Origin of the sequence: Arthrobacter sp. EM1 (assembly GCF_029964055.1) — a bacterium.
GTDB lineage: Bacteria > Actinomycetota > Actinomycetes > Actinomycetales > Micrococcaceae > Arthrobacter.
The window spans coordinates 3,666,465-3,778,556 of the sequence record NZ_CP124836.1 but is presented as its reverse complement, the minus strand read 5'-3'; the positions used below and the strand labels follow the sequence as shown (position 1 = coordinate 3,778,556).

At 66.5% G+C, this 112,092-nt stretch carries 110 protein-coding genes and 1 tRNA gene (2 of these 111 running past the window's edge); 37 read left to right on the top strand and 74 right to left on the bottom strand.

Going from position 1 to position 112,092, the window contains the following annotated elements; all coding sequences use genetic code 11:
- From QI450_RS17530 to QI450_RS17510, 5 genes are all read right to left on the bottom strand, one after another.
- Positions 1-1,837 carry the 5' portion of an SAM-dependent methyltransferase gene (locus QI450_RS17530; RefSeq protein ID WP_282468056.1) on the bottom strand. 620 nt of this gene lie to the left of the window's left edge, so only the first 1,837 of its 2,457 coding nucleotides appear in the window; it begins with the start codon at positions 1,835-1,837; the stop codon falls past the left edge of the window.
- Between the two features lie 7 nt (positions 1,838-1,844).
- Positions 1,845-2,261, bottom strand: a complete 417-nt coding sequence (locus tag QI450_RS17525) for a hypothetical protein (protein WP_226773881.1) — start codon at positions 2,259-2,261, stop codon at positions 1,845-1,847.
- Positions 2,262-2,764: 503 nt separating this feature from the next.
- Positions 2,765-3,157: a DUF1304 domain-containing protein gene (locus QI450_RS17520; protein ID WP_226773880.1), complete on the bottom strand. Its 393-nt coding sequence runs from the start codon at positions 3,155-3,157 to the stop codon at positions 2,765-2,767.
- A gap of 147 nt (positions 3,158-3,304) precedes the next feature.
- Positions 3,305-4,198: an NAD(P)-dependent oxidoreductase gene (locus QI450_RS17515; RefSeq protein WP_226773879.1), complete on the bottom strand. Its 894-nt coding sequence runs from the start codon at positions 4,196-4,198 to the stop codon at positions 3,305-3,307.
- 34 nt (positions 4,199-4,232) lie between these two features.
- Complete coding sequence (locus tag QI450_RS17510) at positions 4,233-5,771, bottom strand: four-carbon acid sugar kinase family protein (RefSeq protein WP_226773878.1); 1,539 nt, start codon at positions 5,769-5,771, stop codon at positions 4,233-4,235.
- A 145-nt stretch (positions 5,772-5,916) separates the two neighbouring features.
- Between QI450_RS17510 and QI450_RS17505 the strand changes: the two genes are divergently transcribed.
- Positions 5,917-6,627: a FadR/GntR family transcriptional regulator gene (locus QI450_RS17505; RefSeq protein WP_226773877.1), complete on the top strand. Its 711-nt coding sequence runs from the start codon at positions 5,917-5,919 to the stop codon at positions 6,625-6,627.
- Between the two features lie 37 nt (positions 6,628-6,664).
- Here QI450_RS17505 and QI450_RS17500 read toward each other — a convergent pair whose 3' ends face one another.
- Positions 6,665-6,922 carry a metal-sensitive transcriptional regulator gene (locus tag QI450_RS17500; protein ID WP_226773876.1) on the bottom strand — a complete coding sequence of 86 codons (258 nt, stop codon included), beginning with the start codon at positions 6,920-6,922 and terminating at the stop codon, positions 6,665-6,667.
- Positions 6,923-7,207: 285 nt separating this feature from the next.
- Here QI450_RS17500 and QI450_RS17495 point away from each other — a divergent pair, with 285 nt between their 5' ends.
- The 4 genes from QI450_RS17495 to QI450_RS17480 all read left to right on the top strand — a co-directional run bounded on the left by QI450_RS17495 (position 7,208) and on the right by QI450_RS17480 (position 9,276).
- On the top strand, positions 7,208-7,981 hold the full coding sequence (locus QI450_RS17495) for an SGNH/GDSL hydrolase family protein (protein WP_226773903.1): 774 nt from the start codon (positions 7,208-7,210) through the stop codon (positions 7,979-7,981).
- A gap of 96 nt (positions 7,982-8,077) precedes the next feature.
- Positions 8,078-8,287, top strand: a complete 210-nt coding sequence (locus QI450_RS17490) for a dodecin (RefSeq protein ID WP_226773875.1) — start codon at positions 8,078-8,080, stop codon at positions 8,285-8,287.
- A 225-nt stretch (positions 8,288-8,512) separates the two neighbouring features.
- A complete protein-coding gene (locus tag QI450_RS17485; RefSeq protein ID WP_226773874.1) occupies positions 8,513-8,776 on the top strand; it encodes a GlsB/YeaQ/YmgE family stress response membrane protein in 264 nt (87 codons plus the stop codon).
- Between the two features lie 119 nt (positions 8,777-8,895).
- On the top strand, positions 8,896-9,276 hold the full coding sequence (locus QI450_RS17480) for a hypothetical protein (protein ID WP_226773873.1): 381 nt from the start codon (positions 8,896-8,898) through the stop codon (positions 9,274-9,276).
- Here QI450_RS17480 and QI450_RS17475 read toward each other — a convergent pair whose 3' ends face one another.
- The 3 genes from QI450_RS17475 to QI450_RS17465 form a co-directional block, all read right to left on the bottom strand.
- Positions 9,277-10,125 (bottom strand): putative protein N(5)-glutamine methyltransferase, encoded by an 849-nt coding sequence (locus QI450_RS17475; RefSeq protein WP_226773872.1) that lies wholly within the window; start codon positions 10,123-10,125, stop codon positions 9,277-9,279.
- A 249-nt stretch (positions 10,126-10,374) separates the two neighbouring features.
- A complete protein-coding gene (locus QI450_RS17470; RefSeq protein ID WP_226773902.1) occupies positions 10,375-11,397 on the bottom strand; it encodes a PHP domain-containing protein in 1,023 nt (340 codons plus the stop codon).
- 204 nt (positions 11,398-11,601) lie between these two features.
- Positions 11,602-11,674 (bottom strand) — tRNA-Lys (locus tag QI450_RS17465).
- Between the two features lie 213 nt (positions 11,675-11,887).
- Between QI450_RS17465 and QI450_RS17460 the strand changes: the two genes are divergently transcribed.
- The 3 genes from QI450_RS17460 to QI450_RS17450 all read left to right on the top strand — a co-directional run bounded on the left by QI450_RS17460 (position 11,888) and on the right by QI450_RS17450 (position 14,547).
- Positions 11,888-12,544 carry a hypothetical protein gene (locus tag QI450_RS17460; protein ID WP_226773871.1) on the top strand — a complete coding sequence of 219 codons (657 nt, stop codon included), beginning with the start codon at positions 11,888-11,890 and terminating at the stop codon, positions 12,542-12,544.
- Positions 12,545-12,911: 367 nt separating this feature from the next.
- The gene (locus QI450_RS17455; RefSeq protein ID WP_226773870.1) at positions 12,912-13,529 is read left to right on the top strand and encodes a nuclease PIN; all 618 of its coding nucleotides are present in this window, start codon (positions 12,912-12,914) and stop codon (positions 13,527-13,529) included.
- 1 nt (position 13,530) lies between these two features.
- Entirely contained in the window at positions 13,531-14,547 is a 1,017-nt protein-coding gene (locus tag QI450_RS17450; protein ID WP_226773869.1) for an inorganic phosphate transporter, read from the top strand.
- A 29-nt stretch (positions 14,548-14,576) separates the two neighbouring features.
- Here QI450_RS17450 and pstB read toward each other — a convergent pair whose 3' ends face one another.
- The 4 genes from pstB to pstS all read right to left on the bottom strand — a co-directional run bounded on the left by pstB (position 14,577) and on the right by pstS (position 18,718).
- On the bottom strand, positions 14,577-15,356 hold the full coding sequence (gene pstB / locus QI450_RS17445; protein WP_226773868.1) for a phosphate ABC transporter ATP-binding protein PstB: 780 nt from the start codon (positions 15,354-15,356) through the stop codon (positions 14,577-14,579).
- A 55-nt stretch (positions 15,357-15,411) separates the two neighbouring features.
- On the bottom strand, positions 15,412-16,521 hold the full coding sequence (pstA, locus tag QI450_RS17440; RefSeq protein WP_226773867.1) for a phosphate ABC transporter permease PstA: 1,110 nt from the start codon (positions 16,519-16,521) through the stop codon (positions 15,412-15,414).
- Positions 16,522-17,454 (bottom strand): phosphate ABC transporter permease subunit PstC, encoded by a 933-nt coding sequence (pstC, locus tag QI450_RS17435; RefSeq protein WP_226773866.1) that lies wholly within the window; start codon positions 17,452-17,454, stop codon positions 16,522-16,524.
- 142 nt (positions 17,455-17,596) lie between these two features.
- Positions 17,597-18,718: a phosphate ABC transporter substrate-binding protein PstS gene (gene pstS, locus QI450_RS17430; protein ID WP_226773865.1), complete on the bottom strand. Its 1,122-nt coding sequence runs from the start codon at positions 18,716-18,718 to the stop codon at positions 17,597-17,599.
- 253 nt (positions 18,719-18,971) lie between these two features.
- Between pstS and QI450_RS17425 the strand changes: the two genes are divergently transcribed.
- The 5 genes from QI450_RS17425 (at position 18,972) to QI450_RS17405 (ending at position 24,236) form a co-directional block, all read left to right on the top strand.
- Positions 18,972-20,099 carry an FUSC family protein gene (locus QI450_RS17425; RefSeq protein ID WP_226773864.1) on the top strand — a complete coding sequence of 376 codons (1,128 nt, stop codon included), beginning with the start codon at positions 18,972-18,974 and terminating at the stop codon, positions 20,097-20,099.
- A gap of 75 nt (positions 20,100-20,174) precedes the next feature.
- Positions 20,175-21,548: a DNA repair protein RadA gene (radA, locus tag QI450_RS17420; protein WP_226773863.1), complete on the top strand. Its 1,374-nt coding sequence runs from the start codon at positions 20,175-20,177 to the stop codon at positions 21,546-21,548.
- A 234-nt stretch (positions 21,549-21,782) separates the two neighbouring features.
- A complete protein-coding gene (locus QI450_RS17415; RefSeq protein ID WP_226773862.1) occupies positions 21,783-22,109 on the top strand; it encodes an SHOCT domain-containing protein in 327 nt (108 codons plus the stop codon).
- Complete coding sequence (locus tag QI450_RS17410) at positions 22,109-23,584, top strand: multicopper oxidase family protein (RefSeq protein WP_226773861.1); 1,476 nt, start codon at positions 22,109-22,111, stop codon at positions 23,582-23,584. Before QI450_RS17415 ends, QI450_RS17410 begins: the two co-directional genes overlap by 1 nt.
- A gap of 16 nt (positions 23,585-23,600) precedes the next feature.
- Positions 23,601-24,236 carry a methyltransferase domain-containing protein gene (locus tag QI450_RS17405; protein ID WP_226773860.1) on the top strand — a complete coding sequence of 212 codons (636 nt, stop codon included), beginning with the start codon at positions 23,601-23,603 and terminating at the stop codon, positions 24,234-24,236.
- A 189-nt stretch (positions 24,237-24,425) separates the two neighbouring features.
- Here the strand turns inward: QI450_RS17405 and QI450_RS17400 are convergent, their stop codons facing one another.
- Positions 24,426-25,628, bottom strand: a complete 1,203-nt coding sequence (locus QI450_RS17400) for an acyl-CoA desaturase (protein ID WP_226773859.1) — start codon at positions 25,626-25,628, stop codon at positions 24,426-24,428.
- Positions 25,629-25,641: 13 nt separating this feature from the next.
- Positions 25,642-26,715 carry a ferredoxin reductase gene (locus QI450_RS17395; RefSeq protein ID WP_226773858.1) on the bottom strand — a complete coding sequence of 358 codons (1,074 nt, stop codon included), beginning with the start codon at positions 26,713-26,715 and terminating at the stop codon, positions 25,642-25,644.
- A gap of 100 nt (positions 26,716-26,815) precedes the next feature.
- On the opposite strand from QI450_RS17395, the gene QI450_RS17390 reads away from it, so the two are divergent.
- Positions 26,816-28,015 carry a PucR family transcriptional regulator gene (locus QI450_RS17390; protein ID WP_226773857.1) on the top strand — a complete coding sequence of 400 codons (1,200 nt, stop codon included), beginning with the start codon at positions 26,816-26,818 and terminating at the stop codon, positions 28,013-28,015.
- A 6-nt stretch (positions 28,016-28,021) separates the two neighbouring features.
- Here the strand turns inward: QI450_RS17390 and QI450_RS17385 are convergent, their stop codons facing one another.
- Both QI450_RS17385 and QI450_RS17380 read right to left on the bottom strand, forming a co-directional pair.
- A complete protein-coding gene (locus QI450_RS17385) occupies positions 28,022-29,380 on the bottom strand; it encodes a GAF domain-containing serine/threonine-protein kinase (RefSeq protein WP_282468055.1) in 1,359 nt (452 codons plus the stop codon).
- A 205-nt stretch (positions 29,381-29,585) separates the two neighbouring features.
- Positions 29,586-31,199, bottom strand: coding sequence for a peptide chain release factor 3 (locus tag QI450_RS17380; protein ID WP_226773855.1), 1,614 nt, complete (start codon positions 31,197-31,199; stop codon positions 29,586-29,588).
- A 440-nt stretch (positions 31,200-31,639) separates the two neighbouring features.
- Here QI450_RS17380 and disA point away from each other — a divergent pair, with 440 nt between their 5' ends.
- Positions 31,640-32,716: a DNA integrity scanning diadenylate cyclase DisA gene (disA, locus tag QI450_RS17375; protein ID WP_226773854.1), complete on the top strand. Its 1,077-nt coding sequence runs from the start codon at positions 31,640-31,642 to the stop codon at positions 32,714-32,716.
- Between the two features lie 13 nt (positions 32,717-32,729).
- Here disA and QI450_RS17370 read toward each other — a convergent pair whose 3' ends face one another.
- Positions 32,730-33,323 (bottom strand): hypothetical protein, encoded by a 594-nt coding sequence (locus tag QI450_RS17370; RefSeq protein ID WP_309485675.1) that lies wholly within the window; start codon positions 33,321-33,323, stop codon positions 32,730-32,732.
- A 304-nt stretch (positions 33,324-33,627) separates the two neighbouring features.
- On the opposite strand from QI450_RS17370, the gene QI450_RS17365 reads away from it, so the two are divergent.
- Positions 33,628-34,545: an A/G-specific adenine glycosylase gene (locus QI450_RS17365; protein ID WP_226773901.1), complete on the top strand. Its 918-nt coding sequence runs from the start codon at positions 33,628-33,630 to the stop codon at positions 34,543-34,545.
- A 23-nt stretch (positions 34,546-34,568) separates the two neighbouring features.
- Here QI450_RS17365 and dhaM read toward each other — a convergent pair whose 3' ends face one another.
- The 10 genes from dhaM to lysS form a co-directional block, all read right to left on the bottom strand.
- On the bottom strand, positions 34,569-35,243 hold the full coding sequence (dhaM, locus tag QI450_RS17360; protein ID WP_226773852.1) for a dihydroxyacetone kinase phosphoryl donor subunit DhaM: 675 nt from the start codon (positions 35,241-35,243) through the stop codon (positions 34,569-34,571).
- On the bottom strand, positions 35,240-35,866 hold the full coding sequence (gene dhaL / locus QI450_RS17355) for a dihydroxyacetone kinase subunit DhaL (protein WP_226773851.1): 627 nt from the start codon (positions 35,864-35,866) through the stop codon (positions 35,240-35,242). Before dhaL ends, dhaM begins: the two co-directional genes overlap by 4 nt.
- Positions 35,867-35,868: 2 nt before the next feature.
- A complete protein-coding gene (gene dhaK, locus QI450_RS17350; protein WP_226773850.1) occupies positions 35,869-36,870 on the bottom strand; it encodes a dihydroxyacetone kinase subunit DhaK in 1,002 nt (333 codons plus the stop codon).
- 143 nt (positions 36,871-37,013) lie between these two features.
- Positions 37,014-37,232, bottom strand: a complete 219-nt coding sequence (locus QI450_RS17345; RefSeq protein WP_226773849.1) for a hypothetical protein — start codon at positions 37,230-37,232, stop codon at positions 37,014-37,016.
- Between the two features lie 167 nt (positions 37,233-37,399).
- Positions 37,400-37,909 (bottom strand): amino-acid N-acetyltransferase, encoded by a 510-nt coding sequence (locus QI450_RS17340; RefSeq protein WP_226773848.1) that lies wholly within the window; start codon positions 37,907-37,909, stop codon positions 37,400-37,402.
- 73 nt (positions 37,910-37,982) lie between these two features.
- On the bottom strand, positions 37,983-40,118 hold the full coding sequence (locus tag QI450_RS17335; protein WP_226773847.1) for a prolyl oligopeptidase family serine peptidase: 2,136 nt from the start codon (positions 40,116-40,118) through the stop codon (positions 37,983-37,985).
- Positions 40,119-40,374: 256 nt separating this feature from the next.
- Positions 40,375-42,867, bottom strand: a complete 2,493-nt coding sequence (locus QI450_RS17330) for an ATP-dependent Clp protease ATP-binding subunit (protein WP_226773846.1) — start codon at positions 42,865-42,867, stop codon at positions 40,375-40,377.
- Between the two features lie 351 nt (positions 42,868-43,218).
- Positions 43,219-43,545, bottom strand: a complete 327-nt coding sequence (locus QI450_RS17325) for an Lsr2 family protein (RefSeq protein ID WP_226773845.1) — start codon at positions 43,543-43,545, stop codon at positions 43,219-43,221.
- 136 nt (positions 43,546-43,681) lie between these two features.
- Complete coding sequence (locus QI450_RS17320) at positions 43,682-43,870, bottom strand: hypothetical protein (protein ID WP_226773844.1); 189 nt, start codon at positions 43,868-43,870, stop codon at positions 43,682-43,684.
- 2 nt (positions 43,871-43,872) lie between these two features.
- On the bottom strand, positions 43,873-45,405 hold the full coding sequence (gene lysS, locus QI450_RS17315; RefSeq protein WP_226773843.1) for a lysine--tRNA ligase: 1,533 nt from the start codon (positions 45,403-45,405) through the stop codon (positions 43,873-43,875).
- Positions 45,406-45,590: 185 nt separating this feature from the next.
- Here lysS and QI450_RS17310 point away from each other — a divergent pair, with 185 nt between their 5' ends.
- Positions 45,591-46,265 carry a thymidine kinase gene (locus QI450_RS17310; RefSeq protein WP_226773842.1) on the top strand — a complete coding sequence of 225 codons (675 nt, stop codon included), beginning with the start codon at positions 45,591-45,593 and terminating at the stop codon, positions 46,263-46,265.
- Positions 46,266-46,290: 25 nt separating this feature from the next.
- The gene (locus QI450_RS17305) at positions 46,291-47,124 is read left to right on the top strand and encodes an alpha/beta hydrolase (protein WP_226773841.1); all 834 of its coding nucleotides are present in this window, start codon (positions 46,291-46,293) and stop codon (positions 47,122-47,124) included.
- Between the two features lie 34 nt (positions 47,125-47,158).
- Here the strand turns inward: QI450_RS17305 and QI450_RS17300 are convergent, their stop codons facing one another.
- The 15 genes from QI450_RS17300 to dacB all read right to left on the bottom strand — a co-directional run bounded on the left by QI450_RS17300 (position 47,159) and on the right by dacB (position 62,350).
- A complete protein-coding gene (locus QI450_RS17300) occupies positions 47,159-48,631 on the bottom strand; it encodes a DHA2 family efflux MFS transporter permease subunit (RefSeq protein WP_226773840.1) in 1,473 nt (490 codons plus the stop codon).
- A 151-nt stretch (positions 48,632-48,782) separates the two neighbouring features.
- Positions 48,783-49,682, bottom strand: a complete 900-nt coding sequence (panC, locus tag QI450_RS17295; RefSeq protein ID WP_226773839.1) for a pantoate--beta-alanine ligase — start codon at positions 49,680-49,682, stop codon at positions 48,783-48,785.
- 1 nt (position 49,683) lies between these two features.
- Positions 49,684-50,604, bottom strand: a complete 921-nt coding sequence (locus QI450_RS17290) for a DUF2520 domain-containing protein (RefSeq protein WP_226773838.1) — start codon at positions 50,602-50,604, stop codon at positions 49,684-49,686.
- Positions 50,597-52,147 (bottom strand): PH domain-containing protein, encoded by a 1,551-nt coding sequence (locus QI450_RS17285; RefSeq protein WP_226773900.1) that lies wholly within the window; start codon positions 52,145-52,147, stop codon positions 50,597-50,599. The genes QI450_RS17290 and QI450_RS17285 overlap by 8 nt, the downstream gene beginning before the upstream one ends.
- Before the next feature lie 22 nt (positions 52,148-52,169).
- Positions 52,170-52,682: a PH domain-containing protein gene (locus tag QI450_RS17280; RefSeq protein ID WP_226773837.1), complete on the bottom strand. Its 513-nt coding sequence runs from the start codon at positions 52,680-52,682 to the stop codon at positions 52,170-52,172.
- Complete coding sequence (locus tag QI450_RS17275; RefSeq protein WP_226773899.1) at positions 52,663-53,184, bottom strand: DUF3180 domain-containing protein; 522 nt, start codon at positions 53,182-53,184, stop codon at positions 52,663-52,665. Before QI450_RS17275 ends, QI450_RS17280 begins: the two co-directional genes overlap by 20 nt.
- Positions 53,184-53,711 carry a 2-amino-4-hydroxy-6-hydroxymethyldihydropteridine diphosphokinase gene (gene folK, locus QI450_RS17270; protein ID WP_226773836.1) on the bottom strand — a complete coding sequence of 176 codons (528 nt, stop codon included), beginning with the start codon at positions 53,709-53,711 and terminating at the stop codon, positions 53,184-53,186. The genes QI450_RS17275 and folK overlap by 1 nt, the downstream gene beginning before the upstream one ends.
- A complete protein-coding gene (gene folB / locus QI450_RS17265) occupies positions 53,708-54,076 on the bottom strand; it encodes a dihydroneopterin aldolase (protein ID WP_226773835.1) in 369 nt (122 codons plus the stop codon). Before folB ends, folK begins: the two co-directional genes overlap by 4 nt.
- A 14-nt stretch (positions 54,077-54,090) precedes the next feature.
- A complete protein-coding gene (gene folP, locus QI450_RS17260; RefSeq protein ID WP_226773834.1) occupies positions 54,091-55,032 on the bottom strand; it encodes a dihydropteroate synthase in 942 nt (313 codons plus the stop codon).
- 11 nt (positions 55,033-55,043) lie between these two features.
- Positions 55,044-55,604: a GTP cyclohydrolase I FolE gene (folE, locus tag QI450_RS17255; RefSeq protein ID WP_309485676.1), complete on the bottom strand. Its 561-nt coding sequence runs from the start codon at positions 55,602-55,604 to the stop codon at positions 55,044-55,046.
- 90 nt (positions 55,605-55,694) lie between these two features.
- Positions 55,695-57,761 (bottom strand): ATP-dependent zinc metalloprotease FtsH, encoded by a 2,067-nt coding sequence (ftsH, locus tag QI450_RS17250; protein ID WP_226773833.1) that lies wholly within the window; start codon positions 57,759-57,761, stop codon positions 55,695-55,697.
- 200 nt (positions 57,762-57,961) lie between these two features.
- Positions 57,962-58,513, bottom strand: a complete 552-nt coding sequence (gene hpt, locus QI450_RS17245; RefSeq protein ID WP_226773832.1) for a hypoxanthine phosphoribosyltransferase — start codon at positions 58,511-58,513, stop codon at positions 57,962-57,964.
- A 29-nt stretch (positions 58,514-58,542) separates the two neighbouring features.
- Positions 58,543-59,580, bottom strand: coding sequence for a tRNA lysidine(34) synthetase TilS (gene tilS / locus QI450_RS17240; RefSeq protein ID WP_226773897.1), 1,038 nt, complete (start codon positions 59,578-59,580; stop codon positions 58,543-58,545).
- 79 nt (positions 59,581-59,659) lie between these two features.
- Entirely contained in the window at positions 59,660-60,778 is a 1,119-nt protein-coding gene (locus QI450_RS17235) for a zinc-dependent metalloprotease (RefSeq protein WP_226773831.1), read from the bottom strand.
- A gap of 69 nt (positions 60,779-60,847) precedes the next feature.
- Positions 60,848-62,350: a D-alanyl-D-alanine carboxypeptidase/D-alanyl-D-alanine-endopeptidase gene (gene dacB / locus QI450_RS17230; RefSeq protein ID WP_226773830.1), complete on the bottom strand. Its 1,503-nt coding sequence runs from the start codon at positions 62,348-62,350 to the stop codon at positions 60,848-60,850.
- Between the two features lie 162 nt (positions 62,351-62,512).
- Between dacB and QI450_RS17225 the strand changes: the two genes are divergently transcribed.
- The 3 genes from QI450_RS17225 to QI450_RS17215 all read left to right on the top strand — a co-directional run bounded on the left by QI450_RS17225 (position 62,513) and on the right by QI450_RS17215 (position 65,280).
- The gene (locus QI450_RS17225) at positions 62,513-63,001 is read left to right on the top strand and encodes an inorganic diphosphatase (protein ID WP_226773829.1); all 489 of its coding nucleotides are present in this window, start codon (positions 62,513-62,515) and stop codon (positions 62,999-63,001) included.
- A 158-nt stretch (positions 63,002-63,159) separates the two neighbouring features.
- Positions 63,160-64,485: a carboxylesterase family protein gene (locus QI450_RS17220; RefSeq protein ID WP_226773828.1), complete on the top strand. Its 1,326-nt coding sequence runs from the start codon at positions 63,160-63,162 to the stop codon at positions 64,483-64,485.
- A 195-nt stretch (positions 64,486-64,680) separates the two neighbouring features.
- Positions 64,681-65,280, top strand: a complete 600-nt coding sequence (locus tag QI450_RS17215; protein WP_226773827.1) for a helix-turn-helix domain-containing protein — start codon at positions 64,681-64,683, stop codon at positions 65,278-65,280.
- Positions 65,281-65,297: 17 nt separating this feature from the next.
- Here QI450_RS17215 and QI450_RS17210 read toward each other — a convergent pair whose 3' ends face one another.
- Entirely contained in the window at positions 65,298-66,164 is an 867-nt protein-coding gene (locus QI450_RS17210; protein ID WP_226773826.1) for an HAD family hydrolase, read from the bottom strand.
- 130 nt (positions 66,165-66,294) lie between these two features.
- Entirely contained in the window at positions 66,295-67,575 is a 1,281-nt protein-coding gene (gene serS, locus QI450_RS17205; RefSeq protein ID WP_226773825.1) for a serine--tRNA ligase, read from the bottom strand.
- Positions 67,576-67,653: 78 nt separating this feature from the next.
- Between serS and QI450_RS17200 the strand changes: the two genes are divergently transcribed.
- Positions 67,654-68,718 carry a diacylglycerol kinase family protein gene (locus tag QI450_RS17200; RefSeq protein WP_226773824.1) on the top strand — a complete coding sequence of 355 codons (1,065 nt, stop codon included), beginning with the start codon at positions 67,654-67,656 and terminating at the stop codon, positions 68,716-68,718.
- Here QI450_RS17200 and QI450_RS17195 read toward each other — a convergent pair.
- The 3 genes from QI450_RS17195 to QI450_RS17185 form a co-directional block, all read right to left on the bottom strand.
- A complete protein-coding gene (locus tag QI450_RS17195) occupies positions 68,715-68,936 on the bottom strand; it encodes a hypothetical protein (RefSeq protein ID WP_226773823.1) in 222 nt (73 codons plus the stop codon). The genes QI450_RS17200 and QI450_RS17195 overlap by 4 nt on opposite strands.
- 92 nt (positions 68,937-69,028) lie before the next feature.
- Positions 69,029-70,009: a prephenate dehydratase gene (gene pheA, locus QI450_RS17190; RefSeq protein WP_226773822.1), complete on the bottom strand. Its 981-nt coding sequence runs from the start codon at positions 70,007-70,009 to the stop codon at positions 69,029-69,031.
- Between the two features lie 18 nt (positions 70,010-70,027).
- Positions 70,028-70,354, bottom strand: a complete 327-nt coding sequence (locus QI450_RS17185; RefSeq protein ID WP_226773821.1) for a rhodanese-like domain-containing protein — start codon at positions 70,352-70,354, stop codon at positions 70,028-70,030.
- A gap of 273 nt (positions 70,355-70,627) precedes the next feature.
- On the opposite strand from QI450_RS17185, the gene QI450_RS17180 reads away from it, so the two are divergent.
- The 4 genes from QI450_RS17180 (at position 70,628) to QI450_RS17165 (ending at position 75,779) form a co-directional block, all read left to right on the top strand.
- The gene (locus QI450_RS17180; RefSeq protein ID WP_282468054.1) at positions 70,628-72,070 is read left to right on the top strand and encodes an amidase; all 1,443 of its coding nucleotides are present in this window, start codon (positions 70,628-70,630) and stop codon (positions 72,068-72,070) included.
- A 110-nt stretch (positions 72,071-72,180) separates the two neighbouring features.
- Complete coding sequence (locus QI450_RS17175) at positions 72,181-73,293, top strand: alcohol dehydrogenase catalytic domain-containing protein (RefSeq protein ID WP_282468053.1); 1,113 nt, start codon at positions 72,181-72,183, stop codon at positions 73,291-73,293.
- A 151-nt stretch (positions 73,294-73,444) separates the two neighbouring features.
- Complete coding sequence (locus QI450_RS17170) at positions 73,445-74,914, top strand: peptide MFS transporter (protein ID WP_226773098.1); 1,470 nt, start codon at positions 73,445-73,447, stop codon at positions 74,912-74,914.
- A gap of 4 nt (positions 74,915-74,918) precedes the next feature.
- The gene (locus tag QI450_RS17165) at positions 74,919-75,779 is read left to right on the top strand and encodes a phosphotransferase (RefSeq protein ID WP_226773099.1); all 861 of its coding nucleotides are present in this window, start codon (positions 74,919-74,921) and stop codon (positions 75,777-75,779) included.
- A 19-nt stretch (positions 75,780-75,798) separates the two neighbouring features.
- Here QI450_RS17165 and QI450_RS17160 read toward each other — a convergent pair whose 3' ends face one another.
- Entirely contained in the window at positions 75,799-76,365 is a 567-nt protein-coding gene (locus QI450_RS17160; protein ID WP_226773100.1) for a DUF4190 domain-containing protein, read from the bottom strand.
- 133 nt (positions 76,366-76,498) lie between these two features.
- Here QI450_RS17160 and pgm point away from each other — a divergent pair, with 133 nt between their 5' ends.
- Positions 76,499-78,172 (top strand): phosphoglucomutase (alpha-D-glucose-1,6-bisphosphate-dependent), encoded by a 1,674-nt coding sequence (pgm, locus tag QI450_RS17155; protein WP_226773101.1) that lies wholly within the window; start codon positions 76,499-76,501, stop codon positions 78,170-78,172.
- A 193-nt stretch (positions 78,173-78,365) separates the two neighbouring features.
- On the opposite strand, the gene QI450_RS17150 is transcribed toward pgm, so the two are convergent.
- On the bottom strand, positions 78,366-78,971 hold the full coding sequence (locus QI450_RS17150; RefSeq protein ID WP_226773102.1) for a malonic semialdehyde reductase: 606 nt from the start codon (positions 78,969-78,971) through the stop codon (positions 78,366-78,368).
- A gap of 216 nt (positions 78,972-79,187) precedes the next feature.
- Here QI450_RS17150 and QI450_RS17145 point away from each other — a divergent pair, with 216 nt between their 5' ends.
- Positions 79,188-80,525, top strand: coding sequence for a solute carrier family 23 protein (locus QI450_RS17145; RefSeq protein WP_226773103.1), 1,338 nt, complete (start codon positions 79,188-79,190; stop codon positions 80,523-80,525).
- A 111-nt stretch (positions 80,526-80,636) separates the two neighbouring features.
- Here QI450_RS17145 and QI450_RS17140 read toward each other — a convergent pair whose 3' ends face one another.
- On the bottom strand, positions 80,637-81,158 hold the full coding sequence (locus QI450_RS17140; protein WP_226773104.1) for a hypothetical protein: 522 nt from the start codon (positions 81,156-81,158) through the stop codon (positions 80,637-80,639).
- A gap of 230 nt (positions 81,159-81,388) precedes the next feature.
- On the opposite strand from QI450_RS17140, the gene QI450_RS17135 reads away from it, so the two are divergent.
- Positions 81,389-81,925: a DUF6328 family protein gene (locus tag QI450_RS17135; protein ID WP_226773105.1), complete on the top strand. Its 537-nt coding sequence runs from the start codon at positions 81,389-81,391 to the stop codon at positions 81,923-81,925.
- A gap of 64 nt (positions 81,926-81,989) precedes the next feature.
- On the opposite strand, the gene QI450_RS17130 is transcribed toward QI450_RS17135, so the two are convergent.
- The 6 genes from QI450_RS17130 to QI450_RS17105 all read right to left on the bottom strand — a co-directional run bounded on the left by QI450_RS17130 (position 81,990) and on the right by QI450_RS17105 (position 87,409).
- The gene (locus tag QI450_RS17130; protein WP_226773106.1) at positions 81,990-83,114 is read right to left on the bottom strand and encodes a glycerate kinase; all 1,125 of its coding nucleotides are present in this window, start codon (positions 83,112-83,114) and stop codon (positions 81,990-81,992) included.
- 51 nt (positions 83,115-83,165) lie between these two features.
- Positions 83,166-83,906 carry a glycerophosphodiester phosphodiesterase gene (locus QI450_RS17125; RefSeq protein ID WP_226773115.1) on the bottom strand — a complete coding sequence of 247 codons (741 nt, stop codon included), beginning with the start codon at positions 83,904-83,906 and terminating at the stop codon, positions 83,166-83,168.
- Positions 83,907-84,034: 128 nt separating this feature from the next.
- Complete coding sequence (locus QI450_RS17120; protein WP_226773107.1) at positions 84,035-84,283, bottom strand: hypothetical protein; 249 nt, start codon at positions 84,281-84,283, stop codon at positions 84,035-84,037.
- A gap of 101 nt (positions 84,284-84,384) precedes the next feature.
- Positions 84,385-85,203 (bottom strand): HAD family hydrolase, encoded by an 819-nt coding sequence (locus tag QI450_RS17115; protein WP_226773108.1) that lies wholly within the window; start codon positions 85,201-85,203, stop codon positions 84,385-84,387.
- Positions 85,204-85,254: 51 nt separating this feature from the next.
- Positions 85,255-86,259 carry a PDR/VanB family oxidoreductase gene (locus tag QI450_RS17110; protein WP_226773109.1) on the bottom strand — a complete coding sequence of 335 codons (1,005 nt, stop codon included), beginning with the start codon at positions 86,257-86,259 and terminating at the stop codon, positions 85,255-85,257.
- A 46-nt stretch (positions 86,260-86,305) separates the two neighbouring features.
- Positions 86,306-87,409 (bottom strand): aromatic ring-hydroxylating dioxygenase subunit alpha, encoded by a 1,104-nt coding sequence (locus QI450_RS17105; RefSeq protein ID WP_226773110.1) that lies wholly within the window; start codon positions 87,407-87,409, stop codon positions 86,306-86,308.
- 159 nt (positions 87,410-87,568) lie between these two features.
- Here QI450_RS17105 and QI450_RS17100 point away from each other — a divergent pair, with 159 nt between their 5' ends.
- Positions 87,569-89,023 (top strand): aldehyde dehydrogenase family protein, encoded by a 1,455-nt coding sequence (locus tag QI450_RS17100; RefSeq protein ID WP_256446426.1) that lies wholly within the window; start codon positions 87,569-87,571, stop codon positions 89,021-89,023.
- A gap of 69 nt (positions 89,024-89,092) precedes the next feature.
- Here the strand turns inward: QI450_RS17100 and QI450_RS17095 are convergent, their stop codons facing one another.
- The gene (locus QI450_RS17095; protein ID WP_226773112.1) at positions 89,093-89,674 is read right to left on the bottom strand and encodes a PadR family transcriptional regulator; all 582 of its coding nucleotides are present in this window, start codon (positions 89,672-89,674) and stop codon (positions 89,093-89,095) included.
- A 276-nt stretch (positions 89,675-89,950) separates the two neighbouring features.
- Between QI450_RS17095 and QI450_RS17090 the strand changes: the two genes are divergently transcribed.
- Positions 89,951-91,300 (top strand): MFS transporter, encoded by a 1,350-nt coding sequence (locus QI450_RS17090; protein ID WP_226773113.1) that lies wholly within the window; start codon positions 89,951-89,953, stop codon positions 91,298-91,300.
- A 29-nt stretch (positions 91,301-91,329) separates the two neighbouring features.
- On the opposite strand, the gene QI450_RS17085 is transcribed toward QI450_RS17090, so the two are convergent.
- The 6 genes from QI450_RS17085 to QI450_RS17060 all read right to left on the bottom strand — a co-directional run bounded on the left by QI450_RS17085 (position 91,330) and on the right by QI450_RS17060 (position 97,257).
- Complete coding sequence (locus tag QI450_RS17085; RefSeq protein ID WP_226773114.1) at positions 91,330-91,863, bottom strand: YbhB/YbcL family Raf kinase inhibitor-like protein; 534 nt, start codon at positions 91,861-91,863, stop codon at positions 91,330-91,332.
- Positions 91,850-92,863: a carbohydrate kinase gene (locus QI450_RS17080; RefSeq protein WP_282468052.1), complete on the bottom strand. Its 1,014-nt coding sequence runs from the start codon at positions 92,861-92,863 to the stop codon at positions 91,850-91,852. Before QI450_RS17080 ends, QI450_RS17085 begins: the two co-directional genes overlap by 14 nt.
- A 50-nt stretch (positions 92,864-92,913) precedes the next feature.
- Positions 92,914-94,263: a Na+/H+ antiporter NhaA gene (gene nhaA, locus QI450_RS17075; RefSeq protein WP_226773513.1), complete on the bottom strand. Its 1,350-nt coding sequence runs from the start codon at positions 94,261-94,263 to the stop codon at positions 92,914-92,916.
- 77 nt (positions 94,264-94,340) lie between these two features.
- A complete protein-coding gene (locus tag QI450_RS17070) occupies positions 94,341-95,036 on the bottom strand; it encodes a TrkA family potassium uptake protein (protein ID WP_226773512.1) in 696 nt (231 codons plus the stop codon).
- Positions 95,029-96,420: a potassium transporter TrkG gene (locus tag QI450_RS17065; RefSeq protein ID WP_226773511.1), complete on the bottom strand. Its 1,392-nt coding sequence runs from the start codon at positions 96,418-96,420 to the stop codon at positions 95,029-95,031. The genes QI450_RS17070 and QI450_RS17065 overlap by 8 nt, the downstream gene beginning before the upstream one ends.
- 42 nt (positions 96,421-96,462) lie before the next feature.
- Positions 96,463-97,257, bottom strand: a complete 795-nt coding sequence (locus QI450_RS17060) for an alpha/beta hydrolase (protein WP_226773517.1) — start codon at positions 97,255-97,257, stop codon at positions 96,463-96,465.
- A 254-nt stretch (positions 97,258-97,511) separates the two neighbouring features.
- Here QI450_RS17060 and QI450_RS17055 point away from each other — a divergent pair, with 254 nt between their 5' ends.
- Positions 97,512-98,618, top strand: coding sequence for a RelA/SpoT domain-containing protein (locus QI450_RS17055; protein WP_226773510.1), 1,107 nt, complete (start codon positions 97,512-97,514; stop codon positions 98,616-98,618).
- A 6-nt stretch (positions 98,619-98,624) separates the two neighbouring features.
- Here the strand turns inward: QI450_RS17055 and QI450_RS17050 are convergent, their stop codons facing one another.
- On the bottom strand, positions 98,625-99,365 hold the full coding sequence (locus QI450_RS17050) for a peptidase E (RefSeq protein WP_226773509.1): 741 nt from the start codon (positions 99,363-99,365) through the stop codon (positions 98,625-98,627).
- Positions 99,366-99,567: 202 nt separating this feature from the next.
- Here QI450_RS17050 and QI450_RS17045 point away from each other — a divergent pair, with 202 nt between their 5' ends.
- Entirely contained in the window at positions 99,568-99,861 is a 294-nt protein-coding gene (locus QI450_RS17045) for a DUF4287 domain-containing protein (protein ID WP_226773508.1), read from the top strand.
- Between the two features lie 17 nt (positions 99,862-99,878).
- On the opposite strand, the gene QI450_RS17040 is transcribed toward QI450_RS17045, so the two are convergent.
- Positions 99,879-101,402, bottom strand: a complete 1,524-nt coding sequence (locus tag QI450_RS17040; RefSeq protein ID WP_226773507.1) for a SulP family inorganic anion transporter — start codon at positions 101,400-101,402, stop codon at positions 99,879-99,881.
- 174 nt (positions 101,403-101,576) lie between these two features.
- Between QI450_RS17040 and QI450_RS17035 the strand changes: the two genes are divergently transcribed.
- On the top strand, positions 101,577-101,948 hold the full coding sequence (locus QI450_RS17035) for a MerR family transcriptional regulator (protein WP_226773506.1): 372 nt from the start codon (positions 101,577-101,579) through the stop codon (positions 101,946-101,948).
- Between the two features lie 102 nt (positions 101,949-102,050).
- Positions 102,051-103,058 (top strand): bile acid:sodium symporter family protein, encoded by a 1,008-nt coding sequence (locus QI450_RS17030; protein ID WP_226773505.1) that lies wholly within the window; start codon positions 102,051-102,053, stop codon positions 103,056-103,058.
- A 38-nt stretch (positions 103,059-103,096) separates the two neighbouring features.
- Here the strand turns inward: QI450_RS17030 and QI450_RS17025 are convergent, their stop codons facing one another.
- On the bottom strand, positions 103,097-103,627 hold the full coding sequence (locus tag QI450_RS17025) for a LacI family DNA-binding transcriptional regulator (protein WP_226773504.1): 531 nt from the start codon (positions 103,625-103,627) through the stop codon (positions 103,097-103,099).
- A 265-nt stretch (positions 103,628-103,892) separates the two neighbouring features.
- Between QI450_RS17025 and QI450_RS17020 the strand changes: the two genes are divergently transcribed.
- Positions 103,893-105,209, top strand: a complete 1,317-nt coding sequence (locus tag QI450_RS17020) for an MFS transporter (RefSeq protein ID WP_226773503.1) — start codon at positions 103,893-103,895, stop codon at positions 105,207-105,209.
- On the top strand, positions 105,206-105,751 hold the full coding sequence (locus tag QI450_RS17015) for a hypothetical protein (RefSeq protein WP_226773502.1): 546 nt from the start codon (positions 105,206-105,208) through the stop codon (positions 105,749-105,751). The genes QI450_RS17020 and QI450_RS17015 overlap by 4 nt, the downstream gene beginning before the upstream one ends.
- A 97-nt stretch (positions 105,752-105,848) precedes the next feature.
- On the opposite strand, the gene QI450_RS17010 is transcribed toward QI450_RS17015, so the two are convergent.
- From QI450_RS17010 to QI450_RS16980, 7 genes are all read right to left on the bottom strand, one after another.
- Positions 105,849-107,024, bottom strand: a complete 1,176-nt coding sequence (locus tag QI450_RS17010) for a zinc-dependent alcohol dehydrogenase (RefSeq protein ID WP_226773501.1) — start codon at positions 107,022-107,024, stop codon at positions 105,849-105,851.
- Between the two features lie 114 nt (positions 107,025-107,138).
- Entirely contained in the window at positions 107,139-108,659 is a 1,521-nt protein-coding gene (locus QI450_RS17005; protein ID WP_226773500.1) for an aldehyde dehydrogenase family protein, read from the bottom strand.
- Complete coding sequence (locus tag QI450_RS17000) at positions 108,656-109,429, bottom strand: HD domain-containing protein (protein WP_226773499.1); 774 nt, start codon at positions 109,427-109,429, stop codon at positions 108,656-108,658. Before QI450_RS17000 ends, QI450_RS17005 begins: the two co-directional genes overlap by 4 nt.
- Positions 109,430-109,459: 30 nt before the next feature.
- On the bottom strand, positions 109,460-110,800 hold the full coding sequence (locus tag QI450_RS16995; protein ID WP_226773498.1) for an FAD-dependent oxidoreductase: 1,341 nt from the start codon (positions 110,798-110,800) through the stop codon (positions 109,460-109,462).
- 2 nt (positions 110,801-110,802) lie between these two features.
- A complete protein-coding gene (locus QI450_RS16990) occupies positions 110,803-111,123 on the bottom strand; it encodes a 2Fe-2S iron-sulfur cluster-binding protein (RefSeq protein WP_226773497.1) in 321 nt (106 codons plus the stop codon).
- A 47-nt stretch (positions 111,124-111,170) separates the two neighbouring features.
- On the bottom strand, positions 111,171-111,944 hold the full coding sequence (locus QI450_RS16985) for an SDR family oxidoreductase (RefSeq protein ID WP_226773496.1): 774 nt from the start codon (positions 111,942-111,944) through the stop codon (positions 111,171-111,173).
- A protein-coding gene (locus tag QI450_RS16980) for a PEP-utilizing enzyme (RefSeq protein ID WP_226773495.1) crosses the window boundary here: on the bottom strand, positions 111,937-112,092 show its 3' end. It continues 1,713 nt past the right edge of the window; only the last 156 of its 1,869 coding nucleotides appear in the window; its start codon lies off the right edge, out of view; the stop codon is at positions 111,937-111,939. Before QI450_RS16980 ends, QI450_RS16985 begins: the two co-directional genes overlap by 8 nt.

Here is a 112,092-nt window from a genome sequence, read left to right as displayed (position 1 = left end):
AGCGCGGGTTCAACTCATGGATACGAAGCTCCGTGGCAGGGTCCGCAACGCAGTAAAGGACCATATCCGCCTTCATAATTTGAGCCTGCGCGCCGTAACTCAAGTCGGTGATCGGCAGGATTCCAGAGCCCACCACATGCAGGCTCCCGTGCTGCTTGAAGTCATCCTTGGCGAAATACTGGATCGCTCCTTCAATGTCAGCCAGTGCACGCTCCCGCCAGTCGCTTGAATTAGTAGTGGTCGTAGTGGTGTTGTCATTGCTGGTGGTCACGGTCGTATTGTCGTTGCTGGTGTTTGTGCTCGAATTGTAGGTCGTCTGGATATTGATTGTGTTGTTGTTAAAATTGTTGGTGTTGATCGTGATCGGGTCCATGGCGCCGACGCCGGGAGCCAGCTTGTCAGTGACAAGCGCCGCGTAACCTGCCCTTTCCAGTTCCGCGAGCGCGCCAAGGCGCAGCCGTCCGCGGTGCCCCTGCCGGATCGCCTCGGCCTCCTCCGCGCTGAGCCTGGCTGCGGCCAGCAGGGCATCGGGCCCCCGCCGGTAGGCCTCCAGCACGGCAGGGTCGGCCAGTGCCACCAGAAAGCTCGTCAGGGGCGTATTCACCGGTTGGAGGCCCGACGACGACTCCGCCGCCGTCCGGCGCGGAGTCCTCCCCACCGGCTTGATTTCAGCTGCGAGTTTCAGCCCCGCCTCAAAACTGACCCCGTCCAGTCGCTCCACCACACGCTTGGCCTGCCGGACAACACGGCGGGTCCGGTTCGAACCGGAGCCGGCAACAGCGTCAAGGACAATATTGATCCGATCCCGGGATGATCTCTCGATCACAACAGTCTTATCGTCAAGCCAAACGCCGGCGTCCAGGAGCAGCCCATGCAACGCATCCTCGATTTCCGGCCGGCTTGCGGCAAGGAAAGCCAGGGCGGGGCTGACCTGCCTGAGTTCCTCCCACCACAGCCCAAGCCCCGGGTATTCGCGGAAGCCGCCTTCCCGAAAGGCCCGCATGGCTTCCAACGGCTTGCCCAGGGCGTCGTCCTGTGCCGGCCTTGCGCTTGGCGTGGAGAAGATGGTCGCCAGGTTGCAATCCAGCTGGGGAAATCCGCGGAAAACGCCGCGGAGCTCCCAGTCTCCGTCCCCCGAGTCGTCACCGGACCAGCGCCGCAGAATCTCGATCGCGGGATTCGCCACCAGCTCGTCGGTGGTAACAGTAAATGCTTCCGTGCCGATATTGTCATCGTTGTCGCCAAAAGTGCCGTACCAGATCAGCTGCCATCCGGACATGGCATCTTTCACGGCTGCGTGCACAGATGCAGCCGCGGAGGCTTTGACAACGTCTATCTGATCTTTGATTTCCTGGGGAGTCGGGGCAGCCAGCGCATGCTGGAAGCTGGCGGCCACTTTCACCACTGCCAGCTGCACAGCATCCACAAAAGCCGAATAGCCGGTGTTCGCCAGGCTGTCCGGCCAGCCGTCTTCTTCCATAACGGAAACCACCACTCCGCCGATGGCCGGTATGTCATCGTCGTTCAGTAGCGCGCGCAGACCGGCATCGTTGATCGGAATGGGTTTCAGTTTCGTAGTCCATCTACCCACGGCGTCCGGGATCGCGACGTCATCCCCGGCATCAACGTCTGTGTTCCCGAGGTTTCCGTGCGTGCCATTACTCGTGACGATAACGGGAGAACCGATCAGGCCAGCCCCGGCCTCCACAGCAAAGTTGTCCCCGTCGACTTTGAAAAAGGCCGTCCAGATATACGGTTCGGCATTGCCCCACCCGTCACCCTCGTCGTAGCAGTGAAGGTCTTGGAGCACTGTTTCGAGATTTAGTGTGGCACGCATCAGGTTCCTACTTCGTCTCTCCGTCGAGCTTTGGCTGTTCTCCGTTTTCGAGCAACGGACGGTTGACCGGGCCCCGGATCTGGCGGCGAGCCGTGGCTTGGACATGCGGCGATTCAGCCGTCACAGTCAAGCCCGAGACCGCCGACGCCGCACACCTGCCGGCGCTGCTGAGCTGGCTGGTGAAGCACATGCGGCCCGGACCGTAGTGCGTACTGCCGAAGATGTTGAAGGAAAATGCGTACCAGGTGTAGAGCGTTCCGTTCTCACAGCCCTTCAAATGGCTGAAGAGGAAATATCCGGATTCTTCCACCCAGCTAAAGTCGTAGCACCACTTGGTCACTTGCCGGGTACAGGTGTCAAACCACTCCCATGGCCAGGGGCCGGGGCACCAGTATCGTTCCGTAACCACCACTTTTTGCGGCATGGCCGCCTCCTGACACATGGCCCGATCCTACGATCGGGCTGTGGCCGCGCACGAGTAGTTGCGGGCCAACCGAACTAGTCGGAGCGGTTCGTTTTCTTGAACCGCGGCAGGCGCAGAAACCTGTTCAAAACGGCTGCACGTCGTTCGCAGCCGCTGCACGGCGGGATTCCGACCGCTGACGTTACGTCCTTGATGGCATCCCCCAACCCAAGGGAACCACTCAAATCCACCCGAAACAGCGAGATTCTCATGGTCTGCCAGTGGCGTGATCTGGCAGGCCAGGCCTGAAGCTGGATTTCATCCACGGTGTTTCCCCTAGGAGGCCCCGAGACTAATGACGACGCACTTGATGCGGTTCATTCAAGGGCTTCCAAGTCGTGATTTTCCTCAGCAAGACAGGCAACGTCAATAGCAGCCGGAAAGGTGCAGGCAAGTAATGGGTATCTATTGTTTTGCTGTCTTCAGCCGGGCGTCGGCGGCCCGGCGACGGTGCTTCCGAAAGCTCAGGCGGTTAGCAGCCCCAGCACTCCGAACAGAACGGCGAGCAGCGGCGTCGCGCCCTGCGTGGCGGCCGCGCGAAGGTATTTTCGCCCGCTCAGGGCGAGCACGAGGGCTGCCAGAAGCATGGAACCGCAACTGCTAAAGATCAGCGTCCAGCCGACGGGGGTGTGTCCGAGGGCAACGGCACCAGTGCCAGCGAGGGCTCCGGCGGCAAGGAACAGGTTGTAGAAGCCCTGGTTGTAAGCCATCGCCCGGGTGGTCTCGGCGTCAGCTTGCGAGGTGATACTGAAACGCTTCCACGTGGCCGGCCGCGACCAGGTGATGGACTCCATCGTAAAAATGTAGACATGCAACACGGCCGCGAGAAGCGCGAAAAGGAGGGAGGCCAGAATCATGTTTTGATCCTAGCCTCCCGGCTTTCGGGCCGTCGGCAGGCCAGCGGGAGCGGGTGGCCAGTGCCCTGGCAGCGAAGGGCCCGGCCGCGGCGTCCCGCGAACCTGCAGTTCCTGCAGGTTCTCTCCGTCCGCAGGCGGGGCGGGGAACTAGGGGGTGCGCTTGGTGGGCGCAATAACCTTGATAACCGCTGAGTCATCGGCGGAGGCAAGTCCCTGGGCCTGGCCCAGCAGGTACAGCTGCTCGGCAGCGGCAGCCACGGGCGCGGCGAGGCCGGCGGCGCGGGTGGCTTTGCCGACGATGCCCATGTCCTTGACGAAGATGTCCAGGCGGCTGAGGACCTCCGCGCCGTTCTCCGTGTAAGCCTCGAGGATGCGGGGCCCGCGGTTGGAGAGCATAAAGGACCCGGCGGCGCCGGCTTCCAAAGCCGCGAGGGTCTTGGCCTGGTCCAGGCCAAGGGCGTCTGCCAGGGCCATCGCCTCGGCGGCCGCGGCGATGTGGATCCCGCAGAGCAGCTGGTTGACGGTCTTCAGGGCCTGTCCGTCGCCGGGCTTGTCCCCGACGACGGTAAGGGTGGAGGCGAGCAGCTCCAGGACCGGCCGGGCCGCTTCCAGCGCCTGCGGTTCGGCGCCCACCACTATCAGCAGATCGCCGTCGCCGGCTCGCTTCGGTCCGCCGGAGAGTGGCGCGTCAACGAGGGAGACGCCGAATTCGGCGAGCCGCGCGACGGTGGCGGGAATGGCTTCGGTGCCTACGGTACTGCCGAGGATCACGACGGCGCCCGGCAACAGCGCCGAGGCGACGCCGTTCTCACCGAAGAGGACATCGTCCAGTTGCTCGCCGTTGCGCACGGCCAGCAGCAGGGCATCGGCGCCTTCGGCCGCTTCGCGGGCGGAGGAGAAAGTGCGGACTCCGGCTTCATCGGCGAGCCGCAGGCGAGGCTCGGCGATATCAAAACCGTGGACGGTGAGCTGGGTTGCCAGCCGGGTGGCCATGGGCAGTCCCATGGCGCCCAGGCCCAGGACCGTAACTTTGTAGTTCATGATTCTCTCCATTGACATGAGGGGCTTGGGCTGGTCAGAAAGTATTGCTGAGTTTGCGGGTGACCTGGACCAGCGACTCATCGTCGCCCACGTTGCCGGCGAAGACGATGAACGGTATGCCCTTCGCGGGCCCGTCCACCGGTTCCCACAGGCTGACGATGCCCGGCAGCATGGGGCCGCGGACAATCGCGTGCCGGATTTCCAAGCCGTGGGCGGCCACGTCCGAGGACGTGATGCCGCCTTTGGCAATAACAAAGCGCGGCGGGAAAGTCTTGAGGGTCCGGTTCACCACCGCGACGATGGCGGCGGATACGGTGCGTGCGATCCGCAGGCTCTCGGCGGCGTCCTCCGTCTTGATGAGCAGCCGGCTGGTGTGGAGGATAACGTCGGCGGTGCGCAGGGAATCGACGACGGTCCGGACGATTTCGTCGAGGTAGCCAGCGGAATTGCCGGCCAGCAGCTTTTCGACGTCGATCTCCACGATCCGCGCGGCGCTGTGTTGTTCGACAAGGGCCTTGAGCTGGCGGGTGGTGACGCCGACGTGGGAGCCGACCACGATCAGGCCTCCGGCTTCGGAGGGCGTACGGCCGGCATAGGCCTCCTCGCCGCTGAGTTCGGTACGGATTTCCTGCCCGATGCGGCCCCGGACGAACGGCGGCCCCACCCGGTAGAGCAGCTTTTTGCCGCGGCGTTCTGCTTCCTCCAGGCCCAGCGCGAGCGCTCGGAGGTCGTTTTCGGTCACGATGTCGGCCACGATCGGGGTGGAGTCGGTGGCGGAGCCGACAGCATCCGCGATGGCGAGGGCCGAGCCGCGGGGATCGCCGTCCGGGCCGGCGGCACGAATGAGGTCCAGGGTCAGCACAATCACCGAAGCCGCGGGGAAGCGTCCCCCGGACTTCTCCTCCACATACTTGGCAAGTTCGGAATTCACGAAGCCGAAGCTGGCGTCCCGGGCGAATTCGGTTTCAGCCACCGGGGTGAGCTTGCCGGCGTCGCCGCCGGTGCCCCGCATAAAGTGCACACCGCCGATAGTTACGCGCCCGGCGTCGGGGAAGGCCGGAACAATCACAACGCCGTCGGTCACTTCACCGCTGTCAGCGGCGATCGTTGCCGCGATAGTGTCCGGTTCCAGCGGGTAGTGGCCGCGGAGGGTGGAGTCGCTGCGGCTGACGAACGCGAGGCGGAGCCTGGAACTGACACCGCCTGAACCGGCCCCGCCGGTGTGCAGGGCAGCCGCGGCGAGGGCGTTCCGGACCACCTCTTTGTTACGGGCAGCGGCCTCGGCAGGGTCCAGGCTCCGCGTGTTGGTCAGGACATAAACGGCGTCCGGGCGGCGCCCGTTGATCCGGTGGGTGAATGCCCAAGTGAAGTCGGAGACTTCCCACGCGGTGAGGACCGGAAGGTCCGCCACGGACTGGGTACCTGTTGGATCGTCGTCGAGCACCACCAGGATCCGGGGTGAGTGCCTGGCGGAAGCCGCAAGGGCATCGGCAACGGTCCGGGCGGGAATCCGGACCTCCGCCGGGAAGGCGGCCAGCACGTCGGCTTCAAAAACCTCTGATTCAAAGGGCACTTGCACTCCATTGTGGGAACTCTGCTGCGATGTATATTTGTAAGATGTCCGACATCTAATGTTCGAATGCTAGTGTGGCACACGGCACAAAAACGCGCAAGTAAAGTGGCCGGTCAGGCAATTCTGTGGCAGCGGATGGGGAAAATTGGCAAGAAAATCGTTGGTCGGCGTCGTGGCGGATGAACTACTGGACCGCATCATTGCCGGCGAATTCCCGCCCGGGGCCGCCGTACCCGGCGAGCTGGAGCTGAGCGCCCGCCACGAGGTGAGCCGCATGACGGTCCGGGAGGCCATGAAGACCCTCCAGGCCCAGCAGATCCTTAGTGTGGAACGGGGCCGCGGAACCTTTGTCAACCCCCTCAACCGCTGGGCATCCCTGGAGGCGGTCCTCCGGGCAGCCTCGGAGGGAAAGAATGACGCTGCGGCCGCGATTCAGCTGATCGAGTTGCGCCGAATGCTGGAGACCGGGGCGTGCGAGCTGGCCGCCGGCCGGATTGGCGACTCCGACCTCAACACCCTCCAGGGCCAGGTGGAGGCGATGCGGGACGCGCACGAGCGGCACGACGTCGCCGCGTTCGTGGCGGCGGACCTCGCCTTCCACGACCTCATTCTGCGCGCCTCGGAGAACGTTTTTGTAGCAGTACTGTTCGCACCGCTGCACCGGGTACTGGAAAGGCGGCGGACCCAGACGTCCGAGGTGCGCGAAATCCAGGCCCACGCCATCGGCCAGCACAAGAAGATCGTCCAGGCGCTGTCCACGCGGGATCCGCACCAGGCCCGGGATGCCATGGACGAGCACATGCAGCAAACGCTGGATGACCTCAAGAGCTACGTTCTGGCGGCGCGCCGGGACTAATCAACCCAGGGACTAATCAACCCAGGGACTAATCAACTCAGGCGAGCGAAAGGAACAGCTTCTCGAGTTCGGCGCGGTCCAGACTGGGGTCCTCCTGCTGCATACACTGCTGCAGGCCGGTGGCGATGATCGAAAATCCCGCCTTGTCGAGCGCACTGGAAACGGCCGCCAACTGGGTGACAACACTCTTGCAATCGCGGCCCTCTTCGATCATTCGGGTGACAGCGGCGAGTTGCCCCTGGGCACGGCGAAGTCGATTGATGACGGGCTTCATGTCGGCGGCATCGAGTTCCATTTGTTCCTCCGGAATTCACAGGGTGATATTCCATGATATACCCCCGTGCGTATGATCTATACCCCTTAGGGTATTTCAACCCTTCGCTGTCCCCACCGGCACCGGCCCACCCCGGCTGGACCGGCTAGGGACCAAAGTACCTAGCGGAGCTTGAACATTCGGCGTATTGCTGGGGGTGTGAACGCCGCCGGTTTCCTGGAGTCTGGCGCCGGCCAGGCCGGCGCTGGAGGTCCCGCGCCGGGACGGGGCCCGGCCTCGAATCGGCGGGCCACCGCAGGCCCCTGGATTACCGGGCAATGGGGCCGATACGTGGCGATGGGCGATTCGTTTACCGCGGGGCTCGGGGACCCGGAACCACGCAGCCCCGGCGGCATGCGGGGATGGGCGGACCGCATCGCCGAGGAGCTCAGCGAGTCACGGCCGGATTTCCGCTACGCCAACCTCGCCGTCAGCGGCCTCCTGCTGCGCGAGATCCTGGACCGGCAGCTCGGGCCTGCAATTGGGCTGAAGCCGGACCTGGTCACCCTTTCGGCCGGGGGCAACGACCTTGTCTTCCACCGGAGCGATCCCGACCGTCTGGCTGCCGCCCTCGACGCCGCAGTTGGCATGCTCAGTGCCACCGGAGCGACGATTGTACTGTTCACCGGTCCGGACTGGCGCGATACGCCGCTGCTTGGCCACAACCGGGGCCGGGTGGCTGTCTTCAACGAGAACATCCGGACCATCGCCGCACGCCATCACGGGGTGATCGCTGATCTCTGGTCCCTGCGCCAGCTCTCCGACCCGCGAATGTGGGACCCGGACCGCCTGCATTTCTCCCCGATGGGCCACCACACCGTGGCCGCCATGGTGTTGGAATCCCTGAGCGTCCCCCACGGCCTGAGCCCGCTGGAACCCAAACCCATGCCGGCCGGAACGTGGCGGGAAGGCAAGGCCGGAGACCTGGCCTGGTTCACCAACTACCTGCTTCCCTGGATGGTGGGCCGGGTCCGGAACCGTCCCGACGTCCCCCCGCTGGCGCCCAAGCGCCCCGAACCAGGGCCCGTCTCGGTGTCCTGAGGCTCCGCCGCCCACCCCTAGTAACGCAGCACCCTCTCGGCTAACCTGCAGGAACGGCCCACCGCCAGGAAACGATGACGACCACGAGGAGCGAAGTTGCCTAACCACACTTACAGCATTTCCGAAATTGTCGGAACGTCGACCGAGGGGATTGACGCCGCCGTCCGCAACGGCATCGCCGAGGCGGCCAAGACGCTGCGTAACCTCGACTGGTTCGAAGTCAAGGAAGTGCGCGGCCACCTCGAAAACGGACAGGTCGCCGACTGGCAGGTCACCATCAAGCTCGGGTTCCGCCTGGAGCGCTGACCGCAAGCAGCCGGAGACCCTGAATTCCGCCGGTTGCCGCCAACCCGCGGCGGTTCCGGTGACATCAGCACAGGCCTGCCAACGGTCCCGGCGGCGCCCTCGTCGGGACGCTTCCACTGCCTCAGCTGGCTCATTTATGCTAAGCATGATTAGTATTGAGGCAGAAGGATGTAGCGCACCCGGCAATCCGGGTGCCTCCTCTATGTAGAAGAAGGAACGATAAAAATGGGCTTTCTTGCATTTCTGATTCTGGGTCTTATCGCCGGCGCCATTGCCAAGGCAATCCTGCCGGGCCGTCAGGGTGGCGGCATCATCATCACGCTGATCCTCGGCGTCGTTGGCGCCCTTCTGGGTGGCTTTATTGGCGGCGCGCTGTTCGGCGTGGGCATCAACGAGTTCTTCTCGCTGTCCACTTGGCTCCTGGCCATCGGCGGTGCGATCATCGTCCTGCTCGTTTACGGCATGATCTCCAAGCGTTCAGCCCGCTAAACGCGACTGCAAGCGAAACCGGTCCCGGGATATTTCCGGGACCGGTTTTTTGGCACCAGCCTCGTGGCAGAAATTGCTGGACACCCATGGTGAGCACCACCAACAAGCAGGAGGACAGTATGAAAGGCAAACTTCTTTTCGGAGCCGGAATCGCCGCAGGCTACGTTCTCGGGTCCCGCTCCGGGCGGGCGGCGTACGAGAGGCTCAAGGCACGCACGGCGGGCCTGTGGGCAAGCCAGCCGGTCCAGGACACTCTGAGTGCAGCGGCCGGCGCAGTGAAGGACAAAGCACCCGAAGTTACTGAACAGCTTGGCGAGGCGGCCCGCCGCGCCGGTACGGTGATCGTTTCCGCCGTCCGCAGCGACGCCCCGAAGGGGACAACGGCCGACGTCGAGTCCGACCCGGCTCTCAACGACCAGCACGGCCAGGACTGGTCCGACGAAGGCGGGGCCACCCCGGCCGGAGCCGCGACCAACATCGATCCGGACAGGGTTTCCTAGCTACACCGGAGCTCCCGGCTGCACGGGCGAAACGCCCACAGCCGTTCCTGCGACGACAGTTCCGATCACAACCGTGGCGTCCAACGCCTTGGAACTGGCCACCCGGGCCGTGAGTCCGTTCCGGATGAACAGTTCGACGGTCCGCGGCGCCTGCCGCCGGCTCGTCTCGATCAGGAGGGAGCCGCCAGGCGCCAGCCAGTCCGGCGCCGCGGCGGCCACCCTTCGCTGTACCTGAAGCCCGTCCGCACCGCCGTCGAGGGAAACCCGAGGTTCGTGCAGGCGGGCTTCCTGCGGCATGGTGGCGATGTCCGCTGAAGGAACATACGGGGCGTTCACCGCAAGGACGTCGACCCGGCCGCGGAGCCGCTCCGGGAGAGGCTCGTACAAGTCCCCTTGGTGGACAGCACCGCCGGACGGCACAATGTTCACGGCGGCGCAGCGCACCGCCGCGGGGTCGATGTCCGCAGCATGCAGCTCAAGGGGACCGGCCAGCGCCGCGAGCGCTGTTCCGACCGCCCCTGACCCGCAGCAAAGGTCTACAACAACGGGCAAGCGGCCCACGATTGAAGGTGCGGCCAGCAGCCGGGCCGCCTGCCGGACGAGGAACTCGGTGCGGCGGCGGGGCACAAAGATGCCGTGATCCACCCGGATCCGGAGTCCGCAGAACTCCGCCCAGCCCAGGATGTGTTCAAGCGGCAGACCGGAAGCCCGCTGCTGCACGAGGGCTTCCAGATGGCCAGGCGACGCGGCGGCCGTCGCCAGCAGCCCCGCTTCCTCCTCGGCAAAGACGCAACCAGCGGCCCTAAGCCTTGTAATAGCCGTCAGCAGGGGTGCAGGAGGGGTCTTCACTATTGAGACCGCCTTCCGGTGATGGCCCAGTAGCCCTCATGCTATCGAAGTGCGGGAATGGCGCCAGGCCCAACCAGACAACAGTTGCGCAGACGTTCGCTGCCCGCCGCAGCCGGGCAAGATGCGCACACCCCACCTCCCGAACCGGTGGGCATGTCCATCCTCCGCGCCCGGGACTGGGCCCAGCAGCACTATGTCCAGTCCTGCCCGGCCCCGGAGAGCATGCTCCGGTGCAGCGGCGGGCTACAGTCAGCCTCTCGAACCGGCCCACTCGAGCAGGCGGTCCAGGGGCCAGCTGGTGATGATCCGTTCCGCCGGTACACCATGGCGTTCGGCTCGCTCGGCACCATACTGCAGGAAATCGAGCTGGCCGGGGGCATGGGCATCGCTGTTGATGCTGAACAGGCAGCCGGCGTCGAGAGCAAGCTCAATGAGGGCGCCGGGCGGGTCCCGGCGCTCCGGCCGGGCGTTGATTTCAACGGCGACGTTGTGCTCCGCGCAGGCAGCGAAGACTTCTTTGGCCTTAAACTCCGACGGCGGACGCGTTCCACGGTTCCCCTGGACCAGCCGGCCCGTGCAGTGTCCGAGCACGTTTGTGTGCCGGTCGGCGATCGCGCCGAGCATCCGCCGGGTCATGGTGCGTTGCTCAGCACGAAGCTTCGAATGCACACTGGCGACGACGATATCCAGGCGGTCCAACACCTCCGGGGCCTGATCCAGGGTGCCGTCCTCGAGGATGTCGGCCTCGATGCCCCGCAGCAGGCGGAAGCCGCCGCCGTTGTTGGCATTGATTCCGGCGACGACGTCGAGTTGTTCGAGGAGCCGTTCGGCGCTGAGCCCGTTGGCGATCTTGAGGTTGGGTGAATGGTCGGTGAGTGCGAGGTACTCACGGCCCAGCAGCCTGGCGCCAGCTGCCATGGCCTCAATCGTGGATCCGCCGTCGGACCAATTACTGTGGGCGTGCAGGTCCCCGCGGAGGGCAGCCAGCAGCGTGCGCCCGCCCGGCGCCAGCGGCTCTGCCCCCCGGCTCCGCAGCCCGCTGAGGTACTGGGGTACATCGCCGGCGAGCGCCTCGCTGATGACCTGGAACGTCCGGTCGCCAATACCTTTGGTCCGCTTGAGCCGGCCGTCCCGGGCACGGGCCGCCAGTTCATTTGTCCCGAGACCGGCGATGATTCCGGCGGCTTTCCGGAAGGCCTGGATCTTAAAGCTTGGGGCGAGCCCGCGTTCAAGCCAGAAGGCAATCTCGTTCAGCGCGTCGACGGCATCCATGGCACCATTTTGCACCCGCAACCAGCCTCTGGTGACCCCGGCGGCGGCGGGCAGGTCCGCCACACCCGGCGGGCCGATACCAAGAACCGGAACCGGCACGGCGGTGAGCACCAGTACGGCCCTCTCGGGCGGACCGCCGGCCCCCTGCTGCGGTCTTAAGACAGGAGCAGGCCAGAGGACATTTCCTCTGGCCTGCTCCGTGGGTGGGCCCTGTGGGGTTCGAACCCACGACCCACGGATTAAAAGTCCGATGCTCTACCAACTGAGCTAAAGGCCCCAGCTGACGACCTTCAACGGCGGATAAATCCACTGTTCAAGGGCCGATCAGCCCAGTCCATTTCTGGACGTTAATACTGTACCCCAGACCTGGGCGGATTATTTGCATCGGGCGGGATCGCCGCCGTCGTGTGCCCTGTTCGTGGGCCGGGGGCACAGGCCGGCGAGGGCCCACACGCTCGATTCCCCGACAGCACTGGAGTAGCGTGGTGGCATGAGCGAGCAAGCAGGATCCAGCACCCCCGGACCGCACCGGCATCACAAGCCGAAGCCCTTCGCCCCCATCGACTTTGAGCCCTTCGCCGGCGGGGCCGACCCTGCCCGCGTCTCCGAGGCCGCCCATCTTGCAGCCCAGGCACTCGTGCGCCGCGGACGCGACAACGAGGACCCGGCAGTGACCAAGCGGCTGGTGAAGCTCGCCGATGAACAAGGCCTCGAAGCCATCGCCGAGATGTGGGCCGAAAGCCCCGCACGCTCGCTCCCGGGCGCCCTCTGGCGCCTATACGCCCTGCGGGCCGCCACGATCCAGGACGCCGAGCGGATCTCCGTGTACTTCAAAGCCGGCAAAGACACCGCCCAGGTCGCCCGCGTGGTGGCCGGCGCCGCGGAGCCGCCAGGAGCCGAGGAAATGAAGTCGATGGCGGACGCCATCCTCTCCGGCGCGTTCGAGGGCGAGTTCGACGTCGCGCTGGAACGTTCTGCCGCATTCTGCCGCGTTGTGGCGCTGGGCCAGGCCACTCTCGCTGACGGTGCTGAGCACACCAACGAGAACCACGCGAGCAAGCTGACGCGCAATTCGCATCTTTTGGTCAAAACGGCCGAGGACCTCGAACACGCCGCCAACGCATGGCGCCTGGGCGAGCTGGACTAGGCCGGGGCGGGGTGCCGGCCGGCACCCGAAAAGCACGCCGCACACCGGCTGTCAATGTTGACTTGTCACCGGCCACGTAGAAAACTAAAGGCGGTGCCGAACCGCGAAACCCCCGGGCTTCAACATCTAGCCGCCTAGAGCGGCCTACCGCCGAGAGGCGTCTCCGGTTCGGCACCATTTTTATGCCCGGTTTGACGCCGCGCTCCGCTTCCGCCCCGGGGCGCTGTCACATTCCGGAGCCCCGCCGGCGCCTATCCGAGGCTGTCCGGGCGGACGGTAATGTATTCCTTATGCGCGGGTCTTCCTCACCTCACACGTCCGGCCCCCTACCCCCGCGCGCCTCCCTCCCGAAGACCGGAATTCACACGTGAAGCTGCGCCTTTTCCCCCAGGAGCCCGCCGGGCTGAACATCCTCGCCCAACTTGCCGGCCAGCTTGTCCTCGCCACGGGCACCCTCTCGGAAATCCTTGGCGCACCTGCGAGTGAAAACGCCAGGCTTCTCGAGGACATGCACAACCACGAAGCAAAGTCCGCGGAACTGCACTTCGCCCTCTTGACGCATATGCGCACTTCGTTCGTGAACCCGCTTCCCCGCGAGGACATGTACGCCCTCTCCCGATTCCTGAATGAGGCGATGGAGAAGCTCGATGCAGCCGCTGACCTCGTGTCCCTGTACCAGCTGGACCGCCTGCCCAAACGCGCCGCGGACCAGCTGGAGATCATTAGCAGGCAGGCCGAGCTCACCGTGGACGCCATGCGGAGGCTGGACAACCTGAACGACCTGGAGGACTACTGGATCGAGGTCCTCCGCCTCGCCAAACGCGCCGAGCGCTCCCACCGGGTCTGGGTCGCGGACATGCTTCACGAAATGAAGCCGGCGCGCTTCGCCCGGAACCGGGATATCGCCGAGCAGCTGGTGGGGGTCAGCAGGGAGATGCGCCGGATCGCGACCCAGGTGGGCAGCATCATCGTCAAGGAATCCTGACGTGACGATGATGCTGTTTGCCCTGGTTGTGGTTTTCGCCGGGGCTTTCGCTTTCCTGAACGGTTTCAGGGACGCCTCAGCGGCGGTAGCGATAGCGGTCCGGACGCGGGCCCTCACGCCAACCGTCGCAGTGCTGCTGGCCGCGTTCTTCAACTTCATCGGCGCCGCCTTGAGCGCAGCCCTGGCCCTTGGGGTCAGCCAGACCTGGGTGCGCCTGCCCCCGGGGGTGAACGGGCTCAGCATCCTGATCGCCTGCCTGGCTAGTGCCGTGCTGTGGGGCATCTACACCTGGTGGCGGGGCGTCCCGTCGTCATCCACCCACGCCCTCGTAGGCGGGCTGGCCGGCGCGGGTGTCGCGAGTGCGGCGCTCGGCGGGAACGACGTCGGCGGCGTAGATTCGTCCCTGCTCCTCCAGGTGGTGCTGCCCCTGCTGCTCTCGCCGGTAATCGCCTTCGCCGGCGCCTATTTGCTGGTCTGGCCGGCGACGTGGGCAGCCCGGTACACACCGCCAAACGTCGTCAACGGCCGGTCGCGACGGGCCCAAAGCATCGCCAGCGGCGCCGTCGCCTTTGCCCACGGCCTGCAGGACGGCCAGCGCACCGGCGCAGTCCTGATCCTTGCGCTGCTGGCGTCCGGGCTAGCCGGCGAAGGCGCTATGCCGGTCTGGGTGGCGCTGTTCCCGGCTGTCCTGCTGACCGCCGGCACCCTGGCAGGCGGCTGGCGGATTTCCTACACCATCGGCTACCGGATGATCCGGATGGATCCGCTGCGCGGTTCGATCGCACAGCTCTTCAGCTCGGCGATCCTGTTGATTGGCGCGATCGGCCTGTACTGGCCGATCTCGACGACCCACACCGTCACCTCCGCCGTTTTAGGCTCCGGCACCAACCAGGCGTTCCGGGCCACCGACCGAAAGGTGGTGATCCGGATCCTGATGTTTTGGGTGCTGACTCCGGTGGCCACCGCGGCGACGGCATTTGTGCTCGCCTTGTCCCTCTCGCCGCTGGGCAATCCCTAACGACGCCGTAAGCGCTCCGCGCGGAGCGCTTACCCGAAGCGGCCGGAAACGTAGTCCTCGGTGGCTTTCTCGGTGGGGTTGCTGAACATGGTGTGGGTGTCGCCGTATTCGATCAGCTTGCCTGGCTTGCCGGTGCCTGCGATGTTGAAGAACGCCGTCCTGTCAGACACCCGCGCGGCCTGCTGCATATTGTGGGTCACGATCACCACGGTGTACTGGTCCTTGAGTTCGTTGATCAGGTCCTCGATGGCAAGGGTGGAGATCGGGTCCAGCGCGGAGCAGGGCTCATCCATCAAGATGACCTGCGGCTCAACGGCAATCGCGCGCGCGATGCAGAGCCGCTGCTGCTGGCCGCCGGAGAGGCCCGAGCCGGGCTTACCCAGCCGGTCCTTGACCTCGTTCCACAGATTGGCACCCTGCAGGGAGCGTTCCACCAGGGCGTCGGCTTCGCCCTTGGAGATCTTTTTGCTGTTCAGCTTGACGCCGGCGAGCACGTTGTCGCGGATGGACATGGTGGGGAACGGGTTGGGCCGCTGGAACACCATCCCGATCTGCGCGCGGACGGTCACCGGGTCAACCCCGGGCGCGTACAGGTTGTCGCCGTCGAGCAGCACCTCGCCCTCAACGCGGGCTCCGGGGATCACCTCGTGCATCCGGTTCAGGGTGCGCAGGAAAGTGGATTTGCCGCAGCCGGACGGTCCGATGAAAGCCGTCACGGATTTGGGTTCGATGTTGATGCTAACGTCTGCGACGGCCAGGAATTTGCTGTAGTAGACGTTCAGGTCCTTGACGTCGATGCGCTTAGACATGATGTTCCTTCACTTGCTGGAGGTACGGGAAGAAGAATGGGGCCGCCATAGCAGCCTAGCGTCCGGCTTTGGGTGCGAAGATACGGGCAACCAGGCGGGCTCCGAGGTTCAGCAGCATCACCAGGATGATGAGGACCAGGGCGGCGCCCCAGGCGCGCTGTGAGGACGGATCCGGGTTCGACGGCGAGGTCGGGTTCAGGATCTGGGTGTAGATGAAGGTTGGCAGCGAGGCCATCCAGCCGCCGAACACGTTGCTGTTGATGCCGGTCGCGAATCCGGCGGTGACCAGGATCGGTGCGGTTTCGCCAATCACCCGGGCGATGGCGAGGGTGACGCCGGAGGCGATGCCGGAGATCGCCGTCGGGATAACGACCTTCAGGATGGTCCGCCACTTGCGGACCCCGAGGGCGTAGGCCGCCTCCCGAAGCTCGTTGGGGACGATCTTGAGCATCTCTTCACTGGAGCGGACCACCACGGGGATCATCAGGACGGAGAGCGCGACGGCGGCGACGGCACCGGTCTTGGTGCCGGGGCCCATCACCGCGAAGAAGAACGCCGCCGCGAAGAGGCCCGCAACAATGGACGGAATGCCGGTCATAACGTCAACAAAAAAAGTGATGGCTTTCGCCACGGTCCGGTCGTTGCCGTATTCCACCAGGTAGACCGAGGCCAGGAGGCCCACCGGCACCGAGATGACCGTCGCCAGCAGGGTGATCTGGATGGTGCCGAGCAGCGCGTGGTAGATGCCGCCAACAACCGGTCCGCCTTCCTCGACGGTCTTGTTGTCGAAGGCGCCCGTTACGCCGTTCATCGACGTCGTCAGGAACCCCGGGTCCAGCAGGCCCGGCAGCCCGTTAACAAGAACCGTCCAGATCACGGAGATCAGCGGGAGCAGGGCGATCAGGAACGAGCCCACCACCAGGCAGGTCGCCAGTTTGTCCTTGGCTTTACGGGATCCCTCGACGGCGGCGCTCCATCCGACAAGACCGGCAGCGAAGAGGATGGCCGAGACGAGTCCCCACCCGAAGGCGTTGAATCCGATCAGGGCCATCACGGCAGCGGCGAGAACCAGGGCGATGCCAAGCACCAGGTACGGCGCCCATTTTGGCAGTTGGCCCTTGGTGAGGGCCGAACGCTTTTTGACGGGGGTCAGGGTGGCGGTCATTTAGTTGGCTCCCGAGAATTCTTTGTGCCGGATGATGACCCAGCGGGCGATCATGTTCACGCCGAGGGTGATAACGAAGAGAACCAAGCCTGCCGCGATGAGCGTGCTGACCTTCAATCCGCTGGCTTCCGGGAAGTTCAGCGCGATTTCAGCAGCGATGGTCTGGTTTCCGGAGGTGATCAGGCTGGCGGTCAGGGCGCCGGAGGACAGGACGAGGGCCACCGCCATCGTTTCGCCCAAGGCGCGGCCGAGACCGAGCATAATCGCGCTGATGATGCCAGGGCGGGCAAAGGGCAGTACCGTCATCTTGATCATTTCCCACCGGGTGGCGCCGAGCGCCAGCGCCGCCTCCTCGTGCAGCTTGGGGGTCTGCAGGAAGATTTCGCGGGTCAGGGACGCAATGATCGGCAGCACCATAACCGCCAGGACGATTCCGGCCGTCAGGATGGTCTTTCCGGTTGCCGACGCCGGGCCTTCGAAGATGGGCAGCCAGCCTGCGTTCTTGGCCAGCCACTGGTACACCGGCGTCATGGTGCCGGACAGGAACGCCGCACCCCAGGCGCCGTAGACCACCGAAGGGATGGCGGCCAACAGGTCGATGAGGTAACCGAGCGGGGCGGCGAAGCGCCGCGGCGCGAAATGCGAGATGAAGAGAGCGACGCCGATGGCTACCGGGGTGGCGATCACCAGGGCAATAGCGGCTGCGATCAGCGTGCCGATCACGATCGGCCAGATGTACGGGAAGAAGCCTTCGCCGCCCTGGATCTTGTCCGGGGAGGCCACGAGGGCAGGGATAGCCTGGATAACGAGGAAAAGCGCTACCCCGAAGAGCACGGCCAGGATCAGGCACCCGGCGGCCAAGGTGGCTGCGGAAAAGACCTTGTCGCCGGCGCGGCCTGCGCCCCGGGACGTGGTCAGGGAGGTGGTGGTCACTTCACGATCCTTCAGATCTGTGTGTACGTCGGATAAACACATTGGTTCCCTGCCCTGTTACGGCCGTCGATGACAGCCGTAACAGGGCAGGGAACCATTATCAGGCTGGTGTTTCCACTATGCCTGCCAGCGCAGAAGATCCCTAGGACTTGACCTTGATGGCCTCAATGGACTTGAGGGCCTTGTCCTGGAGCGTCTTGGACAGCGGGGCGGACTTTGCGGACTCGGCGGCGGCCTTCTGGCCGGCGTCGGAGACTACGTACTTCTCGAAGGCCTTGACCAGGTCCACGGTTTCCTGCTTTTCGTAGCTGGTGCAGACAACGTGGAAGGACACGAGCACGATCGGGTAGGCGCCTTCGATCGTGGTCTTGCGGTCAAGCTTGATGGACAGGTCGCTGGCGTTGCGCCCCGCAACCGGAGTACCGGCGTCGACGGCCTTGGCCGCGGCGTCGGCGGAGATCTTGGTGAACGAACCGCCCACCTTGATCTGCGCGGTGCCGAGCTTGCCGCTTACTGCGGAGTCATCGGCGTAGGTTACGGCGCCGGGGGTGTCCGTGACGGTCTTCACGACGCCTGAGGTGCCCTTGGCGTTTTCGCCCTGCAGGGCGGCCGGCCAGATTCCGGCAGCCTTGTCGGTCCAGGCCTCGGGAGCGGCCGCGGCCAGGTAATCCGTGAAGTTGGACGTGGTGCCGGAGTCATCCGAGCGGTGCACCGGGGTGACCTTGAGGTCAGGGAGCGTCGCGTCCGGGTTCAGTGCGGCGATGGCCGGGTCGTTCCACTTGGCCACTTCACCGCGGAAGATCTTGGCGACAGTCGGGGCGTCCAGCTTCAGTTCCTTGACCTCGGGGAGGTTGTAGGCGACCGCGATGGGGGAAATGTAAACGGGGATGTTCAGCGCACCCTCGGGACCGCACTGGGTCTTGGACGAGGCAAGCTCATCGTCCTTGAGGTAGGCGTCGGAGCCGGCGAACTGCGCGGAGCCGTCCAGGATGGCCTTGCGGCCGGCACCGGAACCGTCCGGGGAGTACTGCACCGTGGCGCCCTGGTTTGCCGAGGCAAAACTGGTTTTCCACACATCCATGGCAGCGCCCTGCGCGGAGGAACCGATACCCGTCAGGGTGCCCGTAACCTTGGGGCCCGAAGCGGACGGAGCGGCGGACTGGGCGGTGCCGGTTGCGTTGTCCGAACCACATGCGGTCAGCGCGAGAGCGCCAACGGCGATGACAGCGATAGCCGCGTTGCGGCCGAAACGGAGTGCCTTCACTGAGATGTACCCCTTCCAGGGATTCTTCTGTGCGTGCCGGGCGGGAGAAGCCCGGTCAAAGATGCGTACGGTTTGTACCTTTATCGAAGGTAGGCGCCCCAAGTGAAGAGAATTGCCGCCCAAGGTGAACGCAAGGTTAACGACGCCGGGACATTGGCTTACATCCGCCGGGGCCCATTGCGCTGGCGTCGTCGCAGTCGTAGGGGCCGGCCCCGACGGACCGGACGCTCAACGGCCCTCTAGACTGGAGCGCATGGCCCCCGCTATTGGACTTTCCGCAAGCTCCCGGTTCCTGCGCGGCAGGGTCCGCACCGGCCTGGTCCGCAGCCGGAACTCCCTGGTGCCGGCCATTCAGATGACGGGCTGCGCCGTCGGCGCCTACGCCTTCGCCGAATACGTATTGGGCCACAGCGGCCCGCTCTTCGCTGCGACGTCATCCCTGATCTCGCTGGGCTTTTCCCGCGACCCCCGGCTGCGGCGCGTGATCGAGGTCGGCCTCGGCTGCACCATCGGCATCGTCGTCGGCGACCTGCTGCTGCACTGGCTGGGCGCCGGGATCTGGCAGGCCGCCGTTGTGCTGCTGTTCTCGATCCTGCTGGCAAGGTTCCTGGACAGCGGCACCATTTTCACCACCCAGCTGGGGCTGCAGTCCCTGCTGGTGGTCCTTTTGCCGGCGCCCGACGGAGGACCGTTTACCCGCAGCCTCGACGCCGTTGTTGGAGGGGTGTTTGCCCTCCTGGTGACCATCCTGATCCCGAAGGACCCGCGCCGGGAACCCCGCAACGACGTCAGGAAACTCCTGCACGAACTCGCCGAGGTGTTGCGCGAATGCGGCTCTGCGCTGAGTTCCAGCGACGCGACCCAGGCATGGCATGCGCTGATCCGGGGCCGGAACTGCCAGCCGCTCGTCGATGCCATGCGGCAGACCCTGCGGTCCTCCGGCGAGGTGGCGACCCTGTCGCCGGCCTACCGCAGGCACCGGGACGAGCTGGACCAGATGGAACAGTCGCTCGACTACATCGACCTGGCACTGCGTAACAGCCGCGTCTTTGCCCGCCGCCTGACCAGCGCCATCAATCATGCGGCCCTGTCCGACGAGGCGACGCAGAACATCGCCGAGGTCCTGCATGACACGGCCGATGCCGTCGACGAACTCTCCCTGGGCCTGGCCGAAGTGCACGACGGCGTCCGCCGCGCCCACTTGCGGACGGCCCGGACGGAATTACGGGAAATTGCCGGGCGCCTGCACCCGCGGCTGCTGGATGTGCAGCGGCTGGAAGGCGAAACGGTGGTGATGCTGTTCCGTCCGCTGATGGTGGACCTGCTTGAGGCGGCCGGGGTCGACTCCGGGGAAGCCCGGGACATCCTTCCGCCGCTGTAGTCGCCGCGGTATTGGCCGCTGTAGTCGCCGCGGCGCGGAAGCGTGCTTGTCACAGGGCGCCGATAAGGTGGAGCAATGGCTACCAAGACTTCCCGCGCCACCAAGGCGCCGGGCTACAAATGCGCGGAATGCGGCTGGACCACCGCTAAGTGGGTGGGCCGCTGCGGCGAGTGCCAGGCCTGGGGCACCGTTGAGGAAACCGGCGGCGCCGTGGCGCGCACAACGGCGGCCACCAGCGTGCTGGAACCGGCCCGCCGGATCTCCGAAGTGGATGCCACCACCGCTGCCTTCCTGCCCACCGGGGTGGATGAACTGGACCGTGTGCTCGGCGGCGGGCTGGTCCCTGGCGCCGTGATCCTGCTGGCGGGCGAACCCGGCGTCGGCAAGTCAACCCTGCTGCTGGACGTTGCCGCCAAGTTTGCCCGCACCGCACAGGATGTCCTCTACATCACGGGCGAGGAATCCGCAGCGCAGGTCAAGCTGCGCGCGGACCGCATCGACGCCGTCGCCGAATCCCTGTATCTCTCCGCCGAGACGGACCTCGGCCAAGCCCTGGGGCAGGTCGAGAAGTTGGAGCCGCGGCTGCTGATCGTGGACTCCGTGCAGACACTCAGCAGCGCCGATGTCGAAGGCAGCGCCGGCGGTGTCTCGCAGGTCCGGGAGGTCGCAGCCTCCCTGATCGCCGCCGCCAAACGCCGCAACATGACCACCCTGTTGGTCGGCCATGTGACCAAGGACGGCTCGATCGCCGGACCCCGGCTGCTCGAGCACCTGGTCGACGTGGTGTGCCAGTTTGAAGGCGAACGACACTCCCGGCTGCGGCTGCTGCGGGCCGTCAAGAACCGGTACGGGCCCACGGACGACGTCGGCTGCTTCGACCTGAACGAAGACGGGATCGAAGGCCTGGCCGACCCGAGCGGGCTCTTCGTCTCGCGGACCAAGGAGCCGGTCTCGGGCACCTGCATCACCGTGACCCTGGAAGGGCGCCGGCCCCTGCTCGCGGAGGTGCAGTCCCTGCTGGCAGAAAGCTCCAGTGCCCAACCCCGCCGGGCCACTAGCGGACTCGACAGTTCCCGGGTGGCCATGCTGCTGGCCGTACTCCAGCAGCGGGCCGGCTGCCTGCTGAACAAGGACGATTCCTACGTGGCGACAGTTGGCGGCGTGAAGCTCAGTGAACCCGCCACCGACCTCGCCGTCGCGCTGGCCGTGGCCTCGGCGAAAGCCAAAAAACCCCTGCCGCAGCGGCTCATCGCCTTTGGTGAAGTGGGACTGGCCGGCGAGGTCCGCGCCGTCCCCGGGATCAACCAGCGGATCCAGGAAGCCCACCGGCTGGGCTTTACCCATGCCGTGGTGCCGGCCAGCCCCAATGGCCCCGGACCGGTGCCCGCGGGCTTCTCGGTGCGGGAAGTCGGGCACCTGACCGAGGCGCTGAGCCTGCTGATCAGCTGAGTCGTTCCCGCTGAGTCGCCGCTGGATCTCCGCAGGCGCTTATCCCGCCTGCAGCACACCCTGACGAAGTAACCGGGCAGCAACGCAGCAAGACCCTCAGGAAGCGACTTTGGACCCTAGCCGCCGCCCGGTATCCGGCCGACGATGGGGACAGGACAGGACAGGACAGGACAGCGGCGAGGGGCGAGCGGCGAGCGGCGAGCGGCGAGGGGCGAGGGGCGAGAGGAAGCGGCCATGATGGGAAACTACGGAAACGGCATCGGCTGGATGTGGCTCTGGGGCGCGCTGTTGCTGGTCGGGATCGCAGCGCTGGTGCTGCTCGCGGTCCGCACGTTCAGCGGCGGAGCCGGCCGCCGCGGGCCGGCTCAACCCGGCCACTACGGCACCCCAAGCTATGGCCAGCCGGGTACTCCCCCGGCCGGCCCCGGCTTCCCCGGCACGCCGGGCACACCGGGCGGAAAGAGCCAGGCACGGCTGATCCTGGACGAACGTTTTGCCAAGGGCGAGCTCACCACGGAACAGTACCGCGAGAACGTGAAAGTCCTCGGCGAGGAATCCTAGTGCGGCCAATCAGCCGTCGCAGCACCCTGCTCCTGGGCGGCCTCGGCACGGCGGCCACTGTGGCAGGCGGAGCCGGGCTGTGGTGGTCCCTGGCTTCCGCCGAGCCACCGAACGGTGGAATGGCCGACGCGGAGGGCCCCGGACTGCGCATCCCCCCGGAACTTCGCAGCACGGCCGGCAAGCTGCAACTCACCCTTGAAGCCGCGCACGGCCAAGTCGAGCTTGGCGGCCGCCCTGCCAGCGCGCTGTGCTACAACGGCACTTCTCCAGGCCCCACCCTGCGGCTGCGCCCCGGAGACGAGCTCACCATCCGGCTGGTGAATGGCCTGGACGAAGCAACCAACCTGCACGTCCATGGCCTGCACGTGTCCCCGCAAGCCAATGGCGACAACGTGTTTCTCGCCGTCAGGCCCGGGGAGGCGTTCGACTACAGCTACCGGCTGCCTCCGGACCATCCGCCGGGCGTGTACTGGTACCACCCGCATCACCATGGCACGGTGGCCGGGCAGATCTTCGCCGGTCTTTTCGGTGCGATTATCGTCGAGGACTCCGGGACCATCCCGGTGAGCGCGGACCGGGTGCTGCTGGTCTCGGACACCACCCTGGACAGCGCCGGCAGCGTCGCCGCTGTGTCGCAGCCGGAGCGGATGGCGGGCCGGGAAGGCGAATTACTCCTGCTCAACGGTCAACGCAACCCGCTGCTCACCGCCCGCCCGGGCGAACGGGAACGCTGGCGGATTATCAACGCCTGCGCCGCCCGCTTCCTGCGGCTCCGGCTGGACGGCCAGCGGCTGGACCTGATTGGCATGGATTCGGGACGGTCCCCCGTGCCCGGCAGAGTTGAGGAACTCCTGCTGGCGCCGGGAAACCGGGCGGACCTGCTGGTGACGGCAACTGCCGGCGACACCGTTTTACAGGCGCTTCCCTACAACCGTGGCAGTATGCCTGGCATGATGCGGCAGGGGCCGCTTACCGGCCGCGGGCCGGCGGCGCTGGCCGTCTTTCGGGTCAGCGGCGAATCCGCGGACGCGCCCGCTGCGGTCCCGCCCCGGCCGGCGCCGGAGGACCTCCGAACGGCCACCGTCACCGCGCGCCGGCAGCTGCTCCTGGCCATGGGCATGGGCATGGGACAAGGAAGGCCGTCCGGCATGATGGGGTTCAGCATCAACGGCCGCGAATTCAGCGGCTCCCGCACCGATACAGTAGTGCCGGCCGGAAGCGTGGAGGAATGGACGCTGGTCAACACCAGCCCCATGGACCACCCTTTCCACCTCCATGTGTGGCCGATGCAGCTCATCGAGGACAACGGCCAGGCAGTCGAGGGCGTTATCATGCGGGACGTGGTGAATGTGCGGGCGAACGGGCGGGCCACGGTCCGGATCGCGTTCCGTGACTTTAGCGGCCGCTCTGTCTACCACTGCCACATCCTGGACCATGAGGACCTGGGAATGATGGGAGTAATTGAGGTCAGCTGACCGGAAAAGAGGCCACATGCCCGAGACGAGCCCACCCAGCCGATCGTTCGGACGATCTTTCGCCCGCGTCGGTCCGCGGATGGACGCCCGCGGCGCAGCGGACCACCGGCGGCGCCTCGTGGCAGCGGCACGCGGCGTCGTCATCGAAATCAGGGCCGGCTACGGTGCCACCTTCGAGTTCTATCCCTCCGCTGTGAGAACCGTGCTGGCCCTCGAACCGGACCCCACCCTCCGGGAGCTGGCCCGGAACGCCGCCCGCAACGCATCCGTGCCGGTCATGGTGCAGGACGGCGTGGCGGAGTCGCTGCCCGCGGCGGATGCCTCCGTCGACGTTGTGGTCTCCAGCCTGGTGCTGTGCAGCGTCGCGGACCAGTCCGTTGCCCTGGCGGAGGTGGTTCGGGTCCTGCGGCCGGGCGGGCTGCTGCTGTTCTACGAGCACGTCCGCTCGGCGCACCGGGTGCTTGCTGCCGCTGAGGACCTGATTACGCCGTTGTGGAGCCGTTTGGCGGGCGGCTGCCACCCGAACCGGGACACCGTTGGCGGCATCGCCCGGGCGGGGTTTACAGTCCAGGGGCTTGAGCGCTTCGGTTTCTCGGTCCTGCCGGGCAACCCGCCGCTGGCGCACGTGCTTGGGGTGGCGGCCAGAGACTGACACCCGGACCGTCGCGACGTTCCCGCCCGGCTGCGGACACCCGCGGGCCTGGCGCTGGCCGGAATCCGCGCACTTCCCGGCCCCGCCGGGCCGTCCGGGCAGGCCACTGGGACGGAGCACCGGCCACAACACGCAGCAGGGGCGCCCACCGGTACGGCGGGCCCCCCTGCTTCAGTCGGATCGGTTGAGCTAGGCCTTCTTGGGCGGCAAAGCGAGCTTAAAGACCTTGGCCCAGGTGGAGCCGACCTGCTTCCAGATCGGGCCGGTGGTGTACGGCAGGCCGTAGCGCCTGCAGATCTCCTGCACCTTCGGGGCCACCTCCGCGTAGCGGTTGGACGGGATGTCCGGGAAAAGGTGGTGCTCAATCTGGTGCGAGAGGTTGCCGGTCATCAGGTGCATAAACTTGGAGCCGGAGATGTTGGCGGAGCCGATCATCTGCCGCACGTACCAGTCGCCGCGGGTCTCACCTTCGACCATTTCTTCGGTGAAGGTGTCGGTCCCGTCGGGGAAGTGCCCGCAGAAAATAACCGCGTGGGCCCAGACGTTTCGAACTGCGTTCGCGGTCAGGGTGCCGTAGAGCGCCTGCTTGCCGGAGCCGGTCAGCATGGCGACGGCGGGCGTGGCCGCGTAGTCCTTGGTGAACTGCTTGAGGGCCTTGCGGCCCAGCGCCTTGAGGTCCTTGGTGAGGGCTTCCTTGGACTTTTTGCCCTCTTTGTAATCCTGCAGCTCAAGATCGTAGATCGCGATGCCCCACTCGAAGACCGGTGCCAGCAGTGCGTTGTACACCGGGTTGCCGAGGTTGAACGGCTTCCATTCCTGCTGGGCGTCCATACGCAGCAGGTTGTATCCGACGTCGTTGTCCTTGCCGATGACGTTGGTCCAGCGGTGGTGCAGGTCGTTGTGGGTGTGCTGCCAGGCGCGCGCCGGGGTAACGAAGTCCCACTCCCAGGTGGTGGAGTGGATGTCCGGGTCCCGCATCCAGTCCCACTGGCCGTGCAGGATGTTGTGCCCCAGCTCCATGTTTTCCAGGACCTTGGCGAAGCTCAGCAGCGTGGTTCCGGTGACCCAGGCTGCCTTGTTCTTGCTCACCAGCAGGGCGGCCCGGCCGGAGATCTCCAGTCCGCGCTGGATCTTGATCATACGGCGGATGTAGGCGGCATCGGACGCCCCGCGCTTGGCAAGGATGTCGTCCTTGATCGCGTCGAGTTCACGGCCGAGCTCCGCGACCTGCTCATCGGAGAGGTGCGCGGCGGCCGGCGGCCGAACGGTCGGGCTGCCGGACTCGGCGAGGGCACCGGGCCGCGTCTTCACGGAAGCGGGCGCCTTGGCAGAGTCATTGGCGCCCTGGGGAGCGTCCTCGGACAGGTCCTGCTTGTCAGAAACAATCGTCATGCTGTGGTACTCCTCAGAGGTCGAGGTTAACGGGTCCGGCGGCTGCCGAAACACACGTCTGGATTAGTTGGCCGGGCTCGCCATGGACTTCATCCGTGCGCAGGTCACGGACCTGGCCGGCCCGGAGCGGGATGAGGCAGCTGTGGCAGATGCCCATCCGGCACCCGCTGGGCATTAGGACGCCGGCATCCTCGCCGACGTCGAGCAGCGGAGTGTCGCCGCCGGCTTCGACTTCGCGGTCCGACGCCTCGAAGGTGACCAATCCGCCGTCGTGCCCTGAACCGCCGGCCAGCTTGGTGCTGAAGCGTTCGATCGTGAGGCTGGCTTCCGGCTGTGCCACCGCGGTGGCGGCCTCAGCTTCCCAGAGCGCCTCGGCGTCGTCCAGGAAGCTTTCGGGGCCGCAGGCGTAAGCGGCGCGCTGGCGCCAATCCGGGCAAAGTCCGTCCAGCTCGGCCGTCGACGTGAAATCCAGCCGTCCACGTTCGCCGGTGAACCAGTTGGTGACCTGGAAATTGGGGAACTGGTCCGCGAGTTCGGCCAATTCTTCGCGGAAGATGGCATCCGCCGGGGTCCGGGCCGTGTGAATGAGGACAACGTCGGAGTCGGGCCGGTGCGGCACGAGGGTGCGGATCATCGACATAACGGGGGTGATTCCGCTCCCGGCAGTAAGCATCAGCAGTGGCCTCGGGTGCTCCGGTAACACGAAGTCACCCTGCGGCGGCGCCAGGAAGAGAACGTCGCCGGGCTTGGTGTGGCGCACCAAAGTGCCGGAGACGGCACCCATGTCACTGACGGTGATGGCCGGGTCCTTGCCGGCGGGGGCGCTGAGCGAATACGAGCGCCAGTGGCGGACGCCGTCAAGCTCGACGCCAATGCGGGCCCACTGGCCGGCGAGGTGTGCTTGCCAGCCGCGGCCGGGACGGAAGAAAATTGTGGCGGAATCGGCCGTTTCTGGAACCACCCGAGTGACCACACCGCGCAGTTGGCGGGCGGAAAACACAGGATTGAACAGCGACAGAATGTCTTCTGGAGCTAGGGGGGTGGTCAGTAGAGATGCGGCGCGCGCCAGCTTACGGAGCCGGATCATGTATCAAGCTTATGTCAGTGGCGGTCATACTTCTTCACCCTAGGCATACGATCGAAGTAGATAAACTGTCTCCCCGCAACAACATATTGGAACCAGGCCCATGAATACAGCCCCGTCGGGCACTCCCGCTTCCGCTGCCGATCCGCCGTGGCTGGCCTTGCCGCGTGAGGTCAGTGACGTGCTCCGGCCGATGATGCCGGGAATTGTCGAGGCCATCATCGACGCCGTGCCGCAGCTTGTTCCGGCCTACGCCAGGCCGATTGAAGGCCGCTTCGGCCGCGGGCTGCGCCGGGGGGTGGCCGCGGCACTGGAGCGCTTCCTGCAGTTGCCGGCAACCCGGCTGCCTGCCCTTTCGGAGGAGAGCAGGCAACTCGTGGCAGGGCTGGGGAGCGGGGAGTTCCGGCAGGGACGGAGCATGGACGCGCTGCTGAGCGCCTACCGGATGGGGGCCCGGGTCACCTTCCGCGAGATGTCCAGGGTTTCGGTGGAACACCACCTTGGCCAGAGCGTGGTGGTGGACCTGGGTGAATCGATCCTGGCCTACATCGACGAACTGTCCGCCGTCAGCGCCGAAGCCTACGCCTTTGAACAATCGGAACGTGCCGGCGCGGTGGACCGCCGGCGCACCGAACTGCTCGACCTGCTCCTGCTGGGACAGGCGGATGAGGCGGCACTGCGCCAGACTGCTGCGATGGCGGACTGGTCGTTGCCGCAGCGGATGGTGGTGGTGACCCTGCCGGTGGACCGGGCCGCGGGGCTGCGGCTGAGGCTGGGCGCCGGAACACTTGTGATCGAACGCGAGACCGACGCCGTTGCCCTGGTTCCGGCCCGGCAGTCACCCTCCGCGCGGGCGGACCTTGAGAAGGCCTTGCGTGGCCGCGGGGCGGCGGTTGGGCCCGCCGGGAGCTGGGAGAAAGTCCCCGATTCGCTGCGTCTGGCAGTGCTCGCTGCCTCGGTCCTGCAGCCCCGGGACGGCCCGGAGGACCCGCCCATCTGGGCGGACGAGCATTTGGCCGAGGTGATCCTCGGGGCGGAGCCCTCAGCAATCGCAGAACTGGCCAACCGCAGGCTGGCGCCGCTGGAGGGGCTGCGCCCGGCGCAGCGGGAGCGGCTCGCGGAGACGCTGCTGTCCTGGCTGCGGCACTGGGGCCAGCGTGGTCCGGTGGCCGCAGAGCTCGGCATCCACCCGCAGACGGTGGGGTACCGGGCGGCGCAGCTGCGCGAGTTGTTCGGCGACGCCTTGGAGGACCCCGAGGCGCGGTTTGAGCTGGAACTGGCGCTCCGTGCCGGCTGGCGCTAATACCTGCTAACTGGCGATCGCTTCCCTGCTCTGCAACCGCATCTCCAGGTCATTCATCACGATCGCTGCCAGGTCCTCCAGCGCACGTGTATCGGCGGCGCTGAACACCCGGGGTTCCCGGTCCAAGATGCAGAAGGTGCCCAGGTTGTAGCCGTCGGGGGTGCGCAGCGGGACTCCGGCGTAGAACTGCAGGCCGAACTCGCCCGCCACCAGGGGGTTGGCGAGGCTGCGGGGATCCCGGGTGGCGTCCTCCACGATCCAGGTTTCGTCCTGCAGGATCGCGGAGGCGCACAGCCCCGGGTCGCGGCCAATCTGCGTAACGTCAGTGCCGTGATGGGCCTTGAACCAGATCCGGTCGTGGTCCACCACGCTCACGATCGCCACGGGCACGGCGAACATCCGTGCCGCGAGGCGTGCGATCCGGTCGAAGGCACCGTCGGACGGCGTGTCGAGGATCCGGTAGCGCTCCACCGCGCGCATCCTGGCTTCCTCGCCGGTCCCGCCGGGGGCTGCCTCCAGGCGGTGGCGGGCCGCGCCGTTGATGACTTCCTGGCGCAGCGCGAGGGAAACCTCCCGGGCCGGCGGCCGATCCGCCGGGTCCCGGGCAAGCATGGAGGACAGCAGCGACGTCCAGATGGGGGCAAGTTCTTCGGGGATGTCCGGGTCGTGGAGCAGCCGCGCGACGGCGGACTGGATGGGGGCACCGGGGTACGCCATCTTTCCGGTTAACCCTTCGAGCAGCACCAGTCCGAGGGAATATACATCGCTGAGCGGCCCGGCCGGTTCACCGGCAGCCTGCTCCGGGCTCAGGTAAGCGGGCGTCCCGGAGGTTCCGGAGTCGTCGCCCACGGGTCCGCTGCCCGTCATCACGGCAACACCGAAGTCGCTGAGCTTGGCCCGGGGGCGCCTGTCGTCGTTGCTGTAATCGACCAGCAGGATATTGGCCGGCTTTACATCGCGGTGCACAATCCCGTGATGATGAATGTAGGAGAGTCCGTCCGCCAGGTCGTGGCCGATCAGGGCCATGTGTGCAGCGGAGAGCGGCCCCTGGGCGGCACGGTGGCGCAGGTCCGGTCCGCGGACCAGTTCCATCACGAGGTAGGTGAGGCGCGCCTCCGGGTCGCTGAGGTCCGCGCCGGCGTCGAACAGCGTCACCAGGGCGTGGTGGCCCATCCCCGCGAGGATGCGGACCTCCTGCCCCTGCCGGCGGGTATGTTCAAGATCATCCGCGTCGTCCCGGAAGAGTTTGACTGCCACTTCCCGCTGCAGGAGTTCGTCATGGGCTCGGTACACGGTGGACTGGCTTCCCGTGCCGATGAGGGCTTGGATCCGGTAGCGGCCGCTCAGCAGGAAGCCTGGTTCCATGCCGAGTTTTCTGTTGTAGTCAGTCAAAGAGTGTTCGTTGTCCCTTAAAGTGCGGGGCCCGCCGACGAAATCGCGCGGATCAGTCCAAAAAGCCGAAAGGTGGGGCGCCCGCATCATTAGCAAGGTTACTTATGATACCGCGGAAAGGTGATTCAGGAAGACCTGCGGCGGATCATCCTGCCACGCACGCACGCGGTGCCGGCAGCTACTTGGCGGGGTTGTGCGTGCCGATCGGCAGCAGTGTCAGGTCCGGGTGGTTCTTTTCGATCCGGCGCAGGGCCCAGACGTCGTTGAACAAGGCCAGGTATTCGCCATCGGAGCGCAGCAGCACCTCGGCCCCGGGGACGTTGGCCAGCGCCGGCATGGCGTCCGCCGTCGAAATCCGGGCGATCGAGTACGGCAGCCGTTCCAGCCGCATCGGCGCACTGAAATCGTGCGCCATCCGGTCTTCAACTACCTCGAACTGCATGGGCCCGACGGCGGCCAGCACCGGGGCCTGGTCGCCGCGGACGTCCGAACGGAGCACCTGGATAACGCCCTCGTGCTCAAGCTGTTCGATGCCGCGGCGGAACTGCTTGAAACGGCTGGGGTCCTTGGACCGCGCCACCTGAAAATGCTCCGGGGCGAACAGCGGGATCGCGGGGAACTCCACCGGCTTCTCGACAAACAGGCTGTCCCCGACCCGCAACGAGGAGGCGTTCACCAGGCCCACAACATCACCGGGGAATGCCTCGTCGATTACCTCGCGCTCCCGGCCGAAGACTTGCTGGGCGTACTTGGTGGCGAAGGACTTGCCGGTCCGCCCCTGGGTCACCACCATGCCACGTTCGAAAACGCCGGAGCAGACCCTGATGAAGGCGACGTGGTCCCGGTGCGCCTTGTTCATGCCGGCCTGGACCTTAAAGACGAATCCGGCGAAGGGCGCGTCGACGGCCCGCGGGGCACCGTCAACGTCGGGCCGCGGGGCCGCGGGCGGGGCGAAGTCCACGAGGGCATCAAGGATCTCCTTGACGCCGAAGTTCAGCGCTGCGGAGCTGAAAAGGATCGGGGTCGCCTCTCCGGCGTGGAAGGCGTCGATGTCGAACTCCAGGTTGGACTCGATCACCAGCCCGGCCTCATCGACGGCGTTGGACCAGTCCTCGCCCTGGCTGGCCGCGGCCGCCTCCGGCGTGAAGTATTCGGTAAGCGCGATGTTGGCGCCGGAATTGTTTCGCTTGAACTGGGCGAAACGGTCATTGCGCAGGTCCCAGACACCGCGGAAGTCACCGGAGATGCCCACGGCCCAGGTCAGCGGCATCGGCTTCAGGCCGGTGCGCTCGGTGATTTCGTCCATTAGCGCCAGCGAGTCCAGGCCGGGGCGGTCCCATTTGTTGATCACCGTGATGATCGGCAGGTTGCGCTGCTTGCAGACCTCGAAGAGCTTCATCGTCTGGGTTTCCAGGCCCTTGGCGGCGTCCACAAGCATCACGGCGCAGTCTACGGCGGCCAGCACCCGGTAGGTGTCCTCGGAGAAGTCGGCGTGGCCGGGGGTGTCCAGCAGGTTGATCACGGTGTCCCGGTAGGAGAACTGCAGCGCCGCGGAGCTGATCGAGATACCGCGGTCCTTTTCCATCTGCATCCAGTCCGAGACGGTTTCCTTGCGGTTGGCCTTGCCGCTGGAGGCGCCGGCAGTGCCGATCACCTTTGCGTGCAGCGCGAGCGCCTCGGTCAGCGTGGATTTACCCGCGTCGGGGTGCGAAATGACCGCGAAAGTCCGACGCCGGGCCGCCTGCTTGTGAATCTCCTGGACTCGGGCGGGGCTAAGGACTTCTTGAGACACGATGCTACTTTCGCTGCGGCGTTGGTGGTGGCGCCCCCGGGCCTGCCGGGCCCGGCTGGGCCGGTGGGATCGCGGGTGATTCTGTTGGGATTTCGGCGTGGTGCGATGTGTGCCGGGGGCGGCGGGCCGCCCGACGGTTCACCCAAGGGTCCAAGTTTATCGCAGCCGGGGCTGCCGCCGCGAAGCGGGTGCAGCCCCGGGTCGAAACGGTCGAACCGTGGGCCAAATATGCCGGTCCGGGATATGGCCCGGGGGGGGCGTTCTTCGGGCGGTCCCACGCGCGTCGCAATGGACCACTTTGGGGCTTGTCCGTGCGGAACTTGGCTCCCTTTGCCTCTACTATGGTGGGAGCGGGAAACCGAGTACTTTTGATCCTGCCGGCCAACACTGGAAACCGGCGCACTTGCGGGCTGAGACCTGCACCTTTGAAGGGAAAATCTATGGCTCGGAGCCCGGAAGATTCGCTCAAGGCTACGCTGGGCCGAGTGGCACCGGGCACCGCACTTCGCGACGGACTGGAACGCATCCTTCGCGGCCGGACCGGGGCCCTGATCGTGCTGGGCATCGACAGGACCATCGAGTCAATCTGTTCGGGCGGATTCGACATCGGCATCGATTTTTCCCCCACCCGGCTGCGCGAACTGGCGAAGATGGACGGTGCCATCATCTGCGACAAGGACGCCAGCAACATTCTGCGCGCGGCCGTGCAGCTGGTCCCGGATTCCAGCATCGAAACCCAGGAGTCCGGGACCCGGCACCGGACCGCTGAGCGCGTCGCGATCCAGACCGGCGTGCCGGTGATCTCGGTGAGCCAGTCCATGCAAATCATCGCGCTGTATGTCAACGGGCTGCGGCACGTGCTGGAAGGTTCGGAGAAGGTCCTGGCCCGCGCCAACCAGGCCCTGGCTACCTTGGAGCGCTACCGCTCGCGACTGGACCAGGTGACCAGTTCGCTCTCCGCCCTGGAAATCGAGGCAATGGTGACCGTCCGCGATGTGGCGGTGACGCTGCAGCGCCAGGAGATGGTGCGCCGGATTTCCGAGGAGATTTCGCAGTACGTGCTGGAGCTCGGCGAGGACGGGCGGCTGCTCTCGCTCCAGCTGGACGAGCTGACGGTGGGACGCGGCCCGGGCAGTGATGTGATCATCCGGGATTACTCAGGCCCGGACACTTCTGCAGAGGACATCGACCAGGCGGTGAAGGCGCTGGTGAACCTTGGCCCCACCGAGCTGATCGACTTGGGAAAAATTGCCGGGATCGTTGGCTTCGCGGGCGGCGAGGCCAACCTCGACGCCGTGGTCCAGCCGCGCGGCTACCGGCTGCTTTCCGGGTTGAAGGCCGTGCCGAAGGCCGTCGCCGACCGCCTGGTGGACCACTTCGGCGGCCTGCAGTTCCTGATGGCGGCCACGATTGATGACCTGATGACCGTCGATGGCATCGGCGACCAGCGTGCCCGGACGGTCCGCGAGGGACTCAGCCGGATGGCCGAGGCAAGTCTCCTGGACAGGTTCCTGTGAGGTCCGCCGGGGTCTAATTCAGCTGGAACACGGCTTTGGGGCTGGTCTTTCCCGCCAGCTGGGCGGTGAAGACGTAATAGGCGCCGCCGGCGCCCGGTTTGGCCTCGATCGGCGCGCAGCCCTGAACCGTGCGGTTGCGCTGCCAGGGGAAATTGGCCGTTTCACTCTGACCCGGCGCGATGGTCTTCACGAGTTCGGTCGCGTCCGACTGGCAGTCGGTGGATGAAAAGATCCGGTCCGAGCCGCTCGTGACGAGGAACTCCATCTGGGACGTGCCGATATTGATCTCACAAGGCACCCGGTTGCCGTTCGTCACCTTGAGCGTGAGCAACGGATTTTCGCCTGCCGCGTAGGCTGGCTTGTCCGTGGACGCCGCGACAGTCACGAGGTTCTGCTCGCAGCCGTTGCCCGTCGGAGTGGCCGAAGGAGACGCCGTGGCCTGCGGAGTGCCGGCCGGCGTCGCTACCGGCGCGGAAGCAGCAGCTGCTCCGTCCGAGGAGGGCGCCCCGGCGTTGAGCAGGCTGGCGGCGGCGGCAAATCCGCCGAGGCCGAGCGCAATCACGAGCAGGAGTGCGGCGCCAACGAACAGCCTGCGACGGCGGTACACCGCGCTGCCTGGTTTCCGGGCAGGCCGGCGGACGGTATTGCGCGTCGATGCGCCCGCCCGGTTCCGGCCCGAGCCCGCTCCGCTGCCGGAAGCGCCCTGACGGGAGCCGTGAGTTCCTGGATTGTCTTGCCTGCCCATCCTTCTAGGCTAGAGACCCGCGCCGGGTATCGGGCCCTCCCACGCCGCGGGCGGACTGTGGCCCTTATCTATTACGCTTGAATCCATCAAAGCCCTCACCGATTCCCCCACCGCCCCTGCTGCCGCGGACCCGCCTGGCCTTCCTGCGGCCGTTTCGCCGGCGGCCCTGCACAACGTCTTCGACACCTGGTTCCGCGCGAACGCAAGGGACCTTCCGTGGCGGGCAGCTGAATGCACGGCCTGGGGCGTACTTGTCAGCGAGATCATGCTGCAGCAGACCCCGGTGGTGCGTGTGCTGCCCGTCTGGGAGGAATGGCTGCGGCGCTGGCCGCAGCCGGCCGATCTGGCCGGCGAGCCGGCCGGCGAAGCGGTCCGGGCCTGGGGCCGGCTGGGGTATCCGCGGCGGGCGCTGCGCCTGCATGCGGCCGCAGTAGCCATCGGCACCGATCACGGCGGAAAGGTTCCCGGCACGTACCCGGAGCTGCTGGAACTTCCCGGCGTGGGAAGCTACACGGCAGCGGCGGTCGCGGCGTTCGCCTTTGGCAGCCGCGAAACAGTGGTGGACACCAACATCCGGCGCGTGCACGCACGCCTGTTTTCCGGTGCCGCGCTGCCGTCGCCATCGCTCACCGCCGCAGAGACCCGGCTTGCCGCGCAGGCGCTGCCGGACGACGCCGCGTCCTCCGTCCGCTGGAACGCCGCGGTGATGGAACTCGGCGCCCTGGTGTGCACTGCGCGGTCGCCGAAGTGCGGGCAATGTCCGGTCAGCGGCTCATGCGCCTGGCTCGCAGCCGGGGAGCCGCCGCCGACGTACACACCGAAGGGCCAGTCATGGCACGGAACTGACCGCCAGGTCAGGGGTGCCGTAATGGCGGTGCTCCGGGTCGCAGAGTCGCCGGTCGACCCGGAGCTTTTTGCGCAAGCCGCCGTCGACCTTGGCTTCGAACCGGCCGGAATCGACATCCCGCTGGCCGCCCTGCACCGGCTCAATTGCGCTCCGGAGCAACTCGAACGCGCGCTGTCCGGGCTGCTCAGCGATGGCCTGGCGGAACTGCACCCGGCCGGGATCCGGTTGCCGGCCTGACTTCCGCCCGGCCCGCGACCGGTCTACGGTTCGCCGAAGCCAGCAGTGATAAGTCCGCGCAGGTAGTCCACGGCTTGGGTGGCATCCGGGCCGCTGGCCTCCACGTGCAGCACCGTACCTTTCACCGCCCCGAGCATCATCAGCTCCGTCATCGACGCGCCATCGGCGCCGCTGATGGTCACCTCGGCGTCCATGCCGGACAGGCCGCCGGCAATCTTCGCGGCCGGACGGGCATGCATACCGGCCTGGTTAACAAGTTCGAAATCACCGCTCGCCTCCGGCGGCCGGTGGCCGTGCGGGTGTTGCCCCGCGGCCGGCGGCCGGTACACGGCCTCCGCGGCGTCCCTCACGGCCGCCAGATCCGCGCCTGACTGGGCCGCCACGGCGGCCGCGACAAGTCCTTCAACCAGGGGCGCATCGGCCAGCAATACCAAGCCGGGATCCGCCAGGAACTCCACCGCGGATTCGGCTGTCATCACCGCCGAGCCAAGATCGGTCAGGACCACAATGCCGTCGGTGCTGGCGTCCCCGGCCTGCTCCAGCGCCGCCATGACCAGCTCGAGGCTGGTGCCGATCCTGCCGTCGCCGGTACCGCCTGCGGCGAGGATCATCACATCTGGCGCCATCTGGGCGGCTAGCTCGGCGGCGCCGTCGGCAATCTTTTCGCTGTGCGAGACAACGACAAGGTTGACCGTCATTCGGCAGCCCCGGCGGCCGCGCGCAGGATCAGGGCGGTCGAGACGGCGCCCGGATCCCGATGACCGATGCTGCGCTCCCCCAGATAGCTGGCGCGGCCCTTGCGCGCGAGCATCGGGTCGGTAGCGACGGCCCCCGCTTCGGCAGCCTCCGCAGCGGCCAGCAGGACCTTGAGGACGTCGCTGTCTCCGGCCGCGGAAGCGGCCGCGTCAACGGCGGGAGTCCAGGCATCAACCATCGTTTTGTCCCCTGAATCGGCCTTTCCGCGGGCCACAATCCCGTCCCTTGCCGCCCGGAACGCAGCGGCGAGTGTGTCCGAGTCAATCTCGGCCGCCTCACCCAGCGCCGTGCCGGCACGCAGGAACGCGGTGCCGTAGAGCGGGCCGGCAGCTCCGCCAACCTTGGACATCAGGGTCATCGCTGTCAGTTTCAGTGCCGCTCCCGCCGTTTCCGGCGGCGCTTCGGCAATCTTGGCCATCACCGCTTTGAAGCCACGGTCCATGTTCTCGCCGTGGTCCGAATCGCCGATCGGCCTGTCCAGTTCAATGAGTTCCTCCCGGTGCTCCGCCATGGCCGCGGCCGTGAGGGTCAGCCACCGCAGCGCCCAGTTGACGTCAAGCCCCACGGTCAGGCACCCCAGCGGAGGGCGGGAGTGTGGACGGGGGCGTCCCAGAGTGCCGTCAATTCAGCGTCCAGGCGCAGGACGGTAAGGGAGCACCCCTGCATTTCGAGGGCAGTGATGTAATTGCCGACCAGCGAGCGTTCCACCGTGATCCCCTGTGCGGCCAACTGCTGCGCGGCTCGGCGGTAGACGATGTACAGCTCACTCAATGGGGTACCGCCCATGCCGTTGACGAACAACAGTACCTTGTCCCCGGACGCCAGCCCGAGGTCGCTGACCACAGGTTCCAGCAGGCGGTCGGTGATGCCGTCGGCGTTCTCCATCGGAATCCGGTGCCGGCCGGGCTCGCCGTGGATACCGATGCCGATTTCGATTTCGTTTTCCGCCAGCACGAAGCTGGGCGCCCCCGCGTGCGGGACTGTGCAGGCGGTCAAGGCAACACCCATACTGCGTACGTTGTGGTTGACCCTGTCGCCGATGGCTGCCACGGCATCGAGGTTGTCCCCCCGCTCCGCCGCGGCACCGGCGATCTTCTCCACCAGGACGGTTCCGGCTACACCGCGGCGTCCGGCGGTGTAGAGCGAATCCTCCACCGCCACGTCGTCGTTGACCAGCACGGTGCGGATTTCCACGCCTTCCGCCTGGGCCAGCTCGGCAGCGGTCTCAAAGTTGAGGACGTCCCCGGTGTAGTTCTTCACGATGTGCACAACGCCGGCGCCTGAGTTGACGGCCAGGGTCGCCGGGAGGATCTGGTCGGGTGTGGGCGAGGTGAACACGGGACCCGGCACCGCGGCGTCGAGCATTCCCATGCCGACGTAGCCGCCGTGCAGGGGCTCGTGCCCGCTGCCTCCGCCGGAGACCAGCCCGACCTTCCCTGCCACCGGAGCGTCCTTGCGCACGATGTACTTCGGGTCCGCGAAGACGGTCACGAGGTCGGCGTGGGCAAGCCCAAAACCCTCCACTGACTCGTCAACCACGGCCCGGGGATCATTGATGAGTTTCTTCATGGCTGTGCTCCCTGGATGGTGTCCTGGCTGCTTGCTTAGACCCTACTACCGGGCACTTGCCAGCGGTAGGGGCCCAAAGTGCCGCGCCGGACGCGAAGCGCTGGCGCCCCGGCCGGCGGCTCTCCGCGCGGTCCGCGGCGCCATCAGCAGGGTTCGTCGGCCCGCAGCGAAACGGTCGGCCAGGCGTCGCTGCCCAGCCAGGAGAAGGGCGGGGCATTCAGCCGCCGCAGGGCGTCCCCGTCGCGCGGTTCCGGCCCCGAAACAAGTCCCTGGCCGTGATCCGCCGCAGGGTCCTGGCCGGGATCTTCGCCGGCGGGCGGTGCTGCGGTGTGCCGGGCTGTTATGCCGCCTGACATCGTCATTTGGAATGCGGAAAAATCAGGAAAGATAGCGCGCTCGTGCAATTTCTTGCCTCCGAAAAGAGAGATGGCCCACCCCCTGGACCGGGATCAGTTTATCCATCAGATTTATTGATGGGAAGACGCCGTCCCCGATCCGCACCGTGTCGTTTTCCGGCGCCGGCCCGGGCTTAGAGCGCTTTGATCATCCGGGTGTTTCCGAGTGTATTGGGCTTCACCCTGGCAAGGTCGAGGAACTCGGCGACACCCTCATCGTGGGAGCGCAGCAACTCGGAATAGACCACGGGGTCCACCGCGGACTGGTCCGCCATCACTTCGAAGCCGTGTCTTTTGAAGAAGTCAACCTCGAAGGTGAGGCAAAAGACGCGGGAGATTCCCAATGCACGGGCATCCGCCAGCAGCCGCTCAACCAGGAGATGGCCCACGCCGGTACCGCGCCAGGCATCCGACGCCGCGAGCGTGCGCACTTCGGCGAGGTCTTCCCACATCACGTGCAGCGCCCCGCAGCCGATCACTTCGCCGTCGGGCGACTCGGCGATCCGGAACTCCTGGAGGCTCTCGTAGTAGGCCACGGTTTCCTTGGCCATCAGAATCCGCTGTTCGGCCAGCGGCGCCACAAGGGTCTTGATCGCCCCGACATCGCTGGTACGGGCAAGGCGGATGAGGATAGGTTCAGTCACAGCCCAATCCTACGGCGCGCGTTTTGTGCCGCGCCGCCGTGCGGCCTCCGGGCCGGACGCCGCACGGCTGGAGCTAGAGGCCAAGCTCGGCCGGGACCGGCACGTCCTGCTCCAGCAGGTGCCTGGCCAGGAAGTGTTCGACGACGCCGTACCAGACCTTGGTGTGCTGCGGCTGCAGGATCCAGTGGTTCTCGTCCGGGAAGTAAAGGAAACGGTGGTCAGTCGCGCCGTTCCCGTCGGCTGCGAGTTGGGACTTGGCGAGCAGCTCGTACCAGAGGCGCAGTCCTTCGCCGACGGGGACCCGGTAGTCCTTATCGCCGTGGATGACCAGCATCGGTGTGCTGATGTCCTCCACATGCAGGTGCGGGGAATTGGCCAGGGCCATTTCGGCTGTCATTTCCTTGAGCCAGTAGGGCGCGGAGTCCGTGGTGGGGCCGAACTGGTCCAGCGCCCAGAGGCTTGCGTGCGTGACGATCGCCTTGAACCGGCTGGTGTGGCCGGCCACCCAGTTCGCCATGTAGCCACCGAACGAACCGCCCATGGCAGCCGTGCGGGTCTCGTCGATGTCCGGCCGCTGCACAACGGCGTCAGTGATGGCCATCAGGTCGGTGTACGGGGCTTTGCCCCATTCACCCCAGCCGCGCTGGATGTGGTGCTGGCCGTAACCGGTCGAGAGGGCCGGGTCCGGGAGCAGCACGGCGTAACCCCGGGCAACGAGCAGCCAGGGGTTCCAGCGCCAGGTCCAGGCATTCCATGAACCGAGCGGGCCGCCATGTATCCACAACAGCAGCGGTGCCGGGCTTCCGGCGCCGGCGTCTTCCGGGAGCGCCAGGTACGCCGGCACCCGGGTTCCGTCTGCCCCCGTCGTCTCCACACGTTCCAGCGAGCCATGGCGACGCGGGCGTTCCGCGGGGGCGGGGAGCCGGCTGACGGCTCCGTTGGCAAGGTCGATTTGAACCGCTTCCGGAGGGTACTCGTAGGAGCTGCGGAGTGCATAGGCGCTGCGGCCGTCCGGATGAACCACAACATCGGTATACGCCGCGGAGTCGGCCGTCAGCCGGGTGACCCGGCCGGCTCCCCCGTCCCCGGTGATGCCGATGCGGAAAACCGGCGAGGCGCCGTCCTCATCGGCGGTGACGAGCAGGGCAGATCCGTCCGGCAGCCAGGCGGCGGAGACCGGCCAGCGGTCCCAGCCGTGCGCGAGCGGCACCGGCTCGGCATGGCCTGCATCCCGGGCCGATCCGCCGCCGACGTCGAGCAGGTGCAGTTTCAGCTGCGGCGCCGCTTCCGGCGTGGTGTCACTCTCGCTGCGCACCACAAGCGTCAGGTTGTCGGGACTGACCGGCCCGGGGAAGTAACTCATTCCCTCGGTGTCCAGCAGAACCTTACGGGTGCCGGTGGCGACGTCGACCGCGATGAGAACTGACCGGGAGTCCGCGCGGGCCAGCACCTTGGTGAAGCTGCTGTAAATCGTTGTGCCGTCGGGGCTGATGACGGTATCCGCGTCCCGCAGGGCGGCACCGGCGTCGGGCGTCAAGTTGCGGAGCTTAAGCGGCGCCGCGGCGTCAACAGTTGACGGCTTGGCCTGTTCCTGCTCCTCGCCCGGTTCGAGGGGCTCGACGGCAAAGAGCCTCGGCTCGGCGGGCCCCAGGTCGGCGTCCCAGTAACGGACGGGGTATCCGCTGTGCAGGATGGCCGCTACCTTTTTGTCCTTACGTGCCGTGCGGAGTTCGGCATCGCCTCCTTCGTCCGTGGCACCGGGCAGCACGGCGGCGTTGAGGATGAGCGCACCGGTCCCCTGCGCCGCCAGGAGGGTACCAATACCACCGGCCCGGGTGTGCGCAACGCGGGCTTCGCCACCGCCCGCGGGTAGCATCCAGAGCGCATTTACCGGGTCCGCCTCCGGGGATTCCGGGTCTGGACGCGCGGAACTGAAGTACAGGTCCCCGCCGGCGAACACGGCCCCGGTTTCGCCCTTGGCGCTGCGGGTGATCCGACGGGCCTGCTTCTGCCCGGCCGGATCCAGCTCCCACAAGGCGGTGCCGTATTCGGTGCCCTTGGCATTCAGCGTGGCCACCGTGGTCACCAGCCGTCCGCCGTCCGGGCTCAGCACCAGGCCGCTGACCCTGGGGATGGCGAGGTAGTGGTCAAGGTTATGGAAAGGTGTTTCGGGCTGCTCGCCCTGCGTTGCCGGATCGGTAGAAGCCATGCACCGATTCAACACCCGCTATGGCATGGATCACACCAAGTTCACTAAGAGTGAAACGGTACTTTCAGATACCACCACGGCGCTCAGTGCGGTGACCACCTGCGGAGGCGAAGGCGCAGGCGCCATTGTGTAGCTTGCGCCGACGCGAGGGACGGGCGAGCAAGCTGCACCCGCCGCGGTGCCGAGCAAGGGGCGAGGCTGCAAACGCAAAGGCCCCGCCTCCCTGGTTAGGAAGACGGGGCCGTTGGGCCAATGCTTAGACGCTCGGAGCGATCTCCGGGATCAGCGGCTTCGTGTTGCCGGCGAAGGTGAACTTGGCGTCGTCGCCTTCGCCTTCCACATCCACCATCACGATGTCGCCAGCGTGGATTTCGCCGAAGAGGATCTTCTCGGAGAGCTGGTCCTCGATCTCGCGCTGGATGGTCCGGCGCAGCGGCCGGGCACCCATGGCGGGGTCGTAGCCGCGGGTTGCGAGCAGGATCTTGGCCGCGGGCGTGAGCTCGATGCCCATGTCCTTGTCCTTGAGGCGCTTCTCCAACCGGCCGACGAACATGTCCACGATCTCGATGATCTCGTCCTGGGTCAGCTGCGGGAATACCACAACGTCGTCAACACGGTTCAGGAACTCGGGGCGGAAGTGCTGCTTGAGCTCCTCGGTCACGCGGGCCCGCATCCGGTTGTACCCGGTCTGCGTGTCCGTGCCCGACTGGAAGCCGGTGGCAACACTCTTGGAGATGTCCCGGGTGCCGAGGTTGGTGGTCATGATGATCACGGTGTTCTTGAAGTCCACCACCCGGCCCTGGGAGTCGGTCAGGCGGCCGTCCTCCAGGATCTGCAGCAGCGAGTTGAAGAGGTCGGCGTGCGCCTTCTCAACTTCGTCGAACAGCACCACGGAGAACGGACGACGGCGGACCTTCTCGGTCAGCTGGCCGCCTTCCTCGTAGCCGACGTAGCCCGGAGGGGCTCCGAAGAGACGCGACACCGTGTGCTTCTCCGAGTACTCGGACATGTCCAGGGTGATCAGGGCGTCTTCCTCACCGAAGAGGAATTCGGCCAGTGCCTTGGCTAGCTCGGTCTTGCCGACGCCGGTGGGGCCGGCGAAGATGAACGAACCACCCGGACGCTTCGGGTCTTTCAGGCCTGCACGGGTGCGGCGGATCGCCTGGGAAAGGGACTTGATGGCCTCGTCCTGGCCGACGACGCGCTTGTGCAGCTCGTCTTCCATCTTCAGCAGCCGCGAGGACTCTTCCTCGGTCAGCTTGAAGACCGGGATGCCGGTGGAGTTCGCCAGCACCTCGGCGATGAGATCCTCATCCACCTCGGAGATGTCATCCATGCCGCCGGTTTTCCATTGGCGTTCCTTCTCGGCCCGCTCAACAATGAGTTTCTGCTCCTTGTCGCGAAGCGCGGCAGCACCTTCGAAGTCCTGCGCGTCAATAGCGGATTCCTTCTCCAGCTTCATGGCCGCAATCTTCTCGTCCATGACCTTGAGCTCCGGCGGGGCCGTCATCCGGCGGATACGCAGCCGCGCGCCGGCCTCATCGATCAGGTCGATCGCCTTGTCCGGCAGGAAGCGGTCCGAGATGTAGCGCTCGGAAAGGCTCGCGGCCGAGGCGAGGGCGCCGTCGGTGATGGTGACGCGGTGGTGCGCCTCATACCGGTCGCGGAGGCCCTTGAGGATCTCGATCGCGTGCGCCACAGAGGGTTCCTTGACCTGGATCGGCTGGAACCGGCGCTCCAGCGCGGCGTCCTTCTCGATGTGCTTGCGGTACTCGTCCAGCGTGGTGGCACCGATGGTCTGGAGCTCGCCGCGGGCCAGCATGGGCTTCAGGATTGAGGCCGCATCGATGGCGCCTTCAGCAGCACCCGCGCCCACGAGGGTGTGGATTTCATCGATGAACAAGATAATGTCCCCGCGGGTGCGGATTTCCTTAAGGACCTTCTTGAGACGCTCCTCGAAGTCACCGCGGTAGCGTGAACCGGCCACGAGGGAACCAAGGTCCAGCGTGTACAGCTGCTTGTCCTTGATGGTCTCCGGAACGTCGCCACGGACAATGGCCTGGGCGAGGCCTTCGACGACGGCAGTCTTGCCGACGCCGGGCTCGCCGATCAGCACCGGGTTGTTCTTGGTGCGGCGGGAGAGGACCTGCATCACGCGTTCCATTTCGGATTCGCGCCCGATAACCGGGTCCAGCTTGTTCTCACGTGCAGCCTGGGTCAGGTTGCGGCCGAACTGGTCCAGCACAACGGAGCCGGCCGGGGTGCCTTCGGCCTGGCCGGGGCCAACACCGGCACCGGTGGTCTCCTTCCCCTGGTAGCCCGAGAGCAGCTGGATGACCTGCTGGCGGACGCGGTTGAGGTCCGCACCGAGCTTGACCAGCACCTGGGCGGCAACGCCTTCACCCTCACGGATGAGGCCGAGCAGGATGTGCTCCGTGCCGATGTAGTTGTGGCCCAGCTGCAGCGCTTCGCGAAGCGAGAGCTCCAGGACCTTCTTGGCGCGGGGGGTAAAGGGGATGTGTCCGGACGGGGCTTGCTGGCCCTGGCCGATGATCTCCTGTACCTGCTCGCGAACGCCGTCGAGCGAGATGCTCAAGGACTCAAGGGCTTTGGCCGCAACACCTTCACCTTCATGGATCAGACCCAAGAGGATGTGTTCGGTACCAATGTAATTGTGGTTCAGCATGCGTGCCTCTTCTTGGGCAAGCACAACTACGCGACGGGCACGGTCCGTAAATCGCTCAAACATTTCGCCACACTCCTAGAAACGACGTACTTTGATGCTACGTGGCCGGGTTCAAATTTTGGGGCTTGTTCGCCACAGGGGAAACCGGGACGCCGCTGCGGGGCCAGCTGCCCGCCCAAACACGGGCTGCCGGCCCCGGCGGCGCCCCTGCCCCGCTGCGTCTCCCGGGACGCAGCACGCGGCCAGCCCCCGGTTCGGACCTGCGCCTTTGGCCGGCAACCGGGCGGGAACGCGCCGGCCCGGTCAGCGCGGGCGGACATAACGATGCCCCTGCCGTCAGCGGGGGCATCGTTATGGGTATTGGCATTACGCCAAACCGCTTCATCAAACGGCGGAAGGTTCCCGGCCCAAGGGCTAGGAATTCGCCTTTTGATAGGCTTCCTGAATTTCAGCCTGAATACGGCCGCGGCTGTTTACCGCATAGCCGTTATCGCGGGCCCACTGCCGAATCTGGGCAGAGTCCTGGTTCCGGCCGGATGAAATTTTGGTGCGCGTGGCGCGGCCGCTCGACGTCTTGCGCGCGTGGCCGGCAAACCGCTCAACTGCGGAGCGCAGTTCTGATGCATTTTCCGATGACAGGTCGATTTCGTAGCTGACGCCGTCAAGGCCAAACCGGACGGTCTCGTCCGCGGAGCCCCCATCCAGATCATCAACAAGGATGATTTTTACTTTCTGTGCCATTAAAGACTCTCTTTCCAAAAGGATGAGTATCAAGGAAATCCGGATGAAACTTCTTAGAAGTATCCTCCGCTTTATGGCAACGAGTCAAAGCGAAAAAGGGTTTCCAAAGGAAAACCCAAGGCGGAATAGCCTGCTATTAGTTCGGATCGTTGGAATGGCCCTCGCGCCGGCGCGTAGCGGCGTCGGGGGTATTTCCATCGGCTTCCGCCTGGGCACGCGCCTCGGCCTGGCGCTCGGATTTATCGGCATTAAAGATCGACTTCATGGCGAACCAGAAAATCAACCCAACGACCACGGAAGGAAGCAATACGGCGACATAGTCCATGGTCAGTGTCCCTCGGGCTTCAGCAGCGGGAAGAGTATGGTCTCGCGGATGCCCGCGCCGGTGAAGAGCATCACCAGCCGGTCGATGCCCAGCCCGATCCCGCCCATCGGCGGGGCGCCGTACTCCAGCGCGCGGAGGAAGTCCTCGTCCAGCTGCATGGCCTCTACGTCGCCGGCGGCGGAGCGGCGGGACTGCTCGGTAAGCCGTTCGCGCTGGATCACCGGATCAATGAGCTCGGAGAATGCCGTACCGCGCTCCATGCCGCCGATGATGAGGTCCCACGCTTCAATCAGCCGGTCATCCGTCCGGTGCTGCCGCGCCAGCGGCTGGGCGGAAGGCGGGTAGTCGTACACGAAAGTGGGATTAAGCAGCGTCGGCTCAACGAGTTCGCCGAACAGCTCCACCACAAGCTTTTCCGCATCCCAGGCCGCGTCGACCTTGACCTCGTGCCTGGCGGCCAGCGCCAGCAACTCCGACGCAGGGGTCTCGGGGGTAATCTCCTGGCCAACGGTTTCGGAAAGGCCCGGGTAGACGGCCATCCAGGCCCAGTCGCCGTCGAGGTTGATTTCGCCAGCCTCGGACTGCAGGACCCGGCCCACGCCCGCAGCGTCCGCGGCGTCGAGGATTAGTTCCTTGATCCGGTCCGCCATCACGAACTGGTCCGCCCAGGCCTCGTAGCTTTCCAGGGTGGTGAATTCCGGGCTGTGGGTAGAGTCCACACCCTCGTTGCGGAAGACGCGGCCCATGTCATAGACGCGGTCGATCCCGCCCACAACCGTGCGCTTGAGGTAGAGCTCGGTGGCGATCCGCAGGGTCATCTTCTGGTCAAACGCATTCATGTGCGTCTCGAACGGGCGGGCCGTCGCGCCGCCGTGGACCAGCTGCAGCATCGGCGTTTCCACCTCGACGTAACCCTGGCGATGCAGGGTCTCGCGGATGGAACGCGTGATCGCGGCCCGGGTATAGACCATTTCGCGGGCCTCGTCGCGGACAATAAGGTCCACATAGCGCTGGCGGACGCGGGTTTCCTCGTTGAGCTCGGCGTGCAGCACCGGCAACGGGCGCAGCGCCTTGGACGCCATGGACCAGGACCCGGCCATCACGGAGAGCTCGCCGCGCCGCGAGGAGATCACCTCGCCCTGGATGAACACGTGGTCGCCGAGGTCAACGAGGGCCTTCCAGTCGGCGAGCGCGTCCTCACCGATGTTGGCCAGGCTCAGCATGACTTGCAACCGGACCGCTTTGCCGTCAGCACCACCCTCCTGGAGCGTGGCGAAGCAGAGCTTGCCGGTGTTGCGGATAAAAACGATGCGGCCGGTCACCCCAACGACGTCGCCGGTGGTTTCGTCGGCCTGCAGGTGGGCGTACTTCTCCCGGACTTCCGCCAGCGCATGGGTGCGATCCACGCCCACCGGATACGCCTCTACGCCGCGCTCGATCAGCTTGGCGCGTTTCTCCATCCGGACGCGAGTCTGCTCGCTTGCGTCGTGGGAGTCGGCGGCGGGCTGCGGGGCGGAGGTGTTTTGGGAAGTCACAATCCCCAAGTTTACCGGGGATTCTGCCCGCACAGGTCCCGCCCGGCCATGGCCGCTTGCGGATCATTCTCCCGGCGGTGGCAAGTCCGGCCAACAGCCCCCACGGCGGTAGCGGGCCTCCCGCTGCTGGGCCGTTGCAGGGCGCGCCTTTACAATCGGTGGGCGACCCTTTCGAAAGGACCCCCTTGGCCAAGCTCTACTTCCGCTACGGCGCGATGAACTCCGGCAAGTCAACGGGGCTGCTTCAGGCCGCCTTCAACTACGAGGAACGCGGCCAGCGGGTGCTGCTGGCGAAGCCGGGTGTGGACACCAAGGGCGACTCCGACGTTGTGTCCCGGCTGGGCATGACCCGTTCGGTGGATTTCCAGATCCCGGCCGGGGGGTCCGCGCGGGCGCTGTTCACCGCCCGCGCCCATGGCGATGACCCCGACGCCCTGCTTAAGCACGTCGACACGCAGCCGGTCGCGTGCCTGCTGGTGGATGAGGCCCAATTCCTCGAACCGGACCAGGTGGACGACCTCTTCCGGATCGCCGTCCTGGATAACGTTCCCGTGCTGGCCTACGGCATCCGCACCGACTTTCGCACCCGGGCGTTCCCGGGATCGCTGCGCCTGCTGGAGATCGCACATACCCTCGAGGAACTCAAAACCATCTGCCGCTGCGGCCGCAAGGCCATCTTTAATACCCGCCGGGTGGGAGATGCGGTGGTCTTCGACGGCGAACAGGTAGCGATCGACGGCCAGGACGTCTGGTACGAATCGCTGTGCGGCTCCTGCTACCTTGAGGCCTCCGGCGGGCGGCTCGGCACCCAGACCGCCGTTGGTTCCCCGGCCGCCCCGCGGGAACCTACTACGCCGTAGCTACAGCCTCGGCTAGGCTCGAAGCATGACCCGCGAGAACATCAGGACCCCCGACGGTGGAACGATCGAGCTTTTCAGTACGGGCGCCGAGCTGGCCTCGGCGGGTTCCGGCGTCGTTGTTGTTCCGGCCTCCATGGTGACGGCCGCCGACTACACCCGCTTTGCGCAAAAACTCAGTACGTCCCTGGGCCGCCCGGTGCACACCTTTAACCGGCGCGGGCGGGGTTCCTCCTCACCGCAGCCGGAGGACTACACCCTCGACGTTGACATCCGCGACCTGGATGTGGTTATGAAGCACACGTCCAGTACCGACGTTTTTGGGCACAGCTTCGGCGGCGCGGTGGCGTTGCACGCTGCCCGCACCCTGCCGGTGGAACGGCTCGCGGTCTACGATCCCGCCGTCTCCGTAAACCACAGCGTCACCGCTGACTGGACTACCGAATACGAGAAGGCGACCGAAGCAGGTGACGACGACCGCGCCTTGGCCGTCCTGCTCCGGGGCCTGGAGACCGGCAGCGCCCTGTCCAGGATGCCGCTGTCCATGCTGACCTTGGCCAACAAGCTGGCCGCCGGCACCCCGCTCGGCAAGCAGATGCGCGAGCTGATGAAGACCGGCGTCCGGGAAATCAAGGCCATCATCGCCGCCGACATGCCGGCCGAACCCTTCCTGGAACTGCCCCTGGAGACACTGATAGTTGTTGGCGAAAAAAGCCCGGCATACTTCGGCGTGGCCTGCGCCCAGATCCACGAGGTCCTCTCCGGGTCCAGCTACACCATTCTTCCGGGCATGGGGCACGACGGCGTGAACAAGGCACCGGACAAGCTCATCTCCGAACTCAGCGCCTTTTTCGCCAGCTAGCTGTATACAGCCGGCTGGCGAACAACATGCCGCGTTAGCCGGCGGCGGGGTGTTCCACCGCTGCCGTCTTGCGCATCATGGCGGCCAGCACAACGGCGGCAACGGCGATGGCCGAGGCCGTGAGGAACGCCGCGTGCATTCCCGCGACAACGCCCGAGCCGGCTGACACCACAGCGTAGATCGAAACGAGCAACGCCGTTCCGGCGGCACCCGCCACCTGCTGCAAGGTGTTCATGATGGCCGAACCATGCGAGTAAAGGTGCGGCGGCAACGGGTTCAGCCCGGTGGTGAAGGCCGGGGTGAAGATCAGCGCCAGGCCGAGGCTGAGGCCCACGTGCAGGGTGATGATCCAACCGACCGGAGTGCCAGCATCCAGCAAGGAGAACTGGAACAGGGCCACCACCAGCATGATGGAACCGGTCACGGTCAGCGGCAGCGGTCCCACCTGGTCGAAAGTCCGCCCAATGAACGGGCCCAGCAGGCCCATCGCGAGCCCGCCGGGGAGCAGCGAGAGCCCCGTCTCCAGTGACGACAGGCCGCGAACCTCCTGCAGGTACAACGGCAGAAGGATCACGGCGCCGAACAGGGCGATCATGGCAACCACGAGGAGCAGCACGGAGACGGTGAACATCCGCAGGCGAAAGGCACGCAGGTCCAGCAGCGGCGCCCCGGCCTTCTGCAGCCGCAACTGCCGGAACACAAACGCCGTGAGGGCAAGGATGCCCACGGCCAGCGCGATAACGGCAGGCGCGCCAGGACCGCCCTGGCCGCCGCCGATCTGGCTCAGTCCGTAGACGAGGCCACCGAAAGCCGGAACGGTCAGCAGCACCGACGCCGCGTCAAGCCTGGTCTTTTTATTCTCGCCAATGTTGGTCAGGTACTTGGCGCCGATGGCGAAGGCGGCCAGCGCGATCGGCAGGACAAAAACGAACATAAAGCGCCAGGAGAAGTGCTCAAGGATCAGTCCGGACACCGTGGGGCCCATGGCCGGTGCCACCGAGATGGCGATGCTCACATTGCCCATCACAAAGCCGCGGCGGGCCACCGGAACCAGGGTGAGGATGGTGGTCATCAGCAGCGGCACCATAATGGCTGTACCGCCGGCCTGGACGATCCGGGCAAGCAGGAGGATTTCGAATCCCGGGGCCAGCGCCGCGAGCAGCGTGCCGCCGGAGAACAGCCCCATCGCCAGCATAAACACCGCGCGGGTGGAGAGCCGTTGCAGGATAAAACCCGTCGTGGGAATCACTACGGCCATGGTGAGCATAAAGCCAGTGGACAGCCACTGCACGGTGGGTGCCGTGATCCCAAGATCCACCATCAGCCGCTGGAGCGCGACGTTCATGATGGTTTCGTTAAGGATCACCACAAAGGTAGCCACCAGCAGGGTGGCGATGACTGTGACCGATTCCCGGGACATCTTTGCCGGCGGCGCGGCGGCGGCGGCGACCGCAACGCGGGCCGGCGCGGGATCGCCGTGCGGCTTGGAAGTGACGTCGGAGCGCATGGTGTTCCCTCGGGGAGTTTTTGACGGGGGTGCTGCTGCGGCTTGTGGCCGCTGCCTTAGTTGCCAACCCGCGATCCGCCCCGGTAATTCCCGGCCGTGGGGTTAACTCCTGGGACCGGTCATACAACGCAGGGGGGCGGCGGGGTGCGGGTCAGGAGTTCAGCGGAACATTGTCGATCAGCCGGACCGGGCCGGCTGTGGCCGCGATGATCGCCAAGGCCTCGCCGCGGAACGGGGTGTCCCGGCAGTTTTCGGCCAGCGGTTCGAGTGTGAGCGGATCCACCACTTCGAAGTAGTCCAGTTCGACAAGCGGCTGGGACTCCACCAGCGCCCTTGCGGACTCAAGGTCCAGCGGCTGGTTGGCGTTGGCCCGGTCCTCGATCAGCCGCAGGGCCCGCGAGAGCACCAGGGCCGCCTCGCGTTCCGCAGCAGAGAGGAAACGGTTGCGGCTCGAGAGCGCCAACCCGTCCGCCGAGCGCACAATCGGCACCGCTACGATCTGCACCGGGAAGTTCAAGTCCGCCACCATGCGCTGGACCAGGGCCAGTTGCTGGGCATCTTTTTGACCAAAGTACGCCCGGTACGCCGGCAGCTCCATTCCGCCGGAGGCACCCGGCAGTCCGAAGTGCAGCAGCTTGGCCACAACCGTCAGGGCGCCGTCGAAGTGCCCCGGGCGGGAGGCGCCCTCCCACTTGCCGGCTATTGGCCCGGCGCTGATCCTTACCAGCGGTTCCCCGCCGGGATAGACCTCCTGCACCTCCGGAGCGAAGACCAGGTCCACGCCGACGGCATTCAGGAGCGCCAGGTCCGCGTCCAGGGTGCGGGGGTACCGCTCAAGGTCCACGGCTTCGCCGAACTGCAGCGGGTTCACGAAAATACTCACCACCGCCACGTCGTTTTGTTCGACGGCGGTGCGCGCCAGCTCGGCATGGCCCTCATGCAGTGCACCCATGGTGGGCACCAGGCCCTGTGAGGAGCCGCCTTTCGCGCGGAGCAGGCGGGCGCTCTCGGCCCGGAGCTGCGCAGCCGTAGTCACGAGTTGAATCGCCAAATTATGGACCTTCCGTAGGGTTTTCGTCATCGCCGCCGGAACCTTCAAGTGCGTGTGCGATGCCGCCGAGTTGCTCCGGCTTCAGCAGTCCCCGGCGTCCTGCCCGGCGGGCCGTCGCCCGGGCCATGGCCAGGTACGCCTCCAGAATATCTCCGCCCGCGCCGCCGTCGTGCTCCCGCAAGGACTCGGCGTGTGCCGCCACGGTGCCCACATCACCGCGGACCACCGGCCCGGTCAGTGCCGATTCGCCTGAGGCGAGCGCGTTCTCCAGGGTTGCCCGCAGCAGTGGCCCCAGCATTCGTTCGGGGGCCTCGACGCCGACCTCCCGGAGCAGTTGCGAGGACTGTGCCACCAAGGTGACGAGGTGGTTTGAGCCGTGCGCCAGGGCAGCGTGGTAGAGCGTGCGGTCCGCCTCGGCGATGGCAACGGGCTCCGCGCCCATCTCCACTACAAGGGCCTGAGCAATGGGCAGCATGGCAGCATCCGCGGTAACACCGAAGGTGCAGTCCAGCAGCCGGGTCAGGTCCAGGCTCATGCCGGTGAAGGTCATGGCAGGGTGCAATGCCAACGGGATGGCGCCAACGGCGCGGACAGGATGCAGGATCCCGACGCCGAACCGGCCGGAGGTGTGTGCCACGAGCTGCCCGGGCTGCCAGGCGCCGAGCTTCGCCAGGCCTTCCACAAGCGGGCCCAGGGCATCGTCGGGGACGGCCAGGAGCACCAGTTCGGCGCGTTCGACGATGTCCCGCACTTCCAGGACGGGGACACCGGGAAGCAGGGCTTCGGCGCGTTCGCGGCTGGCGTCGGAGACCGCCGAGACTCCGATGACGGCGTGCTCGGCGCCGCGCAGAGCCGCCCCGAGGACAGCGCCAACTTTGCCGGCGCCGATGATTCCGATGCCGAGACGTCCTGGTTTAGCCATGCTTCCGGTCTTCCTGCCTGTTGGGTTCTTCGGTGTGGGGGCGTTCAGCGGCGGGCGGGCGGACCTGCTCCAGCCAGTGCTCGCTGGTCTGACGCCGGCGGGCGGCCCGGGCCCGTGCCGCCTGGGCGTCGAGGAGGGCACGCGCCTCGTCCAGGCCGGCCTGGATCAGCCGCGGCGAGACGGGTCCGGCGGTGGTATGCAGGACCAGGTCCGCCACCCGGAAGCGCCTGGCCAGGGGGCCCTGCTCAAGCGCCATCGATTGGGTGCGCTGGTGCGGAACGATAACAAGGTGCCGCCACCAGCGGCCCGAACGGATCAGCAGGGCCGTGTCGGTGGCGGCGAAACCGTTGCGCCGCCAGCCCAGGGGGGCCAGCAGCCGGGCGCGCCGCGGGGTGGTGACAAAGCCGCCGTCGTCGGTGCCGGGAGCCGGCCCGGCCGCGGCCGGGCCGGAGCGGCCGTTGGCTCCGGCGGTGAATATGCCCGCCGGGTCCGGGGTGCCCGGGTCGGGAAGGACCAGGGAGAGGATGGTGAGCACCTCCGGAAAGGTCCCCACCGGCAGGAGCGTGCTCCGTGAAGAGCCCTCGCCGTTGTCCGCCGCGGCGCCGTAACCGGCGACGTTGACGTGGATCCGGTACCAGCCGAAGAAGCGCCAGAGCGGCGGCTGGCTGACCCGCAGTGCCTGGATCCGGCCCGGCGGAAGGGTCTGGGCCTGCGTATCCAGCAGGCCGTAGCGCAACCGGATCCCGTCCGGGGAAATGGCTGCGGTGAAGTTGTAGCCGCGGGTGACGGAGTTCCAGTACGCTGCCGCCATGCCCAGCGCGGCCGGAATCAGGAAGAGGTAGAAGCTGCGGTTCTCCGTGAGCGCCGAGAGCACCACGGACCCCGCGCCGCCGGCCAGCACAAAGACGGTCTGCTCGCTCAGGATCAGGGACCCCACCAGGCGCCCCGGCGGGACCGTGAGTACGGCGTGTTCCGGCGCTTCGGCGGCCACGGCCTCCGGGCCGGCAAGGTCAGCGGGGTTTCGCGCCGGGGCGGAGGCACTGGCCAGGATAGTGGCCCGCAGCTGCCGCGCCTCGTCCACGCGCAGGAAAGCCAGGCGCACCGCCGACTCGCCGGCGTCGGCCACGTCGAACTTTAGCTCGGCCAGCCCGAACAACCTGGCCAGCAACGGCTGCACAATATCGATTGCCTGGACCCGGTCCAGGCGCGCCTGCCGCTGCTGTTTGAAGAGGAATCCCGTGTTGAGCCGGACGTAGCCTTCGGCCACCTGATAGCGGGTGAAGTACCAGCTCAGGACGTATCCGAGCACGGTCAGAAGCACCAGCACGCCGCCGCCGAGCAGCAGCCACGGAGCCCGGCCGGTGAACCTGTCATCGATCAGGGGTCCGCCCTGGAGCAGCCGTTCGAAGGTGTCCCGGAAAAAGAAGAACCCGATGGCGGCCAGCGCCACCCAGCCCCGCACGAACGGCGACGCCGGGTGCACACGCAGCCACCGGGGCCCGGGCGTTTCGGTATCGGCGCCGGCGGACGTTCCCGCGGGCACACCGGATTTCACCGCGATACCGTCACAGCCCGGCCAGCCGGGCTTCACCGCGCGCGGAAAGCTGCTCGCGCAGCCGGGCGCCCTCGGCGGCGGGCAGCCCCGGGATCTCCGCGCGGGTACCCGGGGAGGCGGTGTGGAGTTTCAGCGTGCACAGTCCCAGCCCGCGTTCCAACGGTCCGGCGCCGATGTCCACGTATTGCATCCGGCCGTAAGGAACCACGAGGGTGCGCTGGAAGAAGATGCCGCGGCGGATGAGCAGGTCATCGTCACGCTCGGCGTAGCCGATGGCCTGGACCTGGCGGGGAATGAGCAGGAACCTGCACAGGGCCAGGACCAGGACCACGGCCGGGACGGCGATGGCAAGCCAGAGCGGGAAGGACGGCCACCAGCCATTGCGGATGAGAACGAGGGGGAGGCACAGCAGAGCGACAACAAGTAGGTTCGCCGCGGCCCAGCCGGCGCGCCGCACGGTCACATATTTCGGGGAGACCCGTAACCAGGTGATGCCCGGCGGGTCAATCGCCTCGGTAGGCATATTCGCCTTCCGCCGTCGGCTTGCGCTTTTCCCGGACGCCCGGGGCTGATCCGCCGTCGCCGTCCTCGGGCGGTATCCGGCAGAACCGTTCCACGACCAGGCCAACGACGATCATCGCCAGGCCGCCGCCGGCCATGGCCACGGCCTGCCACGCGAGCGTCTGGTCGCTGCGGAGGTTCCAAAGGCGCAGCTGGTCAATGAAGATCCCTGCGTGCCAGCCCAGCAGGACGCTGCCGGTATACGCGCAGGCCTGCGCGAGGACGAGGGTCCACGCCGCCAGGATGGGATTAAGCATTCTCTTTTTGTTGCCGTTGCGCCAGCGCAGCACCCGGACGCCCAGCACGATGGTGAGCACCACGATCACGGCCATCGTGATGAGCCCGGTGAGCGGCAGGACGGGGGTGTTCAGGCTGTAACGGGTCGTCAGCAGGGCGGCCAGCCAGCCCAGGACCCCTACGGCCACGCCGATGAGGGACAGCACCAGGGGGCTGGTCAGCTTCATCATTCGCTTGCTCCGGCCGCGGGGTGGAGGGTGTCGAAGCCGTCGAAGGGAATGAGGTCGGGGAAATCGGGGGCTTTGGCCGCTAGCTCGCCGACGCGTTGGCCGTCCAACTCGGCGGCAGGGTCGATAAGCGACCACGGGAAGAGTACAAAGGCCCGCTGGGCGGCACGCGGGTGCGGAAGGGTGAGCTCCGGGTCGGAACTGGCCAGCTCCCCGTACGTGATGATGTCCACGTCGAGGGTGCGGGGGCCCCAGCGCACGTCGCGGACCCGGAGGTGCTTTTGTTCCACAGCGTGGCAGTGCCGCAGCAGCTCACCGGGTGTCAATGTGGTCTCCACCGTCATCACCATATTGAGGAAATCCGGCTGGTCCGGCGGACCGCCGACTGCTTTGGTCTGGACGATCGGCGAAATGGCCAGGAGGCGGACCTCCGGCGGGTCGACGATGTCCGCGACGGCTGCCGAAAGGGTGTCGCTGCGCGCCCCCAGGTTGCTGCCGAGCGCAAGCACAGCCCGCGTGTAGCTCATTGTTGGTCCTGCCGGCTCCGGCGCACGCTGACGGAGACATCACCGAATGCGACCTCGATGGGCGCCTCGGGTTTGTGCACAGTGATTTCCACTGCTGCCACGGGGAACTTCTGCAGCACGTCCTCGGCGATCCGGACGGCGAGTGCCTCGATCAGGTTCAGCGGCTCCCCCGCGATCCAGGTCCGGATGCACTCCGCCACTTCACCGTAGTGCGCCGTGTCCAGCACGTCGTCGGAACGTGCCGCGCGGCTGAAATCCAGGTGCAGCACGGCATCGACGACGAACGGCTGGCCGTCGCGCCGCTCGAAATCAAACACTCCGTGGTGGCCGACGGCGGTGACGCCGCTCAGCGTGATCTGGTCCATGGTGGCTTTCCGGTTCAGTTATCGCCGGCGGCGGGTACTGCGCGGCCATCTGCCGGGCTCATCCCGGCGGCGACCTTGACAGCATCGAGGCTGGGCCCGACGTCGTGCACGCGGACAGCCCAGGCGCCGCGGGAGGCGCTGATGGCGGTGACCGCAGCGGTGGCCGCGTCGCGTTCGGCCGGCGGGGCGGACTTGCCGGCGACGGACAGGAGGCTGCCCAGGAAGCGTTTGCGGGAGGCGGCGACAAGGACCTTATGACCCATGGCCTGCAGCACGTCGAGGTTCTGCAGCAGCTCCCAGTTCTGCGCGTCGGTCTTGGAGAAGCCCAGGCCCGGATCAACGATGATCTGCTCCGGGCTGACACCTGCGGCGTAGAGCTTGTCCCGGACGCCCGCCAGTTCCGCGGCGACGTCCGCAGCCACGTTTCCGTAGTCCGTCAGCGTGTCCATTGTGCCCGCTGTGCCCCGGCGGTGTGTGAGGACGTAGGGAGCCTTGCTGCGTGCCACGAGTTCGGCCATTTCGGGTTCAATGCTCAGGCCGGAGACGTCGTTGATGATGACGGCGCCTGCCTGCAGCGCCGCGGCAGCGGTGGCGGCGTGGGTGGTATCGATGCTGACCAGCGCCCCGGCCTTCGCCAGGGCGGCGATGACTGGAAGCACCCGCCGCTGCTCCTCGTCGGGCTCCACTTCGGTGGCTCCCGGGCGGGTGGACTCGCCGCCGACATCGATGATGTCCGCGCCGGCGTAGAACATCCGCAGCCCGGCGGCGATGGCGGTGTCGGCGGTGGCGTGCTGGCCGCCGTCGCTGAAGGAGTCCGGGGTGACATTCAGGATGGCCATCAGCAGTGTCCGGTCAGTGGGCAGGGCTTCGAATGTTGCCGCGCGGCGTGCCTTGCGCACTACTGGCAGGGGCGACGTCGCCGGTCCGGTTCCGGGGGCTGCAGCTAGGGAGTCCATTGTCTGTGGTGTTACCTTCCGATAATGAGGCTCATGGCTTCGGCGCGGGTGGCCGGGTCATGGAGTTGCCCGCGTACCGCACTGGTGACGGTCCTGGCACCGGGCTTGCGGATGCCGCGCATGGACATGCAGAGGTGTTCGCATTCGACGACGACGATTGCGCCGCGCGGCTTGAGGTGGGTGACGAGGGCCTCGACGATCTGGGTGGTGAGGCGTTCCTGGACCTGGGGGCGGCGGGCGAACATGTCCACCAGCCGCGCCAATTTGCTCAGCCCGGTCACCTTCCCGTCGTGGGAGGGGATGTAGCCCACATGGGCCACCCCGTGGAACGGCACCAGATGGTGCTCGCAGGTGGAGTAGAACGGGATGTCCTTGACCAGGACCAGTTCCTCGTGGTCCAGGTCGAAGGTTGTGGCGAGAATCTCTGCCGGGTCATGGTGAAGTCCGGCGAAAATCTCGGTGTACGCCTTGGCGACCCGTTTCGGCGTGTCAATGAGGCCGCTGCGGTCCGGGTCCTCGCCGATGGCCAACAGGATTTCGCGGACGGCCGCCTCAATCCGGGCTTGGTCCACAACGGCGGGGACAGCGGCTGAGGCTCCCGCCACCAAAGAGCCGGTGGCGGGAGCGTCGTCGTCATTGAAGAAAGAAGTCACTGAAGAAGCCTAGCCGGGATGGCCGTCAGGCCCGAGATCCGTTACACCGCCCTGGAACGGCTCCTGTCCGGGGACGCCTTGGGCGTGCGGCGGGAAGGTGTCCAGCGGTTCCTCGAGCCGGGCTTCCTTGGCCTCTTCCTGCGCTTCGCGTTCTGCCTTCTCCCGGCGGGACTCCACCGGGCCGACGTCCTGGATCGGGCGGGTTTCCTTGGAGAGCCAGATCTCACGGAAATCACGCTTGCGGATGTTGGTGAAGACCTGTGCGATTTCCGCCTGGTTCAACGTTTCGCGTTCCAGCAGTTCAAGGGCCAACTGGTCCAGGACGTCGCGGTTCTCGATCAGGATGGCGTAAGCCTCGTCGTGCGCGCCCTCGATCAGGCGGCGGACTTCCTCGTCGACGATGTAGGCGATCTGGTCCGAGTAGTTGCGCTCGTGTCCGGCGTCGCGGCCCAGAAACGGTTCGCCGCCGCCCTGGCCCAGGCGCACTGCTCCGACCCGTTCGCTCATGCCGAACTCGGTGACCATTTTGCGGGCGATGCCGGTGGCCTTTTCGATGTCATTGGACGCCCCGGTGGACGGGTCGTGGAAGACGAGTTCCTCCGCGACGCGGCCGCCCATGGCATAAGCCATCTGGTCGAGCAGTTCGTTGCGGGTCACGGAGTACTTGTCATTCTCCGGAACCACCATGGTGTAGCCCAGGGCACGGCCGCGGGGCAAAATGGTGATCTTGGTGACCGGAGCGGAATTCCGCAGCGCCGCCGCCACCAGGGCGTGGCCGCCTTCGTGGTAGGCCGTGACCTTGCGTTCGTGTTCCTTCATCACGCGGCTGCGCTTCTGCGGACCGGCCATTACACGGTCAATGGCTTCGTCCAGGGCGCGGTCGTCAATGAGGTTGGCATTCGAGCGGGCCGTCAGCAGGGCGGCCTCGTTAAGGACGTTGGCCAGGTCAGCGCCGGTGTAGCCGGGGGTCTTTTTGGCCACGGCCCTCAGGTCGACGCCGGGAGCCATCGGCTTGCCCTTGGCATGGACCTGCAGGATCTGGTCACGGCCGATCAGGTCCGGGGCCTCGACGGAGATCTGGCGGTCAAAGCGTCCCGGCCGCAGCAGTGCCGGGTCCAGGACGTCGGGCCGGTTGGTGGCGGCGATCAGGATGACATTGGTCTTAACGTCAAAGCCGTCCATCTCGACCAGCAGCTGGTTGAGGGTTTGCTCGCGTTCGTCGTTGCCGCCGCCGATGCCGGCACCGCGGTGGCGTCCGACGGCGTCGATCTCGTCCACGAAAATGATGGCCGGCGCATTTGCCTTGGCCTGCTCGAACAGGTCACGGACGCGGGAAGCGCCGACGCCGACGAACATCTCAACAAAATCGGAACCGGAGATCGAGAAGAACGGCACCCCGGCCTCGCCGGCAACGGCGCGGGCCAACAGGGTCTTGCCGGTTCCGGGCGGACCGTAGAGCAGCACGCCTTTGGGGATCTTGGCGCCAACGGCCTGGAACTTCGCCGGCTCCTGGAGGAACTCCTTGATTTCTTCGAGTTCCTCGACGGCCTCGTCAGCTCCGGCGACGTCGCCGAAGGTGACCTGCGGCATGTCCTTGTTCACCAGCTTGGCCTTGGACTTGCCAAACTGCATCACCTTGGAGCCGCCGCCCTGCATGCGGGAGAGCAGGAACCAGAACAGGACGCCGAGCAGGATAACCGGGATCAGGAGGGAGAACAGTCCGGCGAACCAGTTGTTCTCGACCGGCTGGTCGGTGTAGCCGCTGGGCGGGCGGGAGTCCGTTACGGCTTTAACGACGTCGGCGGCGCGGGCATTGACGTAGTAGAACTGGATGTTCTTGCCCTTGTCCTGCCCGTCAACCTGCAGGTTGTCCTTCAGGATCAGGTCCACGCGGTTTTCCGCGTCGAAGATCTTCGCCTGTTCAACCTTGCCACCGTCGGTCAGCAGCGCGAGGCCCTTGTCGGTGTCGATCCGGGCCGCGCCGCCCGGTGAAAGGGTGGCAAAGGCCAGCAGGAGCATGCCAACTACAACGACAATCCAGATGCCGGGGCCCTTGAAGAAACTCTTAGCTTTCATCTGTGCGGGGCAGGCCCCGTCCCTCCTGGTAGTGCTGCACGGCGACCGATCTGCGCGCGTGTGGTGCTGCGTCAGCTTCTAGCTATACACCGTCGCTGTAGCTCACGCACGGTGAAGTGCAAAAGTTCCCTGAGGGCGTAGCGGGGCCGGGGATGGCCGGGCCCGGGGCGGAGCTTTGCGGTGTCCCCAGCGTCGGTGTGCTACTCGTAGACGTGCGGCGCGAGCGTTCCGACGAAGTCCAGGTTCCGGTACTTCTCGGCGTAGTCCAGGCCGTAACCGACCACGAACTCGTTGGGGATGTCATAGCCGACGTACTTGACGTCGATCTGGACCTTCAAAGCCGTGGGCTTGCGGAATGCGGTGCAGATTTCCACGGAGGCCGTGCCACGGGATTCCAGGTTGGTTTTGAGCCAGGACAGGGTCAGGCCGGAGTCGATGATGTCCTCGACGATCAGGACGTCCTTGCCCATGAGGTCCGTGTCCAGGTCTTTGAGGATGCGGACCACGCCGGAGGACTGCGTGCCGGAGCCGTAGGACGAGACGGCCATCCAGTCCATCGAAACGTGGCTGTGGAGTGCGCGGGCGAGGTCGGCCATGACCATCACTGCGCCCTTGAGCACGCCGACGATCAGCAGATCGCGGCCTTCATAGTCCTTGTCGATCTGGGCAGCCAGTTCGGTGATCCGGGTCTGGATCTGCTCCTTGGAGTACAGAACGTGCTTAAGATCTGCCTGGACGTCGTTTGAATCCACCAATAACTCCTGTGTAGATGCGGGGGCGACTATATCTGGGGCGGTTTTTGAGGCCGGAATACAAGCTTCCCACAGCGGGCCGCCCCGCGGGGAACACTTCCGGGCCCGGACGGCCCTTCGGCGAGCAGTTGGACGAGCGGGAGCCGGTAGACGTTGACCCCGCCGGCAAGCTCCACGGGACCGGCCGATCCCCGCCGCCGGAGGAGGGCTTCTGCGGCGAGCAGCCGCTGGTAGCTGGGCTGCTGGCCTCCGACGGCGGCCGCGGCCTTGGCGATGACCCGGAACCTGATGGCCGGCGCGAGCCCGCGCAGGGCTTCCTCCGGGAGGCTGATGGTTGTTCCGGATTGTTCCCGGAGGCTGAGGAAGGTGTCATTCGCCACGTCCTCTAGGTAGTCGGCGTCCAGCTGCAGGATCGCCGCGGTCCGTGCCAGCGACTCGGCAACGCCCGGACCAAGCTTCTGCTCAAGCAGCGGAAGCACCTCGACCCGGGTCCGTGACCGTGCAAACGCGGGATCCACGTTGCTCGGATCGTGCCATGGCTCAAGCCCCTCAGCCGCGCAGATTGCGAGGGTGTCGGCGCGGCGCAGCCCCAGGAAGGGCCGTAACAGCTTGTCGCGGGCGGGCCGCATCCCCGCCAGGGAGCGCGTCCCGGAACCGCGGGCGAGCCCAAGCAGTACCTGTTCGGCCTGGTCATCGAGGGTATGGCCGAGGAGGATGGCGCCGGCGCCGTCCTCAGCTGCAGCGGCGTTCAAAGCTGCGTGCCTGGCGTCCCGGGCGGCTGCCTCCGGGCCCACCCCGGTGGAAGCGACCTCGACGGCCTTGACGTGTACCGGCGAGAGGCCCAGATCCCGCAGGGTCGCGGCGGCGGCAGCGGCAACACCGGCGGAGCCGGGCTGCAGCTGGTGGTCCACCACCACGGCGCCCACGGAAACGGGATGTCCGTCCACGTGGCCGCGGCGGCCGAAGTGGGCAGCGGCCGCCGCGAGGGCCAGTGAGTCGGGTCCGCCGCTGCAGGCGACCAGGATCCGCTCGGGGTATCCTGCTGCACCCAGCGACTCCTGCAGCATTTTCCGTGCCGTGCCGACGACTGGCGCCAGCCGGCCCGGCCGGCGTCGTTCGCTGGAGGCAGGACTGGGCGTCACGGAACTAATGCCCCATCCGTTCGAGCCAGAGCCTGGAGTTGTGAATTTCTGTCTCGCTGGGCAGGTGTTCCGCGGACTCCCAGACCTTGTTGAACCCCTCCATGCCGGCCACGTCCACTACTTCGCGCACGAACTTCGAACCGTCGCTGTACTGGCGCATCTTCGCGTCCAGCCCGAGCAGGTTGCGGATGAACTTCTCAATCACGCCGCGGTCCTTCGACCGGGTGTTAAAGCGCTGCCGGATGGTCTTCACGGAGGGCACAATGCTGGCGTCGACAGCATCCATCACCACGTTGGCGTGCCCTTCCAGCAAGCTCATCAGGGCGGTCAGGCGTGAGATCGCGGCCTTTTCCTCGGGGTTCTGCAGCAGGTCAAGGATGGCCCCCCGGCTGGGCGCGGCGCCGGACGCGGTGCGGTCCTTGAGCGACTTCGCTGCGGCGGAGGCCCGTTCCATCAGGGAGTCGACGTTGCCAAGCAGCTGGCCGCTGAGGCTTTCGATCTCGTCCAGCATGTGATGCCGAAGCCAGGGCGCGGCGGCGAACTGCACCCGGTGGGTTTGTTCGTGCAGGCAGACCCACAGCCGGAAATCCTCGGGTTCGACGTTAATTTCGCGTTCGACGGAGATGATGTTCGGGGCGACGAGGAGCAGCCGCCCGGCGGCGGGCGCGGTGGAGTTCTCGGCCAGAGCCGAGAAGGGGTCATATTGGCCCAGGACCTTGCTGGAGAGGAACGCGAGGATCGCCCCCAGCTGGCCGCCCGTAATGGCCCCGCTGACACTGGCCGCGCCGGGGTTGAGGGTCCCGCGGCGGCCCTCCAGCATCTTTTCCATCGCCGGTTGCAGCATTACGGCGAAACTCTGGGTATTGGCCTTGGCCCAAGAGGCGCGGTCCACCACCAGGACCGAGGAGTCACGGAGGTCGCGGGCGGCATCGAGACCGGTGATGCTATGGACGTGCGGGACCGAAATGTCCGCCATCAGGCGCAGGTTGTCCACGGCGGCTTCGATGTCCGCCGCTGCCAGGATAGGTCCGGCGGGTGTGAGCCGGGCGGCAGTGGAAGCGGCCAGCTCCCAGTTGATGAGGGCTTGGACTTGGGGTGACGTCGCGCCGGCAGAGGACTCCATAGGCTCCATCAGATCACAGCGGACTGACAATGCGCCTTAAATTCGTCGGCCGGCGAACGGCCGCGCGCGTCAGCGGCAGCCGCACCCGGCCAGGACGGACGCGGCGCGGTCCAGCACGGCCTTATTCGCCGCCCCCGGCGTCAGTCCGTTGCCAATGAAGGAAAACACCAGGAGCCTGCCGTCGGCGTCCACCACGTAGCCGCTTAGCGCAAGGACGGTGTTCAGCGTGCCGGTTTTGGCCCGGACCAGGCCCGCGCCGCGCGCCGTGGCCGCATCCATGTACCGGTCCCCCAGCGTTCCGGTGAGCCCGGCGACCGGAAATCCGGCCAGAGCGGACCGCAGCCGGGTGTCCGTGCCCGACGTGATGGCCCGAACCACCCCGGCAAGCTGGCGGGCGGACACCTGGTTGTCCAGGGCCAGGCCGGAGACGTCAGCTGCGCGCAGTGTGCCGGCAGGGATCTCCAGGTCGTCGAGCTGCTCCAGAACGGCCGCGACGGCGCCGTCGTTACTGCCGGGTTTACCGGCCGCGGTTGCCGCCATCCGGCCCATCGTCTCGGCGAGGTAGTTGTCCGAGGTGCGCAGCAGCAGGTCCACCTGCTGGCCGACAGTCGCTGACTGGACCTCGGCCAGGACCCGGGCTTCAGCATCGCCTTCGGCAGTTGCCGCGGGGACCCGTCCAACGCCGGGCGCCACCGAGAGCCCGGCCGCTGCAGCCGCCGTCGAAAGCTGGGCGTAAAAGGCTTCGGCGGCGGTCATCGCGGCGTCCTGCGGGCGGGGCCCGGTGGTGCTGGCCGGGTCGAACCGGGCGGAGTTCAGTGCCAGCGGAAACAGCGGCGCTACCTCACCCGCGGCAACATCCTCCGGGCTCCAGGCCGGGTTCAGAGCGGGGCCGGTGAACAGGGAGTCGTCAAGTTGCACCGTCAAGGGACCGGTGACGTTCCCGGCCTCCAGCGCCCGGACCGTGGACTGTGCCAAGGTAGCGAGTCCGGCGTGGCCCAGCACGGCGTCGGGCACCGATTCCCCGGCGCCGAGCAGCACGTCCCCGCCGCCGGTGAGCACCACAGTTCCGGGGGCACTGCCCGCCACTGCCCTGGTGCTGAAGCGGCGCTCCGGTCCGAGGGTGCGCAGGGCAGCGGCGGCCGTGAGCAGCTTCATGTTGGAGGCGGGAACGCGGACCGCGTCGCCGGAACGGTCGAATAATACGTCCCCGGTGAGGGCATCCTGCACCATACCGGTAAAGTCCCCGGCACCGTCGGTCTTGAGGGTTTCGTTCAGTTGCGCAGCGAGGTCACCCGGTGCCGGGCGAGGGGCGGCGGCAGTGAGCGGTTCGATGCCGCCGCTGCCGGCGGCGGTGCCGCCGCGGGGGGCCAGCGTACCGGGGACCTGCTGCCAGGTCGGGGTATTTTCGCCCGTGGCCGCGGAAGACGCGGGGCCGCGGAACGCCGGTGCCAGCGCGACGCCGGCAGGGAGGGCGAGCGCCGCCACCAATAGGGTCTGGAGCAGCAGCGGAAGGTTCCGCCGAAGCGGCCCGGTCGCCGGCCGCGCGCCCGGCCGGCTCGTTCTGCGTTTCATCCTGCTACTGGTCCTTTAGTCCCGAAATGTCCCCACTAGTTCCTGAAACCAGCGCCTCTCGCTATATCCTCAATAGTAGTCGGCGGCACCGGCAACCTCCTGTGAGTGTGTGCCGCGCACCCCTGAAAACCGCGCACCCCTGAATTCGTCAAGGAGTATTCCATGAAGCATGACGTGACAATCGAGATCCCCAAGGGATCACGCGTCAAGTACGAAGTCGACCATAAGACCGGCCGCGTCCGCCTGGACCGCGTCCTGTTCACCTCCATGCAGTACCCCACGCACTACGGGTTTTTCGAGAACACCCTGGGCGAAGACGGCGACCCGCTGGACGCCCTTGTGCTGCTGCAGGACTTCGACCTGCACCCCGGCGTTATCGTCGAGTCACGCCCCATCGGCGTGTTCAACATGACCGACGACGGCGGCGGCGACGCGAAGGTGCTCTGCGTCCCCACCGATGCCCGCTTCGATCACATCAACGAGATCACCGACGTCAGTGAATTCCTGATCCGGGAAATCGAGCACTTCTTCACCCGCTACAAGGACCTGGAGCCGGGCAAGTGGGTCAAGGCTGAGGGCTGGGGCGACCGTGCTGCCGCCGAAGCCGAGCTTGAGGCGTCGATCAAGCGTTACGTTCCCCACACGCACTAACGTTCCGGAACTCCAACGCGGGGTCGTTGACCGCCCATCCGGCTTCCGGATGTGGCTGTCACCGGCCCCGCGTTTGCCGTTTCAGCGCAGAGCCAAGCGCAGCGCAAACTACGTTGGCCTGTCAGTGGCGGGTCAGGAATGTGTGAAATTGTTGGCTCATGAACGACGATCCTGCCTTTAGCCCACCCAGCGGTCCGGTCACCGGATGGCGGGACGGCGAGGTGCTGCGTGCCAGCGGAATTCCCTATGCCAGCGCCGGACGGTTCCAGCCGCCGGTGCCTGTACCTGACCGGACCGCTGTCCTCGCGGCGACGTCCCTTTCGCCGGCGTGCCCGCAGGCTCCGGTCCCTTTCCTGGATGAGATCCTCGGCACCCGCTACGGGGAGCTTCCCGGCAGCGAGGACTGCCAGCGGCTCTCTATCACCATGCCGGCCGGGCTCACTGCGCACGAGCGTGTGCCGGTGATGGTGTGGCTCCATGGCGGGTCCTACACGTCCGGCTCCGGGGACTTGGCGATCTTCGACCCCAAGTCCCTTGTGGCCGAAAACCGCGTGATCGTGGTGTCCGTGACCTACCGGCTGGGCCTGTTTGGTTACCTGGCAAGCGGCACCGGACGGCCCGCGAACCTGGGCCTCCTGGACCAGCTTGAGGCGTTCCGCTGGGTCCAGCGCAACATCAGCGCCTTCGGCGGCGACCCGGCAAATGTCACGGCCTTCGGACAGTCCGCCGGCGGGGACGCCGTCGCCCATCTGATGGCAACGGCGGAAGCCCCCGCCCTCTTCCGGCGGGCCATTATTCAGAGCGCACCCCTCGGCATTACCCGGGGTCGGGAAAAGATGAGCCACGCGATGGGCATCGCGGCGCAAACCGTCACAAAGGACACACCGGCGATGGAAGTTGTCGAGATCGAGGGGCACGTTTCGCAGGTGGCCCGGAAGTTCGGGCTGAAAGCAGCCATGCCGTTCGGCACCCAGTACGGGCACGCCCCGCTGCCGCGGGAATCCGCGATCGAGGACGCATGGAACAACACTGCTGCCGGGATTGAGGTTTTGATCGGACACACCTCCGAGGAAGCCCGGATGTTCCTGCCGCGCAACCGCACCGTCAGCGCCGTGGCCAAGGTCCCGCTGCTCGGGGCCGCCATCGTGCGGGGCATCAACTGGGCCGTCACCGAGGCCGTGTATGGCAGGTCCGCCAGGAAGTTCGCCAGGCGGCACGCCCGGGCCGGCGGCACGGCCTACAGTTATGTGCTGTCCTGGGCCGCGCCCGGAAACGTCTATGGTGCCGCGCACACAGTAGACCTGCCCCTGCTGTTCGGAGACCAAAAGACCTGGGAAGGGGCGGGGCTGCTCGCAGGTGCCGACTGGGCGGAAATTAACGCCCAGGGCAGGGAGCTCCGCGCCGTGTGGGCCCGTTTTGCCGCCGGGGAGGGCCTCGGGCGCCGCGGCGGGATTCCTGGCGCCCTGCGCTACCGCGCCGTCTGAGCCGCCGGAGAACTGCGGCCGGGGTCCTAAAGCTGATCCGGCCGAAACCAACGGTCAGGATCAGCTGCTTTCCGGGCCTCCGCAGCCGCCGCAGCCGGCACTGGAACCAGTCTCCTTTTGTGCCGGCGCGCCGTCCCGCCGGCACCGCTTTGGCGCTCTTGCCTGACGCATTCCACCGGGTAGTGTGGATCCAGAATGTTCACGCTGACGATCAACCAAACCGACAGCCGGCGCGACGGCGATTGCGTGCCCCAGCTCCTCAAGGACCTGCGGCACATCCCGGCGCGCCTGGACTTCGACCGCTCGGTCGAGGATGAGGTCCAGGGCATTGTGGACTGTCCCCTGCAGGCCGTCGAAGCGGCGATGATCTCCCTGCGGACAGGCAGCTGGTACGTCGGCATCGGTGTCGGCCCGGTCAATGAACCCCTGCCGAACCAGATCAAGGACGCCTCCGGTCACGGCCTCATTTATGCCCGCCGGGCCGTGGACCGGCTGCGCAACGGCAAGGACCGGATCCCGGTGGCCGTCGAAGGCCCGCTTGCAGACCTCGCCGCGGAGTCGGAAGCCGTCCTGCGGCTGCTCGGTCAGATCGTGCACGACCGCAGCCTGGCCGAGTGGCGGGTGCTGGACCTGCTGACCCCCGGGGTTCGCGGACAGCAAAAGGCGGTGGCTGAGGAACTCGGGATTACCACCCAGGCTGTCAGCAAGGCAGTGGCGCGCGCGCAGTGGAATGAGGAACACGCGGCGCGTCCCGCCGCGGCCAGGCTCCTGGGCCTCATCCTCGAAGCGCGCTGACACCCCGCCCGGCCCGGCTAGGGCAGCAGGCTGCGCAGCACGTGGGCGGCACCGTCGTTATACACGGAGTGGGTGACCTCGTTTGCGGCGGCGATGACCTCCTCGGGCGCCTGGCCCATGGCGACGCCGCGCGCGGCCCAGCCGAGCATCTCGATGTCATTGCGGCCGTCGCCGACGGCAACGGTGTGGTGCGGCTCGACGCTCAGCCGTCCGCGGAGCTGCTCGAGCGCACTCGCCTTGGTGACTCCGGCGGCGGCGATGTCCAGCCACGCCGTCCAGCCCACCGAGTAGGTCACCCCGGCGAGGCCGATGTGGCGGATGGCGGTGTTGAACTCTTCGGGCGTGTTTTCGGTGCTGAAGACAACAACGCGCACGGCAGTGGCTTCCAGCAAGGTCTGGAAGTCCACGCCAATGGCCTCAACGCCGAAACTGGCGTCCTGGAAGCGCTCGGTGGAGAGGAAGTTGCCGTCCGCATCCTCCAGCGCATACTTTGCCGAGGGCAGCCGCTTGCGCAGTGCTCTGAGCGCGGGCCCGGGGTCGAAGGTTGCCTTGTGCATGATCTCGTAGCCCTCGGACAGGCCGGAATCCAGACGCAACGTGACGCCGCCGTTGGAGCAGACCGCATAGCCGTTTTCAATGCCGATATGTTCAATGATGGGCAGGGTCGCATTCAGCGACCGCCCCGTCGCGATGGTCACGTGGTGGCCCGCCGCCACAACGTCCCGGGCGGCTTCGCGGACGGGAACGGACATATGGCCGTCGTGGTCCACGAGGGTGCCGTCGACGTCGAGCGCAACCATCAGCTTGTGGCCTGCGGTGTTGTTCTGGTTAGTGTCTCGCCGGTCATCGTTGCCGGCGACTGAAGTTTCAGTCATTGTTGTCATCTAACAAGTAGAGCAGACACCCCTGACACCCGCTAGGACGCAGGCCACAACGGGTGGTAAACCCGGGGTGAACAGCTGTTGACCCCGGGTTCCGCCGCACGCGGCGGAACCCGGGCCGGGCGCAGTCGGCTCAGATGACCGGGAAGACCGTCATGCCGCCGAGATACTTCTGCAGTGCCTGCGGGATGTTAACGGAGCCGTCCGGGTTCTGGTGGTGCTCCAGGATGGCCACGATCCAGCGGGTGGTGGCCAGGGTGCCGTTGAGCGTGGCGACCGCACGGGTGCCCTTGGGGGCGCCGTCCCCGTTCAGCACACGTTCGCGGATGTTGAGCCGGCGCGCCTGGTACGTGGTGCAATTGGAAGTCGAGGTCAGCTCGCGATACGCCCCCTGCGTCGGAACCCAGGCCTCGCAGTCGAACTTGCGCGCCGCGGAGTTGCCGAGGTCACCGGCTGCGGTGTCAATCACCCGGTAGGGCAGCTCGCACTTGGCCAGCATCTCCTCTTCCCAAGCTAGGAGCCGGGCGTGCTCGGCCGCAGCTTCCTCGACCGTGGTGTAGACGAACATCTCCACCTTGTTGAACTGGTGGACCCGGATGATGCCGCGGGTGTCTTTGCCGTGCGAGCCAGCCTCACGCCGGTAGCACGAACTCTGCCCGGCGAAGCGGATCGGACCCTTGGAGAGGTCCAGGATTTCATCGGCGTGGTAGCCGGCAAGGGCCACTTCGGAGGTGCCCACGAGGTACAGATCGTCCTCCGCGAGCCGGTAAATCTCGGCGTCGTGCTTAACGTCGAATCCGGTGCCCTGCATGGTCTCCGGGCGCACCAGCGTCGGGGTGATCATCGGCACAAAGCCTGCGTCGATGGCCTGCTCCATGGCCATCTGCAGCAGCGCCATTTCCAGCCGCGCCCCGGCCCCGCGCAGGAAGTAGAAGCGCGAACCGGATACTTTGGCACCGCGCTCCATGTCGATGGCGCCGATCAGCTCACCGATTTCCAGGTGGTCCTTCGGCTCGAAGTCGTTAAATTCGCGGGGGGTGCCGACGGCCTTGAGGACGATGTAGTCGTCTTCCCCGCCCGCTGGGACACCGTCCTCGATGAGGTTGGGAATGCCGCGCAGCAGTTCCTCGTGAGCGGACTGTGCGACGTCGGCCTCAACCGATGCTGCTTTGACCTCACCGGCGAGGACCTTGACCTCGGCCAGCAGGGCCTGCTTCTCCTCGCCCTTGGCCTGCGCCACCCTCTTTCCGAAGACATTCTGCTCGGCCCTGAGGTTCTCGAAGCGGATCAGGGCCGCACGCCGGGTCGAGTCCGCTGCGATGATCGCGTCCACCACGGATTCATCGGCACCGCGGGCGCGCTGGCTGGCCCGGAACGTGTCCGGATTTTCGCTGAGGTCTTTTACGTCGATCACCTGATAAGAGTATCCAATCCGGGCGCCTGCACCGGGCAACCAAATCACCGCCCACCGGCGGGATAGTGTTGGAGCACAATGCGTGACTGGCTGCTCTATCTCGTCATCGCTGGAGTTCTGGCGTTTGCCGCCTCCAGCTGGTGGGGAGTGCGCAAGCTCAAAGCCAGGCACAGCCGCAGCACCGTGTCGGAGGAAACGCACAGCCCAGGCCTGGGCCAGCAGAAGGTCGCAGTGGTGATGAACCCGATCAAGGCCCGATCAGGCGAAGCCCGGACACTGATAGCGAATGCGTGCGCAGCAGCGGGCTGGGCGCCGCCGCAGTTTTACGAAACTACTGCCGCGGACCCGGGCTTCTCGCAGGCGCGGGCCGCTGTCCAGTCCGGCGCCGACGTCGTACTGGTGGGCGGCGGCGACGGCACGGTCCGGGTGGTGGCGGACATTCTGGCCGGCACGGAAACCGCCATGGGCCTGATCCCGCTCGGCACCGGCAACCTGCTGGCCCGCAACATCCACCTGGACGTGGGCGACCTGCGCGCGAGCGTCCAGACTGCCCTGTTCGGTCAGCAACGCTTTATTGATACGGCGCGGATGACGGTGGAGAACGCCCGCACCAACGAATCGGCGGAACACACCTTCCTGGTCATCGCCGGCATCGGAATGGACGCAGAGGTCATCGGCGACACCAATGACGGGCTCAAGAAGGCTGTGGGCTGGCTGGCTTACACCGAAGCGGGGGTCCGGCATCTCCCGGGCCGCCGCAAGAAGGTGACCATCTCACTGGACGACCAGCCGGAGCAGAGCCGGAAGATCCGCAGCGTACTGTTCGCGAACTGCGGGTTGATCCCCGGCGGGATTGATTTCATCCCGCAGGCGATGATTGATGACGGGATGCTCGACGTGGTGGTGATGAGCCCGCGCAGTGCGATCGGCTGGCTGGCGATGTACTGGAAGATTGTGCTCAAACACAAGAGAAACCTGCCGGTGATGGCGTTTTACCGCTCCGGAAAGATCATCATCCGCTGTCCGGAACCAATGCCCACACAGGTCGACGGCGATCCGTCCGGAGAGGCCACGAAGGTCACCGTACAGGTTGCCCCGGGCTCGCTGCTCGTCCGCGTCAAGAACGGCACCGAGCAAGGCTAGGCGCTGGTTTCCGTCGCCGCCGCTGCGGACTTTTTCGCCTCCGCGGCAGCCTTGGCCGCGCGCGCCTCGGACTGCTCCCGGATCATTGCCTGCTCCTCTTCGAAGCGCAGCCGGTCTGCACGGTCGGCGTCGTCGCCGTCCCAGTCCTGATTGTCAGCGGTCGGCTTCGGGTTCACGATCATTCCCTGGCCGTCATTTTCAAGGCTGGTATCTGCCATAACCTGCTCCCTCGTAGCGGACTTCCCCAATATGGATCAGGCAAGCATACGCACAGTTGCAGAGGGGCGGAAGTGCGGCATGCGGCATTTGTCTACGCTGTGGGCGAAGCGCCCGACGTATATACCGGCACCACTGATGCTCCCGAGAGTATGTCTTTTACCCAGGCATGGGCGGCACGGAAGGCCTGGTCCGAGGTGTGTGGCTCCACTGTGGTGCGCTGGCCGTCCGCGCGTCCGTAAGACCCGAGGAAACGGGTTGCCGGGCTGATCCGGTGCAGGCCGGCGAGGGCATCTGCAACCCGGGCATCCGCCACGTGTCCGTCGGCGTCAATGCTGAAGAAGTAGTGGCCAAGGTATTGGCCGGTAGGCCGTGATTCGATCCGGCTCAGGTTCACGCCGCGGGTCGCGAACTGGTCAAGGATTTCCATCAATGCACCGGGGCGGTCTTCGGGCAGCGGAACCACGACCGTGGTCTTGTCCGCGCCGGTGGGTTCGGTCAGCCGGCCGGGCCGGCCGACCAGCACAAAGCGTGTCACCGCACCCGGGTTGTCCCCGATATTCTCCGCCAGGACGTGGAGTCCTGGCTGCTTCGCGGCCACAATCGGGGCGCAGATGGCGGCGTCGTAGTGGATATCGCCTTCGAGCAAGCCCATCGCCGCTGCAGCGGTGGAGGAACCCGGGATATATTCAGCATTAGGAATATATTTTTCTGCCCACAGCCGGCACTGCGCCCAGGCGTGGCCGTGGGTGGAGATCCGGCGGATATCTTCAATCCGGGTGCCGGGCCGGGCCACCAGCACAAAGCTGATCGATACCAGGGCTTCGCGCAGGATCCGGAGTTCCTGTCCGGTGGCGATTGCGTCCAGGGTTGCCGTGACGCCGCCTTCCACGGAGTTCTCGATCGGCACCATGGCGGCGTCGGCAGAGCCGTCGCGGACCTTATCCAGCGCCGAGTTGACGTTCGAGGACGGAATACGGATTGCTTCCGCAGCATCGGGAACCTGCATCAGGGCAGCCTCGGTGAAGGTGCCCGCGGGTCCGAGGAAGGTATACGTCACAGGTGATGCGGGCATCGGCGCTTCTTTCTTCAGCTACAGGATGACGGGCTTGAGTCCGTTGTCGGACACCAGCGGCATTCCGGTTTCCAGCCACTGGTCCATGCCGCCGGCCACATTCAGGGCGGAATACCCCTGTCCGGATAGCCACTGGGCGGCGCGCAAGGAACGGCCACCGGTGCGGCAGATAACAAAAACGTCCTCGTCCGGGTCGAGGTCCTCAAGCCGCGCCGGGAGCTGGTCCAACGGGATGTGGAGGGCGCCGGCCGCGTGGCCCGCCACCCACTCGTAGTCTTCGCGGACGTCGAGGATCCGGGCCCCTTCCGGGATGTCGGACACGGTCACTGTGTCAAAGTCGCTCATGGTCGTCCTTCCGCAGAATGAATGGTCAACCTTCAGCGTATCGCCACCGGCCAGCGCCGCACCCCTACCCGGCGGCAGGTTACGCTTCTGGGATGGCGCACCGGAGACCCACTGGCACAGGGGACATGTCCAGTTCCCACCCGCGCGCATGTCCTCCCCCGGATGCGGGGCCTGGGCATACGCCCAACGTGTCCGCCCGTGGGCCCGGGGAGTGGGCAGGTGCACCGAAGCCGAGGGCCAGGGCGGCCGGGCGAGCGCTGGAGCCGCGTTCCCTTGGCTGAAATCCATGAATTGACCGCCGTCGAGCTGCGCGATGCCCTTCGCGGGGGCGAACTGTCGGCGCGGCAGGCCGCCGGCCACTTCCTGGACCGCATTTCGGCGATAAACCCGCACCTTGGCGCGTTTATCACCGTCACGGCCGAGCAGGGGATGGTCGACGCGGCGGCGGCCGATGACCGCTACGCCCGATCCGCCCGGGACGGTGCCGGGCTGCCGCTGCTGCACGGGGTGCCGGTGGCGTTTAAGGACCTGACAGACGTCGCCGGAGTTATCACCACCCACGGCAGCGCAGCGCTGGAGCATAAACCCGCCCTGCTCGACGGCGCCCTGGCTGCCAAGCTCAAAGGCACGGGCGTGGTCTCGCTGGGGAAAACGCAGGTGCCGGAGTTCGGGCTGACGGCCTACAGCGAGAACCGGATCGCGCCGCCCTCCCGCAACCCGCATGCGTTCAGCCGCAGCTCGGGCGGATCCTCCGGTGGAAGTGCAGCTGCGGTGGCCGCCGGCCTGGTGCCGTTCGCGCCGGGATCCGACGGCGGCGGCTCGGTCCGCATTCCGGCTGCCGCCTGCGGACTCGTGGGACTCAAACCGGGGCGGGGGCTGGTTCCCGCGGGGGAAAGCACGGGGGATGCCGCGGGGCTCGTCGTCTCCGGTCCGCTGGCCCGCTCGGCCGCCGACGCTGCCCTGCTGCTGGACGCGCTCAAGCCCGCCGGTCCGCAGCGGGTCCGCCGGGAGGGCGCACCGGGCTACCTGGAAGACTCAGCGCGAAAACCACGGACACTGCGCGTTGGCGTCAGCCTGGACAGCCCGTGGCAGACGATTTTCCCCTTCACCCCGGACCCCGAGGCCCTCGACGCACTTGCTGAAGGCGTCCGGTTGCTCGAAGCAGCGGGCCACGAGACCTCCGATGCCTCCATCCGCTACGACAACCGCTACCCGGATGCGTTCACCACGGCCTGGACCGCCGCCGTCGGCAGCGCCCGGATCCTGCCCCAGCGCGAGGCGCTCCTGACGCCCCTCACCCGGACCTTCCGGCGCCGGGCCCAGCAGCGGAGTCCCGCGAAACTCGCCGAATCCCTCGCGTTCCTGCGCCGGTTCCAGCGGGACACGATCGCCCAATACACCGGCTGGGACCTTATCCTGACGCCGGCGTTGGCCCAGACCCCCCGTCCGGTTGGCTGGTTCACCGGAACTGCCCACGGCAACGGCTACTGGCCAGCGGCCGAATGGGCCGGAGACGCTGACGGCGACTACCGCAAGCAGTGCGAGTATGCACCGTGGTCCTCGATGGTAAACGTATGCGGGCTGCCCGCGATCACCCTTCCGGTGCACTGGACCGGCGGCGCGGCCGGCTCGGGGCTGCCGATGGGAATCCAGCTGATCGGGCCGATGGGCTCCGAGGCCCTGCTGCTGCAACTTGCCACACAGCTGGGCTTCTAGCCTCCCGCCGGGATGAGCCGGGATGATTTCCGCGGACGCGGCCGATACGGTGGAGCTGGTCAACGCCAGGACATGTCCACTCTCTGAAGGCTCCCAACTGAAAGGGAACAATGAAGATCACCGGTGCTGTACTCGAGGAAATCGGGCGCCCCCGCCCTTTCGCTGACTCCAAGCCCATCACCATCTCCGAGCTGGAGCTGGACGGTCCGGGGCCCACCGAGGTCCTGGTGAAGATCGAAGCCGCCGGCATCTGCCACTCGGATCTGAGCGTTGTGGACGGGAACCGGGTGCGCCCGGTGCCGATGCTGCTGGGGCATGAGGCTGCGGGACGCGTCGTCGAGGTCGGCTCGGAGGTCAAGGACCTGGCGCCCGGCCAGCGTGTTGTGATGTCCTTCCTGCCCCGCTGCGAACGGTGCCCGAATTGCGGGGAAGATGGGCGGCTCCCCTGCACCGCTGGTTCCAGGAGCAACGGCGAAGGTACCCTCCTGCACGGATCGATGCGGTTGGGCCGCGGCGGCGAAAAGATCTACCACCACCTGGGCGTCTCCGGCTTCGCCACCCACGCCGTTGTGGACCGCGCCTCGGCCGTCCCGGTCGATGATGACATCCCGGCGGACGTCGCCGCCGTCCTCGGCTGCGCCGTGCTGACCGGCGGCGGTGCGGTGCTGAACGCGGCCCGGCCCCGGCCGCAGGACAGTGTGATGATCGTGGGGCTCGGAGGCGTTGGTATGGCCGCGCTGATCACCGCGGTTTCGCAGGGGGTCTCGCGGATCGTCGCCGTGGACACGCTCGAGGAAAAGCTCGAACACGCCCGCCGTCTGGGCGCCCACGAGACCTACACCCCGCAGCAGGTCCTGGCGGAGGGCATCAAGGCCCGGTACGTGATCGAATGCGCCGGTAACCCGCGCGCCTTCGAGACCGCCTTCGCCGCCACCGCTGTGGGCGGCACCACCATCACCGCGGGCCTGCCGCACCCGGACGCGCGCGCCCAGATCTCGCCCCTGACCATCACGGCGGAGGCCCGGACCATCGTCGGCAGCTACCTTGGCTCAGCAGTGCCGTCCCGGGATATTCCGAAGTACGCCCAGCTCTGGCGGGAAGGAAAACTGCCGGTCGAGGGGCTGATTTCGTCCCGCATCGCACTGGCGGACATCAACCAGGCCATGGACCAGCTGGCCGACGGAAAAGCGGTCCGCCAAGTCATCATGTTCGACGCCGGGTAGCCTGCCCCCACCCGCCGTTCCCACCGGGTGAGGCTACCGGGTCCCAAACGCCGCATCGGAAACGTCATCCAGTGACAGCGCACCCCGAAATGACTTGCCCCGGGGCGCCGCGAATGTGACAATCCCGCGACACACTGTCAGCATTAAGTAAATGAGCACAACTCATTTAACTGATCCCCCCGCTACAACGCCGGGCGATACCTCCTTTTTTGGCCACCCAAAGATGCTGGCCAGCCTCTTCTCCGTAGAAATGTGGGAGCGCTTCTCCTTCTACGGAATGCAAGGCATCCTCCTCTACTACATGTACTTCACGGCTGCCCAGGGCGGCCTGGAGATTGAACAGGGCCTCGCCGCCAGCCTCGTCGGCGCCTACGGCGGCGGGGTGTACCTCTCCACCATCCTCGGCGCCTGGCTCGCGGACCGGCTCTTCGGTTCGGAGCGGGTACTGTTCGGCTCCGCCGTGATGATTATGGCCGGGCACATCGCCCTGGCCCTGGTCCCCGGCATTCCCGGCCTCATCGCCGGCCTCGTGCTGGTGGGTGTCGGTTCCGGCGGCCTGAAGGCCAATGCCACCGCGCTGGTTGGCAGTCTCTACCGGGAGAAGGACGAACGCCGCGACGCCGGCTTCTCTATCTTCTACATGGGCATCAACGCCGGCGCCCTGATCGGCCCGCTGGTCACAGGCTGGCTGCAGGAAAGCCAGGGATTCCATTGGGGCTTCGGCGCCGCCGCCGTCGGGATGGCATTGGGCCTCGGCGTCTACGCCCTGGGCCGCAAGAAGCTGCCCGAGGAATCCCAGCGTGTGGCCAACCCGCTGCCCGCTGCGGAGCGCACCAAGTACGGCATAGTCTTCGCCGGCATTGCCGCCGTCATAGCTGCGCTGCTCGCCACCGGCGCTGTGAACGCGCAAAACCTTGCCATGTCCATGGCCTACGCCGCAATCGGCGCCTCGGTGCTGTACTTCATCCTGATCTTCAGCAGCAAAAAGGTGGACGGCACCGAACGCCGGCGCGTGGCGGCATTCATCCCGCTGTACATCGCCTCGGCCGCGTTCTGGGCCCTCTTCCAGCAGCAGTTCACCTTCATCGCCGTGTACTCGGAGGAGAAGCTGGACCGCAACCTGTTCGGCTGGGAAATGCCGGCCGCCTGGGTGCAGTCCATCAACCCGGTGTTTATCATCATCTTCGCCGGTATTATGGCCGCACTCTGGACTCGGCTGGGCCGCAGGCAGCCCGGCTCGGCACTGAAGTTCTCGATCGGCCTCTTTGTGATGGGGCTGGCCTTCCTGGCCTTTATTCCGTTGGCTGGGGAAGGCAAAACTCCGCTCCTGGCACTTGTGGGAATCCTGTTCCTCTTTACCCTCGCGGAACTGTTCCTTTCGCCCATCGGCCTGTCGGTAACCACAAAACTGGCGCCCAAGGCCTTCCACACGCAGATGGTGGCGCTGTTCTTCCTCTCGGTGTCCCTGGGCACCACCCTGGCGGGCATTTTGGCCGGCTTGTACAACCCGGAGGATGAACTTCCGTACTTCATCGGCATCGGCGGGACCGCCATGCTGCTGGCCGTTGGCATGGCAGCTGCCTCGCCGGCGATCAAGAAGCTAATGGGCGGCGTACGCTGAGCCGATGAGCTCCAGGCATCGCCCGTCAATTGAGTCCCGCGTCTACATCCCCGCCCCCGGCGAGGCGTCCGACGTCGAACTGATGCCGGCGGGCGATGTCACCGACGGCGTGGTGCGGGTGGGCGGAACCATCCGCCGCCCGCACCAGCCGCAGTCACTGGCCGTCGCGGCATACCTCGATTGGCTCGAAGACGCGGAATTCGACGCCTCGCCGCGGTTCCTGGGCCGGGATGCGGCCGGCAGGGACGTCCTGACCTTTGTGCCCGGGCAGTGCGCGGGGTCCGTTCCGGAGTTATGGGTGCAGTCCGAGGAACTGCTGGTGTCCGTGGCCCGGATGCTGCGCCGACTGCATACGGCCTCGTCCGGCTACATCCCGAGGGAACACCCGTTCCCGCCCAAAGCCGTCCGGCCGGACAGTCCGGACAGCGCCGGGCGCACCTTGGTGTGCCACTTGGATGTGACGCCGCAAAATGTTGTGGTCCGCGGCGGGGTGGCGGTGGGCCTGGTGGACTTCGACCTTGCCGGGCCCTCAACGGCCTTTAAGGATTCCTTTAATACGGCGATGCACTGGACACCGCTCCACGACCCGGCCGACCTCTGGCCAGGTTGGGAGTGCACAGACCCGTTCCGTCGACTCCGGCTCTTCGCCGACGCCTACGGCTGGGATGACGGCGAACGAGGGCGGTTGCCGGCCGTCGGCATCGAGGCCATGGCACTGAGCCGTGAACGGATGCGGCACAACGCCGCGGCACTCGGCGGCGGCTGGGCCCGGATGTGGAACGACGGCGTGGGTGAGCTGATCGGCCGCCGCGCGGCGTGGCTCGAAGCCAACGCCGACGCGCTGGTGGCGGCGCTGACGGCCTAGTTGGCCGCTGGCCCGGACTTCAGACCGCAACGCCGGTGTAGCGGACACTACCGGCCACGATCGAGATGATCACGATCACCAGGACGGTCAGGGCGATGCCCACATAGCCCAGGACAAGCCCGGCGATGGCCATGCCTTTTCCGCCGGGCTCGCGCCTCAGCGCCAGATGCCCCAGGATGACGGCCGCAATCTGGGGCAGGATAAAAAATCCCAACCCCACAAGGGCGGCGATGCCGCAGCATAAGCTGGCAATGCTCAGGCCCTTGGGTTCGGCGGGGAGCCCGTAATATGCCGGCTGGCCGTAGGCGTTAAACGTGCCGCCGGCCTGCCCATACGGGCCGGCCTGCCCATACGGGCCGGCCTGCCCATACGGGGCGGGCGGACCGTACGGGGCGGGCGGACCGTAGGGAGGCTGCCCGTCCGGCTGTTGCGGTGCCGCAGCATAGGGCGCGCCGTAGGGTGCGGCGGGCTGGCCGTAGCCCGGGGCGGGCCAGCCGTGCTGCCCCCCTCCCGGTCCCTGCCCTGTGGCCGCCGGACCGTAGCCCTCCGGTGTGTCGCCGTTGCCGTGTTTTGGCTGCTCGGTCATGGATTTCCCCTCTTGAAGCCTCTGGACCCAGAGTACCGCCGGGCTGTTCCGCGGGCAGGCCATTTCTTCGTCATAGGAGCCGCAATCCGCCGAAATCGTGTTGACTGCCCCTTCGGTCTGGCATGCTGGTGCCATGGCTAGCCGCGCGGGCACTGTTGCCCAACCCCAAGACCTTGTTGACATCACTGCGCTACTGGATGCGTACTACGACGTATCCCCCGATCTGACGGACCCGGGCCAACGGGTGGCCTTCGGCACCTCCGGCCATCGTGGCTCCAGTCTGAAGGCCTCCTTCAACGAACCCCACATCCTTGCCATCACCCAGGCAATCGTGGAGTACCGGGCAGGCCAGGGCATCACCGGACCCCTGTACCTGGCCAAGGACACCCACGCGCTCAGCGAACCAGCCCAGAATTCGGCCCTCGAGGTGCTCGCGGCTAACGGCGTGCACGTGCTGATCGACGCCCGGCACGGCTACACACCCACCCCGGCGCTGAGCCACGCGATCCTCACGCACAACAACAACTCTGCCGCCGGCGCCCCCCAGGCTGATGGCATCGTGGTGACCCCCAGCCACAACCCGCCCGGCGACGGCGGGTTTAAGTACAACCCCCCGCACGGCGGGCCTGCCGACACCGACGCGACCGGCTGGATCGCCAACCGCGCCAACGAACTGCTGGAAAACGGGCTGCGCGGCGTTAAACGGATTCCCCTCGCCGAGGCGCTGAGCGCCGGCACCACGGGCAAGTTCGACTTCCTGTCCAGCTATGTGGACGATCTCCCCTCCGTCCTGGACCTCAATGCAATCCGGGAGGCGGGCGTCCGGATCGGCGCCGACCCGATGGGCGGCGCATCGGTGGACTACTGGGGCGAGATCGGCGAACGCCACCACCTGAACCTCACAGTGGTCAATCCCACCGTCGACCCGCAGTGGGCCTTTATGACACTCGACTGGGATGAAAAGATCCGGATGGACTGCTCCTCGCCGTCGGCGATGGCCTCACTGATCAACAGGATGGCTGCTGGTGCGGACGGGTCCGCTGCCTTCGACGTCGCCACCGGAAATGACGCCGACGCCGACCGGCACGGCATCGTGACGCCCTCTGTTGATGGACAGGGCGGGCTGATGAACCCGAACCACTATCTCGCCGTTGCGATTGACTACCTGTACCGGCACCGGACCGGCTGGAACCCGCAGTCCGTGATCGGCAAGACGCTGGTGTCCTCATCCATCATCGACCGGGTGGCTGAAAGCCTGGGACGCAAGCTGGTTGAGGTGCCGGTCGGTTTCAAATGGTTCGTCCCCGGGCTCCTGTCCGGGGAGGGGGCCTTCGGCGGCGAGGAATCTGCCGGCGCATCGTTCAACAAAAAAGACGGCAGCGTGTGGACCACGGACAAGGACGGCATCCTGCTGGCCCTGCTGGCCTCGGAGATCACAGCGGTGACAGGCAAGTCGCCGTCGCAGCTCTACCAGGGCCTCACCGAACAATTCGGCGACCCGGTCTACGCACGGATCGACGCAGCGGCCACCCGGGAGCAGAAGGCCGCACTCGGCAAGCTGTCGCCGTCGGACGTTACCGCCACGGAACTGGCAGGTGAAACAATCACGGCCAAGCTGACCGAGGCGCCGGGCAACGGGGCGGCGATCGGCGGGCTTAAGGTCGTCACGGAGAACGCCTGGTTCGCGGCCCGTCCGTCCGGTACCGAGGACGTTTACAAAATCTATGCCGAGTCCTTCAAGGGCGCGGAGCACCTCAAGCAGGTCCAAGCCGAGGCAAAGGCGCTGGTGGACGGCGTCATTTCCTGACCGGGCACACCTGCGGCCGTTGGGCCCTGTTTTAGGGCCCCCAGGAGGGATAAACTCAGGTGCGGCCCCGGATGCGGCCGTGCGCTCAACCGCAGAATTGCGTCCCGAGTGCCTCCGGCCTGTCCCCCATGGTGCCGGAGGCACCTCCGCGCCTGGACACCGCCGGGACCACCCCCTCGCCGGCGGCTTCCCGTCAGAGCGTGCGGACAACGTCCTCGTAGGCGAACTTCGGCTTCGGGGCACCCCAGGCATCCGCGGCCGGCTGCCCGATATTAACCACCAGGAAGCTCCTTTGGCTGCCGTCGGGGAAAAACGCCGCATCGATAGCGGTGAAGTCTGCACCTGTCATGGGTCCGGCGGAGAAGCCAAGGGACCGGACGGCGAGGATAAAGTAGCCGGCCTGCAGGTGGGCGTTGTTGTTCCCGGTGGCCGCGGCGAGGTCCGGGGCGGCGTCGTACATGGCTTTGGGCGCGTTGTAGCCGGGAAGGAAGTTTTCCCACTGTTCCTGCCAAGACGTGTCGTAGCCCAGAACGGCGACAAGGGGCGCGGAGGCTGTTTTGGCGCGGTTGCCGTGGGCAAGGGTTTCGACAAGTGCCGCGCGTGCTTGCTCAGACCGGATGTACGTCACCCGGAGCGGCTGCGAGTTGAACGCGGTGGGACCAAACTTGGTCAGCTCGTAGATGGCCCGGGCCTGTTCGTCAGTGACCTCACCGGTAAACGTGCTCGCGGTGCGGGCCTCGGCAAAGATGGCGTCCACTGCTGCGGCGCCGATTACTGCTTCGTCATGGGCGATGGTCATGGGCATCCTTTTCGCTTGGCGTACCCGCCGGGTCGGCGGCCACTGAGTGCTGTCTTTAGTTGCAACTTCAACTTCTTGCCGTTCCTTCCCGCAATGCCCTGTGACCTCCGGCACGGACCTGCCGGCGGTGACACGGGCCGGAATCAGGGGCGCGGTAAAGTTGCTCCGGAAGATTCCTTCCCGCCCCACGCCACATATTCTCTGAAAGGCCCGGCAATGAGCATGCTCGGTACCAAATGGAAGCTCCACGGCAACGGCAGGTCGGTCCGCCCCGGTGAGGTTGTGAAGCCCGATGAGCGCCTGGCCTGGCCGCTGACCATCGGGATCGGGATGCAGCACGTCGTCGCCATGTTCGGTGCCACCTTCCTCGTCCCGATCATCACGGGCATGCCGCCGGCCACCACCCTGTTCTTCTCCGGTATCGGCACCCTGCTGTTCCTGGTTATTACCAGGGGCCAGGTGCCGAGCTACCTCGGGTCCAGTTTCGCCTTTATCGCGCCGATCATGGCCTCCCAGCAGCAGTACGGCGTTGCCGGCGCCCTCGGCGGCGTGGTGCTGGCCGGAGCCGGGCTGGCCATCATCGGCGCCGTGGTGCAGAAGTTCGGTGCCGGCTGGATCAACCGGCTGATGCCGCCCATCGTGACGGGCGCCATCGTGGGTCTGATCGGCCTCAACCTCGCGCCCGCAGCGAAGAACAACTTCGATGCGGCCCCCATCACCGCCCTCATCACGCTGGCCACGATCATCGTCGTCAGCGTCTTTTTCCGCGGCATCCTGGGCCGGCTGAGCATCCTGGTCGGCGTAGTGCTCGGCTACTTCGTGGCGATGATCCGCGGCGAAGTGGACTTCGCCAAGATGGACTCCGCTGCCTGGGTGGGGCTGCCGTACTTCCAGACCCCGGAATTCCACCTCGGTGTGGTGGGCTTGTTCGTGCCGGTGGTCCTGGTGCTCGTAGCGGAGAACATCGGCCACGTGAAGTCCGTGTCCGCGATGACCGGCCAGAACCTCGACGGCGTCTCCGGGCGTGCGCTGATGGCCGACGGCGCTGCCACTGTGCTTGCTGGCTTCGGCGGCGGCTCCGGAACCACCACCTACGCGGAAAACATCGGCGTGATGGCCGCCACCAAGGTCTATTCGACGGCGGCCTACTGGGTGGCGGGCCTTTTCGCAGTCGTGTTGAGCTTCTCACCGAAGTTCGGCGAACTCATCGCCACCGTCCCGGCGGGCGTGCTGGGCGGGGCGGCGACGATGCTCTATGGCATGATCGGCGTCCTCGGGGTCAAGATCTGGGTGCAGAACAAGGTTAACTTCGCCAACCCGGTAAACCTGACCACGGCCGCCGTCGCGCTCATCGTCGGGATCGCCGACTACACCTGGACCATTGGCGACCTGAAATTCACCGGCATCGCCCTCGGCTCCGCCGCGGCCCTCGTGATCTACCACGGCATGAAGGCCATCGCAACGGCCCGGGGTACCGTTGCCGAGCCCGAAACCGAGACTGTGGCCCCCGCCGCGGCGACGCCGGGCAGGCGCGCGCCGAAGAAGCGCCGCTAACGGCCGCTTCGCCCGCCGCCTGCAGCCGAAAGGCCGGGAGCCGAACACCACCCAAGGTGCACGGATCCCGGCCTTCGCTGTCCAGGGTCCCGCTGTCTGCGGGCGGCGGCTTTAGCCGGCGTCGAACGCTTCCGTGCTGTCCCCGTCGCGGTCCTTCGGTGCCTTGTCCTCGGGCAGGTCCGTTCCCGATCCGTCGGGCAGACCCGCCGCGTCCTGCCCGGGCTCCGAGGAGAACGGCCGGCCGGCGTCGGGCCGTTCGGTATTGGTCTCGTCCATTTCCGCCTCCGAGGACGGCATCGCCGCCTCGGAATTCTCGTCGGCGTCGGCGTCGTAGCCAGGTGTGGTGCTGGCGTTTTCTGCACTCATTTGTTCCTCCGTTCCTCCGAAGCGTCCTGCCCCGGGTTCTCCTGCACTGTCTTGGTCTGCGGCACCTAACTGGCTCAGGTTCGGGGCCCCGGCCGGGTAGGTCTCCCCGTCCGGGCTGTCCTGGCTGAGTCCTGCGGCGTCGAACGCTTCTTCATCACGCGGCTGGGCGAACTTGGTGGTGTCGCCGCCGGGCAGTTCCTGTTCCGCGGTCGGCGTGCCGTAGCCGCCTGCTTCCTCAATCGGTTCCTGCTGTTTCTCCTGAGTCATGCTGTTCCTCCCGTGCTGGAAATGTGAACTGCGTGGATTCTTATTCGACAACGGCACGTGGCCAGGACGTGGCGCCGGACCCGCGAGGATCGCACCGTGAAGTCACCAATTCCACCCTACCCGGAATTCATCAGTAGCCTTAGCATTCGCTTGAACTTCTTTCACTTCAAGCCTAAGTTGAGTGATGGCTGCCGCCGCAGCCGGATTCGCATACCCCCGGAGGCCCAGCCGTGACCGATCGACCGTCCATGCGTGCGCCGGGGCCGGAGCCGTCGTCAGGCCTGGCCGCGCAGGTGCACCGGACCGAATCCGCCATCGAGAAGCTCGACCGCAACTGGTTGGAGTTGCTCCAGGAATTGCGGGTGCTGCAGACCGGCGTGCAGCTCCTCGCCGGTTTTCTGCTGACCCTGCCATTTCAGGCCAGGTTTGAGACATTGGACAGGTTCCAGACGTCCCTCTATCTTGCCAACGTGTCGCTGGCCGCCCTCACCACAGCCCTGATCCTCTTGCCCGTGAGCGTGCACCGGCGCCTGTTTCGGCAGCATCTCCGGGCCGCCCTCGTGTCCAATGCGGACAAGATCGCCAAAGTTGCCCTCTCCGGCATCGGACTGCTCAGCGTCGGCACCACCGCCCTGATTTTCGATGTCACGGCGGGCCGGGCGGCGGGGCTCACTGCCGGGGCGGTGCTGCTTGCAGTGTTGTTTATCCTCTTGGTCATCGTGCCCAGGAGGCTGCGCCGGCACGCCGAAGAAGGCAGAATGAGATAGCCCGCGAGGAGAACCCGTCATCAAACAGCTCGCGGAACGCACTTTCGGACAATCCCCCGGCGCTTTAGGCCCCTTCAAGCACCTGGCTGGTGGCCCAGGCAAGGTACTTCGCGGCGTTTGCGACGGCGTCCTCCGGGCTGGCGGCGATATCGAGCAGCTGAGCAGCCGCCACAACACCGTGCCGGGCCAGGTCCTCGGGTGTGACCAGGATCCGCCCCGCGACCACAATCACCGGGATGCCGAGGCGCTGTGCGGCGTCGGCGAGCGCAATCGGCGCCTTGCCGGTCAGCGACTGCGAATCGAGTGAGCCCTCGCCGGTGATCACCAGGTCCGCGTCGGCGAGCTTTCCGGCGAGTCCGGTGAGCCCGGCGACCAGGGCGAACCCGCCTTCCAATGCGGCGTTGCCAAAGGCCAGGAATGACGCGGGGAAGCCCCCCGCGGCCCCGGCCCCGGGAACATTGACGTCCCGTCCGGTGGCCTGGCGCAGGATCGAGGCCCAATTGCGCAGCCCGGCGTCGAGCAACTCCACGGCGTCGGCATCCGCGCCCTTCTGCGGACCGAACACGTGGGCTGCCCCGTCGTTGCCGAACAGCGGATTCTGCACGTCGACGGCGATCCGGAACGTCACAGCGGCCAGCCTGGGATCCAGGCCGCTGACATCGAGCACTGTCACGTCCGCGAGCGAGCCGCCGCCGAGCGGCACCACATTTCCGGCGTCGTCCAGCGGTTTGAGGCCCAGCGCGCGCAGCGCACCGCTGCCGCCGTCGGTCATCGCCGAACCGCCCAGGCCCAGCACTATCTCGGTGGCGCCGGCGTCGAGGGCTGCGGCTATTAGCTGGCCGCAGCCGTAGCTGTGCGCGCGCAGCGCGTTGGACGGGGTCGGCGCCATGTGTGCCAGGCCGGAGGCCTGCGCGGTTTCGATCACGGCTGCGGCACCGCCGAAAGCGTCCTTTCGGAGTGCCCAGGCTGCTCCAACGGGTGCCAGGATCGGCCCGACGACGGCGTTCAGCCGTTCCTCGTACCCCGCGGCGACGGCCGCCTCAAGGGTTCCTTCGCCGCCGTCAGCGACCGGGAACTGGACGGCTTCGGCGTCCGGATAGACGCGCAAAGCACCTTCGGCGATGGCAGAGGCGGCTTCGGCGGCCGTCAGGGAGCCTTTGAACTTGTCCGGGGCGATCAGGATGCGCATGGCTCTATCCTGCCAGTCCGGCGGTCCGGGCCGGTCGCCCCGACGCAGTGTCTAAGCCCAGCACCCACGTTCCTGCAGGACTTCCTTGAGCAGGTCAGCACGGTCGGTGACAATCCCGTCCACCCCCAGGTCCAGCAGCCGGTGCATTTCCGCGGGGTCGTTGATGGTCCAGACATGGACCTGCAAGCCGTGACGGTGGGCGCGCCGGACGAAGCCAGGGGTCACGACGGTCACGGCACCGTAACTGGCCGGAACCTGCAGCGCGTGGACCCCCTGCAGCGTCCGGCGCGTTACAGCGGCCATGACCGCGGCCGGGAGCACAGGTCCCAGCAGGACAAAGAGGGCGTTGGATACCATGCCGGCCGAACCAGCCGCAGGACGGCTCAGCTGCCTGAGCACGGCGCGGCGCCGGCGGTCCGAGAAACTGGCGATCAGTACACGCTCGTGCAGGCCGAACCGTTCGATCACCGCCACGAGGGGGTCCACCGAGGTCCAGTCTTTGACGTCCAGGTTGAACCGGACCTCCGGGAAGGCGGTGGCGAGCTCCTCAAACAACGGAATAGGCTCCGCGCCGCCGATTCTGGCGAGCGCGACGGTAGCCGCCGGGAGTTCCGAGATCCGGCCGCGGCCATCCGTGACCCGGTCCAGGGTTTCGTCGTGGAACAACAGCAGGACACCGTCGGCGGTGGTGTGCACATCCGTCTCCAGATAGCGGAACCCGAGGTCGACGGCGGCGCGGAACGCGGCCATGGAGTTTTCCAGGCCGTCCCGGGAGAAACCGCGGTGCGCCATGGCCACGGGAAGGCACGGGCCGACGCCGGAGGCAGGTCCGGAGGCGAAAAACGGGTGCGGGGTGCTCACTCCTGAAGCCTATCGGAGCCCCGGACCGCACCGGACGGCTGCAACCGCCAGGTGCCCGGTCAGTTGGCGGGCGGAAGGATCTGCACGCCGTCACTGCAGTGCAGCAGCGTGCGCCCGCGGCCGCCGTCGAGGTGCACCCACACAGCTGTGTGGTCCGCCGTGATGGCGTCTACCCGGCCTCCGGTCTCGTAGCCGGGCGCCAGCCGGACACTAACACGGTCACCCTGCTGCAGGCTGTTCCAGTGCTCGTCCGGCACCACCCGGCGCAGGGGCGTGTCGTCCGAGTTGTCCATGCGGTATCTGGCCATGATTTCCCACCGTCACTCAACTGATCCGTCGTGAAACTCCACGGTAAAACGCCAAGGTGAACGTCAGTTGTCCGGAGGCTGGGAGTCCGGTGTCAGTGCGGTCAAGGGCGCAGGAGGCCGAGCCCGGCGAGCTTACCCTCGAGAATCTGCGCGACGCCGTCGTCGTCGAAGTGCGGCGCCTGCTGTCCGGCGGCGCGGATGGCCTCGGGGTGGCCGCTGGCCATCGCGTAGCCGTCCCCGGCCCAGCGAAGCATTTCGATGTCATTGGGCATGTCACCGAACGCCACCACGTCGGCGGCGCCGACGCCGAGGGAAGACGCGTATTCGGCGAGCGTCACGGCTTTGTTGACGCCGGGAAGCGATAGTTCCAGCAACGCCATGTTCGGCGCGGAGTGCGTCGCGGCTGCGAGATGGGCGACGGCGGGAGTCACCTCGGCCAGGAAATCATCGGCGCTGCCCTCCCGGACAATGGCCAGGAACTTCACGACGGAGTCCCCGGCGGTCAGCGTGCTGTGCAACGGTGCGGGGGTGACCTCGGCCAGCAGCCGGCTGGCGCCGTCGTCGAGGAATCCCGGTTCCAGATGGAAACCGGTCAGGGTTTCGGCGGCAAAAAATGCCGAAGGGCGCAGCCGCCGGATGATGCGGCGGGTCTCGAACACGGCGTCCAGCTGGAGGGCCCGGGCCGAGAGCAACCGGTTTGCTTCGAGATCCCAGACCACAGCTCCGTTGGAACAGATCACCGTGCCGGTGTGGCCCAGCTGTTCCTCGAGGGGGTGCAGCCAGCGCGGCGGACGTCCCGTAACGAAGACCAGTTCGATGCCTGCTTCCCGGCAGGCATGGAACGCACGGACGGTCCGGTCACTGATTTTCCCGTCATGGCCAAGGATCGTTCCGTCAATGTCACTTGCTACCAGCCGCATACTGCCAGTCTACGTGGGCCGCGGGACCGGGACGTGGCCGGACAGCCCCGCCTAGAGGTCGATGGAAATCACGGCGCGTTCGGTGGCGGCCGCAGAACGGGCTCCGGTGTCGGAGCTGACTGCCCGTGAGACGCAGCAGCACATCTTCGCCGCGGCGTGCTGCTGGCGCTCACTGTAGAAGACGTCCCGGTGGTCGATGGTGCCCTGGACACCAAGAAGCCGGACTTCACAGAGCCCGCATTCGCCTTTGCGGCAGTCGAACATCACGTCGACGCCGGCATCCTCAAGGGCTTCCAGCATGGACTTGCCGGCGCCGACGGTTGCCTCCACCCCCAGGCGGGGGACCCGGACCACAAATTCCTCCGGGTCAAACCAGCCGCTGTTGCCGAAGGTCTCGTACCGCAGGTTCGGCAGGCTGAGTCCGAGCGCTTGCCAGCCGCGTTTCACGGCATCCATCAGCCGAATCGGCCCGCACATATAAAGCTCCGACTCCGGGTCCACCCCGGCCAACAGCTCATCGACGTTCAGCGCCGTGCCCTCATCGTCCACGTGCACGCGAAGGGCCCCGCCGTGGAGCTCCTCGAGCTGCGGCAGGTAGGCCATGGCAGCGCGGCTGCGTCCTGCATAGACCAGGACGTACTCGGCCTTGATGTTCCTCAGGACCCGGGCCATATTGACCATCGCGGTAATACCGATGCCGCCGGCCAGCAGGACATACCGCGGCGCACCGACCCGGAGCGGAAAATTCTGCAGCGGCTGCGTGATCTCCAGCCGGTCCCCGACCTGGAGTTCCTGCATAAAGACCGCCCCGCCCCGGGATTGCGGGGACAGGAAGACGCTGATGGCCAACTGCTGCCCGTCCTCGCTGGAATCCACGACGGAGTATGAGCGCTTCTGGCGTTCACCGTTTATTGTCACCATCACGTCAATGTGCGTGCCGGGCTCCGCCCTCCTGGGCAGGGCCGGCGCGATGACCAGGCGCCTGGTCTGCGCGGTAAGGGACTCCGCCTCGACGACGGTGCCCGCCTGCCAGACTTCTGTGTTTGTTGCTGCCATGTCGTTCTTCTAACTTTTCAGCGGATCCGGAACAGCGGGAAGGCAATCAGGTGGTCGGGATGAGCCGGCCCTCGGCGGCCAGCTGGCGCTCGATCAGGCGACGGACCCACATCCCGCCGGCGTCGATGTTCAGGTTGTAGAACTCGTAATCCGGATTTGCATCGATTGCTTCCTGCTGTGCCTTGAGCATGGCTTCGTCCTCGCCAAAGACGCCGTGGACGCCGTCGCGCAGCTGGGTGGTGATGAGCTGGCTTTCCAGCCGGTAGTTGCGCATAAAGGCCCAAAAGTAGTGGCAGGTCTTGGCACTTTCCGGCGAGATGGTATTCATCACGAAGCCGTTTACGCCCTGGCTGCGGTCACCTTCGGGCGCCCCGGTACCCGCCTTGGCGACGCCCACGTCGATGTTGATTGTCGACGGCGACTGGAAGGTAATGATCTGCCAGCGGTCCACCCGGCCTTCGAAGCCCGGGAACTTGTCCCGCATGTTCTTGAGCCAAAACGGCGGGGCGTCAATATCGAGCATCCAGCGGGAGACCGTGACCGTGTTGCCGTCCTGCGTGACGACGAAGTCAGATTCGCTTAATTCGTCCTGGCCGATGGACGAGGAATGGACGAACTCCTCGTGGGTGAGGTCCATCAGGTTATCAAGCACCAACTGGTAGTTGCAGGGGGCGAAGATCGTCTCGCCGTCGCCGGCCCAGCCGTCGGAACTCATCTGGTGCATGTCGGGGATAAGACCCGGATCGGCCCGGGTGGGGTCACCCAGCCAAACCCAGATGTAGCGGTACCGTTCAATCACCGGAAACGAGGGCACTGTCGCACTCGGGTTAATGGTTTCCTGGGCCGGCATCGACACGCAGCGGCCCGCGGAGTCGTAGATGATGCCGTGGTAGGGGCACTGGATCTGGTCCTTCGCCAGGGTCTTGCCCATTGACAGCGGGGCCAGACGGTGCCAGCACGCGTCCGCGAGGGCCACTGCCTTGCCATCCTCGGTGCGGTACAGGGCCAGCGGCCGGTCGGCGATCCGGCGCGGCATTGGCTTCCTGGTGACCTCGTGGTCCCACGCGGCCACGTACCAGGCGTTCAGCGGATAGCCCAGCACCTTGTTCGTCGTCGAGCTCACAGACTGCATCATTGCCGTCATGGTCATTCCTTCCGGTTCCGGCTACTATCTACCTTCATAGGTAGTGTTCTGAATCACAGCATATCTATGAAGATAGATAGTGACAAGAGCCGCCAACACCTGACCCTGACCTCCGCGACGACGCGAGGGCCGGACCATCCACCGAGAGGCAGCCCCGTGAAACTGATGGACCCCACAATCTGGGACGGCAAAATCTTTACCGGAAGCTGGACGCTTTCGGACAGCGGCGACACTGCCGTTGTTGAACCGGCCACGGGCAAGGAGCTGGGGCGCATCGGCACCGCGTCGGCCGACGACGTCGACGCAGCCTGCAAGGCGGCTGCCGCCGCCCAGCCAGCATGGGCTGAAACCAGCTTCGAAGAGCGCGCAGCGGTCCTGCGGCGTGCAGGCATGTTGTTCGAACAACACGCCGACGAGATCCACGAGTGGATTATCCGTGAGGCAGGCTCGATCCTGCCGAAGGCCCAGCTGGAAACCCATACCGCGGCGCAGGAGTGCTTTGAGGCCTCAGCCCTTCCCTCCAGGGGCCAGGGCGAGCTGCTTGCGGCCGCAGATCCCGAGCGGCTCAGCTTCAGCCGGCGGGTTCCGGTCGGCGTCGTCGGGGTGATCGCACCGTTCAACGTTCCGCTGATCCTGGCCATCCGGGCCGTGGCCCCCGCGCTGGCCCTCGGAAACGCCGTGGTGCTAAAACCGGACATGCGGACTGCCGTGGCCGGCGGCGTATCGATCGCCCGGGTCTTCGAGGAGGCGGGCTTGCCGGCCGGAGTCCTGCAGATGCTGCCGGGAGGAGCGGAGGCCGGCGCTTCGCTGGTGGCCAATCGGGAAACCCGCGTCATCGCATTCACCGGTTCAACGGCCGCGGGCCGCCGCGTCGGGGCCTCGGCTGCCGAGCATCTCAAGCGGGCGCACCTCGAACTCGGCGGCAACAACGCGATGATCGTCCTAGCCGATGCCGATGTGGAACTGGCGGCCTCCAACGGCGCCTGGGGCTCTTTCCTCCACCAAGGCCAGATCTGCATGACGGCCGGACGCCATATCGTGCACGAATCCATCGCGGACGAGTATGTGGCGCTGCTTGCCGAGAAAGCCAGGCAACTCACTGTGGGCGATCCCTTCACCGAACAGGTGGCTCTGGGCCCGATCATTGACGTGAAACAGCGGGACAACATCCATCGGCTGGTCACCGACAGCGTGGCCGGCGGCGCCACGCTGCTTGCGGGCGGCACCTTCGACGGGTTGTTCTATGCGCCCACCGTGCTGGACGGGGTGCGTCCGGATACGCCCGTGTTCTGCTCGGAAGTCTTCGGACCGGTGGCGCCCGTGATTCGCTTCAGCACGGTTGAGGAAGCCGTGGAGTTGGCCAAGGATTCCGAATACGGGCTCTCGGTCAGCATCATAACTTCCGACGCGATGAGTGCTTGGAGCATCGCACGGCACATCCCGTCCGGGCTGGTCCACATCAACGACCAGACCGTTGGCGATGAAGCCCACATTCCCTTCGGCGGTGTCCGCAATTCCGGGACCGGCGGTCGGATCGGCGGCGCCGAGGCCAACCTGGAATCGTTCACCGAAAACCAGTGGGTCACCATGCAGGCCAAGCCTGCCCGGTACCCCTTCTAAGCCGAAACCCGCGCGACTGGAATCAGCATGCCAGCGGGCCCCGGACCCGGGGTCCGCCGGCGCGCGGGCTCAGGCTTCGAGCTTGTCAATCAACTCCAGCCCGCGGCGGGCCCATGCGACTTCAGCTTCGGCCCGGTCGATCATGCCTTCATAGGTGAAAATCTTGTAGCCTGCGATTTTTGCCCGGTCCTCTTCCGGCGCGGATTCCAGGCGCCGGGCCAAGGTGGGATTGCTGCGGTCCTCGAGGCTGGCGATCATCTCCCGCCATTGCTGTGCCCGTGACGAGTGGTAGTCAATATGGGCGCGCATCTGGGCCCTGGCCGCATCTGGTTCAGCCCATTCGAGGTAGGCGGCCTTGAGGTGGATCGGGTCGCGCTCCCGCGCATAGTCGAGCGTGGTATTCATCCAGGCCCGGAATGCCTCCACCCCGTCGGGGGTAATGTGATAGCGCTTCTTCTTGCCCTTTTGGCCCCAGGCTTCTTCCACCCCGCCGAGCAGGCCGTCCTTTTCCATCCGCCGGAGTTCCGGGTAGATCTGCGAATCCGGAGCGTGCCATACGTAGCCGACCGAGCGCTCAAAGTGCTTGTAGACGTCATACCCGGTGAGGGGCTGGGACGTCAGCAATGCCAATAGTGCGTACCGCAGGCTCATCTGCCGCCGATCTTCTTCGTCAAGAACCCGGTCGGGTGTTTTTCGCCCGCCCGCCGGGGCTCATCCCATTAAACCCCTCGTCAACTATCTATGGAGATAGTTATGATGTGTGTCACGCCACATACCTATCACTATAGATATGCGGCAGTAGGTCCTCCTTCGACGACGAAGGGCAGGCCTCGACGCCGACGGCCCGGCACGGAGCACCCGCTCGTTTCACGCCAGGGCCCACCCGCCACCGCCGGCCAGCCCGCGGATTCCAGAAAGTAGTCACCCATGCAATTGCAGGAACGCATTGACGCGTCACGCATGTCGTTGTACCAATGGCTCATTGTCGGTTTGTGCATTGTGCTGAACGCCTTGGACGGCTTCGACGTCCTGGCCATGGCCTTCACCGCGAATAGCGTCACCCGCGATTTTGGCCTCAGCGGCGCAGAACTTGGTGTCCTGCTCAGTGCCGGGCTGGTCGGCATGGCCATCGGTTCCTTGGGCCTGGCTCCCTTCGCTGACGTCATCGGACGCCGGCCAATGGTCCTTGTCTCCGTCGCCCTTGCCGCCGCAGGAATGCTGCTCGCCTCCCTTTCCCATTCGGCCGTCGAACTCGGGATCTGGCGGATCGTGACCGGCCTGGGCATCGGCGGCATCCTCGCCTGCACCAACGTGATCGCCAGTGAGTACTCACCCAAGCGCTGGCGCGGTCTGGCTATCAGCATCTACACCGCCGGATACGGCGTGGGGGCAACACTGGGCGGGGCAGCTGCCGTTACCCTGCAGGCCAGTTTCGGCTGGCGCTCGGTGTTTCTCTTCGGCGGCATCTGCACCGCCGCCGTCTTTGTACTGCTCGCCTTGCTCCTGCCGGAGTCGGTGGACTTCCTGGCCACCAGAAGGCCCCGCAATGTTGTGGCCAGGCTGAACCGGATCGCCCGCAGAATCGGGCAACCGGCAGTGACTGAACTGCCACCCGCAGCCGCAGCTGCCGGGCGCAGGAATAAGGTGTCCGAGCTCTTCACCGCCGGAACCCGACGCTCCACCTGGCTTGTCTGGCTGGCCTTCTTCGCCGCCATGTTCGGCTTCTACTTCGTCAACAGCTGGACTCCGCGACTTCTGGTCACGGCCGGAATGACCGAGAGTCAAGGCGTGATCGGCGGGCTTATGCTCACCCTGGGCGGTACTTTCGGGTCGCTGCTCTACGGTTTGCTGACCATTCGCTGGAACAGCCGCAAGGTGATGGTCGTCTTCGCCGTCCTCTCCGCGGCCACCATGGTGATGTTCATTTCCACTGCGGGAATCCTGGCCCTCGCCTTTGTCGCCGGCGGAGTCGTGGGCATGCTGATCAACGGCTGCATTGCCGGGATGTACACCATCACCCCCGCCTTGTACGGTGCCTCCATCCGGAGCACCGGCGTCGGCTGGGCCATCGGAGTCGGCCGGGTGGGCGCGATCGTCGCGCCGCTGATCACCGGCGCCCTGCTGGACGCACACTGGACCGCGTCCATGCTCTACATGGGAGTCGGCGTTGTGGTGCTGGTGGCCGGCGGCGCCGTGGCCGCGATGCGCCCGGGCCCCGCCGAGACCACAACAGCGGCTAAAGCCGCGGCCGAGGAAAGCCTGGCGTCGGCGCCCTGACGCCGTCCGCGGCAGGCGGCCACCCGAGCCTAATGCTGTTCGTAGAGCCCCGTCAGCTTCGCCCGGCCAAGCGTGTGGCTAAAGAGCGCAAAGCCCAGGCTGGCAGGACTGCCGTCGATGTCGACCCCTAGCTGGTCGACGTCGACGGCGTGGACCACGATCAGGTAGCGGTGCGGCCCGTGCCCCTTTGGCGGCGCCGCCCCGATGTAGCCGGCGAATCCGGCGTCGTTCCTCAACTGCAGGGCCCCGGCCGGAAGGGCCGCGCCGTCGCGGGATCCGGCACCGGCCGGAAGTGAGCTGACATCAGCCCGAATGTTCAGCACGGCCCAGTGCCAGAACCCGCTCGCCGTGGGGGCGTCGGGGTCATAGACGGTCACCGCGAAGCTCTTCGTCCCGGCCGGTGCACCACTCCAGCTCAGCTGCGGGGACTCGTCCGTGCCGCCGGCGCCCATAAGGCCGCTGCGTTGTGCCGGGGGAAGGGTTCCGCCGTCCTCGAAGGACTCGCTGCTGACCTCGAAAGCGGCGACGCTGGGAAGTGCTGCGTAAGGATTATGGGCCGTCATGGCTGCCTTTCTCGTTCTTCCTGCTGTCCGGCCGGGCCTGCCAGGGGGTGCCGGAACCCACGCTACCAGCCTCCAGCCGGGCCAGTTCCGCGCGGGTGGGCGGGTTGGCGCCGGCGCGGGAGACGGTGACAGCGGCGGCCCGGGAGGCATGGGCGAGGAGATCCCGCAGGCTTTCGGCCGAAAGCCTGCGGAGCTCCTGGCGGTTTTGCGCCCCGTCCAGCCCCCGGTCCACAACCCCCGACAGCAGCGCCGCCATAAACGAGTCCCCGGCTCCAACCGTGTCCGCGACTTGCACTGACGGCGCGGCGAAGTGGGCTTCGCCGGCGGCATTCACACCCCAGGGCCCCCGGGCGCCGCGGGTCACCACCACCATGGCCGGACCCACCGAGCCGCCAAGTGCCAGCCAGCGGCGGGCGGAATCAAGCGGGTCCTCGCCGGGGTAGAGCCACTCCAGGTCCTCGTCCGAGGCCTTCACCACATCCGCCAGGCGGACGAATTTCTCCGCCTGCCCCCGTGCATAGTCCACGTCGGTGATGATGCTGGGCCGGCAGTTGGGGTCGAAACTGACGGTGGCCAGCGGGTGGGCGTGTTCGACGGCGGCAAGCACCTCGGAGGCGCCTGGAGCCAGCATGGTTGCTATCGAGCCGGTATGCAGCAGCGTCGTTGACTGCAGCATCAACGGCAAGCGGTCAGCGAGGCCGGGCAACTCCCAGGCGAGCTCGAACGTGTAGCTGGCGGCGCCGTCGTCGTCGATCAGTGCGGTGGCGACGGACGTGGGCAGCTCATCGGGACCCACCGGGAGCATCACCGAGCTGGACTTCAGGTGTGCCGCCACTGCCTCGCCGTACGCGTCGCGTCCGTAGCGGCCAATGAACTGCACGGGATGATCCAGCCGCGCAAGTCCGACTGCGACGTTTAGGGGGCTTCCGCCGACATGGGCCTGGATCCCGGAGGAACGCTGGACTACATCTACCAGGCCCTCGCCAATTACAGTGAGCATGTCAATACTCTGCCAGAGAACGCGGGCCGGCGCGCTGCCGTACCCCGCGGCTACCGTGCGGGGCCGTCCTGCTGGTAAACATCCGGAATGCCATCGTGGTCGGAGTCGACCTTCTCGGCCTCTTCGGCCTGCCGGTATTGCCGGTTCCGGGTCTTGAGCACCGCCGTTGCCAGCAGGGCCGCCAGGAGGGAAGCCGCGAGGATCCCCACCTTGGCATGGTCATCGTGAATGCTGCCCTGACCGAAGCTCAGCTCGGCCACCAGAAGCGATACCGTGAAGCCGATTCCGGCCAGCAGGGATACGCCAAAGACGTCAACCCACTTAAAGCTGTTGTCCAGCCGCGCCTTGGTGACCTTCGTGAGCAGCCAGGTTGTGCCCATGATGCCGATCGGCTTGCCGAGAACCAGCGCCGTGATGATCCCGACGGCCACAGGGTCGGTCAGCGCCGAGAGCAGGCCGTCCCAGCCACCCACGGCAACGCCTGCGGAGAAGAACGCGAAGATCGGGACCGCGATGCCGGCCGAGATCGGCCGGAACCGGTGTTCGAAGATCTCCGCCAGGCCCGGTCCGGCCTGCGGGCCGCCGCTGGCTTGGGAGCGCATGACCGGAATGGCGACTCCAAGCAGGACACCGGCTACGGTCGCGTGGATGCCGGAGGCATGGACGAGCGCCCAAGTTACCGCGCCCAGCGGCAGGAGGATCAGCCACGCGGCTGCGGGCTTGGTCCCGAAGAACCGCCGGTATTTATGCGCCAGGAAGGTATAAAGAGCCAGTGGAATCAGCGCCAGCAGCAGCGGCAGCGGCATAAGATCGCTGGTGTAGAAGACGGCGATGATGGTGATGGCGATCAGGTCGTCCACCACGGCAAGGGTCAGCAGAAAGATCCGCAGTGCACTGGGCAGATGCGAGCCGATGATGGCAAGCACGGCAACGGCAAAAGCGATGTCGGTGGCCGTGGGGATTGCCCAGCCGCGCAGGGTTTCCGGGCTCGCGAGGTTTACGACGGCGTAGATCACCGCCGGGATGGCGACGCCGCCGACGGCCGCAGCCACCGGAACGATCGATTTGTCCAGCTGCCGCAGGTCCCCGGCGATGAACTCACGCTTGAGTTCGAGACCGACCAGGAAAAAGAAGATCGCCAGCAGCCCGTCGGCCGCCCACGCCCCGACGCTCAACTCCAGGTGCCAGGGTTCGTAGCCGAACTTGAAGTCCCGTAGCGCAAAATAGCTCTCGGACACCGGGGAGTTGGCCCAAATCAGCGCGATCACGGCGGCGGCAACCAGCAAGGCGCCGCCGACTGTTTCCTTCCGGAGGATCTCGCCGATCCGGAGGGACTCGGCGTAGCTGCCGCGGCCGAAGATCGTCAGGCGAGGGCGGGGAGAGGATGGTGTGGGGCTCATGCGGGAGTCCTAAAAGTTGGGTCGACAGAACTATGCCGACCAGACTTCCCGGCGCACCTGTAGTCCAGTCTAGGGGGTCAGGACATCGTGCTGAAGCGTTCGGCCTGGGCTTTGCTGCCCTGGACAATGATCTGGTCGTCGTCGTAGAGCACCGTTTGCGCCGTGGTGTGGCCCCATTTGCCGCCCGGCCGTTTGACCGCCACGATCGTGACTCCGTACTTGTCCCTGAGGCCGAGCACACCCAGCGGCCGGTCTCGGATGCCCGACGGCGGGCTGGTCCGGACCATAACAAAGTCGTCCTCAAATTCGACATAGTCAAGAATCGAGCCGAGGACCAGGTGCGCGACGCGCTTGCCCATGTCATGTTCGGGCCGGATGACGTGTTCGACGCCGAGCTGGCCAAGAATTTCGGCGTGCGGTTCGCTGATGGCCTTGGCCCAGATCTGGGGCCGGCGGAATTTGAGGATCCGGGAAGTTGTCAGGATGCTGGCTTCGATATCCGAGCCGATCCCGACCACCGCCCGGTCGAATTCGTGGACCGAGAGCTGGCGAAGCACCTCTTCCTTGGTGGAGTCCGCCCGGACCACATGGGTCAGGCGGCCGTTGAAGGACTGGACGATTTCTTCGCTGGAGTCGATGCCGAGAACTTCGGTTCCCTGCGCCTCAAGTTCCAGGGCCAGCGAGCCGCCGAAGCGGCCCAGTCCAATAACCACCACCGACGACGCCTTGTCAACGGCTGCAGCGGCATGGGAGGAGAAGATGTTCCTAGCCAATGAGTGGCCTTTCCTTGGGGAATTCGTAGAGCACGGGGCGTTCGCGCAGGGCCAGGGCGGCGCCAAGCGTCACCGGGCCCAGCCTCCCGACGAACATCAGCACGATCAGCACGAGCTGACCCACCGGCGGAATAGCGGCTGTGATGCCGGTGGAGAGCCCTACAGTGGCGAACGCCGAAATGACCTCGAACAGGATCCGTTCCTGCCCGAAGTCGGTGACCAGCATCAGAAACATCGTCGCGCCCGTGACTAGCGCGATTGCCAGCAGCACGACGGTAATGGCTTGGCGGTGTACTGCGCGGGACAGGCGTTTGCCGAAGATGTTTACGGCGGTCCCGCCCTGGAGTTCGGTACTGAGAATAAAGAATAGGACAGCGAACGTGGTGATTTTCAGGCCGCCCGCAGTTCCGGCCGGGCCGCCGCCGATGAACATCAGGATGTCCATGCCCAGCCAGGACACTGGATTCATCTGCCCGATGTCAATGCTGTTGAACCCGGCGGTCCGGGTAATGACGGACTGGAAAAAGCCTGCGAGCACCTTCTCGGCCGGATGCAGCCCGCCCAGCGTTGCCGGGTTGGCCCATTCGACGGCGGTCAGGAACGCGGCGCCGCCGACCAGGAGGATGGCCGAGCCAACGAGAACGAGTTTGGTGTTCATGCTCCAGTGGATCGGCCGCCGGTATTGGCGCCCGAGCTCAAAAAGTACCGGGAAGCCAAGTCCACCAATGATCACTGCGGCAGCGATCGGCAGACAGATCCAGGGATCGCCGACAAACCCCATGAGGTTATCTGAATACAGGGCAAATCCGGCGTTGTTGAAGGAGGAGATGGAGTGGAACACTCCGTGCCAAAGCGCTTCGCCAAGCGGATAGCCGTACCCGGCCATAAAGCGGATCGCCAGCACCAGCGCCAGGACCGCCTCCACCGCCAGGCTGATGGCCAGGACCCCGACGAGTACTTGGCGCACGTCGCCGAAGCCGCTGCTCTTGGTCTCAGCGGCTGCGGAAATCCGGGACCGCAGGCCCAGCCGGCGGGCTGTCAGGACCCCGAGCAGCGTGCCGAAGGACATCACCCCGAAGCCGCCGATCTGGATCAGGACCAGGATGACCACCTGGCCGAATCCACTCCAGAAAACTGGCGTGTCCACGGTGATCAGGCCGGTGACACAGACGGCGGAGGTCGCAGTGAACAAGGCTTCCAGCACGCTCGCCCCGCCATCGCCTGCCTTGGCCACGGGAAGCAGGAGCAGCCCGGTACCGGCGGCGACGGCCGCGGCAAAGCCGAGCACGATCACCTGGGCCGGGTGGCGGGGCGCGAACGCACGGATAAACTTCGGGAAGCCCCCTGCCAGGGCGCGCAGGACCGCGGGAGCTTCAACGTGCATAGGGCTCACGCTATCACCGGGTGGCGCATGCCACCGAAGGGCTCAGCCCAGCAGCAACTGGACCAGTTCGCGGCACTTCCGGTACGCGCCCGCCTTGGGGTCTATCAGGGCGAAATGATCGCCCGGGACTTTCACCAGCTGAACCGGGGCGGCGGCCGACTTTGCCGCCGCAGCGTACGAGTCGGACTGGCTCACGGGAACGGTGTCGTCGTCCATGCCGTGAACGGCATAGACGGGTACTGTCAGTGGGACCGCGCTGATTGGATCAGCGTATTTATGCCGCTTTGGGTATTTCTCCGATGAACCACCCAACAGGTTGCTGACGGCGCCGTTACTGAGGTTCAACCGCTCGGCCTCAGCGAGATTGAGCACACCCGATTGGCTGACGACACCGGTCAGCTGCACCGCCCCGTCGTCGCCCCTGCGCAGCAGTTGGCGGTCCGCGTCCGGGGCCCCAAGCCGGGCGAGGCGGGACCGTCCGGCGGCCCACACCGCGAGATGACCGCCGGCCGAGTGTCCCAGCGCCACGACCTTGCCCAACTCGAGTCGGTGGTCGCCGGCAATGTCGCCGAGCTTGTCGATTCCAGCGAGTACGTCGGAGAAGGTGTGTGGCCAGCCGCCGCCGTTGCCGGCTCGTCGGTATTCCAGGTTCCACGCAGCCATGCCGTGCGCCGCTAGGTCCTTGGCCAGGGGTTCACCGAGTTCCGCGCCGTACTGCGAGCGCCAGTAGCCGCCGTGGATGACCACCACCACACCCTTGGCGGCGGCAGTCTCCGGCAGGAAGAGCTCCCCCCACTGGCTTGGGTCATCGCCGTAGCTGTACCTATGCCGCTTCACACTGTCCTCCTTGGGGCCTGGCGAGCAGTCGGCGAAGACTGCCCCCAAAGTCACCGTCGCTGCGGCCGCGATCAAAGCCCGACGCCGCACATCAGCCATCTGCCGAGCCTACCCTGACCGCCGCGCGGCACGGCGCAAGGCGACTCCGCGCCGGTGGCAGGGCCGCACTCCCGCCGAGCCGCAGTTTCAGGTCGCGCCGCCGACCCCGGGGGTGTCAGCCCTCCGCCGTCGTACCCCGGCCGTAAGCTGGGACCATGGCGAGCAACTGGGATCGACTGGACCCGAACCTGCGCGAATCCGTGCAGGAAAACGTAGAACTCTACGAGCGGGTGCGACCTGCCCTGAAGCTGGTCACCCGCGAGGTCCTGCTGACACTTCGGGCCATGCTCAAGGGCACCGAGGTGACACCGCTGTTCGTCACCGGCCGGACCAAGACTGTTGAATCCTTCCGGGAGAAGATTTCACGGACCGAGGAACCGCTGGAGCCGGGCGGTCCGCCGGTGCTGAAGTTCCCGGACCCGTTCCGGACCCTGAACGACATGGTGGGCATCCGGGTGATCACCAAGCTGCCCGCGGAAAACGCCGTCGTGGCCAACCTGATCAAGCGCCAGCGTCAGCTCTTTGACTGCCGCGGCGACCGCGAGAAGGACATCGGCTCGATCGAGTCGGGGACGTACGGCTATTCCAGCCGGCACCTGATCCTGCGGACGATCCACAACGAGGCCGTCAAGGAGTATCAGGAAGCCTTTAACCCGGAAGCCCAGCCCAATGGCAGCTACTTCTTCGAATGCCAGATCCGCACCGTGTTCGCGCACGCCTGGAGCGAGATCGAGCACGACATCCGGTTCAAGGCCGAGGATCCGCGCGCGTGGACGCCGCACTTCGACCGCCAGTTCACCGCCACGGCCGCGATGCTGGAAACGGTGGAGGGAGCGTTCGCTGACCTGCACGAACGCTACGAGGAAGTCCGCAGCTACTGGGACATCGACGGCGAAGGAGCCGCCCAGCTCACCCCTAACCGGATCCGCGATGTCTGGCGTACACTGCTGCCGCACGTGGACCGGAAGGTCGACGACGACTGGGGCTGGGCCGCCGAACTGATGGCCGCCCACGGCCTGAACCAGACCATGCAGCTGGCCGGGCTGCTGAGCGCCAACCGGATCACCGAGGTCCGCAGGGCCCTGGACCACCGCTACTCCCCCGGCCCAGACCGTCTCTTGGATGACCTGTTGCTCTGGCAGTACGGCACCAAACATGTCGACCTCACCGCCGAACCGGCCGACGCCGTCCCACACCCGCGGCGGGACAGCCTCCAGCGGCGGCTCAAGCAGATCGAGCGCTATCGGCTGACGCAGGGGTAGGAACTCCTAGAGCTCGGTCGGATCGAGGCGTTCCTCGACTACTTCGGCCGTGGAGCCGTCCGACGCGGCCAGCGTCACGCGGTAGGCAGCCTTGCCTGGTGTTTCCGCCACTGCCTCCACCAGCTGGGTCCCGCGGTAGAGCAGGCCCACACCGTCGTCGGTGCAGTGGGTCTCGCCCAATGTTCCCTGCGCCACCAGCCGGTGCACCAGGGGCCGGCGTGCCGCTTCGGAATCATAATGGACCCCGTTGTCGAAAGGGAGGAGGGCCAAGCCGTTACTCACGGCGCGCAGTTCAGGACCAAACGAGTCGGTTGTCCCGCCGCGGAACCAGCAGATCGATCCGGCCGACACGCCCGCCAACACCACTCCGGCCTGCCAGACGCGCCGGAAGATTGCGTCCAGTTCGTGGGCGCGCCAGACGGCCAGGAGGTTAACCACTGAACCGCCGTTCACCCACACAACGTCCTGGCCGAGCAGGTACTCCTCGATGTTGCCGACGTTGGGCATGCTGAACAGGTTCAGGTGCGTGAGCTGGAATCCGGCGACGTTGCCCGCTTCGCTGATCTCGGAGTTGAACCACCGCTGGTCCCCGCTGGCGGTGCCAAGATGGGCGATCCTGGGTGCCCGCCCGGTGACACCGGACAAATCCACCGCGTAGTGCACGAGTTTGTTGAATTCCAGCCTGGTCCGTGCGCCCGGCTTGTAGCCGCCGGAGGTCGCAAGAATTGTCGGACTTTTGGACGCCATAGCGGGTTGCTCCTTGGACGGGACAATCATTGCAGTTGAGCCTACCGAAGCCGGCGGCACGCACCGGCCGGATACCGTTCCCTTTCCGGGCAGGGGCAACTGGGCAGGAGCGCGCCCGGTCCGGAATGAAACGCTCTAGCGCGGCGGGCGGGCTGTCCTTAGAGTGACGGAGGAACCCGCAGCCCGATGAAAGGACGCCGACATGTCGTTCCAGGCCTATCTGGACACCATCGAAGACAAAACCGGCCTCACCCCGCGCCGGCTCGTTCAGATCGCCGAGGAAAAAGGATTCGCCGATCCTTCAGTGCAGGCTGGGACCATCCTTGAATGGCTCAAAGCGGACTACGGGCTCGGGCGGGGTCATGGAATGGCCCTGGTCCACGTCATCAAGAGCGGGCCGCGGATCGATGCCCGGCACATCGGGTCCTCCGGCGTGCACCGCGATGAGGCGGACGTGCTCTGGCTGGACGGCAAAGCAACCAAACCAAAGCCCTGACTGCGGAGGGGCCCAGCCTAGTGACCGGCGCCGAGCTTGCCGCCGAGGCGTTCGCGCATGAGGGCGCTGGCGTCGTTGAGGCCGATGATCTTCACGTCCGTACCGTGGTGGTGATACTTCTCGGTGATGGCGTCCAGGGCGGCGATCGTCGAGGCGTCCCAAAGGTGGGAGGCGTGCATGTCGATCAGGACGTGCCCGGGATCCAGGGCGTAGTCGAACTGGGTGTAGAGGTCGTTGGAGGACGCGAAGAACAGTTCGCCGTCCACAACGTATTTGGCGGTTTCGTGGCCGTCGATGTTCACGAGGGACCGTTCAACCGTGACAAAGTGGGCAACCCGGCGGGCGAACATCACCATGGCGACAAGAACGCCGACGCCGACGCCGATCGCCAGATTATGGGTTGCGACGGTGACGATGACGGTAGCGACCATAACTGCGGTTTCGCTCTTGGGCATCATTTTCACGGTCCGGGGCCGAATGCTGTGCCAGTCGAAGGTGGCGACGGAAACGAAGATCATCACCGCGACCAGCGCGGCCATCGGGATGATGGAGACGATGCCGCCCAGGACCACAACAAGGATCAGCAGGAAGACACCGGCGAGGAAGGTCGAGATCCTTGTCCGGGCGCCGGAGGCCTTCACGTTGATCATGGTCTGGCCGATCATTGCGCAGCCGCCCATGCCGCCGAAGAACCCGGTGACGATGTTGGCCACCCCCTGGCCCCAGGCTTCGCGGGTCTTATGGGAGCGGGTGTCTGTGACGTCGTCGACCAGCTTCGCGGTCATCAGGGATTCGAGGAGTCCGACGAAGGCCATGGCGAGGGCGAAGGGGAAGATAACCTGCAGGGTCTCGAGGCTCAACGGCACGTTGGGAATGAACAGTGTCGGCAGTGAGCTGGGCAATTCCCCCTTGTCGCCCACGGTGGGGACCGCGACGGCTGCGAACACGGTGATGAGGGTTAGAACTACGATGGCGACCAGTGGTGCCGGAACGGCTTTGGTCAGCTTCGGCAGGCCGAAGACAATGACCAGGCCCAAAGCAACGAGCGGGTAAACGAGCCACGGGACATCGAGGAGTTCGGGAACCTGGGACATAAAGATCAAGATGGCCAAGGCGTTGACGAACCCGACCATAACCGAGCGGGGGATGAACCGCATGAGCTTCGCCACCCCGGAGAGCCCGAGAATGACCTGGAAGATGCCGGCGAGGATCACGGCGGCGACGAAGTAGTCCACTCCGTGGGATTTCACCAGCGGGGCGATGACCAGGGCGATCGCACCGGTGGCCGCGGAGATCATCGCGGGGCGGCCGCCGACGAAAGCGATGGTCACGGCCATGGTGAAGGAGGCGAACAAGCCGATCCGCGGATCAACGCCGGCGATGATCGAGAAGGCGATGGCTTCCGGGATCAGGGCCAGCGCGACAACGAGTCCGGCCAGCACCTCGGTCTTGAGCCGGCGGGGGGACATTAGGGTCCCCCGGACGGATTGCAACTGCTCGGGCGTGAATGCCGGGGCATTCATGGCTGGTTTGACGGCCATTTCTGGCTCCGTTCATGGTCAAGAAGACGCGCGAATGCGGCTTCGCTTTGCTAATGTCTGGGGCGCAGCGCCGCGCGGGGAGGGGGGATTTCGCAAGGAACGTCTCAACCCCACTACCCAAACTCTACCCTAACGTGATGGTAGGGTTTAAATTTGAACAGGATGGAGCCCCTCATGAGCGCTAAGACCAGCACCATGCACATCGGTGAACTGGCCGAACGCACCGGGCTGTCCCTGCGGACGATCCGCCATTATGACGAGGTTGGACTCCTGCCCGCCAGCGCGCGCACCGACGGCGGCTTCCGGGTGTACTCGGAGGATGATTTCGAACGGCTTGCTGTTATCAAGCAGATGAAGCCGCTGGGGTTCTCGCTGGAGGAAATGTCCGAGATCCTGGGCCTGCTCGCGGGTGGACCGGACGCGCCGGGGTCCACTGACCGGCTCGTGGAAATCCTGGGGCGGGCGACGCATCAGCGCGCCAAGATGGCCCGCAGCCTCGCACAAGCGGATGACTTCATCGCCATGCTTGGCAGCCGCACCGCCTAACCATCCAGGGTCCGCGCCTGCGGCTCAGCTAGAATCCGACATATTCTCCCGCGCAGCGTTCACGAACTGGCTCCGGAGCGGCCCCAGTGGCACCATGTTTGGATGCTTGAGGCAACGAAAAACCCGCAGTCCGCCCAGGAGCCCAGCGCTGACGCGGTCCCGATCAACCCCGCCCTCGCCGTTGAGGCCAGGATTGCTCGCATCGCGGTGACCGTATTCCCGCTGCTGGTCCTCATCGCCGGAGTCGCCGGCTACCTGTTCCCGGGCGCCCTCAAACCCCTGAGCCCCAGCGTCCCGTACCTGCTGGGAATCATCATGTTCTGCATGGGCCTGACCCTGACCCCGCCCGACTTCGCGTCGGTCGCCAAACGCCCCTGGGCCGTGGTCCTCGGGATCGTGGCGCACTACCTCATCATGCCCGGCGCGGGCTGGCTGATCGCCGTCGCCCTGAATCTGTCGCCGGAACTGGCTGTGGGTCTGATCCTCGTCGGCTGCGCACCCTCGGGCACGGCGTCCAACGTCATGGCATTCCTGGCCAAGGGCGACGTAGCCCTCTCGGTCGCCGTCGCCTCCGTGTCCACCCTGATCGCCCCGATCGTGACGCCGCTGCTGGTGCTGTTCCTGGCCGGTTCCTACCTGCAGATCGACGCCGGCGGCATGGTTCTGGACATCGTCAAGACCGTCCTCCTGCCGGTGATCGCCGGCCTGCTGGCCCGCTTTTTCCTCAAGAAGCTCGTGGCCCGGGTGCTCCCGGCCCTTCCCTGGGCCTCCGCCGTCGTGATTTCACTGATCGTGGCGATTGTGGTCGCCGGCAGCGCCGGCAAGATCGTCGCCGCCGGCGGAATTGTGTTCCTGGCCGTGGTGCTGCACAACGGCTTCGGCCTGGGCCTGGGGTACCTGGCCGGCAAGCTGGGGCGTCTGGATGACAAGGCCCGCCGTGCGCTGGCCTTCGAAGTCGGTATGCAGAACTCCGGCCTGGCCGCCACCCTGGCCACGGCGCACTTCAGCCCGCTGACCGCCCTGCCGTCAGCCGTCTTCTCGGTCTGGCACAACGTCTCCGGCGCCATCGTCGCGGCCTGGCTGGCACGCCGACCGCTGCGGGACGCCTAACGCCGCCGCTCCCCGTCCGGCGCGGCCCGTGCGGGAAACTATTCCGGCAGCCGCGCAAGCAGGGTCGTGACAGCGCGCTCGGCGGGGCCACCCGCCGCCGGTGCCCCCGGCGCCAGAGCGTCGACACCATCCGCCTGCGCCGAGTCGGAGAAGACCAGTTGGGCGACACCGCGGGCAGTGAGCTCCTTCATCGTCGCAACGTCGCCGATGCTGCGGTTCGCCGGCTTGGAGCCGAGGATAACGCCGTCGGCGCCACCGGAGAGCATAAACTGCCGCCAGCTCTCGCCCACGAGGATCACCGGCTGGTAGCCGTGCCCGGGCAGGAGCCGAACGGCCGCCGCGGCGAGCCCACGGTCCCAGGAATCCTCGAGGTCGGTGATGGCGACGGCCACCACGTCGGTGCGTCCGCGCCGCATCCCTCGGGCTGCCCGGTTGGGCACGTAGCCCAGGTCTCGGACTGCGGCACGGACGCGGTCCCGGGTGGGCTGGCTGATCCGGGTGCTGCTGCCGGTGCGGCCGGTCAGCACGTAGGAGACGGTGGTAGGGGAAACTCCTGCGGCCGCCGCCACGTCTCGGATGGTGGGCTTGGATCCTTGCCGCAAAGATGACTCCCGGTAGTTCTCCGTCACGGAAAGGTGGCGGTGTGGCTGGTTCTCGTTGAACTCTAGCGGGAAGCCGAGGCAGATCCTTGGTGACCGCCGGTGGGCCGTCGGTTTCCGGGTCTACGGCCGGGCCAAAAGGTCTTCGTAGCGGGCGTGGCACAAAATACCCCATAGGGTATATTGAAGAAGTCCCCGGCTGCAGGGGCCACGTCCGGGAGCCTGAAGGATCGCCATGCACACGAAGGAACTGCCGGAAGGCTTGAAGCCAGTCCAGGCCAACCGCCCGGCGCGAAGCGCCCCCACGACCCAACCCGGCCTGGATAATAAGCGCCTCCAGCGCCGCGTGGTCTTCATCCTCGCCGGCGGCCAGATCCTCGGCGGCATCGGCATGGGAGCAACACTGTCCCTCGGTTCCCTGCTGGCAGCGCAGCTCTCCGGGTCCAACGCGTGGTCCGGCATGGCCGCCACAATGAGTACCCTCGGCGCCGCCTTCGCCGCCGTCCCCCTCGCCCGGCTGGCCCAGGCCCGCGGCCGGCGGATCTCGCTGTCCACCGGCGCCCTGGTTGCCGGCGCCGGCGCCGTCACGGCAATCACCTCCGCCGCGCTGGGCGTCTTCGCGTTGCTGCTGCTGGGCCTCATGCTCCTCGGCTCGGGCTCCGCAGTGAATCTGCAGGCTCGTTTCGCCGCGACCGACCTGTCCCGCCCCGGCTCCCGGGGCCGGGACCTCTCGATTGTGGTGTGGTCCACCACGATCGGCGCCGTCCTGGGCCCGAATCTGTTCGGCCCCGGTGAGACCGTCGGAGGAGCCCTTGGCCTGCCCCCGTTGACGGGCGCTTTCGCCTTCTCCGTGGCCGCGCAACTGTTGGCCGCCGGCGTCTATGCGACAGGCCTGCGGCCGGACCCGCTCCTCACCGCGATGGCCGCCCGAGTGCCCGATCTCGAGGCACCCCAGCCCAAAAGCGGTCTGCGGATTCTGCGCAGCAGCCCCCGGGCCCGGTACGCAGTGGCCGCCGTCGCCCTCAGCCACGCCACTATGGTGGCGCTTATGTCAATGACGCCCGTGCACCTGCGCGACCACGGGGCAAGCCTGACGGTGGTCGGCCTGACGATCAGCCTGCACATCGCCGGCATGTACGCCCTGTCACCTGTTTTCGGCTGGCTGTCGGACAAAGTCGGGCGACTGCCGACCATCCTGCTGGGCCAGGGCATGCTGCTGGTGTCGCTGGTGCTGGCCGGAGTTGCGCCGGATTCCAGCGCTGCCGTGACAGCGAGCTTAATCCTGCTGGGGCTGGGTTGGTCTGCCTCCCTGGTTGCCGGGTCTGCTTTGGTGGCCGAGTCAGCCCATGTGCAGGACCGGCCCGCGATCCAGGGCGTTTCCGACTTGAGCATGAACGCAGCCGGAGCGACCGGCGGCGCGCTGGCCGGTCCGGTACTTGCCGCAGTCGGGTATTCCGGGCTCGGGTTCCTCTCCATCACCATGGTGGCCACCGTGATCATCTGGACCGCCCGGCAGCCACGACGTCCCGGCAAAATCCAGGAGCAGCCATGACAAGCGACAGCGGCCCCACAGGGAACGTCGGCACGGGCACCCCTGACATACCCGAAAGCCGCGGCCGTGCGCGGCAACTCGCGCAGGTGCTCGGCAACTGGTCCCGGGCACGCGTGGTCTCAACCATCGTCGCCGCCGGCATCGCCGCGCTCTTCCTGCTAGGCGCCAACGGCATGATTGCCGGCGCCGGCACCGGCTGGACGGGCTACGCCCTGGTGGGCGCGGCGTCGATCCTGGCCGGCTTCCTGGCAGGCAGCTATGTCAACACCCCGATCGGCGCGGCGGCCACCCTGTGCGATCTACGCTGGCCCGTCCTGGGCCTCTTCGGCGCGGTGTGGGCGAGCTCGGCTAGGGAGGCAGTGCCGTCGGTCCAGGTCGCCGCGGGCCTACTGTCCCTGGCTGTGATGGCATGGGCCCTGCACGGCCGACTGGAGCTGGAGCGCAAAGTCACGCTGGGCCGCAGCGGATCGCCGGAATCCGACGTCGACGTCTGCACCGACTGCCGCCCGCTGTTCCCCACCAAGCCGCAACCGCAGGACTGAGCCTGCAAGCCTCGGCGGCGGAGCGCAGGCCAGAGGCGGATGTACGCCCAGCCGTCCCATTGGCATTTGGCAAGGAGCGATGACTGGCAACTCACCGCTAGGGCTTCAGCACAACCTTGATGCAGCCGTCTTCCTTTTTCTGGAAGATCTCGTAGGCCCCGGCGGCGTCGTCGAGGGCGACTTCGTGGGTTTTGAGGTCCATAACGCCGAACGGGTCTGCCGGATCCTCAACAAACGGAAGCAGCTCGTCCGTCCAGCGCCGGACGTTGCACTGGCCCATCCGGAGTTGGATCTGCTTGTCGAACATGCTCATCAATGGCATGGGGCTTGCGGTGCCGCCGTATACTCCACTGAGCGAGACGGTCCCTCCCCTGCGCACGGAATCCAAAGCTGTATGGAGGACCGACATCCGGTCGATACCGGCAGTCTCCATCACCTTCCTGGCCAGCGCATCGGGCAGGAGCCCCACGGCGTTCTGCGCAAAGGCGCCAACCGGCGAACCATGCGCTTCCATCCCGACGGCGTCGACGATCGCGTCGGGGCCCCTGCCATCGGTCATGTCGCGGAGCTGGTCCCCAATGTCTTTCGTAAAATCAACGGTCTCCACGCCGTGCCGCTCGGCCATCCGGCGGCGTTCCGGAACCGGCTCGACGGCGATGACCCGGTGGCCCAAGTGCCGGCCGATCCGGCTGGCGAACTGCCCCACCGGGCCAAGACCAAAGACGGCGAGTGTCCCGCCGTCGGGAACGTCAGCGTAGTGGACCCCCTGCCAAGCCGTGGGCAGGATGTCGGAAAGGTAGAGGTACCGCTCGTCGGGAAGCTCATGCCCGACCTTCACCGGCCCATAATCCGCGTGCGGAACCCGCAGGAACTCGGCCTGCCCGCCGGGGACCGAGCCGTACAGCTCGGAGAACCCGAACAGGCTCGCACCGCTGTTGTGGGAGTGGACCTGGGTGGTTTCGCACTGGGACTGCAGACCCCGTTTGCACATCCAGCAATGACCGCACGAAATGTTGAAAGGGATCACAACCCTGTCGCCCGGCTTGAGGTTCCGGACGCCGGAGCCGACCTCCTGAACGATCCCCATGGGTTCGTGGCCGAGGATATCGCCGGCCTTCATATACGGACCCAGGACCTCGTACAGGTGAAGGTCAGAGCCGCAAATCGCCGATGACGTGACTTTGACGATGGCGTCCGTCGGCTCCTGGATCACCGGATCCGGAACCGTCTCCACACTGACTGACCTTTTTCCCTGCCACGTAAGCGCCCTCATGTCCGCTCCTCCAGTCACAATCGAGATTGATAAGCATACTTGCCATTTCGATTGTTCCTTATCCCCGCGTTATTGAAAAGTGAGACCGGGCCCGGGGCGGAGTGCGCGGCAGCCCTAGGCCTTCCGGTGGATCGACTTGTAGCTCAAGTAGGCGGTGAGGCCCTCGACCCCGTACTCGGTGCCCAGCCCGGAATCGTGCCGGCCGCCGAAAGGAGCCGCATGGTTGGAAGCGAAGAAGTTGATGCCCACCGAGCCGGTGTCCATCCGGTCCGCCACGGCCAGCGCTGCCTCCTGATCACGGCCGAACACCAGCCCGCCGAGGCCGAATTCCGTGTTGTTCGCCAGCGCAACCGCCTCATCAACACTGCCACCTGCGTCGTTGTATTTGAGGATGCAAATCACCGGACCGAATATCTCCTCCCGGGAGATCCGCATGTCCGGCGTAACGTCGGCAAACACTGTGGGTTCCACGAAGTAGCCGCCTTCCAGCCCGCCGCCCAGTGCCGCGCGGCGACCGCCGGTGGTGGCTCGGGCGCCCTCGGCCAGGCCCGACTCCACGAATTCCAGCACGGTCCGGTACTGGGATTCCGTGGCGCACGGCCCGAAGACCGTGTCCGGATCCAGCGGGTCGCCCTGCTTTCCGGCCGCGATGGTGCTGGTGACCATGGCCACCACCTCCTCATACCGGCTGGCCGGCGCCAGGATCCGGGTCGAGATGTAGCAGGTCTGCCCCGTGTTGCGCATGGAGGAGCGGATCAGGACTTTGGACATTTCCTCAAGATCGGCGTCCGGCAGCACGATCGCACTGGACTTCCCGCCGAGCTCCAGGGTCACGGGACGCAACAGCTCGCCGCAGGCCGCCGCGATCTTCCGGCCAACCGGCGTCGAACCCGTGAAGGCCACCTTGTCCACTCCCGGGTGCTTCACCAGCGCATCGCCCAACCGTCCGGAGCCGGTGACGAGGTTAACGACGCCGGCAGGAACACCAGCCGCTGCGATCGCATCGAAGATCACCCGGAGCGACAGCGGGGTGGGCGACGCCGGCTTGATCACCACGGTGCAGCCGGCCAGCAGCGCCGGGGCGAGCTTGATCACCACAAGGTTGATCGGGAAGTTCCAGGGCGCGATCAAGGCGCAGACGCCGATCGGTTCGCGCCGGACTACGGATTCGCCGCCGCCCAGGGGGAAAGCCCGCACGTCCTCCCGCTCAAGGTAGCCGGCCAGGCCTGCGAAGTAGCGAAAGATGCCCGCGGCGTTGGCCGCCGCCCCGGCGGACTCCGAGACCGGAGAACCGTTCTCGCGGGTGTTGGTCAGCGACAGTTCCCCGGCGCGCTTCTCTACCTCTTCGGCAATGCGCAGCAGGTACGCAGCGCGGTCCGAGGGTGCCAGCCGCGGCCACTCCCCGCCATCGAAGGCCGTGCGTGCGGACTCGACGGCGGAGTCGACGTCCGCGGCGGTTCCGTCCGGGACGGAGCCCCATACTTCGCCGGTGGCGGGGTCGGTGACGGGGTTGCGGCCGGTGCCGCCCGCGGACCTCCAGGCGCCGTCGACGAAGATGTTGTCAACGTGCGTGTACGGCAGCTGAAGGGCGGCGCGGAGGGCCAGGGCAGGGCTGTTGTGTGTGGCGGCAGTCATCGGATGACTGCCGTCTTCAGCAGGGCATTGGAGCGGTCCAGGTCGGCGCTGGCCATGTCGTGGGCGGCCTGGGTGATGAGTTCGGGCACTATTTCCGCGGCCAGGCGGTCGGTGTAGGTAGCGGGGTCCAGCTTGAACCAGGACGAGGCCAAGGCAACCCCGGCCTGGTCGAAGCGCCACAGCCGGTCTGCGTCGCGCATCAACGCGTCCTCCAGCGACTTGGCTACCGGGCGGGTGTCGTGGCCGTCGATGATCTCGCACACGCGGTCAATGAACTCGGTGTTATAGCCCAGGCCCGGGAGCACCCGCCGGGCGACCTCGCAGCCCTGCTTCTCGTGTTCGTAGCGAATGGCGGCCTTGCGCCAATCCCCCGCGAAACCCTCTGAGATGATGCGGGACTCATCCACGTGGGCCCAGCCGGTATCGTGCAGCAGGGTGGCCACCCGGACCAGTTCAGCGTCAGCGTTGGGGTAGGCCCGGCAGAGTCTTTCGGCGAAGGCGAGGGAGATCGGCAGGTGGATGTCATTGCCGCGGGTACGCGTCTCGTGCACTACGGTGCGCCAGAGCCCGTCGAGATCCCCGAGCGCTGCCGGGGTGGTGGCGATCGGGGCGGTGTCTACCGGTCCCGGCGCCGGGACCGGCCGGACGGGGTATGCGGCTGCGAACTCCGCAGCCGCGGAATCAACAGCCGCGGGACTGGTTCCAGCCGGATTTTCGGAAACCGGGTTCGCGGCGCCGGTGGCGGCAGCCGAGGTGTGGGGGGCAGTCATGATTCTCCTTCGGGTGGGCAGGCCTGCTGGCTAGCTGTCCGTGGTGATCGTTTTGAGGGGCGTAGTTGGGTCGGCAGCGGCGCCGGCGGGGATGTTGCGCCCTTGGGCAAGGGCGTTTTTGACGGCCATAAAGTCCAGCGGAGCATTAACGCAGTCCGCGGCGATGACCTGGCCCAGGCGGTAGTAGAGAACGCTGAATTTGCCGCGTTCCCTGTCCGGCCGCAGCACCGTCTGGTCGTAGCCGTTGCAGAGCCCGGCGATCTGGAGTTTCAGCTCGGCCTGGTTGGACCAGAACCACGGGATGCCGGCGTATTCCTCGCGCCTGCCGGTGAGCGAGTAGGCGGCCACCTTGGCGTGTTCAATCGCATTGTTCACGCTTTCCAGCCGAATCCGCTCACCCGGTTCCGAGCCGGGCACGGGGTTGGGCATGTTGGCGCAGTCACCGATCGCCACCGTGGTGCCGTCCGATGCCAGCGCGAAACGGTCCACAACGATCCCGTTGTCCACGGCGAGGCCAAGCTGTTCTGCGAGTTGGGTGTTGGGGCTGACGCCGATGCCGACCAGCACGATCTGCGCCGGCAACACCGTGCCGTCCTGGAGCTCGACGCCGGCGACGGCGACGGCGCCTGCGTTGCCTGCGGCTGCGGTGAAGCGTTTGGCGCTTGTATTGAGCCGGATGTCCAGGCCGCGGGCGCGGTGCGCCTGCAGGAAGTACTCGGCGGTTTCCGCGCCGACGGCGCGGCCCACCAGCCGCGGGCCGAATTCCAGCACGGTGACGTTTTTGCCCATTTTTTGCAGGCTCGACGCAGCTTCGAGGCCGATGAACCCGCCGCCGATCACCACAACATCCTGCGCGTCCCCCACCCGGGCCTTGAGCGCCAGCGCGTCGTCGGCGTTGCGCAGATAGAGCACGCCCTCGAGGTCGCCGCCGGCTATTTTCAGTTTCCGGGCGCGGGCGCCCACGGTGAGGGCGAGGCGCTTAAAGGGGAATTGCCTGCCCGAGGTGGAATACGCGACGCCGGAGCCGTCGGCGTCCTTGTCAATCCTGACAATGTATTCGGCTTTGACCAGCTCCACGTTGTGCTCGGCCCAGTAGTCGTTGGAGCGGAAGATAAGGGATTCGCTCCCCACCGTGCCCTGCAGGAACTCCTTGGACAGGGCCGGGCGCTGGTAGGGCCGGTGGTCCTCATCGCCGAGCAGGGTGATGTGTTCCTCGAAACCGAGCGCCCGGAGCGATACCGCGAGCTGGACGCCGGACTGGCTGGCGCCGATGATCAGCAGGCCGGTGCGGGTCGGGCTCTCAGTTTCGGTACCGGCTGCGCCGGCGGTTCCGGCGGACGCCTGCTGCGCCGCGGCAACATGGGTGCCCATCACTACACCTGCGTTTCCGGGGTAGTGACGAACAGTTCGAGCTCATCGGTGAGGCGGAGCTGGCAGGACAGGCGCGAGTTGTCCGCACGGTCCACAGCGGTGCCGTAAAGCATCTCGTCTTCCATGTCCTCCATGGCCGGAAGCTGCGAGAGGCAGTCCTCCCGGACAAAAACGTGGCAGGTGGCGCAGGAGAGCGAACCGCCGCACTCGGCCACGATGCCGGTGACGCCGTTGCGCACTGCGGTCTCCATGACCGAGTCGCCGGCGTTGCCCTGGACGTCGCGGACTGCGCCCGCGGCGTCGGTGAAATGAACCGTTGGCATTGGTCCTCCTTGGATTGAAAAGCTGAAAGGTGAGGTCAAGGGCGGGGTCAGATGAACTGGCGGCCGCCGTCGACCACCATGGTCTGGCCGGTGTAGTAGGAACTGTCCGGACCGGCCAGGAAAAGGGCCGCGCCCACGATGTCCTCCGGCTGGCTGGCCCGCTTGATGGCGCCCCGGTCCACACCGTAGTTTTCGGCGTCCGCCATCAGCCCGTAGCTTGCTTCGGTCAGGGTGAAGCCCGGGGCGATCGCATTGACCGTGATTCCCCGCCGGCCCAGTTCCTTGGCCATCACCCGGGTTAGGGCCACCACGCCGCCTTTGGAGGCGACGTAGTGCAGCCACTGCTCCGAGCCACTGAAAACGGTGGCGCTGGAGAGGTTGATGACGCGCCCGCCCTCGGGCAGGTACGGGCTCGCGGCCCTCGTGACGAGCCACGGGCCCTTGAGGTTGACGTTCATCACCAGGTCCCATTCGGCCGGGTCGATGTCCTCGAACGGGCTGCGGGTCACTCCGGCGTATACCGCGGCGTTGTTGAGCACAACGTCGATGCTTCCGCTGCCGAAATCCGCGCAGCTTTTCGCCAGCGCCTCGGTGGAGCCGACGCTGGTGACGTCGGCGTGGAGGGCGACGGCATCGGCACCGGTAGCCAGAACCAGCCTGGCAGTTTCCTGTGCACCGTCGAGGTTTACGTCCGCCACCGCCACGCGGTAGCCGCGGCGGCCGAAGCCGAGCGCGAACGCCCGGCCGAGCCCGCCGGCGGCACCGGTGATCAGGACGGTGCGGGCAGGCTGCCCCGCACCGTCCAACTGCGGATCAGACATGGCTGTGGCTGTGCGCGCCCGGTCCGGCGATGACCAGTTCGTCTTCGGCGTCGAGGATCTGGACCGTGCCCTTCGTGCCGTCCACGCGAAGCCGCTGCCCGGTCTTGATTGTGGTGGACGCCGAGCCGGTGCCGGTCACGGCCGGCAG

Coding starts and splice junctions, on each gene's coding strand:
- QI450_RS17525 (WP_226773881.1), bottom strand. CDS start 2,261: ATGCCGCAAAAAGTGGTGGTTACGGAACGATACTGGTGCCCCGGCCCC.
- QI450_RS17520 (WP_226773880.1), bottom strand. CDS start 3,157: ATGATTCTGGCCTCCCTCCTTTTCGCGCTTCTCGCGGCCGTGTTGCAT.
- QI450_RS17515 (WP_226773879.1), bottom strand. CDS start 4,198: ATGAACTACAAAGTTACGGTCCTGGGCCTGGGCGCCATGGGACTGCCC.
- QI450_RS17500 (WP_226773876.1), bottom strand. CDS start 6,922: ATGGAACTCGATGCCGCCGACATGAAGCCCGTCATCAATCGACTTCGC.
- QI450_RS17485 (WP_226773874.1), top strand. CDS start 8,513: ATGGGCTTTCTTGCATTTCTGATTCTGGGTCTTATCGCCGGCGCCATT.
- QI450_RS17480 (WP_226773873.1), top strand. CDS start 8,896: ATGAAAGGCAAACTTCTTTTCGGAGCCGGAATCGCCGCAGGCTACGTT.
- QI450_RS17470 (WP_226773902.1), bottom strand. CDS start 11,397: ATGGATGCCGTCGACGCGCTGAACGAGATTGCCTTCTGGCTTGAACGC.
- QI450_RS17460 (WP_226773871.1), top strand. CDS start 11,888: ATGAGCGAGCAAGCAGGATCCAGCACCCCCGGACCGCACCGGCATCAC.
- pstB (WP_226773868.1), bottom strand. CDS start 15,356: ATGTCTAAGCGCATCGACGTCAAGGACCTGAACGTCTACTACAGCAAA.
- pstA (WP_226773867.1), bottom strand. CDS start 16,521: ATGACCGCCACCCTGACCCCCGTCAAAAAGCGTTCGGCCCTCACCAAG.
- QI450_RS17425 (WP_226773864.1), top strand. CDS start 18,972: ATGGCCCCCGCTATTGGACTTTCCGCAAGCTCCCGGTTCCTGCGCGGC.
- radA (WP_226773863.1), top strand. CDS start 20,175: ATGGCTACCAAGACTTCCCGCGCCACCAAGGCGCCGGGCTACAAATGC.
- QI450_RS17415 (WP_226773862.1), top strand. CDS start 21,783: ATGATGGGAAACTACGGAAACGGCATCGGCTGGATGTGGCTCTGGGGC.
- QI450_RS17405 (WP_226773860.1), top strand. CDS start 23,601: ATGCCCGAGACGAGCCCACCCAGCCGATCGTTCGGACGATCTTTCGCC.
- QI450_RS17400 (WP_226773859.1), bottom strand. CDS start 25,628: ATGACGATTGTTTCTGACAAGCAGGACCTGTCCGAGGACGCTCCCCAG.
- QI450_RS17395 (WP_226773858.1), bottom strand. CDS start 26,715: ATGATCCGGCTCCGTAAGCTGGCGCGCGCCGCATCTCTACTGACCACC.
- QI450_RS17390 (WP_226773857.1), top strand. CDS start 26,816: ATGAATACAGCCCCGTCGGGCACTCCCGCTTCCGCTGCCGATCCGCCG.
- QI450_RS17385 (WP_282468055.1), bottom strand. CDS start 29,380: ATGGAACCAGGCTTCCTGCTGAGCGGCCGCTACCGGATCCAAGCCCTC.
- disA (WP_226773854.1), top strand. CDS start 31,640: ATGGCTCGGAGCCCGGAAGATTCGCTCAAGGCTACGCTGGGCCGAGTG.
- dhaM (WP_226773852.1), bottom strand. CDS start 35,243: ATGACGGTCAACCTTGTCGTTGTCTCGCACAGCGAAAAGATTGCCGAC.
- dhaK (WP_226773850.1), bottom strand. CDS start 36,870: ATGAAGAAACTCATCAATGATCCCCGGGCCGTGGTTGACGAGTCAGTG.
- QI450_RS17345 (WP_226773849.1), bottom strand. CDS start 37,232: ATGACGATGTCAGGCGGCATAACAGCCCGGCACACCGCAGCACCGCCC.
- QI450_RS17335 (WP_226773847.1), bottom strand. CDS start 40,118: ATGGCTTCTACCGATCCGGCAACGCAGGGCGAGCAGCCCGAAACACCT.
- QI450_RS17330 (WP_226773846.1), bottom strand. CDS start 42,867: ATGTTTGAGCGATTTACGGACCGTGCCCGTCGCGTAGTTGTGCTTGCC.
- QI450_RS17325 (WP_226773845.1), bottom strand. CDS start 43,545: ATGGCACAGAAAGTAAAAATCATCCTTGTTGATGATCTGGATGGGGGC.
- QI450_RS17320 (WP_226773844.1), bottom strand. CDS start 43,870: ATGGACTATGTCGCCGTATTGCTTCCTTCCGTGGTCGTTGGGTTGATT.
- QI450_RS17305 (WP_226773841.1), top strand. CDS start 46,291: ATGACCCGCGAGAACATCAGGACCCCCGACGGTGGAACGATCGAGCTT.
- QI450_RS17300 (WP_226773840.1), bottom strand. CDS start 48,631: ATGCGCTCCGACGTCACTTCCAAGCCGCACGGCGATCCCGCGCCGGCC.
- QI450_RS17290 (WP_226773838.1), bottom strand. CDS start 50,604: ATGGCTAAACCAGGACGTCTCGGCATCGGAATCATCGGCGCCGGCAAA.
- QI450_RS17280 (WP_226773837.1), bottom strand. CDS start 52,682: ATGCCTACCGAGGCGATTGACCCGCCGGGCATCACCTGGTTACGGGTC.
- QI450_RS17275 (WP_226773899.1), bottom strand. CDS start 53,184: ATGAAGCTGACCAGCCCCCTGGTGCTGTCCCTCATCGGCGTGGCCGTA.
- folK (WP_226773836.1), bottom strand. CDS start 53,711: ATGAGCTACACGCGGGCTGTGCTTGCGCTCGGCAGCAACCTGGGGGCG.
- folB (WP_226773835.1), bottom strand. CDS start 54,076: ATGGACCAGATCACGCTGAGCGGCGTCACCGCCGTCGGCCACCACGGA.
- folP (WP_226773834.1), bottom strand. CDS start 55,032: ATGGACTCCCTAGCTGCAGCCCCCGGAACCGGACCGGCGACGTCGCCC.
- ftsH (WP_226773833.1), bottom strand. CDS start 57,761: ATGAAAGCTAAGAGTTTCTTCAAGGGCCCCGGCATCTGGATTGTCGTT.
- tilS (WP_226773897.1), bottom strand. CDS start 59,580: ATGCTGCAGGAGTCGCTGGGTGCAGCAGGATACCCCGAGCGGATCCTG.
- QI450_RS17235 (WP_226773831.1), bottom strand. CDS start 60,778: ATGGAGTCCTCTGCCGGCGCGACGTCACCCCAAGTCCAAGCCCTCATC.
- dacB (WP_226773830.1), bottom strand. CDS start 62,350: ATGAAACGCAGAACGAGCCGGCCGGGCGCGCGGCCGGCGACCGGGCCG.
- QI450_RS17225 (WP_226773829.1), top strand. CDS start 62,513: ATGAAGCATGACGTGACAATCGAGATCCCCAAGGGATCACGCGTCAAG.
- QI450_RS17220 (WP_226773828.1), top strand. CDS start 63,160: ATGAACGACGATCCTGCCTTTAGCCCACCCAGCGGTCCGGTCACCGGA.
- QI450_RS17215 (WP_226773827.1), top strand. CDS start 64,681: ATGTTCACGCTGACGATCAACCAAACCGACAGCCGGCGCGACGGCGAT.
- QI450_RS17210 (WP_226773826.1), bottom strand. CDS start 66,164: ATGACAACAATGACTGAAACTTCAGTCGCCGGCAACGATGACCGGCGA.
- QI450_RS17200 (WP_226773824.1), top strand. CDS start 67,654: ATGCGTGACTGGCTGCTCTATCTCGTCATCGCTGGAGTTCTGGCGTTT.
- QI450_RS17195 (WP_226773823.1), bottom strand. CDS start 68,936: ATGGCAGATACCAGCCTTGAAAATGACGGCCAGGGAATGATCGTGAAC.
- pheA (WP_226773822.1), bottom strand. CDS start 70,009: ATGCCCGCATCACCTGTGACGTATACCTTCCTCGGACCCGCGGGCACC.
- QI450_RS17185 (WP_226773821.1), bottom strand. CDS start 70,354: ATGAGCGACTTTGACACAGTGACCGTGTCCGACATCCCGGAAGGGGCC.
- QI450_RS17175 (WP_282468053.1), top strand. CDS start 72,181: ATGAAGATCACCGGTGCTGTACTCGAGGAAATCGGGCGCCCCCGCCCT.
- QI450_RS17170 (WP_226773098.1), top strand. CDS start 73,445: ATGAGCACAACTCATTTAACTGATCCCCCCGCTACAACGCCGGGCGAT.
- QI450_RS17165 (WP_226773099.1), top strand. CDS start 74,919: ATGAGCTCCAGGCATCGCCCGTCAATTGAGTCCCGCGTCTACATCCCC.
- QI450_RS17160 (WP_226773100.1), bottom strand. CDS start 76,365: ATGACCGAGCAGCCAAAACACGGCAACGGCGACACACCGGAGGGCTAC.
- pgm (WP_226773101.1), top strand. CDS start 76,499: ATGGCTAGCCGCGCGGGCACTGTTGCCCAACCCCAAGACCTTGTTGAC.
- QI450_RS17150 (WP_226773102.1), bottom strand. CDS start 78,971: ATGACCATCGCCCATGACGAAGCAGTAATCGGCGCCGCAGCAGTGGAC.
- QI450_RS17145 (WP_226773103.1), top strand. CDS start 79,188: ATGAGCATGCTCGGTACCAAATGGAAGCTCCACGGCAACGGCAGGTCG.
- QI450_RS17140 (WP_226773104.1), bottom strand. CDS start 81,158: ATGACTCAGGAGAAACAGCAGGAACCGATTGAGGAAGCAGGCGGCTAC.
- QI450_RS17130 (WP_226773106.1), bottom strand. CDS start 83,114: ATGCGCATCCTGATCGCCCCGGACAAGTTCAAAGGCTCCCTGACGGCC.
- QI450_RS17125 (WP_226773115.1), bottom strand. CDS start 83,906: ATGGCGCACCGCGGTTTCTCCCGGGACGGCCTGGAAAACTCCATGGCC.
- QI450_RS17120 (WP_226773107.1), bottom strand. CDS start 84,283: ATGGCCAGATACCGCATGGACAACTCGGACGACACGCCCCTGCGCCGG.
- QI450_RS17115 (WP_226773108.1), bottom strand. CDS start 85,203: ATGCGGCTGGTAGCAAGTGACATTGACGGAACGATCCTTGGCCATGAC.
- QI450_RS17110 (WP_226773109.1), bottom strand. CDS start 86,259: ATGGCAGCAACAAACACAGAAGTCTGGCAGGCGGGCACCGTCGTCGAG.
- QI450_RS17105 (WP_226773110.1), bottom strand. CDS start 87,409: ATGACCATGACGGCAATGATGCAGTCTGTGAGCTCGACGACGAACAAG.
- QI450_RS17100 (WP_256446426.1), top strand. CDS start 87,569: ATGGACCCCACAATCTGGGACGGCAAAATCTTTACCGGAAGCTGGACG.
- QI450_RS17095 (WP_226773112.1), bottom strand. CDS start 89,674: ATGAGCCTGCGGTACGCACTATTGGCATTGCTGACGTCCCAGCCCCTC.
- QI450_RS17090 (WP_226773113.1), top strand. CDS start 89,951: ATGCAATTGCAGGAACGCATTGACGCGTCACGCATGTCGTTGTACCAA.
- QI450_RS17085 (WP_226773114.1), bottom strand. CDS start 91,863: ATGACGGCCCATAATCCTTACGCAGCACTTCCCAGCGTCGCCGCTTTC.
- QI450_RS17080 (WP_282468052.1), bottom strand. CDS start 92,863: ATGCTCACTGTAATTGGCGAGGGCCTGGTAGATGTAGTCCAGCGTTCC.
- nhaA (WP_226773513.1), bottom strand. CDS start 94,263: ATGAGCCCCACACCATCCTCTCCCCGCCCTCGCCTGACGATCTTCGGC.
- QI450_RS17065 (WP_226773511.1), bottom strand. CDS start 96,420: ATGCACGTTGAAGCTCCCGCGGTCCTGCGCGCCCTGGCAGGGGGCTTC.
- QI450_RS17055 (WP_226773510.1), top strand. CDS start 97,512: ATGGCGAGCAACTGGGATCGACTGGACCCGAACCTGCGCGAATCCGTG.
- QI450_RS17050 (WP_226773509.1), bottom strand. CDS start 99,365: ATGGCGTCCAAAAGTCCGACAATTCTTGCGACCTCCGGCGGCTACAAG.
- QI450_RS17045 (WP_226773508.1), top strand. CDS start 99,568: ATGTCGTTCCAGGCCTATCTGGACACCATCGAAGACAAAACCGGCCTC.
- QI450_RS17040 (WP_226773507.1), bottom strand. CDS start 101,402: ATGGCCGTCAAACCAGCCATGAATGCCCCGGCATTCACGCCCGAGCAG.
- QI450_RS17035 (WP_226773506.1), top strand. CDS start 101,577: ATGAGCGCTAAGACCAGCACCATGCACATCGGTGAACTGGCCGAACGC.
- QI450_RS17030 (WP_226773505.1), top strand. CDS start 102,051: ATGCTTGAGGCAACGAAAAACCCGCAGTCCGCCCAGGAGCCCAGCGCT.
- QI450_RS17020 (WP_226773503.1), top strand. CDS start 103,893: ATGCACACGAAGGAACTGCCGGAAGGCTTGAAGCCAGTCCAGGCCAAC.
- QI450_RS17015 (WP_226773502.1), top strand. CDS start 105,206: ATGACAAGCGACAGCGGCCCCACAGGGAACGTCGGCACGGGCACCCCT.
- QI450_RS17010 (WP_226773501.1), bottom strand. CDS start 107,024: ATGAGGGCGCTTACGTGGCAGGGAAAAAGGTCAGTCAGTGTGGAGACG.
- QI450_RS17005 (WP_226773500.1), bottom strand. CDS start 108,659: ATGACTGCCGCCACACACAACAGCCCTGCCCTGGCCCTCCGCGCCGCC.
- QI450_RS17000 (WP_226773499.1), bottom strand. CDS start 109,429: ATGACTGCCCCCCACACCTCGGCTGCCGCCACCGGCGCCGCGAACCCG.
- QI450_RS16995 (WP_226773498.1), bottom strand. CDS start 110,800: ATGGGCACCCATGTTGCCGCGGCGCAGCAGGCGTCCGCCGGAACCGCC.
- QI450_RS16990 (WP_226773497.1), bottom strand. CDS start 111,123: ATGCCAACGGTTCATTTCACCGACGCCGCGGGCGCAGTCCGCGACGTC.
- QI450_RS16985 (WP_226773496.1), bottom strand. CDS start 111,944: ATGTCTGATCCGCAGTTGGACGGTGCGGGGCAGCCTGCCCGCACCGTC.